Source organism: Egicoccus halophilus, from assembly GCF_004300825.1.
Lineage (GTDB): Bacteria > Actinomycetota > Nitriliruptoria > Nitriliruptorales > Nitriliruptoraceae > Egicoccus > Egicoccus halophilus.
The window spans coordinates 171,938-287,280 of the sequence record NZ_CP036250.1 but is presented as its reverse complement, the minus strand read 5'-3'; the positions used below and the strand labels follow the sequence as shown (position 1 = coordinate 287,280).

Genomic DNA, 115,343 nt, shown 5'->3' with positions numbered 1-115,343 from the left:
CTCGGCCTGCTCGGCGCCCTCGCCGGCGTCGGCGCCCTTGCCACGGCGCGCCGCCGCTGAAGCGACGTCCGGCGCGCGCACACCGTCGGGGGGGCGGGAACCGCGCCGACGTCGTCGACGACCACCTGGTCGTGACATCCTCCCGGTTCCGCCGCCCGTACGCTCCCTCGGGCGGCGGAACACGTTCCCAAGGACTGCTCATGCCAACGGCCCGACGGACCGGCGTCTGTGACCAGGTGCGCGAGCTGTTCTCGGCCAGCGCCGACGGTGAAGCCTCGACGGGCGCGCGCGAGCACGACCACCTGCGCGACTGCGGCGGCTGTCGGACGTTCGTCGCGGCGCTGCCGCGACTCGAGCGGCAGGTGCAGGGCGCCCGCGGCGTTCCGGCCCCGCAGCTGACCGCGGACGTGCTCGTGGCGATCACCGCCGAGGCCACCGCCGAACGCGAACGCCGCGTCCTGGAACTGCGCTGGCTGATCGGTCTGGCCGGGGTCGCGCAGCTGCTGCTGGCGATCCCCCTGATCGCCGGTCTCATGGGGCCGGTCGCCCACGTCGGCCGCGATCTCGGTGCCCTGGAGCTCGCGCTGGGCATCGGCCTGCTGTTCGCCGCCTGGCAGCCCGAACGCGCCGCCGGGGTGCTGCCGATCGCCGCGGTGGTCGCGACCGCCGCCGTCGTGACCGGCGCGCTCGACCTCGCCGCCGGCCGCGCCACGCTGTTGCAGGAGCTGCCGCACCTGACCGAGATCGTCGGCGTCCTGGCACTGTGGGCGTTGACGCGCCGCCTGCCCCGGCCACGGCTGGTCGGGGCCCACGGCGCGGCCGGGAGCACCGTGTGACCGGCTCGTTGCACCCCACCTCCCGCGCGGACGGGCCGGCGACGGCCCGTCTGCTGCTCGTCGTGGCCCTCGCGCTCGCCTGGCTGGTCGCGCTGGCCGTGCCCGCGAGCGCGCACGCGTCGCTGATCGAGACCTCCCCGCCCGACGGCACCCGACTCGAGGCCGCACCCGAGCAGGTGCTGTTGCGCTTCAGCGAGGCGGTGTCGTCCACACCCGACGGCATCCGTGTCTTCGACGCGGACGCCACGCGCGTCGACGCCGGCGAGCGCGAGACCGTCAGCCCGACCGAGGTCGCGGTGGCCCTGCCCGCGGATTTGCCCGATGGCGGCTACGTCGTCACCTTCCGCGTGATCTCGGCCGACAGTCACCCGGTGGCCGGCACGTTCACGTTCGTCGTCGGTGACGGCGAGCAGGTCGACGACGCCCTGGTCGCCGACCTGTTCGGTGGCGCCGGCCAGGAGTGGACCGGCGTGGTCGGACCGCTGTTGCGCGGGGCGAGCTACCTCGGCGTCCTGCTCGCCGCCGGCGCGGCCGCGTTCTCCGCCTGGGTGGCCGCCCGACGCGAGGAGCGCGACGTCGCCTGGACCTGGGCCGTGCGCGGCGCCGTGCTGGCCGCCGTGACCAGCCTGCTGGCCGTACCGGTGCAGACCGTGGCCGTCACGGGACGTTCGCTGGCCGGGGTGTTCGCGTCCGGCGGCGGCCTCGGCGACACGCTGGTGTTCAGCTCCTTCGGTCAGAGCACCCTGTTGCGGCTGGTCGCGCTCGCCGCGTTCGTGGTCGCCTGGCAGCGTCTGGATCGCGGCCGCGGCGGGGCCGGCAGTCACCTCGAAGTGCTGGTGACCGGTGCGTTGGCCGCCGGATCGTTCGTCCTCGACGGCCATCAGCGCGCCGTCGAACCGACCTGGTTGTTGATCGGGGCCGACCTGGTGCACCTGCTCGGAGCGGCCCTGTGGGTCGGGGGTCTCGTGCTGCTGCTCGGTGCCGTGCGCCGTCGCCGGATCGACGACGATCCGGTCGGCGCCGCCGGCCTGGTCTCGCGCTTCAGCCGCCTGGCGCTGTGGTCGGTGCTCGCCCTGACCGTCGCCGGCGTGGCCATGTCGGGCGTCCTGGTGCGCACGCCCCGCGCCCTGACCGCCACCGGGTACGGCTGGACCCTGGTGGCCAAGGTCGGCCTGGTCGCGCTCGTCCTGCTCGCGGCGGCCTACAACCGCTGGCGCCTCGAGCCGGCCATCGCCGCCCGGGTCGTGCCCACCGGTGGTGCCGTCGACGTCGGCGCCGAGACCACCGACCGGGTGGCGCAGCGTTCGCGCCGCGCCTGGGGGCAGTTGCGCACCACGCTCGCGATCGAGGTCATCGGCGTCGCGGCGGTCGTGGCGGTCACCGGCTTCCTGGTCTCGCAGCGTCCCGCCGCCGAGGCCGCCGGGATCACCGGCGCCTACCAGACCACGGTCGCCCTGACCGAGGACCTCGACGTCGACCTCGTCGTCGACCCCAACCGCGCCGGCCTCAACGCCCTGCACGTCTACGTGCTCGACGAGACGGGCCGTCCGGTCGGCGACGTGGAGGACCTGCGCCTCGAACTGACCTACGTGCCCGAACAGATCGGCCCGATCGAGGTCGTGCCCTACGTCGCCGGACCGGGGCACTGGTCGGCGAACATCGAGGACCTGCGCTTCGCCGGCGAGTGGGAGGTCCGGGTCGTGGCCGGCATCGACCGCTTCACCCAGGCCGACGTGCGGGTCCCCGTCGTCGTCAACGCTCCCTGACTGCCGCGGCGGCCGCGTCGGCCGCCCAGGAGGAACCCGCCGTGACCCGATCCGCCGGAACCCGCCCCCGGACCCTGGCCCGTGGTGCCCTCGGCGCGCTCGCCGCGACCCTGCTGCTGGCCGCACCCGCGGCCGCGCACCCCTACGTGCAGGGTGGCGAGCTCCCGGTCGACAGCCTCGCCACCATGACGCTCGACCTCGCCCACGGGTGCGGCGGGCACGACGCCGACGAGGAGGCGCCGACCCTCGAGGTCGCCCTCGAGGTCCCCGACTGGCTGCGGGTCGTCGAGGTCGCCGACGTCGACGACTATGCGACCGAGGTGGAGGCCGGCACGCCCGGTGGCGGCGGGACCGTGGTGTGGACGGCGACCGGCGACGGCGTCCCCGCGCCCGCCTTCGACCTCGACGTGGTCGCCTCCGGTGAGCCGGGGGAGGAGCGGTGGCTCGGCGTCTTCCAGGCCTGCGAGGAGACGAGCTACCGCTGGGTCGGCACGCCGGAGGAACCGGCCGACGACCCGGCCATCGGCGTGACGCTGACCGAGGCCGACCCCGACAGCCCACCGCCGCCGGAAGAGGACCCGGCCGCAGCGGAGGCGGAGCAGGACGCCGACGTCGCCGAGGAGGACACGGCCGGTGACGCCGCCGACGATCCCCAGGACCCGGTCGACACCGTGATCGAGGAGCCCGAGGAGACCGTGGAAGACGACACGGTCGAGCCCGAGGCCGCCGACGCGGCGGCGGAGGACGAGGGCGGGGTCGGCGTCGCGGTCCTCGCCGTCCTCGCGCTGATCGTGGTCGGCGCGGTCGTCTACCTGGTCCGCCGTCGCGGCAGCACGTCGGGCAGCGGGGGCGGCGCGTGACCGCGAGCGACGCCCGGCGCCCGTTCCGGCTCGTGGTGCTCGTCGGGCTGCTGCTGGTGACCTTCGCGGGTCCCGCCGCGGCCGATCCGGCGGGGCCGACCAACTACGACTCGGTGGTGACCGCCGTCGAGCCGGACGACGCCCCGTTCGAGGTCGAGGTCCTCGGCGGCGACGCCTTCCTGGTCCTGCACGCCGAACCCGACGTGCGCGTGGAGGTGCCGGGCTACGAGGATGAGCCCTACGTGCGCTTCGAGGCCGACGGCACGGTGCTGGTCAACGAGCGCTCGCCCGCCCGCTGGCTCAACGACGCCCGCTACGGCGAGCTCGAGGTCGACCTGCCCACGATCGCCGATGCGCAGGCGGAACCGGTGTTCGTCGTGGTCGCCGACGACGGGACCTACGCCTGGCACGACCACCGCATCCACTTCATGAGCCCGACGCTGCCGGCGCAGGTCGACCCCGGTGCGGGTACCCCGCAGCCGGTCATGGACTGGACCGTGCCGTTGGTCGTCGACGGGCAGCCGATGGCGGTCGAGGGCACCCTGCGGTGGATCCCGGGCCCCTCACCGTTGGTTCCCGGGCTGCTCGTGGTGGCGGCGCTCGCCGCAGCGGCGGCCGTGGTGGTCGGCAGCCCGCGGGTCGCGCCGGCGCTCGCCGGCGCCGGCGCCCTGCTCGCCCTCGGCGTGGCCCTGACCAAGACGATCGGGTTGCCGGCCGGCGCCGATGCCGAACCGATGTTGCTGGTGCTGCCGGGTCTGACCCTGGTGCTGCTCGGCGTCGGCCAGCTGCTGGACCGCCGCTCCGCCGGGTCCGACCCCCGTGCCGCGCTGATCGCTGCCGCGGCGGGGATCCCGCTGCTCGTGTGGGCCGTGCTGCAACTCGGCGCGCTCACGCGGCCGATCGTCCCGGGGCCGCTGCCGGTCGGCGCGGTGCGCCTGGCCGTCGCCGTCACCGCGGCGGCGGGTCTGGCGAGCCTCGGCACGCTGGCGCGGGGGGTGCTGGCGGCCACCTCGCTGGACCCGTCGGTCGACGCCGCCCGCTGACCCGGGGCGGATCACTCGTCGCCGCCACCCTCGTCGGGAGGCTCCGTCGGGTCCGGCTCGGGATCCGGGGTCGGTGTGGGGGTCGGTGTCGGCGTCGGCTCGGGGGCGGGTGCCGGCGTCGGCGTCGGCGTGGGGGTCGGCTCCGGCTCCGGTTCGGGCTCGGGTTCCGGCTCGGGCTCCGGCTCGATCTGCTCCGGACCGCGGCTGACCACGATCGTCACGATCGAGCCTCGCGGCACGCTGGAGCCGGCGGGCGGGTCCTGGCGGATGACGAACCCCTCGGCGACCGTGCCGCTGAACTCGCGCAGGATGTTGACCTCGAGACCCTGTTGCTCGAGCCGGACCTGCGCCTCGGACTCGGAGTAGTTGGTCACGGGCCGCACGACCACACGCTCCTGGCCGGCGCTGACGACGTAGTCGACGGTGCTGCCGACGGGAACCTGCGTGCCGGCGGCCGGCGTGCTCGCCAGCACGCGACCGGCCTCGACACGGTCGCTGGGCTGCGGGCTGGCGGTGCCAGGGCTGAGCTGGGCCTCACGCAGGGCACGCAGGGCCTGCTCCTCGGTGAGGCCGACCAACTCGGGGACCGCGACCTGCTCCTGGCCGGTGGACACGACGAGGTTCACCTCGGAGCCCTCCGCCGCCATCGTCTCGGCTGGCGGATCCTGCCGGAGGACGCGTCCCGCCCCGACGGTGTCCGAGGGCTCCTCGGTCACCTCGCCCCGGACGAACCCCTGCTGGCCCAGGATCTGCTCGGCCGCCTCCAGCGTCTGCTCCACCACGTCGGGCACCGCGACCCGCTCGGTGTCGTCGCCGAACATGTCGGCCAGGGCCCAGGCGCCCGCGGCCAACGCCACGAGTGCGAGCACGGCCAGCAGCCCGAACAGCGTTCCGCGCCGCCGCCGCTGCTGCTCGTGCGACGGCACGGCCCGGGTGGCGCCGGTGGGGGTGAGCAGCGCCGTCTCGTCCTCGGTCAGCACGGCCGGTGCGGCGACCGGATGTCCGGCACGCGCGGCCAGGACGTCCTGACGCATCTCGTCGGCCGACCGGTAGCGGTTGGCCGGGTTCTTGGCCAGGGCCCGCATCGCGATCGCCTCGGCGGCCGGCGACACCGACGGCTCGAGCTCGCGCGGCGGACGCGGCGGCTCCTGGACGTGCTGGTAGGCGACCGTCACGGCGGAGTCACCCACGAAGGGCTGCCGACCGGTCAGGGCCTCGTAGAGCACGACGCCCAGCGAGTACAGGTCCGATCGCTCGTCGACGTCGAGGCCCTGCGCCTGTTCGGGGGACAGGTACGCGGCCGTACCCAGGACCGCCGCCGTACGGGTGACGGTCTCGTTGCCCACCGCCCGGGCGATGCCGAAGTCGGTGACCTTCACCGTCCCGTCGTCGGCGAGCAGGATGTTGCCCGGCTTGACGTCCCGGTGGATCAGCCCGCGCGAGTGGGCGTACTGCAGCGCCGCGCAGACGTCGGCCACCACCTCCAGCGAGCGGTCCTCGGTCAGGCCGCCGGCGTCGACGGCCTGCTGCAGCGAGCGGCCCTCGACCAGTTCCATGACGATGAAGGGCTGCCGGATCCCCGCGTCGGGGTCGACCCCCACCGGGACCTCCGCGCCCGTGTCGTAGACGGCCACGAGGTTGGGGTGGTTGAGCCGGGCGACGTGGCGTGCCTCGTCGTGGAACCGGCGCGTGAAGGCCTCGTCGTCCCGGAACCGGTCGAGCAGCAGCTTGATCGCGACCTCGCGATCGAGCGTGCGGTCGTGCGCGGCCCACACCTCGGCCATGCCGCCACGACCGAGCAGACGTCGGAGTTCGTAGCGGTCGACGAGCACGCGACCTGGACTCACCGGGGCCTCCGTGCCGAGTGACGGCGGGGATACGACGAGGTGCCGGGATGGACGGCCGCCGAGCGTAGCAACGGCACGGACGACCACTGCGCGTCACCACCGGCGCAGCGGTCCTGCTCGAACCGGTGTCCGGGTTGCGATCGTGGCCTCACGACGCCGCGAGCGCCGCCTGCATCACGGCGCGGGCGATCGGTGCCGCGACCTGTCCGCCGGTGGCGTCCCCACCGGCCTGCGGCACCACCACCGCGACGGCGACCTCCTCGTCGGCGAAACCGACGAACCACACCGTCGGGTCGCCGCCGGTCTGCGCCGTGCCGGTCTTGCCGCCCACGGTGACACCGTCGATGCGGGCCTGTGTGCCGGTTCCGTCCTCCACCACCTCGATCATCATGTCGCGCAACTGGTCGGCCACCGTCTCGTCGACCACCTGGCTGTCGAAGCGGCCCTCGTTCCACGCGGTCGCCGACGACTCGCGCAGCAGGCGACCGGATGGATCGCGTACGGCGCGAACCAGGTGGGGTTCGACGAGTTGCCCGCCGTTGGCCAACGCGGCGGCGACGATGGCCATCTGCATCGGTGTGGCGCGCACGTCGCGCTGACCGATCGCGCTCTGGGCGGTCGAGGGAACGTCCATCGACTTCGGGATGGCGCTGCGGGCGACCGTCAGCTCGAACGGCGGCTGGCGGTTGAACCCGAACCGCTCCGCCATGTCGATCAGCTCGTCCTCGCCCATCTCGACCCCGAGGCGGGCGAAGACGGTGTTGCACGAGACCCGCATGGCGTCGGCGAGCGAGATGGTGCCACCGTCGGCGCACGCGCCGTTGCCGAAGTTGCCGATGTCGGCCTCGGTCTGGGGCACGTCGTAGACGACCTCGTCCGGGAACGCGGTCTCCGGCGAGCGGCCGTTCTCGAGCGCCGCGGCGGCGGTGATCAGCTTGAAGGTCGAGCCCGGGGGATAGGTCTCCGAGATGGCCCGGTTCACCAGCGGGCGGTCGGGATCGTCACGCAACGGCTCCCACGCCGCGCGGATGCCGGCGGCGTCGTGGGTCGACAGCGGCCCGGGATCGAAGCTCGGGCTGGCGTAGCTGGCGAGCACCGCTCCCGATCGCGGGTCGATCGCCACGACGGCACCGATGCGGTCCCCGAGGGCCTCCGCCGCCGCCCGCTGGGCCGCGGGGACCAGCGTGAGCTCCACGGTGTTGCCGGCCTGGTCGCGGGCGAACAGCAGGTCGCCGAGGTTCTGGGCCAGGACCTCGAGCGGTTGGCCGATCAGGTCCTCGTTGAGCGCCGCCTCGAGTCCGGAGCGGCCGAGGATGAACGAGTAGTAGCCGGTCAGGTGACCGTAGAGCGCCCCGGCCGGGTACTCGCGCAGGTACTGCAGGTCGCCCTCGGTCTCCTGCGAACGCGCGATGGCCTCCTCGCCCACGACGATGGAGCCGCGGTCGATCTGGTACTCGCGGATGAGCAGCCGACGGTTGGCCGGGTGGTTGGCGAGGTCGTCCGCCTGCACGAGCGCGATGACGTTGAGGTTGACGAACAGCACGCCGAACAGCAGCAGGGTGAAGGCCGCCACGCGCCCGATCTGCTTGCTCATCGCGCTCCCGCCGCGTCCGTCCTGCGGCGACCGATGGTACGGCGACGACCGGACGAGCGACCGCCGGGGCGCCCACGGGACTCGTCGCTGATGCGCAGCAGGAGCGCGATCAGGACGTAGTTGCCCAGCAGCGAGGAGCCGCCGTAGGACACGAAGGGCAGGGTGATGCCGGTCAACGGCACGACGCGGGTCAGCCCGCCGACGATGACGAAGGTCTGCAGCGCGATCGTGACGGTCAGCCCGAGGGCGAGCAGCGTGCCGAACTCGTCGCGGGCGGTGAGCGAGATCTTGTAGCCGCGCACGACCAGGAGCAGGAACGCGACCAGGAGTGCGGTGGCACCGAGCAGCCCCAGCTCCTCACCGACGACCACGAAGATCGCGTCGGTGGCGCTGAACGGCACGTCCTGCGGACGTCCACCGCCGAGGCCGGCACCGGTGAGTCCGCCGGTCCCGATCGCGAACAGGCTCTGGGCGAGCTGGTAGCCGGCGTCGGTCACCTGTGACCACGGGTCGAGCCAGATCGACACGCGCACACGGACGTGCGCGAACAGCTGGTAGGCGATCGAGGCCCCGATCGCGAAGGCGACCAACCCCAGCGCCGGATAGGCGGCGCGTCCGGTCGCGACGTAGAGGACCGCGAGGAAGGCGCCGAACAGCAGCAGCGCGGAGCCGAGGTCGCGGAGTCCGGCCATCACGACCAGCGCCGCGAAGGTCGCCACGAGCACCGGCGCGAGGTGTCGTGGCGGGGGGACGAGCAACGGGCCGATCCGTTGGCTGCTGACCGACAGCAGGGCCCGCTTGCGCTCGAGGTAGCCGGCCAGGAACACCACCATCGTGAGCTTGGCCAGTTCGCCGGGCTGGAAGCGCATCCCGGCCACGTCGATCCACAGCTGGGCGCCGTTGATCACCCCGGCGCTCAGACCGGGGACCAGCGGCAGCACCAGCAGCACCAGGGTGAGCAGACCGAACGTGTACTGGTAGCGCGAGAGCAGCCGCACGTTGCGCACGACGACCAGCACGACACACATCGCCGCGACCGACACCGCGGTCCACACCGTCTGCGTGGTCGCGAGGTCGCTGCCGGCGGCCAGGTCGACGCGACGGACGAACACCAGGCCCAGGCCGTTGAGCAGGAACGCCAACGGCAGCAGCGTCGGATCGGCGCCCGGCGCCGTCGCCCGCACCACGAGGTGGGCGACGATGGCGACGACGGTCAACGCGACGCCGGTGAGGACGGCGCTGGGCGGCAGTTCCGGGGACTGCGACCACCCCAGCAGCATGCTGGCGAACACGGTCACCACCACGGCGAAGGCCAGCAGGCGGGCCTCGGTCGCGCGCGGGGAGGAGCCGGTGCGCGGCTCGCCGGTCCGGCGGGAGGTCCCGGTCGCCGCGCTCACGGTTGGTCGGCCGGTTGGTCGTCCGCGGGCTGGGTGCCGACACCGTCCGGATCGGCCGCGTCGTCGCCGGTACCCGCGTCGGTGGTGTCGGTGTCGGTGGTGTCGGTGTCGGTGTCGGTGGCGCCGCCCGGCTGGTCGTCGCCGGCCTCGCCGCGGCGGGGTGCTCCGGCCACGATCCGTCGGGCGACGTTGCGGTCGGGAGCGTGGATGCCGTCCTCGAGCGCAGGCTGGTACCAGGCCGGGACGTCGGCCAGGGTCAGCTCGGTGCGCTCGACGATCCGGGCCAGGTCCCAAGTCCCGATCGAGACGTCGACCCCCTGGTAGATCACCACCTGCTCGTCGTCGAGGCCGACGAAGTACTGCTGGGACAGCAGCAGTCGACCGCCGACGAACACGATCCCGGCCAGTACGAGCACGCCGAGCAGCACCGCCAGGCCCCGACCGGCCACGCCGCGCCGCTCGGGCTCGTCCCCCTGGCCGTGGGCCACCGAGCCGTCCCGGCCGAGCGCGCCGTAGTTGCCCAGCCGGCCGGCCCAGTCACCGCCGCCGGACTCGTCACGGGTGCTGATCGTGACGGGAGCGCCGCCGCGGCGACGCTCCCCCGAGTCCGGCTCGCCGCGTGCCGCCGTCCCGGCGTCGGCCGCGGCGCCGCCACGTCTGGCTCGGCCGGGATCGTCGGGTGCGTCGGGGTCGCAGCGCAGGATGACGACGGTGATGTTGTCCGGGCCGCCCCGGGCGTTGGCCGCCTGGATGAGCCGCTCGATGACCACGTCGGCGTCCGCGTCGTCCGCGAGCTGCTGGGCGATGAACTCGTCGTCGAGCACGCCGGTGAGCCCGTCGGAGCACAGCAGCACCTGGTCGCCCGGCTCCACGTCGATCGTGATCGAGTCGACCTCGACCTCACGGGCCACCCCGATCGCGCGGGTGATGATCGAGCGCTGTGGGTGGCTGGCCGCCTCCTGCTTGGTGATCTGCCCCTCATCGATCAGGTGCTGCACCAGCGTGTGGTCGTCGGTCAGCTGTTCGAACCGACCGCCGCGCCACAGGTAGGCCCGGCTGTCGCCGACGTGGGCGAGGTGCAACCGTCGGCCCTCGATCATCGCCGCGGTCAGGGTCGTCCCCATGCCGCGGTAGGCCGGCTCGTCCTCGGCGAGCTGCGACACGACGTCGTTGGCGGCGACCACGGCCCGGCGCAACGCCGTCTCCGCGTCGCCGGCGTCGGCGAAGACCTTGCCGTCGAGCGCCTCGACGGGCTCGAGGGCCTTGGCCGAGGCGATCTCCCCGGCGAGGTGACCGCCCATGCCGTCGGCGACGGCGAAGACGCTCTCGGCCACGAGGTAGCTGTCCTCGTTGCCCTGGCGGACGCGCCCGACGTGCGTCCCTCCGGACGCGGTCATCCGTCTCATCGACGGACCTCGATACGGGTCTTGCCCAGACGCAGCTGGTCACCGTCGGCCAGGGGGGTCAGCCGGGTCACCTTGGCGCCGTTGAGGTAGGTGCCGTTGGTGGAGCCCAGGTCCCGGACGGACCACCCACCGTCGTCGGGCAGGATCTGGGCATGCTCGTCGGAGACGTAGACGTCATCGACGACCACGTCCGCTGCTGCCGACGAGCGGCCCATCGTCACGCCATGCCCTCCGAGTCCGAACGTGCGGGATCCGCCGTCGGGTCGGTGGACGACGATCTCGCGTGGGGTCTTGCGGGATTTCCGCGGCGAGGGTGCCGGCGTGGCCGCAGCCGGGCGCGCCGTGGGCGGCGACGTGCGACGGGGGCCGTACAGGTCGACCACGACCGCCCGGAGGGTGCGGGCCAGGAACAGGTAGAGCAGCAGCAGCAGACCGAACTTGAGGACCGTCAACAGCGCCTCGGTCACGCCCGGTCCTCCACCAGTTCGATCACCGCGTCGCCGAGTTCGATCCGGTCGCCGGACGCGACCGGCTGTTCCGCCGCGTGGACGCCGTTGACGCTGGTGCCGTTGGTCGAGTTCAGGTCGATGACCCACCAGCCGTCCCCGCGACGCACCAGGGCAGCGTGCTCCCGCGACACGGTGGAGTCGTCCAGGGTCACGTCACACGAGCTCATGCGGCCGACCGTGAGCCGTCGGCCGGTGAGCGGGAAGGCGCTCCCGGCACCGGGTCCGCGGGCAATGCGGACCTGCAGGGTCGTACGCGGGACGGGGGCGACGACCTGTGTCTCGCCCAGCCCGGCCGGGGTCGACGGCGCGGCCGGGGGACGCTGGGTCGGCGCGTGCGAGCCGCCGCGCAGCCGTGCGCCCGACGGGCCGGCCGGGTCGACCACCTCGACCCGCCCGGCGAGGTCGTACATGCCGTAGCGGACCCCGTCGTCGGCCTCGATACGGACCTTGACCGGGCCGCGCAGCGACCAACCGCGGTCGCCGCTGGTGCGGACGACCACCTCGGCGAGCTCGCGTGGCAAAGACGCCCCGAACGACGACAGCCGGTCGTGGTCCTTGCCGCTGACGTGGATGCGGTAGACGTTGGGCACCACGACGCCGTCGGCGGTGACGTGCTGGTTGTCCTCGGCGTAGCGTTGCAGCGCCTTGGCGAGCTCGACCGGCTGGAGACCGGACCGGAAGGCACGCGCGAAGAAGCCCTCGACGGCGCCTTCGAGGCGTCGCTCGAAGTCCTGTAGCACGCCCATCGCTGTCCGGTGTCCTCGGCGGAAGGTTCCTCGTGCCCCCGGGCGGGCGCGACGGCCACCCGGCGGTGCGGTCACCCCGGCGAGGACGACGACGAACGTCCGCACGAGAAGTCGCGGGAATCCTAGCTGAGCGCGACAGGGTTTCCCTCGTCCGATCGTCGCACGTCCCAGGCCGCCGGGCGCTCACGACGCCGACGTCCCGGGTCACGTTGCCGTTCCCGCGGCAGCGGTGATACCGTCCGCGACTCCACTCGGGCGGGTGGCGGAATTGGCAGACGCGCACGGTTCAGGTCCGTGTGTCCGAAAGGACATGGGGGTTCAAGTCCCCCCTCGCCCACCAGCGAAGGCCCCGCGGTCGCGGGGCCTTCGTCGTGTGTGCCCGCCGCTCGAGGTGGGCGTCGAGGCCTCGAGCGGGCCGGAGACTCGCGCGGGCATCGCCAGCTCGACCCGGCCCGCGCTCGCCGGGGCTGCTCAGGCGCGGACCAGGTGCAGCGGCCGGTCGAAGTGTCGATGACCGGCGATGGCCCGCGCGAACGCCTCGCAGAAGCGCGCCAGGTCGTCGCCGTTCCCGCCCACCAGCGTGACGACGCCGGCGGCGTCCGCGAAGCCGCCCTCCGCCGGTGCCAGCTCCGCACCCGGCAGCGACAGCTCCTCGAGCAGCCGCACCCCGGAGCCGATGGCGGCAACGGGCTTGGCGTGCTTGTAGGCCTCCAGCGGCCAGTTCGCGAGCTCCCCCTTGCCGCGCACCCCGTCGACGCTGTCGTCACCGCCGGCGACCAGCACGGCGTCGTAGAGCACCGAGGACATCGTCGCCATCTGCCGGTCGACCGGCAACGGCTCCGCACCGTCGGGCGGTCCTTCGCCGTCCGCTCGTCGTCGCTCATCCCGGTGCTCCCTGGTATCGGGGGCTGACACCTTGGTGCATCCACCCTCCGTCCACATCGGCCGATGTGCCAGGACGGGCGGCCAGACGGCTGCATCTTTCCGTAAGGGCCGTGCTCCGGGCGGGATCCGGCGCGGGTGACGGCGTTCCGCCAGTTGCTCCGCGCCACGCGGCGGTGTCGACCTCGACCACCGTGGCACGCGGCGACGCCCCGCGAGCAGCTCGCGGGGCGTCACCGGTGTGGAGGGCAAGGGCCGGTCAGGAGCGCAGCAAAGACTGAAATGCGAATCTGGTGTCTTCCTTCACGCCGGCTTCACGGATGCTGCCGACGTCTTCACGTGCGCCCCACGCGTCGCGTCCCTGGACCACCGCTGGGCCGCAGTCCGGTGCCGCGCGGACCCGCCGGTCAGCCGGCCTCGGCCCCGAACCCGGTGACCAGGATGACCCCTGCGAGCAGCCACACGTACAGCGAGAAGATCCGGAACCGTGCCTGCTCGAGCAGACGCAGCACCGCCCACAGTGCCCCCGCACCGACCACCGCGGCGGTCAGCATGCCGACCGCCATCGCCGACCAGCTGATGGCGACCAGGCCGCCGGCGTCCAGCACGTCGCGCAGTTGCAGGGCCGACGCCCCCAGGATCGTCGGGATGGCGACGAAGAACGAGTAGCGGGCCGCGAGCTTGCGGTGCATGCCGACGAGCAGCGCGGCGAAGATCGTCGTCCCCGAGCGGGACAGCCCGGGCATCAACGCGGCGAACTGCGCCACCCCGATCGCGATCGCCACGCCGATGCCGACGTCGGGCGCACGCAGCCGTCCGGGGCCGGCCTTGTCGGTCCACCACAGCATCGCGCCCGTGCCGATCAACGCCACCGCGATCGCGGTCGGCGACCCGAAGCCGGTCGTGAGCTGGTCGACGAACAGCAACCCCAGCACCCCGGTGACGGCGGTCGTGAGCAGCCCCAACGCGATCAGTCGGGTGGACACCGCCTCACGCAGGCCGCCGGCGCGCAGGCGACCGGAGGTGAGGTCGTCGACGACCCCGGCACCCAGTGCCCGCAACCCGGCGCCCATGACGACCGCGATCGACACGAGCGTGCCGACGTGCACGAGCAGGTCGAACAGCACCATCTCGGCGCTCTCGGGCGGCGGCAGGTCCTGTCCGAGACTGCGCAACAGGGTCTGGGTGAGGACCAGGTGGCTGGTCGAGGAGACCGGGAAGAACATGAAGACGCCCTGCACGACGCCGAGCACGAAGGCGACGAACAGGGACATGCAGACCTCGGCAGATGTCGGGGAGGCGGCGGAAGCGGCCTGTGCGGCTACAGCTGGCGACGGCCGCGTTCGATCACGGCGGCACGGCGACGCTCGACCGCCTCGGCGTCGACCGTCAGGGAACGACCTCGCCGTCGTTCCTGCGCGAGCGCGTCGGCCAGCGGCACACCGGACAGTTGCCGGTAGGTCTGCAGCAGCGTGCGCACGACGACCGGGTCGGTCTCCCCGATCGCCTCGCCGAGCGACAGCGCGGTTCGCAACAGCTCGTCGTGTTCGACGACCGCGTTCACGAGCCCGAGTGCCAGCGCCTCGTCGGCGGCGACGAAGCGTCCGGTCAGGCTCATGCCCAGCGCCGTACGCAGGCCGACGAAGCGCGGCAGCAGCACCGACAGGCCACCGGAGGGGTGGATGCCGACCCGGGCGTGGGTGTCGGCGAAGCGGGCCTGCGGCGAGGCGACCGCGAGGTCGCAGCACAGCGCCAGTTCCAGCCCGCCGGTGACCGCGGGCCCGTTCACGGCCGCGATCGTCGGGGTCGACAACTCCTGCAGGGTCTTCCACGGGTCGGCGTCGAGCGACTCGACCTCCTCGAGCACCAGCTCGCCGGCACTCACCGCGGCGAGGTCCAGCCCCGCGCAGAAGGCCGGGTCCGCGCCGGTCAGCACGATGGCGCGGACCTCGTCGTCGCCGTCGGCGGCCCGCAACCGCGCGACCAGGTCCTGCATCGTGGGCAGGTCCAGGGCGTTGCGCCGGTCGGGGGCGTCCAACGTGAGGACGACGACCCCGTGCGCGGCGGGACGGACGGTGAGTCGCGACATGGACGAGCTCCTGCGGGAACGGGACGCGAGCCTGCCAGAGCCCGCGTCCCGGACGCCACCTCGCGACGGCGACGTCAGGCCGGGCACCGCGCGTCCCCGCCGGGCTAGCGTCGGGCACGTGCGTGCGCTGCCAGGACCGACCGATGCCCGGACGCTCCGCGACGTGGCCGTCGGGGGAGCCGTCGGGTCGTTGCTGCGGGCGGGTGCCGTCCTGGCCGTCCTGTCGGCCGTGCACAGCGAATTGGTGCCGCTGTTGGTGCTCAACGTGACCGGCACCTACCTGCTCGCCCGGCTCGTGGTGGGGGCACGCCACGATCCGCGACGACGTGCACGCCTGCCATTGCTCGGCACCGGGCTGCTGGGCGCGCTGACCACCTTCTCCGGCCTGGTCGTGCCGCTCGCCCTGCTGCTGGTCGACGGCGCCGGGCCGCTCGCGCTGGTCTGGGCCGCCAGCAGCCTGGCCGGTGGGGTGGCCGCGGCGGCCGCCGGCCTGCGTCGGGGTGGCACGTGACGCCGCTCGTCCTGCTCGCCGGTCTGGCCGCGGTGGCCGGCGCGGGCGCGCTCGGTGCGCTCGTGCGCCACCTCGTGGCCGCCGCGGGGGCGGCGCGCTCACCGGCCGCCCGAGCCGTCGCCGTCGCCACCTGCAACCTCACCGGTGCGGCACTGCTCGCCGCCGTGGTCGGGCTCGAGCGCGCCGGACGCCTGCCGACGGCGGCGGTCCTGGTGATCGGGACCGGCTTCTGTGGTGCGCTGACCACGTTCTCGACCTGGGTGGTCGACGCGGTCGGCGCCTGGGACGAGGGTGTCCGGCGCCCGCTCGTCATCGCCCTGGTGGATCTGCTCGGGCAGCTGGTCGTCGGGGTGCTGGTCGCCGTCGTGGTGCTCACCCGCTGGTGAGGGGCGACCGCACGTTGTCCCCGCATGCGCTGCGGGCGGCATGGACCTGCGTGTCAGCCGGCCCGGATGCCCTCGACGAGCAGGAGCACGGCCATCACCGCGAACAGTCCGGCGGCGACGTGCCGGACGGTGCGCGGCTCGAGCCGCTTCCACAACGTGCGGCCGATCACCACGGCGAGCACGCCCGCCAGCGTCATGCCGAGCGTGGCACCGAACCACACCGCGATCGCCGACGAGGTCGCCGCCAGGGCGATCGCCGTCAGCATCGTCTTGTCCCCGAGCTCGGCGAGGGCGATCCCGGCCACGACCGCGAGGAAGCCGCGGTGTCCGCCCGGCTCGGCGCCGTCGGCGTCGGGATCGTCCGGGTCCTCGCGCCAGGTCCGGACGGCGAACGCCGCGAACAGCGCTGCCGCCGCCAGCAGCAGGGGACGGGCCGGCAGAACCGTTCCCACGGCGGTGCCGATGGCGACCGACAGTCCCATCGTCAGTGCCGACGCGGTCGCGACGGCACCGACGAGCAGCGCGGTCCGGTAGCGCGAGGCGAGCGACAGGGCCAGCAGTTGGGACTTGTCGCCCAGCTCGGCGAGGAAGACGGTCGCGAACGCCAGCACGGCAGCGTTGGACATCGGGCGGCACCTCGGAGAAGCGGTGGTGCCGGGAGGGAGCGGGAAACGCGTCTCCGACCCGACACGCACGAACGTGTCTGGGTCGGAGGTCTCGCCCGCTGGGCCGGGTCGTACCGGCGTCAGCCCGGTGGCCGGGTGCAACTGCACCAGTGTGTCGACCACGCGATCGGGGGCTACTCCCCTCCGTGTGCGCCGGAGGATACCGCCTCGCCTGCCCCTGCCGCCAGTACCGGCTCCGCCACCGGACGGGCACGGCTCACCGGCAGCCGGCGCTTCGCTCGACCGGTGACGGCGCCGCCGGCTCGTCGCTGTCGGTGCCGAGGCCCTGCGCGGCGCCCGCGGTCACGTCGTCGCCCCCGTCGTCGGATGCACCCGAGGTGTCGTCACCGATCGGCGAGCCACCGCCGCCGGCCGCGGGCGACGACGGCTCCGCGGGATCGACGCCGGTCAACAGCCACTGCACCAGCTCGTGGGCGCGTTGCTCGTCGACCACCACGTAGGCGGCTTCGCTGATGACCTCGATGTCGCCGGGGACGACCTGCCCTTCGAGCCCGCCCTGCAGCGTCGTGCGGTGCTCCCGGGCCAGCTGTTGGATGCGGTTGAGCGTCAGCGTGTCGTCCAGTTCGAGCGACCGGGCGACCGCCTCGGCGACGCGGTAGGTCCGGGCCGGGTCGTCGAACACGCCCACCGCGGCGAGCTCGTTGCGCAGCTCGGTCACGAAGCGCTGCTGGCGCCCCATGCGCCCGAAGTCGTCGTCGATGTGGCGCGCGCGGACGAAGGCCAGCGCATCGGCACCGTCGAGGCGCACGCAACCGGCCCGCAGGTCGAGGTTGGCGTTGTCGTCCTGCAGCGGCTCCTCGAGGTACATCGACACGCCGCCCAGGGCGTCGACGATGTCCACGAACCCCCGGAAGTCGACCTTCACGACGTGGTCGATGCGCACGTCCAACCACGCCGACAGGGTCTCGACCACGCAGGTCGACCCACCGCGACCGTCGAGCTCGCCGATCGTGTACGCGGCGTTGATCCGACCGCTGGTGCCGTCGCAGCGCTCGAGCAGCGTGTCGCGCGGCACGCTGAGCATGCGGATCTCCTCGTCCTCGGGTGCCAGGCGCACCAGGGAGATCACCTCGGTGCGCTCCCCCCAGGCGTTGCCGGTCCCGAGCTCGACCCGTTCCTCGGGGGTCAGCACCTCGCGCGAGTCCGATCCCAGCACGAGCACGGTCAGCGCGCTCGCATCGGTGCCCTCGCCGTCACCCACGCCGGTGGCGTCGTCCCCACCGGTCCCGACCGGTGGGGATTCGCCGAGTCCGTCGACGCCGACCCGGTCGATGGAGGCGTCCAGCGACCAGATCGCCACCGTCGCCCCGATGGCCACCAGGAGCAGGACGCCGAGCACGACCCACAGCGCACGCCGGCCCCAGCCCGGCGTGCGGTCGCCGCGGCCCGTCGTCGTCTGCGGCACGGATCCGGCCACACTCGTCCTCGTCGTCGTGCACGGGCCCGCCCGGGCCCTCGCTGACAGGGTTTCCGATCGGCCGGAGGATCTCCAACAGCAGCGCCGGACGAAGGTCCGGTCGATGCGGTGGCGTCGTCGTCAGTCTGCCAGGGTGGCCGGGCGGCCGGGGGCCGTTCGGTACGTGGGGGTGAAGCTAGCGTTCACCACTTCCGCACAGCGAGTGGTGGTGCTCGAGGACCTGTTCCCGCTGACCGACGCCGGCGCCGTCTTCGCGGTGCTGCTGCTGCTCGTGCTCCTCGGTCCCATGATCACGCGGCCGCTGCGGCTGCCCGACCTGGTGGGTCTGATCGGCCTGGGCATGGTCGTCGGGCCCAACGTCCTCGGCGTCGTCTCCGGCGAGGTCCTGATCAACGCGCTCGGCTTCGTCGGCCTGCTCTACCTGATGTTCCAGGGAGGGCTCGACCTCGACCTCGAGGGCTTCGTCGAGCGGCGGCGCGCCTCGGTGGTGTTCGGGGCGGTCACGTTCGTGCTGCCGATGCTGGTGGTCACCGCCGCGGCCCTGGCCCTCGACGTGCCGTTCCTCGCGGCGGTCATCATCGGCTCGGCGCTGACCAGCCACACGCCCCTGTCCTATCCGACGATCGCCCGCTACGACCTGTCGCGCAATCCGGCGGTGACCGCCAGCCTCGGTGCGACGTTGCTCGCGACCGTCGCGGCGCTGCTCGTGCTGGCGGTCGCCTCGGCCGGTGCGCAGGGAAACGAGGGCGTGGGCTACTGGCTGCTGTTCACCGGCGGCATGATCGGTTACCTGGCCTTCATGCTGCTGGCCGTCCCACGCCTGACGCGCTGGTTCTTCCGTGGGCTGGGGCAGGACCGTGAGGTCCGACTCACCTACCTGTTGTCGGGCATGGGCCTGGCGGCCGTGCTGGCCGGGATGATCGGCATCGAACCGATCGTGGGCGCCTTCCTCGCCGGGCTCGCGTTCAACCGGTTCGTCCCCGACGGCACGGTGATCGCCGACCGGGTCGCGTTCCTGGGGCGTTCGCTGTTCATCCCCGCGTTCCTCATCAGCACCGGGATGATGCTCGACCCGGTGGCGTTGGTGACCGACCCGACGACGATCACCCTGGGCGCCGTGCTGGTCGCCGCCGAGGTGGCCTCCAAGTGGGGCGCGTCGTCGATCTCCGGTCGCTGGCTCGGCTTCTCCGCCAGCGAACGCGGGCTGATGTTCTCGCTCAGCGTCGGGCAGGCGGCCGGGGCGCTCGCCGCCGTGGTCGTGGGCCAGGAGCTCGGCCTGCTCGGTCCGCCCGAGGTGAACGCGATCATCCTGGTCATCATGGTCACCGCCCTGCTGGCCGGCGTCAGTGCCGACCGGCACGCGCCCCGGATCACCCCGCCGGGCACCGAGGGCCGTTCGTTGGGCAAACGGGTGGTCGTGCCGGTCTCCAACCCCGACACGATCGAGTCGCTGGTGCGCGTCGCCGGACAGATCGCCGCGCCGGACTCGGGCGCCGTGGTCGCCGTCAACGTGCTGCCCTTCGACGCCGCACCCGACCAGGTGCGCAGCAACAAGGCGTTGGCGGCGCGCGCCGAGCGGGCCGCGCTGGCGACCGGGTCGGAGGTCAACACCAGCGTGCGGATCGACGCCTCGATCGACGGCGGCGTACTGCACAGCATCGTCGAGCAGGACGGCACCTGTCTCGTGATGGGTTGGGAGGGCCAGACACGTCGTAGCGGCTCGCTGTTCGGCACCGTCATCGACCGTTGTGTGGCCATCAGCCCGGTGCCGGTCCTGGTCTGCCGCCCCGGGCTGGACGAGCCGACGGGTCGCGTGGTGCTCGTGGTGACCTCCGACGAGATCGCGTTCGGGCACGACCGCGGCCTGATCCTCGCCGCCGAGGTGGTCGGTCGACTCACCCGGCAGGCGGAGGTCTCCTCGCTGGTCATCAGCGACCTTCCCGAACAGGAACTGCGCGAGCGCCTCGAGGGGCACCTGCGGCCCAGCGAGGTCGTCACCGAGCCGGCGGTGCTGCGGGCCCTGGCCAGTCGGGTCGGGGAGGGGGACATCGTCGTGGCGGTGACGCCACCGGCCGCCAGCCGGCTCGGTCGCGGCGCTCACCGGGTCGCGCAGGCCGCGCGCGGACGCACCGTCGTGGTGGTCGTACCCCGCTAGACCGGGGCATCGCGGTCGCGTACGCGTGGCGTCGGCGGCGTCGTGGGGCCCGCACGGCGAGAGATCGCTACCGTTGCCGGGCTACGCCGAACCCGGCCGCGACCGTCCGGGACGGGGGACCCAACCAGGTGGCTGCGGCCACCCCGGGGCGGATCCGCTCTCGCGAGCGGTAAGGCGACCTTCGCGCCCGAGCCCGTCAGCTAACCCCGTAGGCACACCGGAGGAGCGTCGCGCAGACGTCGTCGCCCACGACGACCCGTGCGGCCTCCACGCGAATCGTCGCGCGCGAGTCCGCCGAGGTCCGCAATGTCCTTCGAGATCCCCGCCCTGCCGTTGCACGAACCAGGGCTGATCTTCGCGGTGCTGACGGCGGCGATCCTGCTGGCGCCGATCCTGGCCCGCCGGCTGCGACTGCCGGAGGTGGTCACGGTCGTGCTCGTCGGCTTCGCGATCGGGCCCACCGGTCTCGGGCTGGTCGAACGCGCCGGTGTGGTCGAGGTGCTCGGCGGCGTCGGACTGCTGTACCTGATGTTCGTCGCGGGCCTGGAGCTCGACCTCGACGACTTCATCGCCCACCGACGTGACTCGATCGGGTTCGGGGTGCTGACGTTCGCGGTGCCGATGGTGCTCGGCACGGCGTCGGCGTTGGCGCTCGGCTACGAACTGCTGGCCGCGGTGCTGCTGGCGTCGTGCTGGGCGTCGCACACGCTGGTGACCTACCCGGCCTTCCAGCGGGTGGGCACGATGGGCAACCGGGCGGTGGCGACCTCGGTCGGGGCCACGATCATCACCGACACCGCCGCGCTGCTGGTGCTGGCCGTCGTTGCCCGGGCGTTCCAGGGCGCGCTCACGCCGGTGTTCTGGTTGACGTTGCTGCCGTCGATGGCCCTGCTCGCCGCGGGCGCGGTCCTGGGACTGCCGCGGCTGGCCCGGTGGTTCTTCTCCAACCTGGGGCAGGACCGCTCGCTGCGGTTCCTGTTCGTGCTCGTCGCACTGTTCGTCGTGGCCTCGCTGGCGGAGCTCATCGGCATCGAGGCCATCGTCGGTGCGTTCCTCGCCGGCCTGGCGCTCAACCGCAGCGTGCCCAACGGCGGTGCGCTGATGGAGCGCATCGACTTCCTCGGCGCCTCGCTGTTCATCCCGTTGTTCCTGCTCGCGACCGGCATGCTCGTCGACGTCGAGGTCCTCCTCGAGCCGCGCACGCTGCTCGTGGGCATCGTGTTCACCGCCGTCGCCCTGGTCGCCAAGTTCTCGGCCGCGTGGATCTCCGGCCGGGTGCTGCACTACAGCGGCGCCGAGATCGGCGCGATGTTCGCGCTGTCGGCCGCGCAGGCCGCCGCGACCCTGGCGGCGATCGTGGTCGGGCTCAACGTCGGGCTCATCGACGAGAGCACCGTCAACAGCGTCATGCTGGTGATCCTGGTGACCTGCCTGGTGGCGCCCGCGGTCGCCACCCGCTTCGCGCCCCGGCTGCCCCGCCCGGAGGTGGTGCGCGACCTCGGCGAGGTCGTCGTGGTGCCCATGGCCAACCCGGCCACCGCGCCGCGCCTGGTGCGGGTGGCCTCCGCGTTCGCCCGTGCCGACGGGGGCGTGGTCGTGCCGTTGATGGTGGTGCCCGCCGGAACCGACGACGACCGCCTGCGCGCCGTGCGCGAGCTCGACAGCGAGGTGGTGCAGGTCGCCCAGTCCGCCGGTGCCGAGGCCCGCAGCGTCCTGCGCATCGACGCCTCCACCGATGCCGGCATCGCGCACACCGTCGTCGAACAACAGGCGTCGCTGCTGGTGATGGGCTGGAAGGGCGGCACCGACCGCCACGGGGCGCGCTTCGGCAGCGTCATCGACCGGGTCCTCGCACGCGCGCACGTGCCGCTGCTGCTCGTCCGCGAGGGCGAGCAGCGCCTCGAGCGGGTCCTGGTCGTCCTCGACGAGACCATCCTGTCGCCGGCCGGCGGACCCGCACTGGAGCTCGGGCTGGAGACCGCGCGGGTGCTGGCACGCGAGGCCGGTGGCGTCCGCGTCGAGGTGGTCGGCCAACTCGCCGACACGGCCGTCGACCGCCGGGTGCGCGAACACCTCGAGGTCCAGGTCGCCCATGACGGCCGACGCCGCTCGATCGTGGTCCGGGACCTGGCGCGGCCCACGGACCTGGTCGTCGTGCCGACGGTCGCCGACGAGGCGAACCTCACCTCGGTGGCGGCCCGGATCTCGCGCGCGGCCCCCGTGGGCGCGTCGCTGGTCATCGCGGTGGACAACTCCCGGATCGTCGCCGGGCGGCCCGTCGCCGGCCGGGAAGAACGCGTCGGCGACGGGCCGTCCGGCTGAGCCAGGGCGCGGAGCCCGTGCCCGGTCGGCGTCCCGCCCCGGGTCACTGCCCGGGGTAGAGCCAGCGGTAGGTGGCCCGCGTGATGGTCGGCATGACGACCCAGGCCATCAGCACGACCAGGAACGGCGTCACCACCACCGTGCGGACCCACCCGGGCCAGGTCCCGATCACCGGACCCAGCGCGGCGTTCGAGGCCAACAGCAGCGGCACCAGGCCGAGCGTGGTCAGCACCGCCTGCTTCCAGCGGGGCGGCGGGCCGGTCGGCGTCGGGCGCCCGTCGAGGGTGAACCACGTCTCGAGCCCGGTCTGCTCCTCCCACGCACCGGTGTCGACCGTCAGGTCGTCGAGCCGCGCCAGCCAGCGGGCACGCAGGTCGGAGCGCTTCCAGCGGACCATCGACTCGTAGTCGCGGAAGCGCAGCACCAGCACCCACTCGGGACCGCTGTGCGCGGTCCCCGGCGGCAGGACCGTGACCCCCTCCGCGCCCTCGAACTCGATGAGGATCAACCCGATGTCGTGGACCCACTCCTCGTAGGCGGCCTCCCGGCCCGGGCGCACGAGCCGGCTGATGACCACCGTGACCGGCTCGACGGGTGCCGTCTGTCCGGCGCTCACGACGCGACGGTGTGTTGGCAGGCCGTGCACCGCCCGGTCACCACCAGCTCGACCTGCTCGACGGCGAACCCGTGTCCGCGGTCGAGGTGCTCGCGGATCTGGGCCACCAGCGTGCCCACGTGGTGGTCGACGTCCCCGCACTGTTGGCAGACGAGGTGGAAGTGCTCGTCGGGGTGGGCGAGCTCCCAGCGGCCGGCGTCGCGGTCGCCGAGCCGCGACACCCGGGCGATCCCCAAGTCCTCGAACAACGCCAGCGTGCGGTACAGCGAGGCCGTGTCGACCTCGTCGCCGGCGGCGGCCACGCTCGCGGCGATCTCCTCGACCGTGCGGTGTCCCCGACCCCGCCGCAACGCGCGCCACACGGCACGTCGCGGTCGGGTGACGCGGTGGCCGGAGGCGCGCAGGGTGCGGTCGAGCTCGTCGGAGGCGTCCATGGGCGCAGCGTACGCGGGCGGTGGGGCGGCGCGGGTGCGCTCAGCGGTGGTCGTGCTCGTCGGCGTCCGCGTCGGCCTTGGTGGCGTGGACGGTGCCGTCGGGGTGCTCCGGCGGCGTGTAGACCGTCCACACCCGCAGCGACTCCTCGGCAGCGTTGCGGATGTCGTGACGCACGCCCGCAGGGACGTAGACGAGTTGTCCGGGACCCATGGGGTGCACCTCGCCGTCGAGCACGGCCTCGCCCGAGCCCGACACCACGTACAGCAGCTGGTCGGCGTCGTCGTGGTGCTCCTCACCGATGGCCTCGCCGGGACGCAGGTGCATCGTCACCAGCTGGCTGTGCGGCCCGGTCTGCACCACCCGTCGGTAGTCGTCGGTCTGGCGGGCCAGCTGCTCGAGGTCGTGGACGCGTCCGTCGCTCACGTCGTGGTCCTTCTCGTCGGGAGGTCTCGGTGCACGAGCCTGCCACCGTCCCGGCGTCCTGGCAGGCCGGGACCCTGGTCCTCAGCGCGGGACGACGAGCAGGCCGCTGCGCAGCTTGGGGAGCACGTAGGTCGACTTGGGCGGCATCACCGCGCCCGCCTCGGCGACGCGCAGCACGTCCTCGACCGCCGGCGCGGCGAGCGCCAGGCCGACCGCGTCCGGCGACGCCAGGGCCGCGAGCCCGCGGGGAGCGGCGACCGAGGCCACCCGCGGGTCGGTCCACGGGTCGACCTCACCCGCTCGCGCACCCAGCGTCGACAGCAGCGGCACGATCACCTCCCGTTCGACCAGGCGGACGTCGAGCGCCTCGACCGGGTCGTCCAGGACCCGCCGGTCGGTCAGGTCCAGGACCCACCATGCCGCACCGACCGTGACGTGGACGACCCCCGGGGCGGACGGTGCCGACGGACCGGCCAGGGGACGGGGTCGCAGCCCGCGCGCGGTCAGGACCCTCAGGACGGCCGCCGGGTCGACCGGCGCGTCACCGAGTCCGGTCACCCGGCGGTGGAACGGCAGCACCGTCAGCTGGTCGGCCGGCAACAGGGCACACAGCACCCGTCCCGACCCCGGCTCGTGCGCGGCGATGGCCGCGGCACGGTGGTGTCCGTCGGCGACGTAGAGCCGGCCGGCGTCGGCGACCGCGGTGGTCAGTCCGTCGAGGCCGGTCGGGTCGTCGACCAGCCAGACGGTGACGTCCACCCCGTCGGGGTTGCGCACGGCGAGGGCCGGCGGCCCGGTCACGACCGCGGCCACCGCGGCGTCGACCCCCGCGCTGGGCCGGTGGGTCAGCGCGACGGGGCTCGAGGTCACGCCCACCACCTCGAGGTAGCGCACGAGGTGACGCACGCGATCCTGCCGCACCCGCTCGTGGGGCAGCACCTCGGCGTCGTCGAAGGTGGTGGGATCGAAGCTCCTGCCGAAGGCGCTGACCTCGAGGTCGCCGACCACGGCCGTGACCCGGTCCGGACCATGGCCGAAGGCGATCACCGCCAGGGTCGGCCGGTCGAGCCGACGGAAGCTGCCGTCGTGCAGATAGCGGTCCAGGTGCCGCCGGCAGGCCTGCAGGGTGTGCTCGAGGTCGCCGGCGGCCTCCGGCGCGCCCGAGGGCAGGATGTTGAGGAAGCTGCGCGGATCGGCGGCGGCCATCGCGACCCGCTGCCCGGGTGTCGGGGGCGGGTTCGGTGGCCGCCCGTCCGTGGCGGCGCCGTCGTCGGCCAGGACGTGACCGACGAAGGGCAACAGCTTCGCCACCTGCGGCTCCCGTCTCGGCACGACCCCGCGCACGCTACCTGCGGGCCGGGTCCCGGTGGCCGCGCGACCCTCAGGCGCGGTCGATCCACTTGTCGGCCGCCCGCAGCCGACGCTCGAGATCGCGCACCGTGGCTTCGTTGATGCCGCGGATGCCGGCCTCACGGTTGAGCTGTCCGTTGACCTGCTCCGGCGACAACCCCGTCAGGTGGGTCAGCATGCGCACCCGGTCGGTGTTGGCCTGGCGCAGCTCGCGCTTGCGCTGGGTGCGGCTGACGGTGAGCGTGCTCCCGCCGGCGTCCTGCTCGCTGCCGCCACCGGCCCGGGGTGGCGGCGGCGCGAGCTCGATCTCGAGCGTGAGGTCCTCGACCGCCGGTTCGTGGACGAGGTCCTCCGGGTGGTGGTCGTCGAAGATCGACGACGGGTCGTGGTCGACGACCGCCGTGGCGGAGATGGCTGCGAACAGCGACAGCTGGTCCTCGCCCTCGGGCGGCAGCTGGTCGAGCAGTTCGACCGGCTCCTGGTCGCCCTCCTCCTCGCGGCGCTTGAGGCTGTGCGTGCGCTGGTCGGCGATCTGGGTGGCGAAGGTGCGCAGCCGGTAGTCGTCGGGGATGAACATGAACGCCTTCTGGCGGCGCATCCCCCCCGACCAGCGCACGAGCCGGCCCACGGCCTGGCGGAAGAACAGCTCCGTCATGGTGTTGGTGGCGTACACGCCCACCCGCAGACGCGGGACGTCGACGCCCTCGGACACCATCCGCACCGCGACGATCCACGGATCCCGGCCGGCGGCGAACTCGGCGATCCTCTCGCTGGCGAGCGGGTCGTCGGAGGTGGCGACGACGGCCTCGACGCCCTGACGGGCCCGCAGCAGCGTCTGGATCGCCCGGGCGTGCTCGACGTCCATGGCGATGACCAGGCCACCCGCGTCGGGCTGGGTCTCCCGGAGCCTGGTGAGCTCCGTGTGGGCCTGGTCGAGGACGGTCGGCAGCCACTCGCCCTCGGGCGAGAGGGCGGTGCGCAGACGCTGGGAGGCCAGGGTGCGGTCGAGGTGGTCGTCGAAGGTGGCCGAGACGATGTCGCCCTCGGGCGTCGACCACTCCATGTGCCCGTTGATGCGCGGGAAGAACACCGGACGGACGACGCCGCCGTCCTTGAGGGCCTCGCCGTAGCCGTAGACGTAGTCGGCGACCGCCTCCTCGAAGTCGTAGTCGACGAACGGGATCGGGTTCTGGTCGCTGCGGAAGGGGGTGCCCGACAGCGACAGGCGACGCGCGGCGAGCTCGAACGCCTCGAACACGCCGTCACCCCAGGCCCGCTCCGTGCCGGCGTGGTGGATCTCGTCGAGGATCACGAACGCGTCGTCGGACGGTCCCCGCAGCGCTCGGGGCGTGCCGGCGACCTGCTGGTAGGTGACGACCACACCGTGCATGTCGTGCGGCCACGGGTCCGACGAGCCCCATTCCGGTTCGAGGTGCAGCCCGAAGGCCGCCGCGGCGTTCGACCACTGCAGCTTGAGGTGCTGGGTCGGGGCGACGACCACCAGGCGCCGGTGCGGGTGGCGGGCGAGGTCGCGCAGACCGGCCGTCAGCGCGAAGGTCGTCTTCCCGGCGCCCGGGGTGGCCACGGCGAGGAAGTCGCGCCGACCGATGCCCTCGAAGCGGTCCAGCGCCTCCTTCTGCCACTTTCGCAGGCGCAGGGAACGACGCATCGGGGCAGGACCTCTCGACGGAGTGCTCGACGGCGGGGCGGACGCAGAACGGGAAGGTGTCGCGGGCAACGGCCCGGACGCGGCCCGCGGCGGTGGGTCGGCCGGCGGGCGGAGCCGCGGATGATGCCACGGGCCGGTGGCACCGACGAACGCGCCCGCGCCCGCTGCACGCCCGTTTGACGCCCCGCCGGGGGTGGGGTCGGCGGGGCGGTCAGGCGGGCCCGGCGACCTCGGCGCCAACGGTGTGCTGGCGCACCAGCTTGGTGAAGTCGTGGTGTCGTTCGAGCGGGGCCTGGTGTCCGGCGCCGGTCAGCTCGACCAGGTCCGCGTCCGGCAGCGCGTCGGCCAGCCGTTGCGAGTGGACCGGTGGGGTGAGCCGGTCGGCGGTCCCGATCACCACGGTGGTCGGGACGGTCAGCCTCGCCACCCCGTGGGCGAGGTCGAGGCTGCTCATCGTCATGCCGATGGCGGAGCGGACGTCGGCGGGGGTCTCGAGGAACAGCTGCTCGGTGAGGGTGACCGCCGACGGCGACGCGTCGCGCCCGCAGGCGATGAACGCGGTGGCGCGGTGGCCGACCGGGGACGAGCCGGGCGGCAGCGGCAGCCGGCTGCTCATCGCCCGGACACCGATCGTGTCGGCGACGAGCTTGGCGACACCGAGCTCGGCGAAGAAGGTCGAGTACAGCTGGTCGACCCCGGTGTCGGCCAGGATGGCGCCGTGCACCCGGTCCTCGACCGGACCGTCGGCGGCGTGCGCCCAGGCCACGATGCTCATGGCCCCCATCGAGTGGCCGACGAGCAGGGCCCGGCGCCCGGCCGGCACGCACGTCGCGAGCACGGCCTCGAGGTCGGCGCCGAGGGCGTCGGCCGAGTAGTCGCCGTCGGCCGCCTTCCCGCTGGCGGCGTGGCCACGCTGGTCGTAGGCGATGACGCGGTGATCGGCGGACAGCTCACGCAGCTGGTGGATCCAGAACCGCACCGCCATGCCCCAGCCGTGGGCGAACACGACGACCGGTCCGTCCGGCGGTCCCGCCTCCCAGACCGCCAGTCGCGTGCCGTCGGCGGAGACCACCGTCCGGCCGAAGCCGGGCAGCGGCGCGGTGAGGATGTCACGCTCGGGGTCGGCGAGCAGTTCGCGGCGGTTGCGACGCCGCGTGAGCTCCCAGGTGGCCGCAGCACCGGCCACACCGGCCAGACCCGCGGCCGCGCCGAGCGCACGACGGGTCCGTCTCGTCACCACGAAGGATCCTCCTGCTCGCACACGCCGTACCTCGTCGGCGACCGAAGCAGCCTATCGACGGCTTCCGCCACCACCGGCGCCGGCCGGTCCCCGGGCCCGTGGTCGTTCAGCCGCTCGCCGACGTCACGGCGTCGAGCAGGTCGTCGCCGTAGCGTTCGAGCTTCGCCGGTCCCACGCCCGGGCACGACGCCAACTCCCGCAGCGAGGTCGGCTTGCGGCCGGCGATCACCTGCAGGTGCCGGTCATGGAACACCAGGTAGGCGGGCACGCCCTGCTCCGCGGCGACCCGCGTCCGCCAGGCCCGCAGGGCCTCGTAGAGCGCGTCGTCGACGGGCGGCTCGTCGTCGGCGAGCAGCCGGCCACCGAGCCCGTCGAGACCACCCTGCCCACGGTTCGTGCCGATGCGCGTCGTCCGTGGCGCCGGACCGAGCGCCGCCCGTCGTCCGTCGACGAGGACGACCGTGCCGAAGGGCAGCCGCACGGGCACGACGGCGCCGTCGTCGTCGATCTCACCGGCCACGCCGTCGCGGTCGACGGCCACCACCCGGGCGGCGAGCCCACCCGGCAGCGTGCACCGCAGGCCCGGTTCGGCGACCACGCCACCGTCGGGCCGCGACGTCGGGACGACCGCGTCCGGGACCTCGGCCCGCCGCCCCCGCGCCGGGGCGACGTCGGGGTCGTTCGCGCGCAGCTCGGACACGAACGGCGAGGTCCGTTCCCGGTCGGTGACGACGTCCACCCGTCGGCGACCGCGGGTGACGGCGACGTGGAAGACGCGCCGCTCCTCCTCGACGTCCTCGGACAGCCGGTGGGGGAACAGGCCGGCGGACGCCGCGAAGACGACCACGTGGTCCCACTCCATGCCCTTGACCCGGTGCACCGTGGAGAGGGTCACGCCGTCGGGGTCGCCCGGCACGCGCAGTCGGTCGACCAGCCAGTCCCGGAACGTCGCCGGGTCGGGATGCAACGTCGCGAGCTGCTCGAGGGCGTCGAGGTCGTCGCCGTGGCTGGAGCCCTCCGGCCGCGTGCGCGACGAGTCGAGCGCCTCCATCGCCTCCCCGAGGCCGATCCGGTTGCGCACGATCCACAGGCAGCGGGCGGTGTCGGCGCCGTCGGTGATCGCGGCGGCGAGGTGGTGCAGGTCGCCGAGGTAGCCGGTCCAGCGCTCGCGGTGGGAGGGGTCGAGGGCGTCGGCCAGTGACTCGAGCTGACGGATCGACCAACGGGTGGAGCGGCGCAGCAGCGGCTGCACCGCCGACTTCACCTTGCGGGCCGGGCGGTTGAGCGTGTCGAGCAGGTCGTCGCGGCTGCAGCGTTCGTCGTCGAGCCCGAGCCGCAGGTACGCCAGGGCCGTGCGGACCCCCGTGCGCCCGAGCACGCTGGCGTCCAGCGGTGCGGTGTGCCGTACGCCGGACTCGGTGAGGGCGACCTGCACCGGCAGCAGGGCACTGTTCACCCGCGCGAGCACCGCGGCGTCGGCAGGAGCGGCGCCCGCCTCGATCCGGTCCCGGACCAGGGCGACGGCCCGGTCGGCCATGGCGCCGGCGGTGACCCCGTGCACCGCGAGCGTGTCCGCCCACGACGGGTCCTGCCCCCCGTCCGCGGTGGGCGATGCGACGGTCGTGTCGGCCGCGTTCACGCACCCACCTCGAGCTCGGCGTCCACCACGGGGGGAGTGGGCACGCCGTCGGCGGTGCCGGACCGGATCCGCTTGGCCACCCGGTGGCGGTTGTGGCCCAGCAGCGCCACGGCGGCGTCCACCACCGCCGTCGGGCAGCGGTAGTTCACCTCCAGCGCGTGGTGCTGCGCGCCCGGGAACCAGCGGTCGAAGTCGACCAGGTAGTCCGGGGTCGCGCCCGCGTAGCTGTAGATGGTCTGGTCGTCGTCGCCCACGGCGAACACCTGCATGGACGGGCCGGCGACGAGGCGGACCAGCAGCAGGAACGCCGGGGTGAGGTCCTGGAACTCGTCGACCAGCAGGTGGGTGCCCACGCGCTGGGCCGTGCGCCGCACGTCGGGGCGGGTGAGCAGCAGCTCCAGGGCCCGGTACACCTGCTCGTCGAAGTCGACGACCCGCCGCTCGGCCAGCAGCTCGCGGTAGCGGGGGAACAGCTCGGCGAAGCCGTCGACGTCCCCGCGGGCCGCCTCCACCTCGTCGGGGTCGCGCAGCGCGAGCCGCACCTCGGACAGCGCCTCGAGGTAGGGCTGGTAGGGGTCCTGGTTGGGGATGCGCGCCACCGTCACCAGCCGCTCGAGCAGGGAACGCTGGTCCCGTTCGTTGATGACCTCCCGCCGCTCGTCGAGGTTGCAGATCCACAGGGCCAACGAGTGCAGGGTGCGGATCGAGGCCCCGACCCCGGTGGTGCGGGCTCGCATCTCCGCCGCCGCACGGGTGTTGTAGGCCACGGCGGTGACCAGTTCGCGCTCGACCCCGCGGTCGGCGAGCAGGTGCCGCAGGCGGGCGGTCAGCACCCGGGTCTTGCCCGAGCCGGCCGGCGCGATGATGCGCGCCGGTCCGGCGCGGTGGGTGACGGCGGCGAGCTGGTCGGGCGCCAGCGGGTCGCGGGGAGCGGCGTCGCCCTGGACCGTCAGGCGCCCGAGGCCGATCGACTCGCGGTGCACCGTCGGCGCGTCCAACGTCGCGGCGAGCGGGCCGCGCGGGCCGCCGTCGACCCAGGCGTGCCGCCCGTCGGGCAGGACGACGTCGGCGACCGACGACGGGGTGGCACCACCGCGCCGCTGCGCGAGCTCGCCGTGCCACCAGATCGGCTCGCCGCTGCGCAGGTCGTAGGTGTTGGCCCACAGCAGGAAGTGCAGCCGTTCGCGGGCGAAGGTGAAGTCCACCGGCACCTGGTGCGGGGCCAGGCGGCAGACCTCGGGCTCGCGCAGCGCCGCGTGGTCGGTCGCCAGCTCCACGACGAACCGACGCCGCGTCAGCCACCGATGGTGCAGCACGGCCGCCAGCGCGGCCGGTGCCGCCGCCACCTCGTCGTCGACGACGAAGCGCCGCACGTCGGTGAAGCCCGTCGGGGTCGGGGCGTCGACGGGGACGACGAGCCCGCGACCGAGCGCGTCGGGACCCGGGTAGCTGGCGGCGGGCGTGGCCGGCACGGTCAGGCTCCTCCGGCGGCGGGGTCGGCGTCGGCGGCATGCCCCGTCGCGCGCGCCGGCGCTCGCGTGCCGGCGCGCACACACGCGTGCGCTGGCAGCGGACGGGGCATGCGGACACCTCGGACGACGGGTCGACGGACGGTACCCGTCGCGCCGGGATCCACGGTCGCGCCCCAGCGGCGTGCTGGGGACGACGACCGCGCCACGGGTGACGGCATCGGACGGGACCTCGGGCAGGCGAGCCGACCGGCGCCCCCGGGCGCACGCTCAGCCGGTCGCCGTACCGCGTTGGCCCGCCAGCCCGTCGCGTGCCCAGTCCACGAGCGCGTCCTCGCCGACCACCTGCAGCGTGCCCAGCAACTGCTCGACGGCGGGCAGCGCGTGCAGGAGATGTTGCGCCAGTCCCGGCGCGTCGAGCCACCGTGCGAGCGTCGGGTCGACCCGTGCGGTCGCGAGTTCGAGCGTCCCGTCGATCGCGGCGCTTCGGACGTCGTCCCAGACGGCGGTCGTCGGCGGCGGCAGGTGCGGCCCCAGTGGCGCGCGTGCGGCCTCCTCGGCGACCACGGCGAGCTCGGCGGGAGAGACCTCCCGCGGCCCCTCCGGGAGGTCGAAACGGGCCAACGCCGCCTCGGTCACGCGCAGCAGCCAGACGCGCGCGAACAGCTCCCGGACCGGCGGGAGCTCGACCAGCGAGGGCAGGCCGAGGGCGCACCGCGCGGTGTTGGTCGTGACGTCGCGTGGGCGGAGCGCGGCGAGCGCGGCGTTCGGACCGGCCCCGGCGTTCGGACCGGCCCCGAGGTCCGGGTCGTCACCGGTGGACCAGGCCTGGAGCGCACCGTCGTCGCCGGAGGGGAACACCCCGACCTCCCGGCCGTCGCGCAACAGGCACACCAGGTGGGGGAGCGCTGCGTCGTCGCCCTGCTCGATCGCGGTGACCACGACCAGCCCGGCGAGCCCGTCGGGTACCTCCAGGACGCCGTCGGCGCGGCGTTCGACGTCGACGAGCGCCACGCCACCCGGCCCGGTCGCCTGGAGGCCGACCACGGCGCGGGCCGTGGCGTCGAGGGGCCCGAGCTGGACGTACAGCTCGCGCAGCACCGCCACCGTCGTGGCGGGATCGAGGTCGAGGCCGGTCACGGGCGGCTCCCGGGCGAGGCGGACAGGAACGACGGCCGCGACCCTACTGCCGCTGGCCGGGCGGCCGGCACGGACCGGTGAGGTGCCCGGACGGGCATCGCGGCGCGGTGGACAGCGCCGCGGTTCCCGACTGTCATGTTCCCGACGGTCATGTTCCCGACGGTCATGTTCCCCGACCGTCAGGTTCGCGACCGTCAGGTTCGCGACCGTGAGGGCTGGATCCCTCCGGCACGACCCCCCGAGCGGCCTTTCCACCGCCCCCATCCACGAGGAGCACCACCGTGAGCGAGGACATGCTCGTCTATCCCACCGAGAAGGTCGTCGGCGTCCTCGACGACCACGGCGCCGTCGACGAGCTGCGCAGCGCACTCGCCGAAGCGGGCGCCAGTGAGGTCGAGGTCCTCTCCGGGGACAGCGGCGAGGAGCAGCTCGACCCCAAGGGCGACGACCACGGTCCGCTCGCCAAGGCCATGCGGACGGTGCAGAAGGCGCTGGGCGACGAGGCGGAGCGGCTCGAGAACCTCAACGACGAGCTCGAACGCGGCAACCTCGTCGTCCAGGCGGGGTTGTCGGCCGGCGACGACGACGCCCGTGAGCAGGAGAAGCGGCGCATCGGCAAGGTCATGCGCCAGCACGGTGTGCGCTCGATCGCCTTCTACGGCAAGAACCAGATCGAGGAGTTGACGCTCGACGCCTGAGGTCCGCGCGCGGCCCGACGCGACGTCACGGCGGCCCGCACCGGGCCGCCGTGACGGTTCGTGCCCCTCGGGGGTCGGCGCCGCGACGCCGCCGCGACGTCGGTGTCAGAGGATCGGTCCGGGGTGGCCGCCGGTGCTGCCGGCGCCCTCGACCCGTTCGACCTCGTAGCCGGCGTCGCTGATCGCCTTGGTCACGGCCTCCTCGCTGGCCATGCCCTCGACCGTGACGGTCTTGTCGGTGAGGTCGACCTGACGTGAGCCGACGCCCTCGAGCTTGTCGAGTTCGGCCTCGATCGACGTGCGGCAGTGGTCGCACGAGATGTCGGGCACGTGGTAGGTGCGCGTGATGAGCATCGGCGGTCCTCCGTGGACGGGTCGTCCGGCAGTCTGCCGCACGTTCGACCCCGCTCGCCCCGCGCGGCCCGTACCAGCGTTCGTGCCGGTCCGTGTTCGGCCCTACGCTGCTCCGGCCGTGGACACCTCGTACATGCAGGTCGCCATCGCGGAGGCCGAGCTGGCCGCCGCGCACGACGACGTGCCGATCGGTGCCGTGGTCGTCCGCGACGGCGAGATCCTCGCCCGGGGCCACAACCGTCGCGAGGTGGACCGGGACCCGACCGCCCACGCCGAGGTCCTCGTACTGCGCGACGCCGCACGTCGACTGGATTCCTGGCGGCTCGACGGCTGCACCCTGTGGGTCACCCTCGAACCGTGCACGATGTGCGCCGGTGCGCTCGTGCTCGCCCGCCTGCCGCAGCTGGTGTTCGGCGCCGACGATCCCAAGGCCGGCGCGGTCGGTGCCCTCTGGGACGTGCCGCGGGACCCCCGGCTCAACCACCGGGTCGAGGTGGTGCGGGGGGTCGAGGCCGAGCGTTGTGGGGAGCTGCTGCGCACCTTCTTCGCGGCGCGCCGCCGTCGCCGATGAGCGGCGGGCCGGGGCGACGACCGGCCGGCGCGGTACCCGCCCGCGGTTGCCGGTCGGGCGGGTGACGGCGTACGCTCTGCCGCCGCAAGGAGGGATCGCATAGTCCGGCCTAGTGCGCTCGCCTCGAAAGCGAGTAGGCCCGCAAGGGTCTCGAGGGTTCGAATCCCTCTCCCTCCGCCACCTCGACCCGCGGGAGCGCTCCGGCGCTCCCGCGGTCGTGTGTCCGGACCCCGGTGACGGGGGCCGCGCTCGGGGCGCGTGCCGGGGCGGTGCGGGGGTCCGCTCGCGCCGACTTCAGCTGCCGACCAGTTCTTCCCGGCCGTTGTGCCGGTTCGGCGGGAACGAACGTCGGTGTCCGGGTGACCCCGACGCGTCGCTGGGCGCGTGTCACCTTCGTACTCCACTGGTTGGTCCACAGCGGAGGGACGAGACACGTGCGAACCAAGCTCCAGGATGCGGTCGTCGTGGTGACCGGGGCCTCCAGCGGCATCGGCCGGGCCACCGCCGAGGCGCTGGTGCGGGCCGGCAGCACCGTGGTGGCCGTCGCCCGACGCGAGGACGCCCTGCGCGAGCTCGCCGACGGGTTCGACGCCGAGGCCCGCCAACGGCTCGTCGTCGAGGCCGCCGACGTCAACGACGCCGAGGCGCTCGAGCGCGTCGCCCGCGACACCGTCGGTCGCTTCGGCAAGCTCGACGCGTGGGTCAACAACGCGGCCGTCAACCAGTACGGCCGCTTCGAGGAGGTGCCGCTCGACGAGTGGCGTCGCGTGATCGAGACCAACCTGCTCGGCTACGCCCACGGTGCCCGTGCGGCGCTGCCGTGGTTCCGTGAACAGGGTCACGGGACGTTGGTCAACGTCGGCTCGATCCTGTCGAAGGTGCCGGCGCCGTTGCAGAGCGCGTACATCGCCAGCAAGTTCGGCATCCGCGGGCTCACCGAGTCGCTGCGCCAGGAGCTGCAGGACGCCAAGGGCATCCGGTTGTCGCTGATCATGCCGGGTCCCATCGACACCCCGCTGTTCCAGCACGCGGCCAACCACACCGGCTGGCGGGTCAAGCCGCCCGAGCCGACCGTCGACGCGGCGCGGGTCGCTGCGGCGATCGTCAAGAACGTCGTCAAGCCGCGACGCGAGGTTCCCGTCAGCGCCGCGACCCGGCCGGCGTTGCTCGCCTACCGGCTCTTCCCGGGACTGACCGAGCGGGCCGCGGCCAAGCCCATGATGGCGTCGCACCTCACCGACGAGGCCGAGGAACCCACCTCCGGCAACCTGTTCGAGCCCGTGTCGCAGGGCACCTCGGTCAGCGGCGGCTGGAAGCCGTCGCGGGCCGGCAAGCCCGGCCGCACGCTCGCGCTCGTCGGCGGGACGGGTGCCGCCGTGGTGACGGCCCTGGTGTGGAAGCGGCGCGCCGCATGACCACCACGACGGCCGCCCCCACCGCACCGGCGCCTCGCTGGCACGAGGCGCGGGCGGGTCGTTGGCGCATCGCCAGCCGCGTCTGGCAGCGGCACGACACGACCGGCCGACGGCCGGTCGTGCTCGTCCACGGGCTGGTCATCAGCAGCGCGTACCTCGTGCCCCTGGCCCAGCACCTCGCGGTCCGACGCACCGTGCACGCCCTCGATCTTCCCGGCTTCGGCCGGAGCCGGGACCCCCGTCCCGACCGTGCACTCGACACCCGGGAGCTCGGTCAGGCGCTCATCGACTGGCTCGACGCCCGCGGCCTGCGCGACGTCGCCCTGGTGGCCAACAGCTACGGCAACCAGATCGCCGCGGAGGTGGCGCTGCGGCGCCCCGACCTCGTCGGCGCGCTGGTGCTGCTCGCCCCGACCATGGATCCGCGGGCGCGTCGCTACGACGAGCAGCTGCGGCGCTGGCGGATGGAGATGAAGACCCAGACCGGGGCGCTCCAGCGCCTGATGGTGCGTGACTACCTGCGTGCCGGACTGGGCCGCGCGATCGCCACCTTCCGTCACGCCATGGCCGACGCGATCGAGGACAAGCTGCCGTTCCTCGACGTACCGGCGTTGGTCGTCCACGGCTCCGAGGACCCGATGGTCGAGGACCGGTGGGCCCGCGAGGTCGCCGACCTGCTGCCCGACGCGCAGCGGCGCCGGCTGCCCGGTGCCACGCACGCGATCAACCACGAGCAGCCGCTGCAGACGGCCCGGGTCGTCGCCGCCTTCCTCGACGACCTCGACGACACCGACGGCGAGCGACGACCGACCGCCGGTCGCCCGAGCCCCGTCCGCGCCGCCTGACCTGACGCCGATCCCGAAAGGACGCACCACTCGATGGCCTCCCCTCCATCCTTCGTCGCCGACTTCGACTCCGCCACCGCCATGGCGCAGTCCACCGCTGCCTACCTGCGTGGCGAGGACTGGCCCGCCCTCGGCAACCCGAAGCTGCTCGAGCCACCGGTCTCGCTCGCGAACCTGATCCCGCGCAAGGCGCGCGAACAGATCTTCATCGCCAGTGGCGCGCTCGAGACCACCTCGCCCAAGAAGATGGGCGACATCGATCTCGACGAGATCGGCGAGTGGCTGCTCGAGCTCTACCCGGAGCGTCGCTACCCGGCGGTCGGTCTGGGATCGTCGAGCGGCGCGGCGGTCTACCTCAACGCCGCGCTGGGTACGCCGTGGTTGCCGCAGACGGTGTTCCTGCCGGTGCGTCAGCCGGTGCACCCGGACGATCCGACCACCGCGATGGAGAACGGCATCGAACCCGGGCGGGCCCTGATGGAGGCCAACCCGGACTGGCAGCTGCACCACATGCACGATGCCAACCAGGACCGCCTGATGGTGCGGATCCTGACCTACTTCCGCGTCAAGCGCCGCAACCTCGGTGGTGGCTACGAACGGTTCCTCAGCGACCGGTTGCCGCCCGGGGGCACGCTGCTGCTCTACGAGTGCCGCACCCGGTGGAACACCACCCGCATCGGCGAGCGTCACGTCTTCCAGCACGGTGCGGTGGGTGGGGCGACCGAGCGCGAGTTCCACGAGGGCAGTGATCGGGTCGAGGACTACCTCGAACGCTACGACTCGCCCAAGCGTCGCTGGGACGGACCCGAGCCGGACACCGTCAGCCCGGAGGCCGAGTGGGGCTTCGAGGAGTCCCTGCGCGACGACGTGCTGCGCTTCGCCCGCGAGCACCGCTACCGGGTGCGACGGATCGTCTTCGACGGTCCCGACGACCTCTCGCCGCTGGTCGCCGACCTCTACCGGTGGTGGTACCGACGGCGGCGGATCCCGTCGAACCGGCTGATGGTGACCTCGTTCGTGATCAACGACGCCTACCGGGCGCTGCGGACCGGGTCGGTGCCGTACTGGATGCGGTTCAACATGCAGCCGTCGGTCGACGGCGTGCGACGCTTCCTCGACGAACGCGAGCCGTTCGACGACATCCACCTGGCGCTGTTCCAGCACGGGGTCAATGCCGTGGGCATCCCCTCGCCCGACGACTGGCGCGAGGTGCTCTCGCGGGCCCGACGCGAGGGTTCGACGCTGGGCGCCGACCTCGACGAGTTCCCGCACGACTTCGCCCAGTACGCGAAGTACAACCGCGCGATGAAGCAGCTCTCGCCGCAGTACCCGATCCCCGGACCGCTCTCGCTCGCGGAGTTCGACGAGTTCCTGGCGCAGGCCGGGAACTACGACCGTGTGAGCATCGAGGACATCGCACCGGACGGGGAGCGCACGCCCGTCGCGGCGTGAGGGTGCGTCGGCCGGCGACCACGGGCGTGGCGGCCTACGCCGCGCTCGTGGTGGCGTGCACGCTGGCGGTCGCGACCGGGCTGGTGCCGCGCTGGTCGGGGGCGGTGCACCTGGTCGCGCTGCCGCCGCTCGACGTCGCTGCCGACGCCCGCTGGTTGCTTGCCCGGGCGACCTCCTGGCCGCTGGCGGTGGGCGGTGCCGCCGCGCTGCTGGCCGTCCGCATCACGGCGCTGGCGCTGCTGCTCGACGCCGAACGTCCGCGCTGGCGGCTCGCCGCGATCTTCTACGCCGTCGTCTGGCTGCCGGCGGTGCTGGCCGCCCAACTCGACTTCATCGCCCATGCCGCGCTGTACTCGCGGCTGTTCGGCGGTGCGCTGTTCGTCCTGGCCGCACTCTTCGTGCTGTCCGCGGCGACCCCGTGGGTGCCGCTCGGGCGGGGGACCACGCCGGGTGGGCAGGACACCGGGAGGGTCGCCACCACCGGTGACCCGGTCGCGTGGCGGCTCGGCGTCGCCTGGCGCGCCGCCGTGCGGGCTGGCCTGCGCGCCCCGGTGCTGGCCGCCTACGTGGCGGCGCTGCTGGTCCTCGGCGCGCTCGCGGAGGCCACCCGACCGGTCGGGATCGTGGTGGCCGTCCCCGTGTCCGGGGCGCTCACCCTGGCGACGGTCGCGCGGCTGCGTGCACCGGTGCCGCAGCGGCCGTTGGCGGGCCTCGCCGGGGTGACCGCGCTCGGGCTCGCGCTGTGGGGCACGACCGTCGTCACCCGCGACGCGCCGTGGACGGCGTCCACCAGCGAGCGCGACGGCTCGGCGGTGATCATGTCGGGCATCAACTCGGCGTCCGGCGAGGGCGCGATCTTCACCCTGCAGCCGGCGTTCGTGGGCTACACCTGCGAACAGTTCACCTACTACTCGTACGCGGGCCCGGGCGACAGCCAGCCGCAGGGCGTCGCGGTCTGTCCGCTCGACCACGGCGCGCCCTACGTCCCCGACCACACCCAGCGGCCGTTCGACGAGCAGGTCGCGTTGCTCGAGGCCCAGGCCGCCGACCTCGAGCCCCCGATCGTGGTGTTCGCGCATTCGCAGGCCGCGTGGGTGGCCTGGCAGGCCGCTGCCGAGGAGCGCCTCGACGGGCTCGCGGCGCTGGTCCTGCTCGGTCCGTTCCCCTCCAGCCCACTGACCTGGCCACCGCCGGGCGAGAACGGTCCCGGGCTGGTCGGCGGCGAGCTGTTCCGGCAGCTCGTGCCGTTGGCCGACCTGGTCGACTTCGACTTCCTCGTCGATGCCCCGCTGTCGCGCGAGCTGTTGGCGACGCCGGACGCCGCTTCGGCGGTGTTCGCCCAGCCGCTGCCCGACGGGGTCGAGGCGCTGGCCGTGACCGCCTCCAGCGACCTCGCCGTGATGCCCGACGGCTGGCGCATCGACGGGGCGCTCGACGTCTGCCCGCTGCGCGAGGCGCACCCCTATCTGCCGATCACGCCCCACTTCCACCGGGCCGCCGACCGATTCCTCGACGGCGAGGTGCTGCGCGACCCGCCCGCCGAGGGTGAGGGACAGCGGGGCTGTCCGCCGTGGGCGGACCTGTACCACCTCGCCTCGCAGCCCTTCGGCGCGCCACCCGTCGACCGCTGAGCGACCGGGCGGCGCCGGGCCGGGCCGGGGCCGACGGGGGCGGGCCGGGTCCGAGGCCGCGGGCGGCCGGATCAGCCGGCGAAGCGGTACCAGCCGACGTCCTCGAGGGTGTCGAGTTCGTGCACGCCGACGCCGGCCCGCGAGATCGTCAGCAGCTTCTCGCCGCGCACCATCGAGCGGTTGATCGCACCCTGCCAGGCCCAGTCGTAGGGCATCGCCGAGCTGGTCTGGTCGAACGGCGTATCGGCGGCCACCTCGGCCTCGCGGCGCAGGTGCGGCACGTGCGAGACGCGCGCCACCTCCTCGATGCCGCCCGCGCGGGTGGCGGTGAACCCGAGCGCGCCCGAGTGGCTGTCCTCGGTCTGCGTCTCCTCGTCCCAGCTCCAGCGCTGGAAGGGCACGACGGTCAGTCCGGTCGCCGGCCAGTGCAGGAACGCGTGGTGGTCGTACTCGCTGTCGCTGTGGCCGTCGGCGACGGTGAGCTGGTCGAGCCGCTGCGGGGCTGCCGGGTCGGACACGTCGAACAGCGACACCTGGAGCCCGAGCGTGCGCCCGTCGAGGTCGGCGTCCTGGCCGACCCCGAGCAGCAGGTCGTCGCCGACCGGATGCAGGTAGGCGGAGTAGCCGGTGATCTTGAGCTCACCGGTGACCTCCGGCTCGGTCGGCTCGCGCAGGTCGATCGTGTACAGCGGGTCGGTCTCGCGGAAGGTGACGACGTAGCCGACGTCGCCGAGGAACCGGACGGCGTAGATGCGTTCGGTGACCCCGAGCCCGTCGACGGAGCCGACCACCGGGAGGGTCGGCTCGGACAGGTCGAGCACGCTGACCACGCTCTCGGAGGGCTCGTCGCCGCCCCACCAGGCGGCGTCACCGACGGTGGTGGCGACCCGCAGGTGCCCCTCGTGGGCCGACATCGCGAACTGGTTGAGCAGGGTCCCCGGCACCTCACCCGAGCCGACGTAGGACGTCGCGGCCGGGTCGGTGATGTCGAAGGCGTGGATCTCGGTGCGGGTCTTCTCGGCGGCGCGGCGGCGCTCCCGGTCCGACAGCGCGTCCCAGTCGACCCAGCGGGTGGTGGCGACGAACAGCTGCTCGGCCGAGGCGTAGACCGTGTCACCGCCGGCGAGGATCCCGACCCCGCCGGCATCGGGTTCGAGGTCACCGTCGGTGAGGTCGACCGTGAGCACCGACAGCAGCCCGAGGCCGGCGAACGTCTCCGGACGGGCGACCTGGTCGCAGGCCAGCAGGGTGCGTTCGGAGGTGTCGCCGCCGGCGGTCTCGTGCACGAAGTACGGCAGCCAGTCCGCGACCGCCGACTCGCGCACGAGCTGGCGGTTGGCCTCGGTTGCGCGCCGCTCGGCCCGCAGGCCGTTGCCCTCCGGGTAGCTCCAGGGCAGGTCGACGCCGGCCTCGGTGCGCACCACGACCCGCGCCACCCCGTCGACGAGCCGCGCCGAGACGGTCATGCCGTCCAGCGTCAGCCGTTCGGTGACCTCCGGGGCGCTCGGGTCGCTGACGTCGACCAGCGTCAGGGTGGTGACGCTGCCGCCGTAGGGCATCGAGTCCGCGATTCGCTCGCCGGCGAACGGCAGCACGTGCGGTGCCGAGGAGGTGACCAGCAGCCGGTCCCCGTCGAGCAGCAGCTGCGCGTCCCAGGCGTCGCGCATGCGCAGCTCGCCGGTCTGCTCGGGCTCGTCGCCGGTGACGTCGAGGATGCGCAGCCACGCGTCGTCGGCGACGTAGAGCCGGTCGCCGTCGGTCTTGACCCGGTCGGGCTCGTCGACGCCGGCCTCCTGCACGTTGGTGGTGCTGTGCTCGACCGTGGCGTCGGCCGCGCCGGCGGCCGGTGCCGCGTCCATGGCGGTGTCCGCCGCGGTCTCGTCACCGGCGTCCTCGACGGCGAACTCCTCACCGGTCATCCGCCAGCCGCCGCCACCGCCGCCGAGCCCCCACGGGCCGACCTGCTCCAGTGCCTGCGTGCGCAGGTGGTCGAGCAGGTCGTCACAGGCGTCGAACGGCTGCAGCGCGGCGGCGAGCTGCAGGTCGCCCGGCAGCGCGAACGCGTCCGTCTCACCGGCGGGTGCCGGCGTGCGCGGCGTGGAACGGGCGGCCGGTTCCTCGGGCGGCGGCGCGGCCGTGCAGGCGGTGAGCACCACCAGCAGTGGCAGGGTGGTGGCGGTCCAGCGGCGCATCCCGGGCTCCTCCGACGGTTCGTCCTCCACCGGTCGGACGTCGGCCGGGGCCCCCGGGTTCCCGCGGCTGTCGGACCACGGTCGTCCCGGGGGCACGGCGGGGTCAGCGGTCGAGCAGGTACACCGCGAAGGTCGGCAGCCAGTGCTCGCCGACGTAGTCGCCACCGAGGACCGCGGGCAGCGCCGCGTCGCGGTGCCGGGCGGCGGCATCGGCGGCGAGGTCGACGACCGGGTCACCGGCCGGCAACGCGTCGGCGATGGCCGACCAGCACCAGGCCCTACTGAGGTTGAGCCCGTCGAGGTGGACCGTCTGCGGGTCGGTGCGGTCGCTGACCACCGCCGGCTCGGCCAGCGGGGACGGATCGGGCAGGAAGCGGTGGAACCAGCCGGCGAACTCGGCCGGGCCGAGGATCCGCCGCAGCAGGTCGGCCTCGACCAGCGCCGGGGACAGGAAGTCGTTGGCGGAGGGCTCGAACGCGGCGAGGTAGCCCGCGTCGCGGCCGTACCACCGCAGCGCCGCCTCACCGACGGCCGCCGTGACCGCCGCGTCACCGGTGGCCGCCGCCGCGTCGTGCAGCAGCCCGCATGCGAACGCGGAGTTCGCGTGGGTCCCGCTGCGCTGCGGGTAGGTCGTCGTCGCCAGCCAGTCGACGCAGCGGCCCCGGACCACCTCGACCAACGGCGTCAGGGTCGCCGCCCAGCCGGCGAGCTCGTCGGCGATCCCGCGCAGGGCGTCGTCCCGGGCGGCGACGTGCAGTTCGGCCGCGAGCGTGAGCAGCCACGCCCACCCGTAGGGCCGCTCCCAACCGCGACGGGCCGGATCACCGAGGTAGGCGGCCTCGGTCGCCACCGCCTCGGGCGTGCAGCGGGTGGTGAACCAGTCGCGCACGGCCGGCCCCTCGTCGAGCTCGGGGAAGCGCCGCAGCAGCCGCACGAGCATCCAGTGCTGGTGCACGGACGAGTGCCAGTCGTAGCTGCCGAAGAACAGCGGATGCAGCGCGGAGGGCGTCGCACCGACGTCGTCGGGACCGAGCAGCAGGTGCATCGGGTGGTTGGGGTACTCGCGGGCCACGTTGGCCAGCCCCGCGCGGGCGTAGCGGCCAGCGGTCGCGGCATCGAGGGGCGGGGTGTCGGTCACCGCGCGGATCTCCTGGGTACGGCCCGCCGTCGTGGCCGGACGACGGGCGAACCGACGGGTGGCCGGGGGGTGGAGGAGCAACTCGGGCGGGCGACCCTACCCTCGTCCGAGGAGACGACTCCGGGAGGGCGTCGTGGCGGGCGAGGTGCGGGTCGGCACCAGCGGCTGGCAGTACGACGACTGGCGCGGCGAGGTCTACCCGCCCGGCGTCGGGCCCGGGAAGTGGCTGTCGCACTACGTCGGCTGGTTCCCGACCGTCGAGGTCAACGCCACCTTCTACCGACTGGCCCGCGAGACCGCCGCCGAACGCTGGCGCGACACCGCGCCGCCCGGGTTCGAGTTCGTGCTCAAGGGCAGCCAGTTCATCACCCACCGGCTCAAGCTGCGCGGTGCCCACGAGGCCGTCGGGCGGTTCTTCGCGCCGCTGGTCCCGGTGCTCGAGCGCACGGCGGTGATCCTGTGGCAGTTGCCGCCGAACTTCCGGCGCAACCTCGACCGGCTGCGCGAGTTCCTCGAGCTGCTGCCGCCGACCCACCGCTACGCGTTCGAGTTCCGCGACGACGACTGGTTCCACCCCGACACCTACGCCCTGCTCGACGCCCACGGCGCGGCGCACGTGTGGTTGTCGTCGTCGCTGACCCGGCGTCACGAGCTCGTCGCGACCGGCGACCACGTCTACGTTCGCTTCCACGGGCTGTCGGAGGATGCCTACCGCCACGACTACCGCGACGACGAGCTGCGGCCCTGGGCCGAACGGTTGCGCGAGGTCGCCGCCGCCGGCACCGCGGCCTGGGTGTTCTTCAACAACGACGCCGCGGGACACGCGGTCCGCAACGCACGGCGCCTGGTGGCCATGCTGGGCGAGGCGGCGCGGCCGTGGCCGCCGCCGTCGCTGGACCCGCTGTCGGTGCTCGAGGCGGACGGTGGGGTGGTCGATCTCCGCCACTCGGACCGGGCCACGTTGCCGGGCAGGTGAGCGAGCGCGTACCCTCTCGTCCGCTCCGCCCGGGTCCGCCCGGACGGCGGCACGGAGGGTTCGCCTAGTCCGGCCTATGGCGCACGGCTGGAATCCGTGTTGGGAGTCACATCCCTCGGGGGTTCGAATCCCCCACCCTCCGCTATAGAATCACCGTTTGACCAGCGAGAACGCCCCGACCGAGCCGGCCGGGGCGTTCCTCGCCTAGCGGGCGTTGCCGGCTCCGTGGACACAAGGTGGACACGAATCGGCGGTCAGGGGGTTCCAGGTGCTCGGAGAACTGGCGGCGGCCGTGCTCGTGGGGATCGCGTCCCTAGGCGGCGTCTGGTTGGGCGCGCGGCTCGCCCAACGCGGTAGCGAGCGGGCCGAACAGGCCCGAGAGCTGCGGCGCTGGCTCGACGAAACGGTGTCGGCCGTCGTCGGCCTAGAGGTTCAGGCGACCGACCTGGAGATAACGACCGAGGGTCGCCTAGAGGCGGTCGGGACCGAGGTGTCTCAGACCCACCTCGACAAGCTGCGGCGGATCGCCGTCGCGCACCCCGATGCCGAGACCCGGACGCTGGCGGAGCACGCCTACCACCTGTTCTCGCTGTACGTGCGAACGTCGACGCGCTCGATGGGGTTGGTGCATCCCGAGGACGAGGACGGCTCGCCCGCCACTAGTCGGGCGCAGGTCCACGACGCACTCGACGCGCTCATGGCACGCGCGCGCGAGGTCACCTACGAGACCGACGGGTAGAGCAGCTCTCTGGCGGCTGGCCCTAAGCGAACAGGACACGCCCCGTCGCGTCGGCCGCGAGTGCGTCGTCCGCGGGTAGCGCGTGGCTGTAGACGGCCAGCGTGATGGCCGGATTCGCGTGCCCGAGCCGCTGCGCGACAGCCGGAATCGGCACCCCCGCACGGAGCAGCATCGTCGCGTGTGTGTGGCGCAGCCCGTGGACGCCGATGGCCGGGAGCCCGGCCGCTGCGGCTGCGCGTGTGAACGTCGTCGACGCCTTGTTCGGGTGGAGCGGCCGGCCGTCGACCTCGGTGAACATCGCGTCGGTGTCCTGCCACGCGGGGCCGGCCGCGAGCCGCTCCTCAACCTGCCGAGCCCGGTGCGCCCGCAGCAGCGCGACGAGGTCGTCCCCGAGCACGATGCGTCGCGTCGCCGCGTCCGTCTTGCCGCCGTCCGCCTCGACGAGCTGCCCGCGCACCGCGGTCACGGTGCGGCGGACGTGGAGCGTGCCCGCGTCGAGGTCGACGTCCTCCCACCGGAGCGCGAGCGCCTCGCCCCGGCGCAGCCCGGTCCCGAGCAGCGTCGTCCACAGCGCCCCGAGCCGGTCCTCGCTCGTCGCGTCGATGAACGCGCGCGCCTGCTCGGTCGACCAGCAGCGGTCCTCGGTGACCTTCGCGGACGTCTTGCCGCCGCGCGCCCGCGCTTGCTTCGCCCGCTTCGTGTCCGCCGGGTTGCTCGCGATGAGCCCGTCCTCGACCGCCGCCGCGAGGATGGCACGTAGCGCCGCGTGGACGTGCCCGACCGACTTCTCGGACAGCCCCTGGTGCCGCTCCGGGGTGCAGCCGTGCTCGGCGCACGTGACCCCGGCGGTACGGCACGTGCCCGCCCGCTTCCCACGCTCCGCGAGGTCGACGTAGAGCGTCGCGACGTCCTCGGGGGTGACCTCCTGTACCCGACGCGCCCCGAGCCGCGGGAGGACGTGGACGAGCGCCGTGGTCAGGTTGTCCCTCGCGGTCGGCCGCAGGTCGCGGCGCTGGTCGAGCCACCCACGCGCGTACTCGTCGAGCGTGACCGTCGACCGGACCGAGGGACGCCCTCGGTTCGCCTGTTCGTGGAGCAGCTCCGCGAGCGCGGCGGACGCCTCGCGCTTCGTCCGGAACCCGCGCCGCGTCCGCTGCCGACGCCGCCCGTCCGAGCCCGTCGGCAGGTCCCACCGGATGCGGTAGAGCCGCTCCCCGGCCTTCGTCTCGTAGCGCTCGATGGTGCCCCGCATCGGTGTCCCTCCCGCTGCCCGTGTCCGTCGCCGTGTCCACGGACCGTCTCGTTTGCTGAAACGAGCCGCCAAGCGGCATCGTGTGCCAGGACCGTACACGGTTCCGCACCGTGTGGTCAGGGTGATTGACGTCCCGCTTCGTCGGCCGTATGGTCCCCGGCATCGGGAGCGCCGGGCGCTCTCGGCACCGGGAGGGACACCGGAGCGGCTGCGCGTCGTGACGCGCGGCCCTGACGAACGGTGTTCCCGATGCGTAGCCAGCCCGAGGCGTCGAGCCTCGACTCCCTGCCCGACGTTCTCCGTGTCGACGAGGTCGCCGCGTTCCTGCGGTGCGACCGGTCCACGGTCTACGAACTCGTCCACCGAGGCGAGCTGCCGGTCATCCGGCTCGGCCGTGCGTTCCGTGTGAGCCGTGACGCGCTCGCTCGGTTCGTGAGCGCCCCCGACCACGCCTGACGGCCGAGAGGGGCTCTCCGATGCCTGCCCGCTTCCATCAGGTGTCCCCGAACGTGTGGGGACGAGAGATGCGCCGCGCGTCGCGTGACGCGCAGGTGACCGCGTTCTACGTGTGGACGTGCCGCGCCCGAATCAGCGAGGGGCTCTACGAGCTGTCCGCCGGTCAGGTCGCGCTCGACACCGGCATGAGCGAGGACGAGGTGCTCGCCGCGTTCGACGAGCTGGACCGCCTCGGCATCGCGTCCTACGACCCGGAGGCCGAGGTCGTGCTCGACCGTCGCGCGCTGCGGGACCGTCCGCTCAAGCACGGCACGGACCCTCGCACCGGCGAGGTGAAGGTCAACCGCGCGATGGGGCCGGCCGTGGCGCTGTTCCTCCAGGTCGCCGAGACACCGCTCAAGCGCGAGGCCTACCGGCTCGCGGCGACGCACGCGCCCGACTTCGCCCACGGCATCGGCAGCGCCCGTCCCGACCTCACGTTCGCGGTCGAGGATGCCCCTGCGGATGGGGCTCCTATCCCCCATCGGGAGGGGGATGCGCAGGGGGATGCCCGAGCGGCCCCCGACCCCGCGGAGTCGCATCCCCCTGGCATGGGGGATGCGCAGGGGGTTCACCGGGGGGAGTCGAGTCGAGTCGAGCCGAGACGAGTCGAGTCGAGGGAGGGGGACACTGCAGAGGACAGCCCTCGGTGCTCTACATGCGGCGACCCCGCCCCGGTCGGCTCGTACGACCTCGCGGACGAGCCCTGGTGCCGCTGGTGCGACGGCTCGCCGAGGCAGGTCGCGGGATGACCACACGTGACCCGACCGTGTGCGGAAGCGCAGATTCCGGCCGAACCGAGGCCCGTAGCAGCACATCGACCCGGCCGCGGACACCGCGGCGGACCCGGAGGTACCCGCGTGAGCGCTGAACCCACCCTCGGCACGTTCGTTCCGACCGACCGTCTCCAGGCGCTCGCGGACACGCTCGGGCTCGTCGTCTCTTGGTGCGAGCAGCACGACGACGAGTGGAGCGCGCAGGTACTCCGCGGTCAGCTCGCCACGACGGTCGAGCCGGCCCTGCTCCGCGCGGCCGTGGAGCCCGCGGAGCGCGTGAGCGTGCCCGTCCCTGCCCCGGACCCTGCGGAGGCCATCGCGGCCGTCGTGGGCGACCTCGCGGCCGCTCACGGGCTCGTCGGCGGGACCTTCCTCGCGCTCTCGTCCGTGTTCGGCACCGTCGAAGGGCACGGCGTGTCCCGGCCGGAGCTGGCCGAGGTCGCGGAGATGGTCGCGGCATCGCTGCGCGAGGACGAGGAGGTGCCCGAGGAACCGCGGTAGCGGAGGTGCCGGCGGTACGCTGGCGGTGCGCAGGTGGGCCCTAGACGTAGTCGCTGGGCCGAGCGTCGGGACGCATAGCGGACCCGGACGCCCCCGCTGGGAGCGCACGACGACCATCCGTGCTCGCGTGCCCCTCTGGAGGCCCACTCGTGAAGCTCTCGTTCGCGCAACTGCGCGCCGCCCTGTCCGCCCTCGCTGACGCGGGGACCCTCTCGCCCGACCTCGTCGACCTCGTCGACGGAGCACGCGACGGGGACCTGTCCAACCTCCCGGCCGGCGACCTCTCCCGGCTCGACGCGGAGCTGTCTGCTGCGTTCGACGAGCTGGTCCCCGAGGACGCTCCCGAGGCTGCGGACCTCGACATCGCGACCGTGTGCGCGTCAGCGGTCGAGACGGTCCGCGCCGCATCCGAGCGCCGCGCCGCTGACGCCCGGCAGCTCGTCGCCTCGGTCCGCGGCCCCGACGCCCCCTCGACCCCGCGCCGCCCGTCGCTCGCCGACGCCGCCCGGCACGCCCGCAACGGCGTCCGCGTTCCCCACGGTTCGCGTGCGCGGGCGCTCATGGCCGCCGGCGAGCCCCTCGACGCCGACGGGGTGACCACCGCGCTCGTCGCGGCAGGTCGCGACCTGCTCCGCGGCCGAGGTGACGGCGGGACCGTGGTCACCTTGGAGGCCGACTACCCCGAGGACCGTCGCCTCACCGGCGAGCCCGAGCACGACACCGCGGTCGTCGCGTCGGTCGTGGGTACGGACGCGCTGGTCGCGGCCGGTGGGCTCTGCGCGCCGCTGGAGGCGCACTACGACCTCGGTGTGTGGTCGACCGCAGCCCGGCCGCTCCGTGCGGCCCTGCCCGCGTTCGATACGTCCCGCGGCGGTATCCGCTTCACCCGTGGCGCGTCGCTCGCCGACGCGGCCGCCGGGGTGACCGTGTGGACCGAGGCGCACGACGTCGACCCCGACGCCGGTGCGGGCGCGGAGCCCCCGACCGGCCCCGCGACCAAGAACGTGTGGCGCATCGAGTGCCCCGAGGAGGTCGAGGTCCGCGTCGACGCGGTCGTCGAGCGGCTCCGGGTCGGCAACTTCGCCCGGATGCTCCAGCCCGAGCAGGTACAGCAGGCCCTCACGCTGCTGGAGGCCGCTGCCGCACGGACCGCGGAGGCGAAGCTCCTCGACACCATCGTCGACGACGCGACGGTCGTCGCGGCCGCGCAGGTGCTCGGCGCGTCGCGTGACCTGCTGTCGGCGGTCGACCTCGCCGCGGCGGGGTACCGCTCCCGGAACCGGCTCTCGGACGAGGCGGTGCTGCGCGTCGCGCTGCCGTCGTGGACCCGCCACCTCCTGCGCGTCGACCTCGCCCGGCAGCTCCCCGGAGACTCCACGACCGCCGTCTCGGACGCGCAGCTCGCGGAGCACTTCTCCGTTCGGGGCGTGTCGCCCGTGTGGGTCCTCGACGCGCAGGTGTTCGGCGCGCAGGCGGCCGGACCGCTGGTGCCGTTCCCCGAGACGGTCCGCGCGACCCTGTGGGCCGAGGGCACCTACGTGCTCCTCGACGGCGGGATGCTCCACCTCGGGTGGACTCGGGACCACGAGCTGAACGCGGTCAACGACGCGGAGCTGTTCCGCGAGGTGTTCGAGAACGTCGCACGGGTCGCACCGCTCACCCCGCTCGCCATCGACGTCCCGGTCGACCCGAACGGCACGACGTCGGGCACCGTCGACCTCGTGACCTCGGCCTAGCTCGCGACGGCACGCGGGGTCGCCGCTCCTTCCGGTCCTTGCGGGTGACCGGGGCCGCCCCGCTCGTCGCATCCTCCCCGCCCCGGACGCGCCTCCCGGCCGTCCGGGGCGGTGGGGTACCCCCAGCTACCCACCGTCGACGTGCGACGCTCCTGCGCGAGCTGGAGCCGTCGACCGAGGAGCCGGCCCGTGTGCGGATGCGCGACGACCGGAGAGCTACGAGCGCGGCTCGACGCGTTGGAGGCGAGCTACCCCGACACGCTCGCGAAGCTCCAGGCGCTCGACGACGACGGCCTACGCGCTGACCTCGCCCGCCTCGACGCGGAGACGATGGCACCCCCCGCCAGCATGGCACCCCCTCACCTCGACGACCTCGCGACGTAGGGCAGCCGCCCCGGCGACGGGTTCAGCGACGGCCGCCACGCGAGGCGCGCCGACTCCTGCCGCTGCTCCATCGACGGCCGCCCTGCTGCGCGACGGCACGCGTCCACCACGCGCGGGTGCGCGGCGTGCTGGTGCTCACGCGTCCACGCGACCTCGGCGCGACCATCCATCGCGCACATCGGGCACGGACCCGCCGTCTCGGGGGTGCGAGGCATGGCCGGACGCTACCCCTCGACCGAGGCCGTGGAACCCCGGCAGGCCATGGAACCCCGCCGCTCTATGGAACCCCGCGAGCGTGTCCGTGGACACATCGTGGACACGAACGCCGACAGACGACGCCCTACGAGCCGAGACGTCACGTGACGCGAGCCGCGCGTTTCCGCTGGTCAGAGCATGTTTCGGCAGACGAGGCCCAACGAGGCCAAACGGCGTGGACACGCCTGGAATCCGTGTTGGGAGTCACATCCCTCGGGGGTTCGAATCCCCCACCCTCCGCCACCGCAACCGTGTTCGACCTGCGAGACGCCCCGGCCCCGTCGGCCGGGGCGTCCGCGTACCGGGACGGTCCCGGCCGGCGGCCTCCGCGAGCCACGTGGTGTCAGCAGCCGCCTGAGCCGCTCCACCGCGCCGGAATTCGGCCTGCGGCGCTCGCGCCACAACGCGGTTCTCGCCCGGGTGCCGCCGGCAGGGTCTGCCCGGAGCCATCCGTGCGCCCTGGTCCGCACCGCCCGACGTGCGGACGCACGGATCGCACTCGGTACCACCGCGACCGTCGATCCGTGCGTGCTCATCTGCACACGGCCGGCTTCCGACGCACGTGCGTCACACCGAACGTGCACCTGGGTCGCATGCAGCTGATCGGGATGGGCGCATCGCGATCAGGCTTATGCCGATGGAGGCATCCGATCGCCAATCGCCTGACCTTCGTCGATGTCTCACAGGTGATACACTACGCCCCATGGGCGCACCCGAGGTCAGCATCCGAGAGCTCCGCAACCACGGCGGAGACGTGGTCGACCGCGTCGCGGCGGGCGAGAGCCTCACCGTGACCCGCTCGGGCAAGCCGGTTGCTGAGCTTCGTCCGGTCGGACGGCCCGCCGTGAAGGCGGAGGTGTTGCTCGAGCGTCGGCGCCGGCTCCCTCACGTCGACCCTGTCCGGCTGCGCGAGGACCTCGACGAACTCCTCGATCCCACGCTGTGACGCCGCCTGCGAACCGGCCGGCGCGGGGCCTCTTGGACACCAGCACGCTGCTCCTGCTCCCGCAGCTGCCGGACGCCACGGCGCTTCCCGTCGAGCCGCTCATCTCGACCATCACGCTGGCGGAGTTGTCCGTCGGGCCGCTCGTCGCTCGGACGGAGGCCGAACGCGCTGCCCGACAGGCCCATCTTCAGCAAGCCGAAGCCGACTTCGATCCGCTGCCCTTCGATGCAGCCGCGGCGAGGGCGTTCGGCCAGGTCGCGGCCGCGCTGCGCCAGGCCGGACGGAAGCCCGCAGCGCGTTCCTACGACGCGATGATCGCCGCAGTGGCGATCGCGCACGACCTTCCCCTCTTCACCAGCAACGTGCACGACTTCGCCGCCATCGTGCAGCTTCCCGTCATCGAGGTGCCACATCCCACCCGGTGATCTCCCGCCGGCATGACCCGACCGCGACCGTCCGGAAACGGTCACGGGGCGTCCCGGCCGCCGCTTTCCGGACAGCAACGCGCCGTGGGCCGGTCGTATGCTGGCTTCCGAGAGCGAGGTCGGACGTGTCGCGACGGACGCCGTTGAGCATCCCGGAGTCCGATCCGCGCGCGTGCAGTCGAGGTGCTCGGGTCAACGCACTGGCGCGGGTGCCCTTCTTCGCTGGGCTGGATCTCGATGCGCTGCACCAGGTCGACGCCCGCGCGAACATGCACGGGATGGAGGCGGACGAGGCGGTCTACCTGGCCAGGCACCGCGCCGAGCATCTCTACGTGGTGGCGACCGGGGTGGTGAAGCTGACCGGGACGAGCCCGGACGGGACCGTGGTGCTGCTCGACGTGCTCGGCCCGGGGGGATTCTTCGGGACGTTGCCGGCCCTCGGCGGGGTTACCTACGCCGAGGATGCGTGGGCGCTCACGTCGGGGTGCCTGCTGTCGTTCACGAGTGACCGGTTCGAGGCGGTGCTGTCCGGACAGCCCTCGGTGGCCAGGGCGGCGTTGGTCGCCATCGGGCAACGGCTGCGTGTCACGCAGGACCGCATCGAGCGGATGGCGTCGGCCAGTGCTCCGGCGCGGATCGCGAGCACGCTGCTGACGCTGGCGGGCCGTCTCGGGGTCGACGACGGTGAGCGTGTCCTGATCGATGTGCCGCTGACTCGCGAGGATCTCGCGAGCCTGTCCGGGTGTGCCCCGGAGACGGTGAGCCGGAGCTTGGCGGCCTGGAGCCGCGACGGGGTGGTCGAGACCGGTCGACGGTGGGTGTCACTACGTCGGCCGGAGGTACTCGCGGACCTCGCCGGGGTCCCGGGGGCAGCAGGACCCGACCGGCGTAGCTGCGCGTCGGCTGATCACGACGGACCCCGGGGATCGAGGGTCCCTGTCTGACGGCGGTCAGGTTCGTGGACGGGACCGGGCGTACCGTCGATGCTGCCACCCCACGAGGTGGCTCGCCCGATCCGAGAGGGGTTCGAGATGACCACGACGACCAGCCCGACCACCCGTACCGTCCTGCGCGCCGAGGGCTTCTCCTGCCCCTCGTGCGTCAGCAGGATCGAGAAGCAGGTCGGCCGACTGCCGGGCGTGGACGACGTGAAGGTGCGCTTCGCCTCGGCCCGCGTCGAGGTCGACCACGACCCCGCGGTCACCTCGGTCGACGACCTGGTCGCTGCGGTCGCCCAGGCTGGCTACACCGCCCGCCCCGCGTCCTTCTGAGCCGGAAGTTCCGCACGAACCCGACGTGGCACCGCCTCATCCGGCGGTGCCACGTCGCCGTCCGCCGGGAGCCGACCGGCCGATCTCCCTGCCGTTCCCTGACGCACGTCAGATTCGTCTCCGCGACCACTGCCACTGTGGTGTCCGAGGCCCTTCGACGGGGCCACGAGATCCGAGGAGGAAGACATGGAGACCCGACGCGACGGCCGGTGGACGGTCCCACTCGTCTCCGGCCTGCTCATCGGCACCTCGTTGGTCACCGACGTGCTGACGTCCGTGACCTGGCCGGGGAGGTTGATGATGGTGGCTGCGGCGATCGTTGCCGGGACCCCGATCGTGCGCAACGCGATCCGGGCGTTGACCGCCAGGGTCGTCGGCATCGACCTGCTGGTCAGCGTCGCTGCGACCGGCGCGGTCGTCATCGGTGAGTACTGGGAGGCAGCTGCGGTCACGTTCCTGTTCGCGATCGGCCATGCGCTCGAGACGGCGACGCTCGACAGGACCCGCTCGGCGCTGGCCGAACTCGTCGCGGTCGCGCCCGACGTCGCCGTGGTCGTGCGCGACGGCCAGCAGGTCGAGGTGCCTGCCGGTGAGGTGGCGGTGGGCGAGCGGGTGCTGGTCAAGAACGGCGCGAAGGTGCCCGTCGACGGTGAGGTCGTCGACGGGACCGGTGCGCTCGACGAGTCCTCCATCACCGGGGAGTCGATCCCCGTCGAGAAGGTCGCCGGCGACCGCGTCTTCGCCGGGACCATCGCGAAGGGTGGGTTCCTGCAGGTCCGTGCCACCGGCGTCGGCGCGGACACCACCCTGGCACGGATCGTCCACCGCGTGGAGGAGGCGCAGGACGCCAAGGCCCGCACCCAGCAGTTCATGGACCGGTTCTCCGCCTGGTACACCCCGGCCATCATCGTGCTGGCGCTGTTCGCTGGATTGCTCACCGGCGACGTGGTGCTCGGACTGACGCTGCTGGTCATCGGCTGCCCCGGCGCACTGGTCATCTCCATCCCCGTCTCGATCGTGGCCGGGATCGGCCGCGCCGCCAAGGACGGGATGCTGATCAAGGGCGGGGAGTTCCTCGAGACCTCGGCCCGGATCACCGCCGTCGCGCTCGACAAGACCGGCACCCTCACCGAGGGTCGTCCGCGACTGACCGACGTGGTCGTGCTCGACGCCGGCTCCGACCGAGGCGAGGTGCTGACGTGGGCAGCCCGTGCGGAAGCCGGATCGGAACACCCGTTGGCCCGGCCCATCCTCGCGGCCGCCGCCTCGGACGGCCGGTCGACTCCGGACCTGCCCGAACGCACCGAGCCCGTGCCCGGGAAGGGCATCGCCGCCACCGCGGATGGCCGGCGGGTCCTCGTCGGGAACGCCGCCCTCCTCGACGCGTACGTCGTCGACACCGTCGACACCGTCGGCGCCGGTCAGGCTGCCGCCGGGCTCGCGGCTGCCGGGCGCACCCCGATGATCGTCGCCGTCGACGACCGGGTGCTGGGCGTGATCGCCGTGGCCGACCAGGTCCGCCCGGACGCCGCCGGGATGGTCGCAGACCTGCATGCGGCCGGTGTCAGCGAGGTGGTCATGCTCACGGGCGACGTCCAGCTCGTTGCCGAGGCGATCGGCCGGACGACCGGCGTCGACGAGGTACACGCGGGCCTGCTGCCCGAGGACAAGCTCGATGCCGTCGCGGCACTCCAGCGCGCAGGGCACGTGGTGGCGATGGTCGGCGACGGCGTCAACGACGCCCCGGCTCTGGCCACGGCGGACATCGGTGTCGCGATGGGTGCCGCTGGCTCCGCGGTCGCCGTCGAGACCGCCGACATCGCGCTCATGGCCGACGACCTCCACAAGCTGCCCGAGGCGGTGTCGCTGGCTCGCCGGACCGTCGACAACATGCGTCAGAACATCACCATCGCGCTGGCCACCGTCGCGTTCCTCCTCCTTGGCGTGCTGCTCGGCGGGGTCACGATGGCGATCGGGATGCTCGTCCACGAGGCCTCCGTGTTGCTCGTCATCGCCAACGCCATGCGGCTGCTGCAGCCGGCTCCCGCCCCGTCCCGCCCGCCAGCCGACCCTGCCGGCACCATCACGACCGGCGCGGATCGGACGCGCTCGCCAGCCGCATCGGCCCGCTGAGCCGCAGGTGCGGCGGCGCGGAGGCCCCAGCCACCGCACCGCGCGGTGACGCCCCCGGCCCCTGCGCCGGGGGCGTACGCGTCTGCTGCGCATCCCCCGGCTGATGGGCCTGCGCGCGGGAAACGCCGAGGTGTCAAGCGGCGGAGGCGAAGACCACGATGTTGTCCTCGTAGCGGCGCACGTCCTCGTCGAACGTGCCGCCACAGGTGATCAGGCGCAGCTCCGCGCCGTCGGCCTGGCGGTAGACCGCGTCGGTCGGAAACTCGTCCTTGGGCCAGCGCCCGATGCGGTCCACCACGAACCGGGCCGTCGATCCGTCCTCGCGGTGCACCAGGATCTCGTCACCGGGTTCGAGCTCCGGCAGCCGCAGGAACACCCCCGGTCCGGCATGCGAGTCGACGTGGCCGGCGATCACGGCCGGGCCGGCCGCGCCGGGGCGTGGGCCGCGGACGTACCAGCCGGGAACGGCCGCGTCGGCGGGGACCTCGAGCCGACGCTGGTCGTCGAGGTCGAGCGCCACCAGCGCCGCGTCGACGCCGATGCGCGGCACCTCCAGCACGGTCGGCGCCGCCACCTCGGCCTCGACCGGGGCCTCGACCGGGGCCTCGACCGGGGCCTCGTCCGGGGCCGCGGCCGGTGGTGGCGCGGGCAGGTCGGGGACCAGCTCGGCGCGCGGGGTCGAGGGACGCAGCGGCCGGACCGCGGCGGCGCCCCTGTCGGCGGCCGCGTCGGGGTCCTCGTTCGCGGTCTCCGGCGGCGTGGCCGCGGGCTCGGATGCGGGCGGCTCGGCGGGGAGCGCCTCGAGATGGGCGCCGACGGGCGTCGCCGCCGGTCCGAACGTCAACCAGACCCCCAACGCCGTCAGCACGCCTCCGAGCACCAGCAACAGCGCCCCACGACCGGTGCGGGTGCGACCGGTGGTGGCGTCAGGTGTCGGCGAGCGGCGGGACATCGTGGATCTCGCGGTCGATGGGGGACGACGCCGGGATCCCGACCGGCGCCGCACGGGCGCCGGCCGGGTTCCTCGGACGTCAGGCGGCGTCGGTGCGCAGGGTGCGGACACCCAGGGCGAGCGCGCCGGCACCCAGCCCGAGCAGCAGCAGGGCGATCGGCGGGACGTTGTCGGACGCCGCACCACCGAAGCCGGCCTCGACGCCGTCCACGGGCACGTCGTCCATGCCGAGGTCACAGTCGGTCAGGTCGGGCAGCGCCACGACGAGCACCGACTCGCCGTCGGTGGTCACCGACAGCACGTCGGCGTCGTAGCCGGTGCGGGTCGTGCTCATCGCGTCGGCGAGTGCGGCGTAGCGCTCGTCGGTGGACAGGTCGATCAGGTCGGGTTCGAAGGCCTCCAGGACGGCCGGGCTGACGCCGAGGTCGTCACCGGGGGCCGCGTCCTCCATCGCGCCCTCGTCGGCGAGCAGTTCCTCGAACAGCTCCTCGACGGCCGCACAGAACTCGTCGGCGGACGGGGCGATCAGGTAGGCGCCGGGCTCCATCTGCTCGCCCTCCTCGACGCCCCAGTCCGCGAAGCCCTCGCACTGGGTCGGGTCGGGCAGCAGGGTCACGACCAGGGCCATGCCGTCGTGGCTGGCACTGGCGACGTCACCGTCGGACTCGGCGAGCAGTTCCTCGAGGTTGTCGGCCACGTCCCCGACGTCGGCGCGGTCGATCGGCTCGGGCGCGAACATCGCCGCCCATTGTCCGCCGTCACCCTCGACCAGTTCGGCCAGTTCCTCGGGGTCGGCGCCGGCGGCGAGCTCCTCGATCGCGGTGCAGAACTCGTCCACGCTGGGCGCGATGAGCAACGCCTCGGCATCGGCGGACTGTGCGGCGGCGGGCAGGGCGCCCAGCAGCATCCCCATCAGCGCCAGGCTCAAGCAGGTGGTCCATCGTCGTCGCATGACGTCTCGCTCTCCTCGCCCGAACCCCGTTCCGGGTCCCCGGAGCCGTGTCGGGCCGCCGACACCGAGGACGAGCCGGACGCTAGGTAGCGCTGCGGGCGGGCGGACAGGTCTTCCCGGCCCTTCGGCCAGCCGTTTCGCGCGCCAGGTCCACGCTTGCGGGCAACGGGTGGCCGACGCCGCGGCACCGTGGCGATCGTCGTCGCGGTACGCCCGGCACGCCGTTTCCCTGCCGGCTGCGTCACACGGGGAGGGCGGCGAAGTCCCGGATGGCCTGGGCGGTGACCTGCGGCGCGCTCAGGTTCGGGCAGTGCCCGCTGACGTCGAGTTCACGCAGGACGGCGCCGGGGATCGCGTCGGCGACGTAGCGGCCGACGACCGGCGGGGCGATCGCGTCCCGCGCCGACTGCAGCACCAGCGTGCGCGCCGTCACCTGCGGCAGGTCGGCCCGGTTGTCGCCGAGGAAGGTCGCACGCGCGAAGCGCCGTGCGAGGACCGGGTCGGTGCGGCAGACGCTGTCGGACCACTCCTCGGCGAGCTCCGGGCGGTCCGCGTTGCCCATGATGGTCGGCGCCATCGCCGAAGCCCAACCGGCATGGTTGCGGTCGAGCAGCCCGAGCAGTTCGGTCATGTCCGCCTCGTCGAACCCGCCGACGTAGCCGGTCGCCGGGTCGTCGAGGTAACGCGGCGAGGGGCCGACGAGCACGAGGTCGGTGATCCACTCGGGTGCCAACCGGGAGGCCAACACCCCGATCATCGCGCCCACCGAGTGCCCGACGTAGGTCACCCCGCCGACGCCGAGCTCACGCAGGATCGCCACGACGTCCTCGGCGTAGCCCGCCAGCGTGGCGTGGCGGGTGGGGTCGTAGGCACGAGGATCGCTGTCGCCGGCCCCGACGTGGTCGAACAGTACGACGCGGTGGTCGCGGGCCAGGTCGGCGGTGACGTGCCGCCACATGCCCTGGCTGCAACCGAACCCGTGGGCGAGCACCAGGGTCGGCCCCGTGACGGGCCCCACGACCTGGACGTTGTTGCGGACGACGGCGGACACGACGGGCTCCGGGCACCTCGAGGAACACGCCCCTGGTCGGCCGGGCGGACCGCGACTCAAGGCGCGCGCTTGAACGCCGGTCGGTCCGGCCGACCGGCACGGGTCGAGGAGGCCACCATGGACGTCGAGACGCGCGACGACGTGTTCGCACGTCGGGCGGCGCAGCTGTTGCTGGGCTCGCCCGACCCGGTCTGGTTCGTGGGGCCGGGCGGCGCCGTCGAGCAGGCCAACGCCGCGGCGCGTGCGCTGCTCGGCTGGGGCGGATCGCTGCCGTCGGACCATGCGACCGTGTTCACCCCCGCGAGCCGCATGCTGCTCGACATGGAGGTGCTGCCGCGCCTGGAGGCGGGGGAGAGTTGGCGGGGCGAGCTCGTCGCCGTGGATGCCGGACGTCGGGTGCCGCTGGCGGTCCTGCTCGTGCCGGGTGAGGACGGTGACGGCCACGCTTGGTTCGCCGTGCTGGCCAGCGACCTGCGCCCCCACCAGGCGCAACAGGCGGCCCTGGAGCGGCTCGGGACGCACGACGAGCTGACCGGGCTCGTCAACCGTCCCGCCTTCCTCGAGCAGGCCGAGGTCGCGGTGCGCAGCCGTGGCGGCGCGGTCGTGCTCGTCGACGTCGACGACCTCGCGTCCGTCAACGAGACGTTGGGGCACGCGGCTGGGGACGCGGTCCTGGTCGAGGTCGCGACGCGGCTGCGTTCCGGGGTCGTGTCCTCGACCGTCGTGGCCCGGCTCGGCGGGGACGAGTTCGCGCTGTTCCTGCCGGGTGCCGAGGTGACCGAGGCGCACCGGCTCGCCGGCGAACTGCACACCCGGTTGTCGCGGCCGACGGTCGTGGGCGGGCGTCTCTGCCGCGTGGGAGTCTCCGTCGGGGTCGCGGCGAGCTCGGGCGGGAGCGAGGTGCACACCCTGCTCCGCCAGGCCGACGTCGCCCTGTACCTGGCACGGACCCACGGTGGTGGGCGGGTCGAGGTGCACACGCCCGAGGACCACCAGCGCGTGTCGGACCTGTTGCGGCTGCGGACCGACGTCCGTGAGGCCCTGGACCGGGGCGAGTTCCGGCTCGAGTACCAGCCGATCGTGTGGCTGGACACCGGTCTCGTACGGGGCGTGGAGGCGCTGCTGCGCTGGGACCATCCCGACCTCGGTCCGATCGGCCCGGACGCGTTCGTGCCCCTGCTCGAGGCGTCCGGGGACATCCTCGACGTCGGCCGGTGGGTCCTGCACGAGTCGTTGCGGCAACTCGCCGCCTGGGACGAGCTCGGGCCCGCGGCGGCGACGTGGACGGTCAGCGTGAACGTCGCCGTCGCCCAGCTGCGCCCGCAGCTCGAGGAGGAGGTCCGTTCGGCGCTCGTCGGCGCCGGCGTGGCCCCCGGCCGGCTCACCCTCGAGATCACCGAGACCGGCATGGTCGACGACACGGTCTCGACCGGCGAGCTGCTGCAGCGGTTGCGGCAGGCCGGTGTGCGGGTCGCCCTCGACGACTTCGGGACCGGCTTCGCCACCCTCGACTCGCTGCGTCGACTGCCGGTGGACCAGCTCAAGATCGACCGTAGCTTCACCGCCGCACTCGACGACGTCGGTGCCGACGCGCTGGTGAGCGGGATCTGCCGCATGGCCGCGGCGCTCGGGCTGACCGTCGTGGCCGAGGGCATCGAACACGTCGGACAGGTCGAACACCTGCGACGGCTCGCCTGCGACTTCGGCCAGGGCTACCTGTGGTCGCGACCCGTGCGTCCCGAACGGCTGTCGGAGGTCGCCGCGGCGCTGCCGACCGTCTGATCCGGTCCACAGCTGCGCCGGGTCACACGAGCCCGGTTGCCGGTAGTGCAGGTCGGGGTCGATGGTCGGCGGCATCGAGGGCCCTCGACCCCGGACCGGTGACCTCGGAGTTCCTACCGTCGACGGTCATCGACGAAGGGAACGACCATGACCATGCGCAACGCCGCGTCCATCGGCTCGATCGTCCTCGGGGTGCTGCTCGTGATCGGCGGCATCGGGACCTGGGCGATGGTCAGCAGCACCCTCGCCGAACAGCGCATCACCACGCCCGACGACGCCTGCCTGCCCGAGCGCGAGGTCCGGGGCCCGTTCACGGCCTACTGCCAGGCGCAGGTGATCCAGGAGCACACGCTGGACACGACCGACGGTCTGACCTACGCCGAGCTCGACCGTGAGGACCCGCGTCGCGACCTGGCCATGAACTCGTCCTTCCTGCAGGCGTCGTTGTTCACCTCCATCCTCGCGTTCGGTACCGCGGCGATGGCGATCGGCATGGGCGTGCTGTTCGTGTTCATCGGCCTGGGCATCCGCGACGTCGCCGAGCGCACCGGTGTCGGCATCGACGCCTGACGGGCGTGTCCCCGGTGGTTCGGCGTCCGGCCGCTACCGTCGTCGGACCCGACCCGGGGGAGCGGTCATGGAGCAGCGACCGACGGACACGGGCCCGGCCGCGGAGGCCGACGGCTGGGCCCGGCTGGCCGCCGACGTCGTCGACGGGGTCGTGTCCGAGACGGTCCAGGGCGTCCACCGGGCGGTCGCCGACCGGGCCTTCGGCGCCGTCGGCCCGCTCGGTGCGCCGGTGCGTCTGGTCCACGACGTCGTCCTCGAGAGCGTCTACGCGACGGTCCGCGGCTCGCTCCGGGGACTCGGGGTCGTCGGCGGCATGGTCGCCGCCGCCCGTGCGCGTGACCAGCAGCGTCCGTGGCTCGACCGCTCGTCCGCCGGCTCCCGACTGGCGGCGATCGCCAACGGTCTGCTCGACGAGGTGCCGTCGGCGCTGCGGCTGCCCCTGGCGATCCGACAGGCAGGTGTCACCGTCGACGCGGAGGCCGCGGCGCTGGCCGCGGCGTTCCCGGACGCGACCACGCACGTCGTGGTGTTCGTCCACGGACTGACGGAGGACGACCGGATCTGGGACCCGCCGCCGGAGCGGCCCGGGCGGGTGAGCCTGCCGACGGCGCTCGGCTCGGCCGGCACGACGCCGGTGCGCGTGCGCTACGGCACCGGCGCCGCCGTCGGACGCAACGGGGCGGCCCTGACGCAGCTCTTGGAGCACCTGGTGCAGCACTGGCCGGTGCCCATCGCGCAGCTGACCCTGGTCGGACACTCGATGGGCGGGCTGGTCGTGCGCTCCGCCTGTGCGCAGGCGGCCGAGCGTGGTCACTCCTGGACGCGAGCGCTCCGGCACGTCGCCTATCTGGGCACGCCGCACCTCGGAGCTCCGCTCGAGCGCGTCGTCGAGCGTGCCGTCGGCCTGTTCGGGCGGGTGCCCGAGGTGGCCCCGTTCGTCGGCATCCTGGACCGGCGCGCACCGGGCATCCGCGACCTCCACCACGGCACGTTGGTCGATCCCGGTCAGCGCCTGCGCGAGGTGGTCGAGCCCGACGCCGACGACCCGTGGCTGGCCGACGTCGACCACCACCTCGTGGTCGGACGTCTCGCCCGCGGGGAGCGCCATCCGGTCAACCGTGTCCTCGGTGACCTGCTCGTCCCGGCGTCGTCGGCGACGGGCCGCGGTCGGACCCGCCGCATCGAGGGGGAGCGGGTCCACGTCGTACCGGTGGCCGCGAACCACTTCGGGCTGTGCTGGCACCCCGACGTCGCCGACCACCTCGTTCGCCATCTGACGGACACCGACACCGCGGTCTGACGTCGCGGTCCGACGCTGCGGCGGTCGGCGCCACGCGGGCGGGCACGGTCGCCCGGAGCTTGGTACCGTCCGCGTCGCACGCGGGGTCCGCGATCCCGGCGGTGTGCGGTGACGGGCGTCCGTCGTGACGTCCCCCGGTGAACCGGGTCAGGACCGAGAGGTAGCAGCCCTAAGCCGTTCTCGGACGGGTGCGAGCCGGACGTCCGTCACCACACCCCGTCGGGTCGCCGCCTCGCGTGTCGCCGTTCCGGCGCAGGCGGCCGAGCGAGCATCGGTCGCGCGCCGGGGCGGGAACTTCCGCGGCATCGGCGGCGCCCGGGAAGCATGCGGGCGTGTCGTCGTCGCGTCCGCGGGCGCCGCCCGCGACGCCCGGAGGTGTCCGGGTCCACCGCTACCGTGTGGGCCGCGTCGGCTCGGCGCGTCGGAGTCCGGACCGTTGTTGGGGTGATGTGCGTGGCCTACGTGTCGCTGTACCGCAAGTACCGCCCGCAGTCGTTCACGGACGTGGTCGGACAGCAGCACGTCATCCAGACCCTGGTCCACGCCATCGAGGAGGACCGGCTCCACCACGCGTACCTGTTCACGGGGCCGCGGGGGACCGGCAAGACCTCGACCGCCCGGTTGCTGGCCAAGGCCATCAACTGCGAACAGGGACCGACGCCGACGCCCTGCGGGGTGTGCGAGCACTGCACCTCCATCGCCGAGGGCAGTTCGGTCGACGTGATCGAGCTCGACATGGCCTCGCACGGCGGCGTGGACGACGCCCGTGAGTTGCGCGACCGGGCCCTGTACGCCCCGGCGCGGGCGCGGCGCAAGATCTACATCCTCGACGAGGTCCACATGGCCTCGACGGCGGCCTTCAACGCGCTGCTCAAGCTGATCGAGGAGCCGCCGGCGCACGTGCTGTTCGCGATGGCCACCACCGATCCGCAGAAGGTCCTGCCGACCATCCTCTCGCGCGTGCAGCGCCTCGACCTGCGGCGGGTCGCCGCACCCGAGGTCGCGGGCAACGTCCGCCGCCTGTGCGAGGCCGAGGGCTACACGATCGAGGAGGGGGCGGTCGAGGCGATCGTGCGCGCCGGCGACGGCTCGCTGCGCGACACCCAGTCCGTCCTCGAGCAGGTGCTCGCCTTCGCCGGTGTCGCCCCCGGCGAGGGCCGCAAGGGGGGTGAGGTGACCGCCGAGGCCGTCGCCTCGGTGCTGGGCACCACCCCCGCCGAGCGGGTGTTCGGGACCGTGGACGCGGTCGCGGGCCAGGACCTCGCCGGCCTGCTGGGCCTGGTGCAGGGACTGCTCGACGAGGGCCACGACCTGCGCCGGTTCACGCTCGACCTCGTCCAGCACCTGCGTGACCTGCTCGTGCTGCAGGTGGCGCCCGACCGTCCCGATCTCGTGGACGCCACCGACGACCGGCGGCGCCAGCTACAGGCGCAGACCGCCGCGTTGCCGCGCGAGTCGCTGCTGCGCGCGGTCGACCTGCTGGCGCAGACGGTCGTCGAACAGCGCCAGGGTTCGCCGCGGCTGCCGCTGGAGCTGACACTCGCCAAGCTCGCCGTGCCCGGGGCCGACGGGGACGTCGCGAGCCTGGCCGATCGTGTCGCCCGGCTCGAACGCGGCGGCGCGGTCGGCGCCGGCGGGGGGAGCGGCACCGACGAGAGCCGCCCGGCGCCGGCGTCGTCGTCCGCCCCTGCCGCGCCGAGCGGTGCCGCCACGCGCAACACGTCGAGCGCGGCGGCCGTGCCTGCCACGCCGGCATCGGCGCCGTCCGCGCCCAGGCCGGCGCCGGCGGCACCGAGGTCCGCGCCCGCGACACCCCGACCCGCACCCGCCGCCTCGCGTAGGGCGTCGGCAGCCACGGGTGCCACCACCACGTCGTCGGGGCAGGGCGGTTCCGCGAGCGCCGTGGCCGGGGAGGCGGCCGCACCCGCCCGGGAGACCGCCCTGCAGGCGCGGGCCCGGGCCCGCAGCGAGGCGGCCGGTCGCCGTGGTGGCGACGACGGCCCCCCACCGCCGTCGGACCCCGACGAGCCGCCGGCGCCACCGGCGTCCGGCGCGCAGGACACCGGCCGGGTCGCCGCTCCGGCTGGCGAGGCTGCCTCGAGGCCGCAGACCCCGTCGAGTGCGGATCCCGCGCCGGCACCAGCCTCGACGAGCGCGGGGACCGCCGCGCCCGCCGACGACGCCGCGCCGGCCGACGACGCGGCATCGCCCGACGACGCCGCGCCGGCCGACGCCGCCTCGTCCGACGATCCGCCGCCGGCCGGGGGCGCCGAGGTGGACGAGCTCGACCTGCTGCAGCGCAACTGGGACGGCGTGCTGGAGCTGGTGAAGAACCGCAGCCGGCGCAGTCACGCCGTGTTCCAGCCGGCCACGGTGACCGCCGTACGACGAGGCATCGTCACGTTGCGTTACGGCCCCCGTTACGCCTCCTTCCACGCCCAGAACGCCGGCAAGGGCGAGTTCGCCGACGTCCTCAAGGAGGCGATCGAACGCGCCTGCGGCCTGCGGCTGCGGGTCGAGGTGACCGTCGACGGCGACGACGACCGGCGCCGTCCGGTGCCCCCGTCGGTCACGCCCGACGACGCCCGCACGCCGGTACTCGACGAGGACGGCCCCACCGCCGCCGAACAGGCCGACGTGCGCGAGGCGGAGGCGTTCGTGGCCCGGCCGGTGGAGGCCGCCCAGACCGACGAACTGCTGGCCCGCGAGCTCGGCGCCGAACTGCTCGAGGAACGCCCCGCCCCCGACGCGGGCTGATCCGGGCGCGCGGATACGCTCGCCGCACGACCTCGACGCCACCCGAGCGGGAAGGATGCCTGCATGTACGAGGGTGCCGTCCAGGACCTCATCGACGAACTCGGCCGTCTGCCGGGCGTCGGCCCCAAGAGTGCCCAGCGGATCGCGTTCCACCTCCTGCAGGCCGAGCCGGCCGACGCGCAGCGGCTCGCCGACGCCATCACCCGGGTGAAGGCCACGGTGCGGTTCTGCGCCCGCTGCTTCAACGTCAGCGAGGCCGAGGAGTGCCGCATCTGCCGCGACCCGCGCCGGGACGGCCGCGTGCTGTGCGTGGTCGAGGAGGCCCGGGACGTCGTCGCCATCGAGCGCACCCGCGAGTACCGCGGCCGCTACCACGTGCTCGGTGGGGCGATCTCGCCGATCGACGGGATCGGGCCCGACGACCTGCACGTGCGTGACCTCGTGCGCCGGCTCGACGACGAACCCGTCGACGAGTTGATCATCGCGACCAACCCCAACGTCGAGGGCGAGGCGACCGCGTCGTACCTGTCGCGGCTGTTCGCGCCGCTGGGCGTGCGCATCACCAGGCTGGCGAGCGGGCTGCCGGTCGGCGGCGACCTCGACTACGCCGACGAGGTCACGCTCGGACGGGCCTTCGCCGGCCGCCGCGACGTCCGCGGCTGAACCCGACGACCGCGACGAACCGGGCACGCGTGCGTGTCGCGCGTGGCCGGTGGCGACGCGACGCCCGCCACCGTACGGCCCGGGGCCCGACTCGCTGACGAGCGGGAGGCCGCCTAGTCTCGACGTGCCCCGGTCGGCGAGGTCCGTCGGGGCGCCGCCACGTTCGACCTCGACGGCGCGCGGGCGGCCCGCCCGAACACCCATCGCTCACACGAAAGCGTCCACCCCGTGGCCATCGTCGTGCAGAAGTACGGCGGGACCTCCGTCGGTGACGTCGACCGCATGAAGCGGGTCGCCGACCGGGTCGCCCGCTCCCACCGTGGCGGCAACCAGACCGTCGTCGTCGTGTCCGCCATGGGCAAGACGACCGACGAGCTGGTCGACATGGCGGCCCGGATCAGCGAGCAGCCCCCCGAGCGCGAGCTCGACATCCTGCTGACCGCCGGTGAACGCATCTCGATGTCGCTGCTCGCCATCGCCCTCGCCGAGCGCGGCGTGCCGGCCAAGTCGTTCACCGGCTCGCAGGCCGGCATCATCACCGACGCGGTGCACGGCAAGGCCCGCATCGTCGACATCACGCCCGGCCGGGTGCAGGGTGCGCTCGAGGAGGGCAACGTCGTCATCGTGGCGGGGTTCCAGGGCGTCAGCCAGGACACCAAGGACATCACCACGCTGGGTCGCGGCGGCTCGGACACGACCGCGGTGGCGCTGGCCGCCGCGCTCGGCGCCGACGTGTGCGAGATCTACACCGACGTCGACGGGGTGTTCACCGCCGACCCGCGCATCGTCCACGACGCCCGCAAGCTCGACTACGTCTCCTACGAGGAGATGCTCGAGATGTCGGCACAGGGCGCCGGCGTCCTGCAGGTCCGCTCGGTGGAGTTCGGACGCAACCACGACGTGCGCATCCACGTGCGCTCGTCGTTCAGCTACACGGCCGGCACGTGGGTCGGTCCGGAGGAGGACAAGGTGGAAGACGCGATCATCTCCGGTGTCGCCCACGACACCTCCGAGGCCAAGATGACCGTCCACGGCGTGCCCGACACGCCCGGCGTGGCGTCCCGGCTGTTCAGTGCGCTGGCGCAGACCAACGTCAACATCGACATGATCGTGCAGAACGTCTCCTCGGACGGGCGCACCGACATCTCGTTCACCCTGCCGCGCGGCGACCAGCCCCAGGCGCTGTCGGTGCTCGAGCCGCTGGCCAACGAGATCCACGCCGAGGGCATCAACGTCGACGACAACATCGCCAAGGTGTCGTTGGTCGGGGCCGGCATGAAGACCCACCCGGGTGTCGCCGCCAAGATGTTCGGGGCGCTGTCCACCGCCGGCGTGAACATCGAGATGATCTCCACCTCGACCATCCGCGTGTCCGTGGTGGTGTCCAAGGACCAGGTGGAGCAGGCGGTGCTCGCCGTCCACGACGCCTTCGACCTGGCCGACGAGCAGGTCGCACAGGAGAGCAACTGATGGCCAAGGTCGCCCTGGTCGGCGCCACCGGAGCGGTCGGGCGCGAGATGCGCCGACTGCTCGACACGCGCGACTTCCCGCTCGACGGCGAGCCGGTCTTCCTCGCCTCCGAACGCTCCGCCGGCACCACGCTGCCGTGGAAGGACGGTGAGGTCGAGGTCCGCGCCATCTCGCCCGAGGCGTTCGACGGCGTCGACATCGCCCTGTTCAGCGCCGGAGGTGCCCGCTCCAGGGAGTGGGGCCCGATCGCCGCGGAGCGCGGCGCGGTCGTCGTGGACAACTCCTCCGCGTTCCGGATGGACGAGCAGGTCCCGCTGGTGGTCAGCGAGGTGAACCCCGACGCGGCGCGGCAGCGCCCCAAGGGCATCATCGCCAACCCCAACTGCACCACCATGGTGCTGATGGTGGCCGCCAAGCCGCTGCACGAGGCGTTCGCCCTGACCGACATGGTCGCGACCTCGTACCAGGCGGCCGGCGGCGCCGGACAGTCGGGCATCGCCGAACTGCTCGCACAGACCACCGAGCTGGCCGAGAACCCCGAGCTGCTGCGCACCGACGGCGCCGCCGCCGAGGCCGGCGTGGCGGCGGAGACGTTCTCCAAGGCGATCGCCTTCAACGTGCTCGCCCACTGCGGCAGCTTCACCGACGCGCGCTACACCGACGAGGAGTGGAAGCTCGTCAACGAGTCGCGCAAGATCCTCGACCTGCCGGCGTTGCGGGTCTCGCCGACCTGCGTCCGGGTCCCGGTCGTCGTCGGTCACGCCATCAACGCGCGGATGTCGTTCGCCGACCCGGTCTCGCGCGAGGCGGCGCTCGACGCGCTGCAACAGGCCCCCGGGCTGGTGATCGAGGACGGCGTCGACGCCGAGGGCGAGACGCTGGCCTATCCGACGCCGCTCGGCTCGGCCGGTCGCGACGAGGTCCTGGTGGGTCGCATCCGCGAGGACCTGTTCGACCCGCACAGCCTCAACCTGTGGGTCGTCGGCGACAACCTGCTCAAGGGTGCCGCGCTCAACGCGGTCCAGATCGCCGAGCTCGTGCTCGACGAGTGAGGGGCGGCCGTCCGACGGGGGCGCTGCGCCTGCCGGACGGCGTCGGCGGCCCTAGCGTCGAACGTTGTCGCGAGGCTGGTGGGGACGGCCGCGCGGCGAGTCCCCCGTCCGCGTGCTGCCGGAGAGTGACGCATGACGAGCGCCACCGATGAGAAGCGATCGATCCGTGAGACCATCCACCCGCCGGTGTTCGTCGCGTCGGCGGTGTTGATCCTCGCCTTCGTCGTGTTCGCGGTCGTGGCCCCGGAGACGGCCGGTGACACGCTCGGTGCGGTGCAGGGTTGGATCACCGACACCTTCGGCTGGCTCTTCATCCTGGCCGTGGTGCTCTTCCTCGGCTTCTGTGCGTGGATGGCGCTCGGGCGCTACGCCAAGGTCCGGCTCGGCCCGGACGACTCGACGCCCGACTACTCGACGCTGTCGTGGTTCGCGATGCTGTTCGCGGCCGGCATGGGCATCGGCCTGATGTACTGGGGCGTCGCCGAACCGGTGATGTTCTACGCGTCCGACCCGCCGCGGTTCGAACCCGGTACGACCGAGGCCGCCCGCGACGCCATGCTGCATGCGTTCCACCACTGGGGCTTCTCGCCGTGGGCGATCTACGCGGTGATCGGCCTCGGACTGGCCTACTTCGGCTTCCGGCACGACCAGCCGCTCGCCATCCGCTCGCTGTTCCGCCCGCTGCTCGGCGACCGCGTCGAGGGGGCGCTCGGCAACCTGATCGACGTCACCGCCGTGGTGGGCACCATGTTCGGTGTGGCGACCTCGCTGGGCCTGGGCGTGGCGCAGGTCAACGCGGGACTGAACCGGGTCTTCGACATCGAGATGTCCGTCGGCGTGCAGCTGGTGCTCATCGCGATCATCACCGCGGTCGCCACCGTGTCGGTGCTCTCGGGCCTCGACAAGGGCATCCAGCGGCTGTCGCAGTTCAACATCGTGCTGGCGGCGCTGCTGATGGGCTTCGTGCTGCTGGCCGGTCCGACCCTGTTCCTGGTCGGTGCCTTCGTGCAGAACACCGGTGCCTACCTGGGTGGCATGGCCGAGCTGCTGTCGCGCATGGGTGTCTACGCCGGTCAGGAGGGGCAGGACTGGCTCGGCGGATGGACGATCTTCTACTGGGCCTGGTGGGTGTCCTGGTCGCCGTTCGTCGGCATGTTCATCGCCCGCATCTCGCGTGGTCGCACGATCCGGGAGTTCATCCTGGGCGTCTTGCTCGTGCCGTCGGTGGTGTCCTTCGCGTGGTTCACCGTCTTCGGCAACGCCGGCATCTTCTTCGAGGAGCAGGGTGCCGGGATCGACGAGCTGGCGGCCGAGGACTCCTCGCTCGCGCTGTTCGGGCTGCTCGAGCAGCTGCCGCTGTCGGGCATCGTGTCGGTCCTCGCCGTGCTGCTCGTGGTGACCTTCTTCGTCACCAGCTCCGACTCCGGCTCGTTCGTCATCGACATCCTGACGTCCGGCGGCGACCCCGACCCGCACCCGGTCACCCGGGTGTTCTGGGCGGTCACCGAGGGGCTCGTCGCCGCCGGGCTGCTGCTGGCCGGCGGGCTGGGCGCCCTGCAGGCCGGGGCGGTGTCGACCGGCCTGCCCTTCACCATCGTCCTGGTGCTGGCGACGTGGTCGATCGCCCGCGGGCTCAAACAGGAGTTCGCCGTCGCACCGGCCGGGCAACGCACCGGGCTGCCGCCGGTCCACATGCGTGACGCGACCGACCGCGAGCGAACGTTCCGTCGGCGTGAGCAGGAACTCTCGCAGCTGCGCGACGAGGTCACCGTCCGCGAACGCGAACTCGACGTGCTGGCGCGCGAGATCGACCTGCAGCCCGAGGACGTCGACGTCCGCGACGAGCGTTCCGGCCAGCCGCGTGAATGACGCGGACGGCCGGACCGTCGCGTCAGGGTCGCGACGGATCGTCGGTCAGGGTCGCGACGGATCGTCGACCCCACACCGGCAGGGCGAGGCGTCGCACTTCGGGCAGCCGTCGGCGTAGCGCTCGGCCGCCTCGGCGAGGTCGACCCCGGTCATCTCCGCCAGGGTGACCAGCCAGGCGAGCACGTCGGAGAACTCGACGACGCGTTCGTCGTGCCCCTGCCGGCGGATCGCCCGCGACAGTTCGCCGACCTCCTCGACGAACCACGCGAACGTGCCGTCCACGCCCCGGGCGCGGTCCTGCACGCCGTAGGTGGCGGCGATGGTGCGCTGCAGCTGCCCGAGATCCATGGACGTCCCTTGCGCGACGGAGCGGAGGTCGAGGTCGGGTTCGCCGGCCGGGGACGGCAGCGTAGGGCTCTCGCCGAGCGACCCGGCACGAACGCGACGCGCGGCACCGGGAACCGGTGCCGCGCGTCGTTCGCGTGCGCTGGTCGGGATGGCCGGATTTGAACCGGCGACCCCCTCGTCCCGAACGAGGTGCGCTACCAAGCTGCGCTACATCCCGTCGTGCACGCGGAAGGCCCCGAAGCGGGGCGGCCCGGAGATTACCCCGGCGCGGCGACCGGCGCGAACCGGCGTCGGGTCACGGCGACAGCTCGAGCAGGGTCGCCTCCGGCCGGCACGCGAAGCGGACCGGCGCGTAGCGGTTGTGGCCGAGCCCGGCGGAGACGTGCAGCCACCGGCCGCGGTAGCGCGAGGCGCCCCGGGCCTGGTCCAGCGGCAGGTCGCAATTGGCGATCAGCGCGCCGACACCGGGGACCCGGACCTGCCCACCGTGGGTGTGCCCGGCGAGCAGCACCTCGTGTCCGGCGTCGACCAGGACGTCGAGTGCCGCGAGGTAGGGCGCGTGCACCAGCCCGAGCGAGGCCACCACGTCGCCGGCGTCGGGCGGGCGCAGCACCTCGGGGGTGGGGATGACGGTCTCGGGCAGATGGGGGTCGTCGAACCCACCGACGGCGACCCTGCCGGCGGCCGTCTCGATGGTGCACGCCTCGCCACGCAGGGTCCGGTAGCCGTAGGCCCCGAGCCGGTCGACGAACCGGTCGGTGTCGAGCCGCGGCCCGAAGCGGCGGCGGTCGGGTTCGATGAAGTAGGCCACCGGCGTCTTGGGCACCGGGCCGTACAGGTCGTTGCTGCCGAGCACGACCAGTCCCGGCCGGCCACCGGAGGTCAGCGGCGCGAGCGCGTCGGCCGCGAGGTCCTCGGTGTCCGGGGCGCCCAACAGGTCACCGGTGGCCACCACGAGGTCGTGGTCGAGGCGCGCCAGCGACGCCAGGAACCGGATGCGGTGGTCCTGACCGGGGACGAGGTGCACGTCGCTGACGTGCAGGATCCGCAGCCGTCCGTCGGCGGTGTCGGCGGGACGCCGCAGGGTCCCGGGCAGTTGCAGGCGCTGCAGCCGGTACCAGCGACGCTCGAGAAGGGTGCCGTAGGCGAGGCACCCGGCACCGAGCACGCCGGTGGCCAGGGCCGTACGCGAGAGCCGGTTCATGGGTCAGTCCTGACCTGGCGGGCCGTCGCCGTCGGGGCCGCGTCCCTGACCCGGACCCCGACGCGCCGGCGGATCCTCGTCGGGTTCGCCGCCGGCCGTCGCGTCGCCGTCCTCGTCCGCGCCGGCCGGAGGCGACGGACTCGGCGACGGCGAGGGGGAGCGCTCGGGCGAGGGCTCCGGAGCGGGGTCGGGGGACGGTTCGGGGGAGGGCTCGGGGGAAGGTTCCGGCTGGGCGGCCACACCGACGCTGATCACGACCACGGCGCCCTGCCGCGGCAGCAACCGCGAACCCGGCGACGGGCTGGTGCCCACGACGCGGCCGACCTGGTCCCGGTCGTTGACCGCGATCCGCTGCACGGCCACCTCGTAGCCGCGGTTGACGAGCCTGGCGATGGCGTCGTCGAGCGTGCGGCCCCGTACGTCGGGGACGGCCGGGGCCTGCCCGGTGCCGTTGGACACCTGCAGGGTGACGGCGGTCCCCAGCGGCCGGCTGGCGCCGGCGCCAGGCGTCTGGCCGACGAAGGTGCCGGCGCTGCGGTGGTCGTCGACCTCCACCAGCCGGAACCGGAACCCGGCCTCCTGGGCGACCTGGCGCGCCCGCCCGACGGAGCCGGACGAGAGCAGGTTCGGGACGCTCGCGCTGGGCAGGGCACCCGGGTCGGGGAAGTCCTCCGGTTCGTAGCGCTCGGCCGCCTGACGCATGTAGTCGGTCCAGACCGCGGCGGGCAGGCTGCCGCCGGTGACCCGGGCGTAGTACTGCCCGGCGATGGTGACGTCGGTGAGGAACTTGGTCCGTCCGTTGCACTGGGTCGTCTCGCCGGGCCGGAACCAGCCCTCGTCCCCGCAGGCCGCCGCCGCGGCGTCCGAGTCGACGAAGTAGCGGGTGTCGGCCGGGTAGCCGATCCAGGTGGCGGTGGCGAGTTGGCGGATGAAGCCGACGAACCAGGCGTCACGGTGCTTGTCGGTGGTGCCGGTCTTGCCGCGGGTCGGCCACTCGCCGAGATCGGCGCTGGGGGCCGTACCCCCGGGTCGGACCGGTCCGGCCAGGATGTCGACCGTGCGGTCGGCGACGTCCTGGTCGAGGACCTGTGTGCACTCGGGCTGGTGCTCCCAGACGACCTCGCCGTCGGCGTCCTCGATGCGGCTGATCGGGAACGGTGCGCAGTGGACCCCGCGGTTGGCGAGCGTCGCGTACGCCGCGGCCATCTCGAGCGGCGCGACGTCCACCGCGCCCAGCGCCAGCGAGCACTCCGGGGCGAGGTGGCGGCTGGTGATGCCGAGCTTGCGGGCCGTCGCGACGGCCTGGTCCGGACCGATCTCCGCGATCAGCTTGGCGTGGTAGACGTTGTTCGAGCGCCGGACGGCCTCGTACATGTCCATGAACTGCCCACCGCCGCTCTCGGCGAAGTTGCCGACCTCGTAGGGCGCTCCGCTGTTGCGGCAACCCTCGATCTCGGTCGGGCCTCGGCCGTCCATCTGCAGGGTCGGCGGCAGGCCGTCGTCCAGTGCCGCCGCGATGATGAGCGGCTTGAAGGTCGACCCCGGCTGGCGACCGGAGCCGCCGGCGCCCGGGACGACGGAGTTGACCTTGGTCTTGTGGCAGAGCAGCTCGCCGTCGTCGGTCTGGTCGGCCCAGTCGCCGTCCTCGCTGCACGCACCCCAGGGGTGCGGGCCCTGCGCGAGCGCGACGATCGCCCCGGTCTCCGGGTCGATCGAGGCGATCGCACCGCGCGGTTCGCGGGCCAACTCGGCCGCCGTCTCGCGCTCGTAGGTGAGGTTGGCCGCCAACGACTCCTGCGCCAGGGCCTGCAGCTCGGGGTCGAGCGTGGTGTGAATGCGCAGGCCCGACTGGTAGACACGGGCGCGGCGCTCCTCGGAGGTCGCCCCCATGGTCTGCATGGCGTCGAGCTGGCTTCCCAGACCGCCGGCCACCTCCTCGTTGATCAGCAGGCGCGTGACCCAGTCCACCCACAGCGGTTCGGACGTGGGATGCGGCTCGGCGACCTGCAGCTCGAGTGGTTGCTCGCGGGCCTCGGCCGCCTCGTCGGCCGACACGAACCCGTGGGTGGCCATCTGCCCGAGCACGATGTTGCGGCGCGTGAGGGCGTTCTGCGGGTTGGCGATCGGGTTGTTGCGCTCGGGACTGCGGATCACCCCGGCCAGCGTCGCCGCCTCGGGCAGACTCAGTGCGGACACGTCCTTGGAGAAGTAGCGCTCGGCCGCGGTGCCGATGCCGTAGACGCCGGTGCCGAAGTAGGTCCGGTTGAGGTACTGCTCGAGGATCTCGTCCTTGGTCAGCTGCTGCTCGAGCTGGGTGGCGTAGATGGCCTCCTGCACCTTGCGACCCAGGGTCTGCTCGGGGGTGAGGAACGCCTGCTTGACGTACTGCTGGGTGATGGTCGATGCCCCGCCCTGGATGCTGCCGGCGCGGAAGTTGGTGAGCGCGGCGCGGGCGATGGCGAGGTGGTTGACGCCCTCGTGCTCGTAGAAGTCGGCGTCCTCGGTGGCCAGCACCGCGTCGATCATGACCTGGGGGATCTCGTCGAACCGGACGGGGACCCGGTTCTCCTCGAAGGTCAGCTCGGCGAGCTCGCTGCCGTCGGCGGCCAGGACATAGGAGTTCTGCGGCGGCGCGACCGGGTCCCCCAACGGTGGCAGGTCGAACACCTCGCTGCGCACGGCGGCCAGCACGTCGTCGGTGGCGACGGCGGCCGGGAGGAACAGCGTGCCGACGAGCAGGCCGGTCGCCCCGACCACGGCGATCAGCATCAGCACCCGCGCCAGGACGCTGCTGCCGCGTTCCACGAGGTCCGTCGCCGCAACGCCGGAGTCAGCGGCCCCGCCGCGTCGGCGTGGGGGTCGCTGCAGGCTCGGACGCGCGCCCATGTCCACCCTTCGACGTCAGGCGGGGCGCGGAGGACGGCCCCTCGGAATCGGCGGCGAGGTTACCCCGTCGACCGGCCACCGCCCCGGGTCAGCGACAGGTCCCTCGGCGCGCGCGCAGGGGAGCAGGCGTGCCCGTGCGTGGGGCCGGAGTCGCCCGCATCGCTCGGCCGGCGCGCGGAACGCGGCCGTTCCGACCCGCTCGCGGCCGACGTGACTAGTTCCTGTACACGAGAACAATGCCTCCAGCGGGCTATGGAGACGGGTACGGGCGGAACGTAGCGTTCGTCGGAGCGCGGGCACGAGCGAAGCGCAGAACACCTTCACCGTAGATCGTTGCCGGAGCCACGGGCACCGGCAACGGTGGAGGAACAGGGGAGGCAAGGCTGTGGACGAGACCACCTGGTCGGACCAGGCGCGGTGTCGGGGGCTGGATCCGGAGCAGTTCTTCGTCCGGGGGGTGGCGCAGGCGCGTCCCGCCATCCGGGTGTGCGAGCGCTGCGTCGTCAAGGACGAGTGCCTGCGCTACGCCCTCGACAACGACATCGACTTCGGGGTCTGGGGCGGACTCACCGAACGTCAGCGGCGCGCGTACCTGCGCCGTCAGCTCGCCGCGGCGAGCTGACGGCCGCACCGGCTCACAGGTAGCCGGAGGCGTTGGGGGCGGTCGTACCCGGGTTGGGCTCCGGCGGCTCCACCCGACGCTGGACCTCGTCGGGCGCCTCGGCGAAGGTCCGGCCCCCGAAGCGCTGCTTGATGGCGTCGTCGACCTGCGCGGCCGTCGTCGCCACGGCGGCCACCGCCGAGTGCAGCTCCGGACCGTCCAACGTGGTGCCGAGCAGCGTGTGCCGCAGCCACACCGAGCGGTTGTCCGGGTCGTAGCTGAACGCGCCGAACCCGAGCGTGTGGTTGGTGGTCAGCAGGAACGAGGCCAGTGGCGGGGCGAGGTCGACGTCGAGGTTGGTGACCGAGAACACGCCGACCTGCGGGCCGACCGGTGAGCCCCCGACGGTGACGAACACCCGGGCACCCTCGTGCACGAAGGTGAAGTTGCCGAACGCGTCGACCTCGTAGCCGCCGAGGATCGCGCGCAGCAGTTGCCCGACGTGGTCGCGCAGGTCGTCGGGGTCGACGAACACGCCGGTGCGTCGGGGCGGGCGCGGCGGGCGCAGCCCGGGGACCACGGCCGAGAGCGCAGCCGACGGCGGGATCTCGGCCTCCTCGTCGGGTTCGCGTGCGCCACCGGGACCGCGCTCGGGGGCCTCGTCGTCGGTGTCGTGCTCCCGGTCGGGGTGGTCGGACGGGGCAGGGATGTCGCTCACGGACTTCTCCGGTTCAGGCGGTCAGCGTGTCGGCGATGGCGCGCAGACCGTCGAGGTCGTGGACGTCGCGACCGTAGAGCGGGACCTCGACCAGGGACGGGACCGGGACCCCGTACAGCGCGGCCGCGACGTCGCGCCGCTGCCGGTTGGCGAGGTTGCGGACGTCGGCCAGCAGGGCCAACGCGCCGGCCACCGCCTGGCCCTCGTCGTCGTCGCCCTGGGCCTCGACGGCCCGCTGCAGCGCCGCGTCGGACGGGTCGCGCGGGATCTCCGGTCGGATCCGGTTGACCACCACACCGGCGGCGTGCAGGCCCTCCTGCTCGAGCCGTTCGAGGAAGAACTTCGCCTCGCGCAGCGGTGGCGGGTCGGCCGAGGTGACCACGACGAAGCGGCTGCTGGGCTGCTGGAGCAGGTCGCGGACCTGCTCGGCGCGCTCCTTGAATCCCTCGTACATGCCCTCGAAGTTGCGGAAGAAGCTCGCGAGGTCGTCGAGCAGGTCCATGCCGGTGACCCGGCCGGCGACCTTCATGAACGTCGTCGCGCCGAAGCCGACCACCCTGCCGACCCGCTTGCCGGCGGCCATGCCCGGGCGCATCAGCAGGCTCAGCAGCCGGCCCTCGAGGAACGAGGTCATGCGGTTGGGGGCGTCGAGGAAGTCGAGCGCCGAGCGGGTCGGTGGCGTGTCGACCACCAACAGGTCCCACTCACCGGTGTCGTGCAGCTCGTGCAGGCGCTCCATCGCCATGTACTCCTGCGTCCCCGACAGGGTGGACGACAGGGTGCGGTAGATCCGGTTCTGCTTGATGTTGTCGGCCCGCTCGCGGCTGGTGGCGTGACGGTCGATGAGCCGGTCGAACGTGGTCTGCATGTCGAGCATCATGGCCCACAACTCGCCGCCGTCGGCCGCATCGGGCACCTCGACCCGGGCCGGCTCGTCGTCGAGCTCGTCGATGCCCATGGCCTGGGCGAGCCGGCGCGCCGGGTCGATGGTGAGCACCAGGGTGCGACGCCCCCGGCGGGCGGCCGCCAGCCCGATGGCGGCGGCGCTGGTGGTCTTGCCGACCCCGCCCGAACCGGTGGTGACGAGCACGTGCGCGTCGTCGACGGACGCGGCGAGCGAGTGGCGGCGCGCTTCGGCGAGGTGGTCGCTCATGCCGATGCCTCCGGGTCGAGGAAGCCCGGCAGCGCGTCGCCGAGCAGGTCCACCCCGCGCGGCCCGTCCTCGCCGATCTGCAGCGCGAGCACGTCGGCGAGCACCTCGAGGTCGGCGGCGTCGAACGTCGCGCCGGTCAGCAGCGGCAGCGACAGCACCGGTACCCCGCAGTTCGCGGCCAGCTCCGCGCGCAGTTCGCGTTGCAGCGCCACGCGGGCGGTGTGGGTCGCGACGAGGTCGAGCGCCAGGCCCGCGGTCCGTCCCGACATGGTCGCGCCGGCCGCCTCGGCCCGCTCGCGCAGCCCCTCGGCGCCGAGGGCCGTGAGCGTCGTGGCGGCGGACGGGTCCAGGCGCGGGGCGCGCACCTGGTTGGCGATGACCGGACCGACCGCGATGTCGGCCGAGCGCAGGGCGGCGATTCCCTCGCTCGCCTCGCGGACCGGCATCTCCTCGAGCAGCGTGGTGATGATCGCGGTCGTGCGTCGCGGGTTGGTCAGCATGTCGCGGATCTGGCCCGCCTGGCGTTTGATCGGACCGACCCGGACGATCTCGGTCACGCCCTCGGGCGCCTGCAGGAACGGCACGATGCGCCCCGTCGGTGGGGCGTCGACCACGATCAGGTCGTACTGCCGGCGACCGTCGTCGCGTTTGCGGGCCTCGATCTCGTAGATCTTGCCGATCAGCAGCAGGTCGCGCAGACCCGGCGCCGCGGTGGTGACGAAGTCGAGCGCGTTCGAACGCTCCATCACCCACTGCACGCGCTTGAGCCCGTAGAACAGCTCGAGGTACTCGTACACGGCCTCGGTCGGGTCGACCGCGACCCCCCACAGGCCGGGACGGAACTCGCGCTCGGTGTAGTCCCAGGGCTGCGTGCCGAACGTGCGCGAGAAGCCCTGCCGGCCCTCGACCTCGACCAGCAGGGTGCGCCGACCCGAGGCGCGCCCGGCCAACGCCAGCGAGGCGGCGACGGTGGTCTTGCCGACCCCGCCCTTGCCGGTGACGATCAGCAGGTTGGACGGGAACAGCTCGTCGTAGCCGCCGTCGAGCAGCGGGGCGGCGGCGGTCGGATCGGAGGCGGTCATGCCCCGATCCTAAGGGTGCGGCGATGCCACGGGATACCTCGGCGTGTCCGTGCGCCGGTACGCTCCCGCACCATGTACGCCTCGCTCGCGGCCGTCCGCCGCCTCCTGGTCCTGGCCACCCTCGCCGCGCTGCTGGTGGGGCTGACGGCGACGTTCGCGACCGCGCAGACCGACGACGGGGTGGACGCCGGCACGGCCACGTCCACCCGGGTCGAGATCCTGCCCGTGTCCGGCTTCCTCGACCCGCCGGTGGTGGCACAGATCGAGGAGGTCCTCGACGTCGCCGAGGCCGACGGCTCGCAGCTGGTCGTGCTCCAGCTCGACTCGCGCGGCGGCGTGTCGGTCGACGCCGCGGCACTGGTCGACCGCATCCGCGCCTCCAGCGTCCCGGTCGCCGTGCTGGTCGGCCCGCTCGGCGAGGCCACCGACGCCAGCGGCGCCGCGGCACTGCTGTGGCTGGCCGCCGACGTCCGGGCGGCGTCCGCCGATGCGCTGGTCGGCCCGATCGAGCCGATCACCTTCGACGACCGCGTCGACACCCCGCTCGAGCACGACGTCGTCGACCTCGTGGTCGCGGCCGGGGGTGACCAGCAGGCCGCGGCCGCGCTGTACGCGGGCGCGCTCGACCCCGGCCAGCTCGCCGACGCCGGCCTGCTCGACCTCGAGGCGCAGGGACTCGAGCCGCTGCTGCTGGAGCTCGACGGCGTCACGCCGGCCGGCAGCGACCAACAGCTGCGCATCCGCGGCGACGAGGTCGAGGTCCGGTTCCACAGTCTCGGACTCGTCCGTCGCCTGCTGCACGCCGCGACCACCGCACCGTTCATCTACCTGCTCCTCACCGTGGGGCTGGGGATGCTGCTGTTCGAGTTGTTCCAGCCGGGGTTCGGTGTGGCCGGCCTGGCGGGTGTGATCACGGTCGGGATCGCCGGCTTCGGGCTGAGCGTGCTGCCGGTCGTGTGGTGGGCGGTCGCCCTGGTGGTGCTCGGTCTGCTGCTGTACGCCGTGGACACCGCCATCGCCGGGTTCGGGCCGGTGACCGTGGCGGCCACCGCGGCGTTCGTGGTCGGCTCGCTGAACTTCTACGCCGCCGACGCGCTGGCGCTGCCGGTGTGGCTGGTGGTGGCGACGGCCGGAACGGTGCTGGTCTTCTTCGTGTTCGTCATGACCTCGCTGCTGCGGGCACAGGCCGGTCCGGAGGGCGTGTCGGTCGAGGACCTCGTCGGTCGGCCCGGCATCGTCCGTTCGGTGCTCAACCCCGAGGGCCACGTCTACATCGACGGCGCGCTGTGGCGGGCCCGCTGGACCGGCGAGACCCGTCGCGCCAAGGTCGGCACCCCCGTCCGGGTGCACGCGGTCGAAGGGGCGGTCGTGCTCGTCGAGCCGTTCGACGCGTCCACGCCCGCCGGTGCACCGACCTCCGGTGCCGGTGCCGGCTCGTCCGCCCGCGACTGACGCCGGCGCCTGCCGGCTCCGAGGGCCTGGCGGTCGGATCGATCCGCCGTACGTCGGGGCTTGCAACCGGACGGGCTGGCCGGAGCCTTCCGTGCGCCCTGGTCCGCACCGACCGACGTGCGGACGCACGGATCGCGCTCAGGGCCGCCGCGACCGTCGATCCGTGCGTGCTGATCTGCACAGGGCCGGCTCCCGACGCACGTGCGTCGTACCGGAGCGCAGGCTGGGCTGGGTCTCGGACTACCTCGCCGCCGGGACCGAGGCAAGCCCTGGTCGGATGGCTGTTCGGAACCGGCGGGTGGATGGTCCTGCTCGCCCCGTGGTCGCGCGTGCGCTCCGCGTCGAGCGGAAAACTGGGTCTAGTCAGACCGGGGGAGGCACCGTTAGGGTTCGCGCGGGGAGCGACGAACCGGAGGGAAGCCATGCGACTCGTTGGACCGACCATCCTGTTCGCCACGGAGGGGTGGGAACAGCAGGCCGGGTGCCGCACCGAGGACCCGACGCTGTTCTTCGGACCGCCCGGCTTCGAGAGCAAGCACGACCGGCTGCGCCGGGAGGCCGAGGCGAAGGCCGTGTGCGCCGCCTGCCCCGCGATCGTGGCGTGCCGTGAGCAGGCGCTGCTGACCGGGGAGTCGTACGGGGTCTGGGGCGGCCTCGGCGAGGCCGACCGACGCGCGGTGATGGCGCGCCGTGACCCGCGACTGGCCGCCCGCGCCGGCTGATCCGCCCTCCGGGCCCGCTCGCCGGTTGCCGGAGCCGCGTCCGCTGCGGTAGGAACGCAGCCGAGACGTCGACCCGCGACGACCGCGACCTGAGAGGCGCCCGTGACCCGCTGGGAATACGCCACCGCCCCCCTGATCAGCCACGCCCTGCAGCAGATCCTCAACCAGTGGGGTGACGACGGCTGGGAACTGGTGACCGTGGCCGACAACGTGGCCTACTTCAAGCGTCCGAAGGGCGAGTGATGGGTGCCGCCGACCGTCTCGCCGAGCTCGGGCTGAGCCTGCCGGACCCGCCGGCGCCCGCCGCCGCCTACGAGCCGTGGTCGCAGCTGCCCGAGACCGCCGGCGGGCTGGTGTTCACCGCCGGCCAGCTGCCGCTCGTGGACGGCTCGCTGCCGCGCACCGGCAAGCTCGGCGCGGAGCTCACCACCGAGGAGGGCGCCGACCTCGCCCGTGCCGCGGCCCTCAACGTCCTCGCCGTCGCCGAGGCCGCACTCGGGGATCTCGACCGGGTCGACGTCGTCAAGCTGACGGTGTTCGTGGCCTCGTCGCCCGACTTCACCGAGCAGCACCTGGTGGCCAACGGCGCATCGACGTTGCTGGCCGACGTGCTCGGCGACGCCGGGGTGCACGCCCGTTCGGCGGTGGGGGTGCCCGTGCTTCCGCTCGACAGCCCCGTAGAAGTGGAGGCCATCCTCCGCCCGCGGTGACCCCGAACCGGGGCGCCGTCCCGGACTCGACGACGAGGTCGCCATGCCCCGCCAGCCCGATGCCGCCCACGCCCGCCCCGACGGGGTCGACGACGCCACCGTCGAGGCCACCGGCACGTTCGGTGAGGCCTTCGAGTGGATCGTGCGGGCCCGCGGCGCGCTCTACACCTTCCACCAGGAGATGGGGCGCGCCGACCTGCTCGTCGGTGAGGGCATCGACAAGTTGCGCGAGGCCGGGCAGGACGAGCTGGCGGACGAGCTCGAGACGACGTGGCTCGGCCGCAACGCGATCCAGGACCGCTGGACGTTCGAGATCGTCGAGGACTTCGACCGCACCTACTTCGACGTCGCCACCGACTGCGAACGCCGCGTGCGCGAACAGCTCGTCGAGGGGCGCCACCACGTCCACGAGGCGGAGATGAAGGCGGCCCGCCGTCAGGACGGCCCGACCGGCGACTGACCGGCCGGCGCCCCGTCCGGCGCCGTCCCGCCCGCCGCTGCGGCGAGCGCGCGGTCGTGGCCGCGCCCGGTCACCCGTCGCCGGCCGTCGCCGTCGGCCACGGTCAGGCCGGCGGCGTCGAGGTGCTCGAGCAGCGGGATCGCGTACTTGCGGGTCGTCCCCCAGGCCTGCTTCGCCTGGGCCGCGGTGAACGCCCCGACCTCGTCCTCGAGCCGGACCAGCCGTGCCAGCGCGGCCGGGACCGCGGCGCCGGCGAACACCAGCCCGCCGGTCCGCACCAGCTTCCCGCGATGGACCAGGCTCGTCACCAGCCGGTGGTCGATCCCGTGCCGGGCCGTGAGCACGCCGAGTTCCTCGGGCGCGAACGGTCGCGCGAGCAGGTCGGCCAGCAGCGCCCGGACCCGTGCGGCCGTGCCGGCACCCGCCCTCTCGGCGTGCTCGGCGAAGGCCAGCCCGCCTCCGACCCGCACCAGCCGTCCCTGCGCGAGCAGCCCGGCCACCACGGCGTCCGCCACGGCCGCCGGGGCCCCCTGTTCGCGAAGCGTCGTGCGCAGCATCCACCGGTCCACGGTGGTGTCGCCCACCTGACGGGCCGTACCGACGATCCACCGCTCGAGGTCGTCGCGGCCGACCAGGGCCTCGCCGACGACGGCGACCGTGCGCCGGGTCGCGGCGGGCGCCGCCGTCAGGTCGGCCGCCGCCAGGACGTCCGCGGCCGGCCGCCAGCCGTGGGCGGCCAGCCGCAGCAGCGCCGCCGGCCGCTCCGCGGGGGGCGCCGTCGCCGCCGCCGCGAGCGCCGTCGCGTGGGCGCCGCGTCCGGCCGGACCGCGCGGACGACGGTCGGGGGCCGGGTCGGCGACCACCCCGCCGGCGACGGTCGCGCGCCGTCCGGCTTCGCGCAGCACGACCCGGTCACCGACGACCAGGGGGAGTCGGGCCTCCAGTACCAGGCGTACCGGCCCGTGCCCGGGGCCCTCGAGCGGGCCGTCGAGGGGCAGCACCCGGCAGCCCACCGCCGCGCTGCCGACGTGCAGGGTCCACGCGCCCGTCCGGTCGACCTGCTGGCCGGGCAGCACCCGCAGCCAGGCGTCGAGTTCGGCGGTGGCACGCCAGCCGCCGCCACCGACGAGCGCGTCGCCGCGGCCGATCGCGTCGCGGGCCAGGCCGGTCAGGTCGAGCGCGACCCGCATCCCCGGTGCCGCCTCGGCCACCGGTCGGCCCAGCGCCTGCAGCGCGCGGACCCGGCCCACGTCACCCGAGGTCGGGACGTGCACCGGGTCACCGGGACGGAGCCGGCCACCCGTCAGCGTGCCGGTGACGACGGTGCCGATGCCGGGCGGGGCGAACACACGGTCGACCCACAGGCGCGGTCGACCGCGGTCGTCGGCGGCGGGCAGCGCCGTCAGCCCTTCGGCGAGCACCGTCCGCAGTCGCGCGAGCCCACGGCCGGACACGGCGTCGACGGCGACCACCGGTGCGCTCGCGAACGGCGTGCCGGCCAGCCGCTCGGACGCCTCCGCGACCACGGCGGCCAGCCGCGCGTCGTCGACCGTGTCGGCCTTGGTGACCGCGACCGCCACCCCGGGGACCTCGAGCAGGTCGAGCACGTCGCGGTGCTCGTCGGACTGCGCCGACCAACCGTCGTCGGCGGCGACCACGAACAGCGCAGCCGGGGCGGCCCCCGCACCGGCCAGCATGGTGCGCACGAGCCGTTCGTGCCCGGGCACGTCGACGAACGCCACGGTCGTCGTCCCGAACGTCGTCCACGCGTAGCCGAGCTCAATGGTCAGTCCTCGGCGACGTTCCTCGTCCAGCCGGTCGGGCTCCATGCCGGTCAGCGCGCGCACCAGCGTCGACTTGCCGTGGTCGACGTGGCCGGCGGTCGCGACCGTGCGGTGTCCGGCCGGCGTGGCGGTGTCGTGCCGCCCGGCGACCGCGGCGGTCATGCCCGGCGCGCCGCGACCACGGCGGCGACCACCTCGGCGTCCAGGCTCGGCGGGACGGTGCGCAGGTCGAGCAGCACGCGCCCGGCCTCGACCCGGCCGACGACGGGGAGCTCGCCGACCCGCAGCCGGGCCGCGAGGTCGTCGGGTGTGTCGGTTCGCAGCGCGACCGCCCACGACGGCAGCGTCGTGCCGGGTGACGACCCGCCGCCGACCAGCCCGTCGCTGGGGAGCACCTCGGCGTCCTCGAGCCGTGCGGCCATCGCGGTGGCCCGCTCGTGCAGCGCGTCCGGGTCGGCGTGCAGCATCGCCACCGTCGGCACGTCCGCCGGCAGCGGGTCGCGCAGGTGAGCCTCCAGGGTCGCCTCGAGCGCCGCGCGCTGGAGCTTGTCGAGGCGCACCGCCCGGGCCAACGGGTGCTGCTCGCACCGCCGCAGCAGCGCCGCGGCGCCGACGACCAGTCCGGCCTGTGGCCCTCCGAGGAGCTTGTCACCGGAGAAGATGGTCAGGTCGGCGCCGGCCCGCACGGACGCCTCGACGCTCGGTTCGCTGGCCAGCGGCCCGTCGGTGGCCGTCCGGATCAGCCCGGAGCCGAGGTCGTGGACGACGGCGACGCCCGTGCGGCGGCCGAGGTCCGCCAGTGCCGCGATGCCGACCTCCTCGGTGAAGCCGACGACGTCGTAGTTCGAGCGGTGCACCTTCAGCAGCAGCGCGGTGTCGTCGGTGATCGCGTCGCGGTAGTCGGCGAGCCAGGTGCGGTTGGTCGTGCCGACCTCCACCATCCGTGCACCCGAGGCGGCCATGACGTCGGGCAGCCGGTAGGACCCCCCGATCTCGATCAGCTCGCCCCGGCTGACGATCACCTGGCGGCCGCCCGCCAGCGCGGCGAGCACGAGCAGCAGCGCGGCCGCACCGTTGTTGACCACGGTGGCGCGTTCGGTGGCGCACAGTTCGGCTGCGAGCGCGCCGACGTGCGCGGTCCGCGAGCCGCGGGTGCCGCGGTCGAGGTCGTACTCGAGGGTGGTGTAGCCGGTGGCGTCGGTGACCGCGGCCCGTGCTGCGGCGGACAGCGGCGCGCGCCCGAGGTTGGTGTGCAGCACCACCCCGGTCGCGTTGACCACGCGGGTCAGTCGTCCGGCGCGTCGCTGGTGCAGGGCCTCGTCGGCCGCGGCGAGCAGGTCGGCCTCGGCGGGGACCTCACCGCCGTGCGTGCGCAGCCGCGTGCGGACGGCGTCGAGCTCCGCGCGCACCGCCGCGGTGAACGCCGGGCGCCCGTGCGTGGCCAGCGGCTCGGCGGCCGCGTCGGCGCGCAGCAGCGCGTCGAGCTGCGGCAGGCGCGCCAGCGTCGGGTCGCCTGCGTGCGCCGCCATGCCGGTTCCCTCGGTCGTCGTCGGGGCCGACAGCCAACCACACGGCACGCCGGCATTGCCGAGCGGGGCCGCGGACGCGATGCTGTGGCGGCCGTTCGGCCCGATCGGCTGCTCCCGGTGTCCCAGCCCGACGGCATCATGGAAAACCGGACAGCACGTCGCCGTCGTGGTTCGGGCGGTGCTCGGCCCGTTCGTCGCCGCACCGAGTGGCACGGCTGGCTCGCCGTCTGCGGAAAGGTCCGTCATGGAGGCGTCGGAGTTCCACCCCCGGTCGGTCGACGACCTGCGGGTGTCCGTCGATCCCACGGCGCCCGCGTCGGCGCCGGCCCTGGCGCTGGCCCTGGCGGCGGACGTCGCGGAGGCCGTGGAAGCGCTGGTCGACGGGCTGCTGGCCGGCCAGGACGTGCTCCCACGCACCCGGGCCGACCTGACCGACGCCCGGGCCCGCCACCGGCAGCTGCAGGCGGTGACGAGGCGTGCGGTGGCGGCCGCGGCGCCCGGCGCGCCCACGCGGGTCGAGGCGCTCGCCGCCGAACGGCTCGGCGAGCTCACCGTGCGGTGCCTGCACCTGTTGCGCCGCGCCGCCCAGGCCGGCGCCGATGCCGACCTGCCCGGCCTCGCCCCGGACGTCCGCGAGGCGTTGGTCGAGCTCGGCGCCGTCGCGGCCGCTGCCCACCGCACGGCGGTGCCGGCCTCCCCCCAGCGAGGCACGCTGGCGCGGCTGGTCGAGCTCGACCGGCGGGCGTCCCGGTTGCGGGCACGCCTGGTGGCGGTCGGTGCCCCCGACGGCGACGGCCGGGCGGACGCGACCGACGACGCGCGTGCGGACACGGGGGACGACGCGGATGCGGATCCGGCCGTCACCGCCGGTGCGGATCCGGGCCGTGGTGCACGTGGTGACGACACCGCCGGTGAGGCGCTGACCGTCCTCGCGCGGTGCCTCGACCGGGTCACCGCCCACGCGGTCGGCATCGGCTGCGAGCACGCCAGCCTCGCCGGTGGCGGTGCCCCGGTGGACCGTCGGCGCACGCGACGTCGGCGCGGTGGACGGGCGCCCTGGCGCGTCGCCTGACGCTGCCGGCTCAGTCCGGCGGCTCCTGCCGCGCGCGACGCCGCGCCTGCAACAACCGTGACGCACCGCCGGCCTCCGGTGGCGACGGCGACGGGGCCGCGGACGTCGGCCGGGGTGCGGCAGTCGAGGACGTCGCCGCCGGCGCGGTCGTCTCCGCCGGTTCGGACGACGCGGACGTCGAGGCCGGCGTGGACGTCGAAGTCGGCGTGGACGTCGAAGTCGGCGTGGGGGTGGGTGTCGGGGCCGGTGCCGTTCCGTCGGCGGACCGGGACGCGCCGTCGACACCGGCCGCCCTGCCGTCGGGGTCGTCGGTCGTCCGGGCGCGGCGGCGGGCGTCGGCCAGTGACGTCGCACCGGTCGCGGGCACTGCGGACGCAGCGGCCGCCCGGCCACGGGCCGTCCACCACCGGCGCAGGTCCCCCGGTTCGAGGCGCAGCCGTCGCAGACCGACGTCGACCGGGAGGGTCACCAGCGCCGCGAGCAGCAGCCAACCGGTCAGGTCCCGCGGCGTGCGTCCCGGCGTGGTCCCGTCCCGCAGGAACGCCTGCTCGGGCGTCGGGTCGTGGCGCCCCAGCGTCCCGACCAGCGCGGCGGTCGCCGTGTCGCTGCCCGTGCTGGCCGCGTACTCGGCCGGGTACGAGCGCACCGCGGTGACGGTCTGCCGGGCGAGCTCGGCGCCGGCGCGCTCGACCCGGACGGTCACCGCGTGCACACCGCTGCCGCTGGCCGGCACCGTCGCGGCGAACGCGTCGAGGTCGGTCCGGTGCAACGGCACCTCGCGACGGGTGCCGTCGGGATCCACGACGACGGCGTCGACGGTGACGTCACCCGGGAGCGGCTCCCCGCTGCCCACCGCGACCTCGAGGCCGTCGGCGGTGACGTCCGCACGCACGTCCAGCGCGCCCCCCTCGTCGTTCGGCAGCGTCGAGCGCACCAGGGCGCCCCACAGGTCACGGGCGCCGTCCCATCCCGACCACGGCGAGGACCATCGCGGCGCCGCGTCCGAGGTCCAGGCCGCCACGGTGCCGAGTCCCGCCTGCCAGGTCGCCAGCAGCGGATCGCGCTCGTCGCCGATGCGCAGCAGCGTGCGGGCGGTCGGCTTGGCCGTCGTCGCCACGTACCCGAGCAGCGGCGGTGAGGCCTCCAGGGGGGCGGTCACCTCGTCGACCGCCGTGACGACGGGCGTGAACCGGCCTTCCTCGACGAGCGGCCGGGACACCAGCTGCACCTCGCTGGCCAGCACCGACGGGATCGAGCCGAGGTCGCGGCCCGGGTAGTAGCGCCCACCACCGGAGCTCGCCATGCGCTCGAGCAGGCCGTCCTGCCCGGCGTCCCCGGCGCCCTCGCCGGTCCCGACCACCGACAGGGTGATGCCCTCGGCGGCCGCATCGGCAGCGATGCGCTCGAGTCCCGCCTCGCTGGTGAAACCGTCGGTGAACAGCACGATGTGTCGCAGGCGGGCGTCGGCGTCCTTCAGACCCGCGATGGCCTCCTCGAGCGCCTGGCCGATCGAGGTGTCCCCGTCGGGGTACAGCCGGCCGAGGGCGTCGTCGACGATGGCGGACGAGGGCACCTGCTGCAGGGGCAGGACCCACTCGGTCTCGGTGTGGAACGCCAGCACGCCGACCGTGTCCTGGGCGTCGAGGTTCTCGATCGCCCGCGCGACCGCCTCCCGGGAGATGTCGGTCTTGTTCGGCCCCGCCTCGGTCGACACCGGACCGCCACCGAAGCCGTCGGGACGACAGTGACAGGCGCCCATCGAGCCCGAGACGTCCACGACCAGCGCCTGGGCGACCGACGGACGTCGCTGCGGGTCCTGGACCCGGGCGAACACCGGCAGCAGCTCCTCGAGCCGGGTGCCGTCGTACCCACCGACGCCGTAGGACCGTTCGCCGCCGACCACCGTCAGTCCCCGGCCGGCGTCACGGACGTAGGCGTCCAGCGCGACGGCACCGGCCTCCCCGACCTGCTCGGCGTGGACGTCGACGAGGACCGTCGCGTCGTGGCCGAGCAGGCGGTCCAGCGTCGGGAACCCGTCGGCGGCCGCGAGCCGGGTCACCGGCAGACCGCCCGCCTCGAGCAACCGGACCAGTTCGTCCGCGTCCCCGCCTCCGCCGTCGCCGGTACCGCCCTCGACCACCAGCACGCTGGCCGGCCCCTCGACCTGCACGGCTCCGACGCCGAGGTCGTTGCGGGGTTCCACGCTCGCGGCCGACTCCAGCCGGGCCTCGTAGCGCACCGCACCGGCGGCGTCGGCGGTCTCGTCGGTCGACGCGGCGACGCGGGGGAAGGCGACCTCGGTGCGTCCGGGCGGCAGCGACAGCGCCCGGCGGTCGACCTCGTTCCCGTCGGCGCTGAGCACCACGGTCGCACCGGCCGGCGCCGTGCCGGTGTTGGTGGCGACGACCACGACGTCGTAGGCGTCCCCGAGACGCACCCGCGAGGGCACGCGGACGTGCTCGACCAGGACGTCCGCGCTGCCGACGTCGCCACCGAGCGGGACGACGTCGACCGGGACACCGGCCTCCTCGAGCTCCCCGATGGCCTGGGCAGCGTCCCCGCGGGTCGCGAACCCGTCGGTGAGCAGCACGACCCGGCGCCGCTGCTGCGAACCGGCCAGGCCGTGCGCGAGCCGCAGTCCGCGGGCGAGGTCGGTCTCGGTGCCGTCGACCCGCACCGTCAGCGGACCCGGCTCGGCGTCCGCCCGCAGCCCGTGCTCGACCTGGGCGTCGCGGCCGACCGCGGCGACGGCCAGCCGGTCCCCGCGCCCCTGCGCCGCGCGGGCCCCGGCGATCCAGTCCTCGGCCTGGGTGCGGGTGGCCAGCGTCGAGTCCGAGGCGTCGACGACGACCACCACGTCGACGCCTCGTCCCGGGGCGTCCCAGCGGGGGCCCGCCAGGGCGAGCACCAACGCGGCCACGGCGAACGCCCGCAGCGCGGTGGCGCGTCGCAGCGCCGTCGGCACGGCCGTCGGCCGGGGGCGCCCGCCCGGGGCCACGGTCCGGGTGCGTCCGAGCCACACCACCAGCGGCACGGCGGCCAGCGCCAGCAGCCACCCGGGCGTCTCGAGGTGCAGCGGCCACCAGCTCACGAGGGCACCTGCCCGTGCGACGCGACGTCCTCGTCGTCCAGTGCCCGGCGGACGCGGGCCAGGCGGGCACCGCGACGGGCGTGGAGCCACTGCCGTCCACCGTGGCTCCAGCCCCACTCCACCAGCAGCAGCACGAGCGCCGCCAGGACCAGGGGCCAGGCCAGCGCCTGCAGGCCCTCACCGAGGGTCGGTTCCCCGCCCGCCGCCGGCGTGCCGGGTTCGGGTCGCGCCCGGGCCAGGTCGCCCTCCTCGAGCGCGGCGGTCACCGACAGCGTCGTCGGGGCCGCCACCGGCCCCTCCGTACCGGCGTAGGCGAGCTGCCAGGGCCCGACCAGGTCGACCTGCAGCGTGGGGGCGCCCGGGTCGACGCGGACCTCGTGCCCGTCGGGGGCGGTCGCGACGATGCCGGTGGTGCCCGCCGGGGAGGGCAGGGCGACCACCGACCCGGCCGGCACGGCAGCCGTCCCGGCGGCACCACCGGTCAGCCAGCGGGTGGTGTTGGCGACCAGCAGGGGCCACGCGGGTCGCAGCGGCAGGTCGGAGGCGAGCAGGTCGAACGGCAGGGCGACCGCCGGTGCGTCACCCACCCGTCCCGCATAGAGCAGCCCGGCGTCCGGGGCCGAGGCGAGCACCGTGAGCTGTGGTGCCTCGAGCACCCGGGTGGTGGCGACGGCCAGGCCGGTGAGGTCGACGTCGGCGAGCAGCGGGTGGTCGGTCGACTGGTAGGTCAGGGCGGGCAGCTCGGCGTCCCCGATCGCGCTCACGTCGTCGGGCCACCGCGTGGGCGCCACCAGCAGGGTCGGGACCGGCAGGCTCGCCGGTGCGTCGACCCGGTCGACCACCAGCAGGTCGACGCCGGTCAGCGTGTCGGGGACCACCGGGGCGCTCTCGACGGTGAGGCCCGGGACCGCGCGCAGCGCGGCCTGCAGGAACGTGTTGCCCGGGCCGGCCAGCAGCACCCGCAGGTCACGGTTCTCGGCGAGCACGGTGCTCGCCGTGTCGTCGAAGGGCAGTGCGTCGGGGACCTGGCCGGTCACGTCCGCGTCGAGCTCCAGCCGGGCACCGAGCGGAGCCCCGGTGTCCCCGGCGACGGCCGGGACGGTCACCACGACGTCCTCGGTGGCGCGCGGGGCCAACCGCAGTGCTTGCTGGAGCACCGTGCGGCCGTCCACATCCAGCGCCAGCCGGCCGGTCACCGCCGTCTGGGCGAACGAGCGGACCTGCACCAGCACCTGGTGTTCCCCGCTGCCGAGCGGCGCCGAGGTGATCCGGGTGATCGCGACGTTGGGTCGGTCGGTGCCGACCGCCGAGACCGTCAGGCCCGGCGGTGCGAGCGCCATCGCGTCCGCCGACACCATCGCGTCGGTCAGCAGGTGCACGACCGTGCGCTGCCCCGGCCGTTGCAGCGAGGTGGCCAGGGTGAACGCGTCGGCGAGGTCGGACGGTGCGTGGCGGGGCGCGATCGTCCCGAGCGCGCGGGCGACCTCCCGCGCGTCGGTGGACCCCGAGAGCACGATGCGCGCGCGGGGGCCGCCCTCGACGACCGAGACCTCCTGACCGGGGGCCAACGTGGAGGTCAGCTCGGTGGCCTCCCGCCGCGCCAGCTCCGCCCTGGTGACCCCGTCCTCGTCGGCCAGCATCGAGCCCGAGGCGTCGAGCACCAGGATGGTGTGGTCGCCGAGGGCGACGGGCACCGGGACCGCCGGCCGTGCCAACGCGACGGCGAGGGCCAGCAGCGCCAGCAGCACCAGCCAGAAGGTCGCGTCCCCGCGGAAGCGCTGCCACGGGGTCGCCGCCGTGGCCGGCCGCTCGACCGCCCGCCACAGGAACGTGGAGCCGACCACGACCCGGTGTCGTCGGGGTCGCAGCAGGTACCACAGCACCAGCGGGAGCGCCGCGGCGGCGGCCAGCAGACCCCACGGTGTCAGCAGCCGCACGGCGAGCACCCCCGTCGCGGCCGAACGTGCCGGTGGCCGGTCATCGCACCAGTCCCAACGCCGGCAGTTCGGCCAGCAGCAGCTGTGGCAGGTCGACGTCGGTCGGGACCAGCACGTGCGCCGCACCGATCGAGGCGCACACCGCCGCGACCGCGTCGAGATGGGCCCGCAGCGCGGCGGCGTAGGCCGCGGCGGTGTGCTCGTCCCCGCCGACCTCGACCTGCGCCCCGGTCTCCGCGTCGACCAGCCGGACGTCGTCGGTGAGCGTGGGGTGCAGCTCCTCGACGTCGAGCACCTGTAGCACCAGGACGTCGCGGTCCCGGGCACCGGCGGCACGCACCGCGGCGTCCCAGCCGTCGAACAGCAGGTCGCTCACGAGGACCAGCGGGCCGGTCGCGGCGGTGCGCACCGCCCGCCCGAGCGCCGCGGCGAGGTCGGGCCGGCCTGCCGGGTCGTGCGGGGCCGCGACCCCGTCGTCGGCGTCCGCGGCGTCCGACGCCACGCCCGTGGACACGGCCGAGGTGGCGTCGGCCGAGGCACGCCGGTCGCCGCGGCCCGTGCCGGCCCAGGTGCCGGACCCGGCGCTCAGCAGCAGCCCGGCCTGGGCGAGGGCCCCCGGCCCACGTGCCCAGCCACCGGTGACCTGGTCGGTGCCGGTCGCCGGGTCGTGTGCCACCAGCCAGAGTCGCACGCCGTCGCGGGCCCCGAGCACCGTCAGCGCTGCGGCGAGCCGATCCGCGGTCCGGCGCTTGCGCGCGGTCATCGAAGCCGAGCGGTCGAGCACCACCTGGGCGGCCGCGTCGTCCTCGGCCTCGGTGAGCGTCACCTGGAGTCGACCGTGTCGGCGGGAGGCGGACAGGTCGATCCGTCGCGGGTCGTCACCCGCCACGTACTCGCGCACGTCGGCGAACTCGATCGAGGTGCCGAGGCGGCGCGAACGGTGGCCGCCGACGTAGCGGCCCCGGATCCGACGGCGTGGCGTGAGCTGGTGCCGGGCGAGCTGGGCCACCAGGGCATGCGGCAACAACGCCCCGGCGGCCGGCGGGGCGGTCATGCCGGCACACGCGGTGCGGGCACCGCGTCGAGGACCGAGGTGACGACGTCGTCGGGGGAGACCCCGGCGATCTGCGCCTCGTAGCCGAGCACCAGCCGGTGCCGCAGACACGGCAGGGCGGCCTCGCGGACGTCCTCCACCGACGCCTGCAGCCGGCCGTCGAACAGCGCCCGCACCTTCGCGGCGAGCACCAGCGACTGCGCCCCACGGGGCGAGGCCCCGTTGGCCACGTAGCGGCGGACCGCCTCGGACGCCGACGCCCGCTCGGCGTGCGTGGCCTCGACGAGCTCGGCGACGTGACGCAGCACGTGCGACGCCATCGGCACCTGCCGCACGAGCTGGATCGCCGCGAGCAGGTCCTCGGTGGACGCGACCGCCTCGACGGTCGGCTCGCTGGTACCGGTGGTGCGCACGAGGATCTCGACCAGGTCGTCCGCCGACGGCGAGGGCACCAGCACCTTGGCCAGGAAGCGGTCGAGCTGCGCCTCGGGCAGCGGGTAGGTGCCCTCCATCTCGATCGGGTTCTGCGTCGCCATGACGAAGAACGGACGCGGCAACTCGCGGGTCACCCCCGCGACGGTGACGCGACGCTCCGCCATGGCCTCGAGCAGGGCGGACTGGGTCTTGGGTGTGGCGCGGTTGAGCTCGTCGGCGAGCAGCAGCTGGGTGAACACCGGGCCGGGCTCGAAGCTGGCCTGCCAGCCGCCGGCGCCGGTGGCGTCGCCGCCGCCGAGCACCGTGGTGCCGACCACGTCGGCGGGCAACAGGTCGGGCGTGCACTGCAGCCGGGTCGAGTCCATCGACAGCGTCTGCGCCAACGTGCGCAACAGCATCGTCTTGCCCAGCCCCGGCACGCCCTCGAGCAACACGTGGCCGCCCGCGAACAGGCAGGCGAGCACGTCGCGGACCAGGTCGTCCTGCCCGACGATCACCCGACGCAGCTGGGTCTCGACGTCGGCGGTCAGCCGGGCGAAGCGGTCGGGCGCCATCGGCGTCGGCACGGGTGGCTCCTGTCGCGCCCCGGTCACTGGGCGAGCTGGTCGAAGTAGTCGCGCACCAGATCGCGGCGGCCGGCGGGGAAGCCGGGCCGGTCGATGGTGCGCGTGGCGCGGTCCTGATAGGTCCCGAGCACGTCGCGGTAGGGGACGAGGGCGTCGTTGACCTCGCCCGGCCCGAGGCCGCGGCCGACCTGGGCGTCGGGACCCTGGCCCGAGTCGCTGCCGCCGAGGTACCAGTCGTCGCCCTCGCTGCCCACGCGGGGCGGCGCGAACACGGTGTCGAGTTCGGGGCCGGCACCGGTGGCGCCCGTCCCGGTCGGCTCGGGGACCCGGCCCGTGCCGGTGTTGCCGTCACCCGGCTGCACGCCGCGGCCACCGCCACCCTGGCCCGCCTGCCCCTGCCCCTGTCCCTGGCCCTGTCCCTGTCCCTGGCCCTGGCCCTGTCCCTGGCCCTGGCCCTGTCCCTGGCCCTGTCCCTGGCCCTGGCCCTGTCCCTGGCCCTGGCCCTGTCCAGGGGCGGTGGCCTCGCGCAGCGTGCGCTGTGCCTGGTCGAGCAGGGCGTCGGTGGCTTCGAGAGCGCCCTGCCCGGCGGCGGACGCGACCGCCCTGCCGACGGCGCCCGATGCCGCGGAGGCCGCCCCGGCGGCACCGGCCTGGTTCCCCGCTGCGGCCGCCTCGGCCGCCTGGGTGAGTGCCTCGGCGAGCTCGGGCTGACCGCCCCGGACGGCCGCGGCCAACTCCCGGAGCCGCTCGGCCAGTGCGGCGGTGTCCTCGACCCCGCCGGCGGCCAGCGCGGCGGCCAGGGCGTCGAACTGGGCCCGCACCGACTCGCCCGCCCCCAGCGGCTCGCGACCGAGCTCTCGGGCCAGTCCGTCGAGCGCGGCCCGCTGTCCGTTGCGCCCGGGGTCGAGCTCACGTGCCAGGGCACCCCGCTCGGCGGCGAGGCGCTCGAGCGCCTCGTCGAGCGAGCGTCCGTCGAGCTGCTGGGCGACCTGCTGCAAGCGTTCCGCGGCGGCGGCGCCGGGCTCGCCCGCTGCGGTGAGCTCCTGCGCGTCGCGCTCGAGGTCCTCGGCCGCCCGTTCGACCGCCGCGGCCTCGCGAGCCCGTCGGTCGCGTTCGTCGCCATGCCGGTCCGGTGCGGCCGCCAGCGCCGCGACCGCGATCACCAGCACGCCGGCGAGGAGGAGCCAGCGCCCCCCTGGTCGGGGAGCCGGCGGCAGGTTGCGCACGTCCGCGGCCGCCGCGTCCGCCTCCACGAGCTGGCGACGCGCCAGGTCGCCGAGCGGCGCGTCGGCACCGTTTTGCCGCGACTCGAGCGCGGTGCGGTAGCGGTCCCTGGCGTCCAGTAACCCGTCCACCGCGCCGGCCGCCATCTCGTCGGGGACCGGCCGCAGCGCGACCGCGACGAGGACGAGCAGGGCCGCCGCGGCTCCGGCGCCCAGCACCGGCCCGGTCACCACGGGCAGGAGCACCACCTGTGCCGCGAGCAGCCACAGCAGCACCACCCCGGCGGCCGCGGCGGTGACCGGACCGATCCGGTCCGTGAGCCGCACCCGCCGCACCCGTCGTCGGCCGCGCGCGAGCAGGGCGTCGAGACCGGGAGTCGCCGGCAGCGGCGGGGCCGGGATCGGCGCCGCCTGCGCGCGGACGGACGGGGCCACGGACATCGTCAGGTCCCCCGCAGCCCGTCGCGCGGACCGAGCGAGCGGGTCGCCGCCAGCAGCGCCAGGAAGCCGAGCGCGAGATGCACCGCGAGGGTGATCGGCCACACCAGCGGCCGGCCGGCGTCGGGCGCCTCGGGGCCGAAGCCGCCGGCCAGCGGTTGCGCCCCCACGGGGTCGAGGGTGTCGTCGCCGGGCAGCACCAGCGCGAACGGGCTCAGCACGCTCGGCATGCCACCGGAGAAGGCGGCACCGCTCGACGCGCCCGTGGCGTCCGCCAGCGCGTAGAACGGGTTCACGTAGAGGGCGAGCGGGCGCTGGCCGTCGCGCATCTCGAAGTCGCGGGCCGCGAACTCGGCGAACGCCGCCAGCGGCGTGCCGACGACCAGGAACAGGACCATGCCGTAGGTCAGGACGACGGCCCCGGTGGTCCGCTGCGCCCGCGCGGAGATGCCGATCGCCATGGCGGCGACCGCCACGGCCACGACCACCACCACCAGCAGGCCCTTGACCAGGTCACCGACCGTCGCCCCGCCGAGCACGAAGGCCGTCGCCGCGAGCGGGGCGGTGACCAGGACCAGCAGCACCGACCAGGCCGACGCCGCACCCAGCTTGCCGAGCACGATGCGCCACGGGGTGAGCAGCGTGATGCGCAGCAGCCCGAGGGTGCGGCGCTCGCGTTCACCGGCCAGTTGCGCCGCCGCATAACCCGGTGCCACGAACAGCACCATGCCGAGCACCCCGGCCAGCAGGTTTTCGAGCAGGAAGCGTCCGAGCACCGGACCGCTCGCGCTGACCGGCGCCCAGCCGTCGACCGCCTGCTGTTCGAGGTAACTGGTGGCGATCCAGCGGGCGCCGAGCAGCAGCAGGGCCAGGACGCCGAGGTAGGCGCTCAGGACGAACGCCGCCCGCGGGCCCCGCCAGCGTTCGAGCAGTTCCCGGCGCAGGACCGGGTTGAGTTCGGGAGCCTTCATCGGACCACCCCCTGGGTCACCGAGAGGAACAGTCGTTCGAGGCCGCCACGGTCCTCCCGGAAGTCGGTCACCCGGACCCCACCGACCACCAGCGTGCGCAGCAGTTCGGCCGCGGCCGCCTCACCGCCGACCACCTCGCAGCGCAGTCGGCCCTCCTCGGGGGTGACCAGGGCGCCGGTGCCGGCGGCGAGGGTGGCGGCCACGGCCAGCGCGTCCTCGCCGCCGAGCACCCGCACCGTCACGGTGGAGGACGCCTGCACCGCACCGCGGATCTCGTCGGCGGTGCCCTGCGCGAGCACCTTGCCGGCCTCGACGATCGCGACGCGGTCGCACAACTCGTCGAGCTCGGCGAGGATGTGCGAGCTGATCACGATCGTGACGCCCTGGACGGCCAGTTCCTTGACGATCTCGCGCAGCTCCACCCGGGCCCGCGGATCCAGACCCGAGGCCGGTTCGTCGGCGACCAGCACCTGGGGGTCGTGGACCAGCCCGCGGGCCAGCGACAGGCGCTGCTGCATGCCGCGCGACAGGCCGGCCACGTCGGTCGCGGCCTTGTGCGACAGCTCGACCAGCTCGAGCAGCGCGTCGACCTGGGCCGCACGTCCCTCGCGGGGCACCTCGTAGGCCGCGGCGAAGAAGTCGAGGTACTCGCGACAGCTGAGCCCGTCGTAGAGCCCGAACGTGTCGGGCACGTAGCCGACCACGCCACGGACCGCGCGCGGGTCGGTGACCGGGTCGTGGCCCAGCACGTCGATGCGGCCCTCGTCGGGGCGCAGCAGGGTGACCGTGGCCAGCATGGTGGTGGTCTTGCCGGCCCCGTTGGGGCCCACCAGGCCGAACACCCCGCCCCGGGGCACGTCGAGGTCGAGACCGTCGACGGCGGCCAGGTCCCCGTAGCGCTTGGTCAGACCCCGCACGGTGACCGCGGCCGCCGGGGGCGGTGGCGGGACCGGTACGTCGTCGGAGACGGACTCGATCGTGTCGCTCACGCGCCCACCTCCAGGCCGAGACCACGTTGGCCGAACGGCAGGAACCCGGCGTTGCGGGCCCGCACGAGCACCTCGCCGAGCGGCGAGACCACCCGGTCCACCGACGCGCGGCCCGCGTCGTCGAAGACCTGGTCGAGCGCGACCCAGCGTTGTGCCTGCCGGTCGAACACCTCGAAGCCCACGGTGGTGTCCGGCTGCTCGACCGTCGGGTCGTCACCGATGCGGACCGCGATCTGGCAGCTGCCGTCCTCGAAACAGGCCTCGATGCGCTGGTCGTCGCCGCCGCACTCCCGGCTCGCCGGCGGGCAGGCGATCTCGGGCCCGCAGCCCTCCTCGGGGTCCGAGGCGACGCCGTCGGCATCGATCTCGGTCACCTCGAAGCAGCCGTTGGACCAGGGATCGGCAATCCCGTGGTCCATCGGCTGGACCTCGCCTCCGGCCATCAGGGTCGACACCAGCGTCGTGGCGGCCGCCGGCTCGGGAAGACGGAAGCGCAGCAGCAGCTGCTCCTCGCCCTCGACCGACAGCGGGTGCTGGCGCCATGGCGACCACGGCCCGTTGCGCACGAGGTCGCGGCGGATCTCGTGGGGGAGCACGTCCCCGCCGGCGTGGTCCGGGGTCACACCGACCGCGACGAACGCGCCACGGTCGTCGAGCTCCCCGCCGACGCGGGGCCGGGTCAGCCCGAGGTCGTCCGTGCTGGCGGCGGTCACCCACACCGCGCCGGGGCTGCGGTCGAGCATGCCCCAGGCCAACAACCGTTCGGCGACGTCGGGTTCGGGACGTTTCCCCACCTCCCGTCCCGGAGGTTCGCCGACCATGCGCAGGCCCCGGTCGCCGGGCGCTCGCGCCAGGGTGTCCTCGAGGTCGTCGACGGTGACCGTACGCCGTTCCCCGGGGCCGAGCTCCCCGACCTCGGTGGTCGAGGTGGCCACCAGGACCCGGACCTGCGCGAGCCGGTGCTCGGTGCGGTTGGCGAGCTCGACGTTCAGGACGCCGTCGTCGAACGTGGCCGTGACCTCCAGCGGCGCGGGTGCCGTCGGCGCGCCGAACGCGATGGCGGTGGTCGTCTGCAGGGCCTCGAGGCGGGTGCGGAAGGTCGTCTCGTCGCCGTCGAAACTGGCGGCGGAGGCGACGTCGGACCACGAGGTGCCGATCATCGTGTCTCGGGCGCCGGGCAGCACGACCTCCTGGACGCCGCGCGCCGGGGCCTGCACGTGCATCGCGGTCACCTCCTGGCCGACGCCGTCGAACCACCAGGCCGCGCGCGTCACCGGCGTCGCGGTCGGCGCGCTGCCGGCGGCCGTGAGCGCCGCCACGACGGTGAAGACCACCGTGATCGCCGGGATCGTCACCCAGGCGAGCTCCCGACGGCCGGCACGCCGCACGACCAGGGCGTTGACCGGGCCCACCAGGAGGAGGTAGGCGAGCACGAACGCGATCGCGCCCCGAATGCCGGGCAGCGTCGTGCCGCCGCCGAACAGCCGGTTGCCGACGTCGCCGTCGTCGGTGTTGCCCAGCGGGCCGCCGAGGTCCACGCGCGGCTGCAGGAGTTGGCTCCAGATCTCCGGGTCGTCCGCGGGGCCACCCTCGCCGGGGGCCCCCGCCAGGGCCACGACCCGGCCGCGACCGGCGGGGGTCGCGGCGGCCACCGTGGTCGCGCCCTCGCCGCCGAGGTCGGCCGCCGAGGCCGCGAATGCCCCGTCGACCGCCACGAGTCGCAGCTGCCCGTCCGCGTCGGTGTCGGTCGACGCCAGCGGGTTCCACGGCAGGGGCAGCGCCTCGTCACCGGCCCGGATCGGGACCAGCAGGTCCAGCCCCGAGGCGACCGCCACCGCCAGGTCCTCGCGTCGGCCGTCGTCCATCGCCCGCAGGTCGCCCGCCGACACGACCAGGGCGTCGAGGGCCTCGAGCGCCCGTGGGCCGAGGTCGAGCACCGCCGGGTCGACCCGCACACCTCGCACGGCCCGGTCCAGGGCGGCGGTGTTGAGCGGCGTCGGCAGCTGGGGTGCGGCCCCCAGGCCACCGACCAGGACGTCCTCGACGCCCAGCTGCGGGCGGGGGAGCGTCACCCGGGTGCCGTCGTCGGCCACGAACGCGGCCTGGACCTCGTCCGCCGGAGGCAGCAGCACGAAGAAGACCTTCGTGGCGCCCGCGGAGACCTCGACCCGGCGGGTGTCGCTCGCGCGGCTCGAGCCCGTGGACGCGATCTCGAGCTGGCCGGCCATCGGCACCCGCGGGGTGAACTCGACCTCGAGGAGGGTCCAGACCGCTCCGCCGGTGCCCCGTCCGAACCCGGCCGTGACGCTCGCGCCGAGCTCCGCCCGACGCAGCGCGGGCTCGTCCTCGGCGCCGAGCGCACCCGGCGTCCCCGGACCGGCCAGCAGCGCGGCGAGCGCGACCACGGACGCGAGCAGCACGGCGGTGCCCCGACCCCCGGTCGACCGCCGTCGACCGTGCGCGCGCAGGCGTCGTCCGAAGCCACCTGTCTCCAACCCCGTCCCCTTCGTACGCGCCGCAGGCCCTGTCGGCCCTGGGACGTCGCCGATCCCCACCCCGGTTGCGATGCCGGTCGGAATCGTCGCACACCGCACGCGCCCGCGACGCCCGGTGCGGGGATCGCCTACCGGCTGCGCGGCGTGCGAGACTCGTACCACGGCGAACGAACCGAGACGGTCGAAACGGGAGCGGCAGGTGCCAGAGCAGGAGCGGACGGCGGCGGGGCGCCTGGAGGAGGGCTCGACGGCACCGGCGGTGGACGCCGCGAGCGTCCTGCTGCTGCGCGAGCACGACGCGGGACCACAGGTCCTGATGCTCGAGCGGCACCTGCGGGCGGACTTCGCCGGCGGTGCGCTCGTGTTCCCCGGCGGCAAGGTGGCCGACATGGACGGGGGACTCGACGCCGCCCGGTGGGTCGGGGACGCGCCGACCCGCTGGCAGGAACGGCTCGGGACCGCGACCACCAGCCAGGCCCAGGGACTGCTGGTCGCCGCGGTCCGCGAGACCTTCGAGGAGGTCGGCGTCCTGCTCGCCCAGCGCGAGGACGGCACCCCGTTGACCGACGAGGACCTGCGCAGCCGCTCCTTCGTCGAGGCCCGTCGACGCCTGTGCGACCGCGGCGGGAGCTGGGACTGGCGTCGGTGGCTCGAGGACGAGGAGCTGGTGCTCGACCTGCGGTTGTTGCGGTTCTGGTCGTGGTGGGTCACGCCCGAGGGGCAGCACCGACGGTTCGACACCCGGTTCTTCCTCGCGCGCCTGCCCAAGGGGCAGACCGCCTCGCCCGACGACGTCGAGAGCACCGAGGTGCGCTGGAGCCGTCCTGACGAGGTCCTGGACGCCGGCGCCCGCGGCGAGGCGGTGGTCATCTTCCCGACCCGTTGCAACCTGCGCCAGTTGGCCGACTTCCCCTCGGTCGACGCGGCCTGGCGGGCGGCCACCGAGGACGCCGTCGACCAGCGACGCATTCAACCGACGATCGTGCGCCGGGACGGCGAGGTCCTCGTGCAGCACCCCGACGGCGGCGATCCGGAACCCATCTGACCCGGTCACGGCGTGCCACTTCGGGGCGTCGGCCCGCCATGCGGAGCGGGCCACTGGGTGGAATTGGTCCGAGCACAAGTGCGCGTCCCGCGCGAAAACCGTGCGGTCAGCGTGACGGGGAATGGGTGACCCCTTCCGTCGGCCACCGACCGTCGGTAACCTTCCGGACACCTCCTTCTGAGGGAGACGGAGCGGGAGCCGTCAGGGCGGGAGAGGTGAGCGGCGGTCCGGAGACGGACCGCCGCTCCCGTTTTGCCCGGATCACCCGGCGACGCCGACACGGCTGGGCGTGCGGTGGCACGCACGAGCCGCGGCGTGGGCGGCGCCCATCGCGCGACCAGACCGCGGACTCGTGCGTGGGACATACCGGCGACGTTCCGCCACGAACGGCGTACATGGCGGTGCCACCGCCGAGTCGGACCGGTGGTGACGTGCCGCGTACGTCCGCCGACCTCGGGTCGCCCGGCGTGCGACCTCCGCCGGCACGTCGCTACCGGCCGCCGCCCCGTCCCCCGCCGGGGCGGCGGCCCCGGACGAGTTCCCGCGTCCGGGGTCCGCTCCTGCAGCGACCCGCCCGCGTCCCGGTCGCCGACCGTTCGGGGACGTGGTTCCCGAGCCTCGGCCGTGCCGGTCGCGGTGTCCCGGTCGCGGTGTCCCGGCTGCCCCGACCCTCGTCGCGGGTCGAGCACTAGGCTGCGGGCATGAGTCCGTCCGCCGCGCCGGTCGACCCCCGCTCCGCGTGGGACCTCCCGGCGTTCGGGGAACTGCCGCGCGTGAGCCGCCTCGACGAGGTGACCACACGCGTCCTGGCACCCAACCCCTCGCCCATGACCCTGGACGGCACGAACACCTACGTGGTGGGACGGGCGGGCACGGGCGGGGTCGTGGTCGTCGACCCCGGCCCCGACGATCCGGAGCACCTCGCGCGGGTCCGGCAGGTGGTCGAGCAGGCGGACGCGTCCGTGGTCGCGATCCTGGTCACCCACCATCATCTCGACCACGCCGAGGCCGCGCAGGCCTGGGCGCAGGCCTTCGGCAGCACGGTGGTGGCGGCCGCGACGCAGGTGGCCGGACCGCAGGGGCGGACCCTCGCCGACGGCGACGTGCTCGATCCCGGCGACCTGCCGTTGCGGTTGGTGGCGACCCCCGGTCACACCCGTGACCACCTCGCCGTCCGTGTGCCGACGGGCGCGATGCTGACGGGCGACCACGTCCTGGGTCGGGGCACGTCGGTGGTCGCCCATCCCGACGGGGACCTGGCCGCCTACCTCACGTCGCTGCGCCGGGTGCTGGACCTGGGGCCCGACCGGCTGTTCCCCGGGCACGGTCCCGCGCTGAGCGAGGACCCCACCGCCGTGCTGCGCTACTACGCCGAGCACCGGGCGTTCCGGCGCCAGCAGATCCTCGAGGCGCTGGCGGAGGCGCCGACGGACCCGGCCGGCCTGGTCCGCCGGATCTACGCCGACGTCGACCCCCGCCTGTGGCCGGCCGCGGAGGCCTCGACCCGGGCCGCGTTGCACCTGCTGGCCGACGAGGGTCGGATCGACCTCGACGGGGCGACCGTCCGCCTGGCCGAGTGACCGGCGTGGCCACACGGACCGCCGCGACCCGGCGCCGGCGTCGACCACCGACGGCCGGCCGCGCCGGATCCCTCTGCCGGCGGCGCGTCCCCGCTTCGCTGAGGTCGGCCCGGGCCGCGCCCGCCCCCGGCGCCTCGAGAGGTCGTGCACCGTGTCCGGACTGACCCGGGACCGCCTGCTGGCGGCGACGCTGGTCGCGCTGGTCGCCGCGGGCTGCGGTCCGACGCCGAACGCCGAGGAGCCGCCGGAGCTGACCGCCACGCCCGTGCCGGAGCCCGACGCGCCGCCCGAGGACCGGGACCCGCCCTCCGGCGGGACCGCCGCCCGGCAGGCGCCGGCCGGGGACACCGACGCCCGACCGTCGCCGGACGCTGCCGGGCAGGACGACGGGCCGCCGCCGGGATCGGGTGATCAGGACACACCGGCTGCGGACGGTCCCGGGATGGACGCGCGGCTCGCGGCGTTCCTCTACGACCACGTCGAGCAGGCCGCGGCGGCCGATCACCTCGCCCACGACCTCCTCGGCGACGAGGTCGCCGAGTTGGTGGTCGTCACCGTGACCGGTGCCGGCACGCTCGAGGTCGCGCTGGCCGCCTGGGACGGTGCCGACTACGCCCTGGCCTCGCGCCTGGTCGGTGGGCCTGCCGTGAAGGTGGGGACCCCGCTGGCTCGTGACGTGACCGGCGACGGGCACCGCGAGGTGGTCGTGCCCCACGTCCGGCACGCCGGGCCCGCGGTGCTGACGCTCACCGTCACCGACGCGGGTGAACTCGTGGTGCCGCAGCGGTGCCCGGTGGACGCACCGACCGACTACGTGGTGCGGTTGCGCGCGTCACGGTCCCCGACCACGGTCACGCTGACCTGCGCTTCTCCGGACACGGCGGCGTCGTCCGGGGAGGCGACCCAGCTCGGTTGGCACGACGGGGTCTTCGCCGCGGCACCGACGGCGCCGGTGGCCGAGCGATCGTCCGGTCACCGGACCGTGATCGTCGTCGACCCGGCGCCGTCATCGGACGCCGAAGACGCCGAGGACGCCGAACCGGTGACCGGGCGCTCCGGGGCGGCGCCGACGGGAACGCCCGAGCCGGGGGTCGCACCTCCGGGCCGAGACCGTGTCGCCGACGCGCCGGGGCGTGCCGCCGACGCGCCGGGCCGCGCGAACCCGCCCGGCCGTGGTGACGGGCCCGGGCGGCCGGATGCGTCCGGTCGCGCTGGTGGCGGGCAGGGGCGCACCGACGCCCCCGGCCGTGCCGAACCTCCGGGGCACCGTGAGGCTGCGCAGGGCCACGGCCAAGCCCCGGGCCGTAGCGAGGCGCCGGGCCGTAGCGAGGCGCCGGGCCGCGGACGCTGAGGCTTCGCGGCCCGCGCCTCGTCGGGTCAGCCGACGTTGGCCCGACGCGTGCGTCGGACCCCGGCCTGCTTGAGCACGGCCGCCGGAACACCTGCCTCGCGCCAGGCGGTGTAGGTGATGCCCTTGCGCTCGGAGTACTCGGCCGCGGCCTCGATGAAGCCCTGCTCGAGCGCCTCGAGGTCGACCTCACCGGACAGGTCGACGAGGCGCTCCTCGAGGTCCAGTCGCCGCTGGATCAGGTCGACGCGCTTGGCCGGGTCCGGCTCCGCGTCGATCTTCTGCTGCACCTCGTCGATGCGGGCCTTCACCGTCTCGCCGTCCATCTTGCGGCCCGGCTTGCGGTCCTGCTCGAGTGCTGCGAGATAGTCCCGGACGGCGCGTCCCTGCGTGCGCCCTTTGGCGAGTGCGGCCTTGTGTTCGTCGCTCATCTTGCGGACCATCTGGCGTCCTTTGCCTGGGTGGATGTCGTTGCATCCCCAATGGTCTTCGAGCGACCGATCCCCGTCTGCAAACGACTCTTACGGCGACGTTAGCATGCCGGCCTTTTCAGCCGGTCAAGTCCTGTCGGCGTACCCGAGTCACCGGAATCGCCGCCGGTAGCCGCAGCACGAAGCGACTGCCGGTGGCCGGCTTGGTGAGTTCGAGGTCGAGTTCGCCGTGCATGGCCTGGGCGAGTCGACGTCCGATGAACAGCCCCAGCCCGACACCGCCGGTGCGCATGGTCAGCGGGTCCTCGAGACGATGGAACTGTTCGAAGATGCTCTGCCGGTGTTCGCGCGGAACTCCCGGCCCCGAGTCGATGACGCGGACACGGATGTCGTCACCGGTCTGGTCGAGGGTGACCTCGACGGGCGCGTCCTGGGGCGAGTACCGACAGGCGTTGTCGAGTAGGGCGGCGACGATCTGCCGGGCACGTGCCGGATCGGCGAGCGCGGCCCCGGTCCCCGGTTCCGCGGAGAACAGGATCGTGCGGGTGGGCTCGCGTTCGGCGAAGGTCTCGATGAGTTCCTCGAGCACCGGCTCGAGATCGGTCGGGACCGGGTGGACCAGGTCGTCGATCTCCTGTTGGTCGAGGCGGGTGACCAGCAGCAGGTCCTCGACCACGGCCGCCAGGTGGTCGGAGCGCTCCACGATCCGCTCGAGGGCCTCCTGGCGACTGGAGACATCGAGTTGGTCGCCCTTGCGCAGCAGGACGGAGGCGAACCCGCGGATCGGGGTCAGCGGCGTGCGCAGCTCGTGGGACACCCGGGCCACGAAGTCGCCCCGCAGGCGTTCGAGCTCGCGCTGCTTGGTGACGTCGCGGACGACGACGACGTCACCGATGCAGCGGCCGCGGTCGTCGAAGAGCAGCGAGTGGTTCTCCCGCACCTCGTGCGCGCGCCCGTCGACATGGCGGATCCGGGCGTCGAACTCCCGGTGCTGCGCACCCTCGTGGGCCTCGTCGATGAGCCACCGGCCCGAGACCTCGCTGTCGCCCTCCCGCAGCGACGGGGTGAGCACGCGCTCGACCGGGCGGTTCACGACCCGGTCCGCGGTCAACCCGGTCAGCTCCTCCATCGCCGCGTTCCAGACCTGGATCGTGCCGTCGCGGTCGAGCAGGACGATGCCGTCGGCCGTGCCGTCGATGACGCGGGTGAGCCGGTCACGGTCGGTGCGGACGCGTTCGAGCAGGTCGGAGGTGCGCTGGACGCCGTGGGCGGCGAAGTAGATCGCGGCGAGCGGGACCAGGAACAGCGGGGCCAGGGCGGGCTGGACGATCAGCAAGGCCGCCAGCACCACCCCGATCGCCGTGTTGCCCAGAGCGATCGTGCCCAGCAGCGGGAGTTGTCGGAGCAGGCCCTCGCGGCCCAGGGGACCGTCGGTGATGGTGACCAGACCCAGCATCGCGACGGCGTTGACCCCGACGTAGGCGATCATCCCGGCGATGACCGCGAACACCGGAAGGTCGTTGACCAGCGGACCGATCGGCGGGGCCAGATGCAGGATCGTGGCGGCCGCGGCCGTACCGACCATGGCCTGTGCCGTGTTGAAACTGGTCTTGACCAGGTCGAGTCGCCGGAGGGTCTGCCCACCGAGCATGCCGAGTCCGGTGGCGACGACGGCCTCGGTGGGTGAGGTCAGCAGCAGCCCGGCCGCGATCGCGGCCTCGACCAGCGTGAGCGCGATCGTCGCGCGGTCGAAGGTGAAGCGCAGTTCGATGCGTTCACCGGCGGCGATGGCCACCACGAGGATCACGAGGTGCAGCAGCGAGGGCGGCTCGACCCCGGTGGCGAGGATGACCGCACCGAGGATGCCGACCGCGAACAGCGCCCAGCTGGCGACGTAGAGTTCGATCCTGCGGTTTCTCACACCACCCTGCGCTGTGTCGCGATGCGGAGCGGTCGGCGCGGACGGCGCCGACGCGACCGGCCGGCCGCCCCACGAGTGCGGAGCCGGCCGGCCGGGAGTTCTGTGGTGCTACCGGGTGGGTTCAGCCGACCCAGCTGATGCCGCGGGCCTGTGCGCCGACCCAGCTGATGCCCTGCGACTGCGCGCCGACCCAGCTGATGCCGCGCACCCAGGTGATCCCCTGCGCGCCGACCCAGCTGATGCCCTGCGACTGCGCGCCGACCCAGCTGATGCCGCGCACCCAGGTGATCCCCTGCGCGCCGACCCAGCTGATGCCCTGCGACTGCGCGCCGACCCAGCTGATGCCGCCGACCCAGCTGATGCCCTGTGCGCCGACCCAGCTGATGCCGCGGAGTCCGACCCAGCTGATGCCCTGCGTGGTCAGCTCCCCGGCGTCCGCGGCCACGGTCTCGGTGACGCTGCCGACCCAGCTGATCCCGCGCTGGGGGGCCGCCTCGTCGGCGGTGGCGGCGCCGATGCCCGCGAACATGCTGCCCACCAGGGCGGTCAGCACCACGAACGAGCGCATGCGCCCGATACGACGACCGGTCTTGCGTTCCATCGCCTAGCTCCTGTGTCCCAGCCCCCGGTAAGCGCGAGGACGCTCCCAACCCGGAATTTACGCAGCGTATCGAACGCCCACGCTCCGTGACCATAAAACTTCTGTGAGAACGCTTCAGTGCCGAGAGGTAGAGCTAGCCGTGGTGGGCGGGGCCCGGTAGGTCCTTCGCGCGCCCCGCGCTCAGCTCCGGCGCACCGGCTGAGCCCCTCGACGGGCACTCGCGTGCTTCGGGGGATGGGAAGAGCCCCCGACAGACGGGGGGACCGCCGGGGGCTCTGTCGCGGAGGCAGCGAGATCATTCGCACTGCAACCGCGGGGGCTATTGGAGCAGAAAAGTTCGCGCGAGGAAAGCTTCGCCGACGACCAGATTGTTGGGCTAGTCCGGCATGGACAACGACTCACCAGACCCGGGGAACGACCACGAGGATGGTGGCGAGGCTCAGCCCGGCGAGCGGTAGTCCGAGCCGCCAGTAGTCCCCGAAGCGGTACCCGCCGAGCCCGTAGACGATGGTGTTGGTCTGGTAGCCGATCGGGGTGAGGTACGACGAGGAGGCGGCCAGTGCCACGGCAACGGCGAAGCCGGTCGGTTCGGCCTGGACGCGCTGGGCGACGTCCACCGCGATGGGCAGCATCAGTGCCGCGGCGGCGACGTTGGTGAGCAGTTCGGTGAGCAGCATCGTGCCGAGGGCGACCAGGGCGAGCGCCAGCAGCGGGGTGGTCGCGGCGGCCGCGGTCTCGATCCCCCGGGCCAGCACGCCCGACAGCCCCGCCGCCGCGATGGCGTTGCCCAGCCCGATGGCGGCGGCGACGATCAACAGGACGTCGAGGTCGAGCGCGTCGAGGGCCCGGTCGAAGCGGATCGCCCGGCTCGCCACCAGCACCGCGCAGGCCAGCAGGATCGCGGTCAGGATCGGGAGCAGCCCGGTGGCGGCCAGGGTCACCATGCCGACGAAGGTGCCCAGCGTGAGCCAGCGGTAGGCGCGTGATCCGCTCGCCGTGGTCGCGACGTCGTGCGGGATGACCACCGCGAAGTCCCGGTGGCCGCTCCAGCGCTCGGCGAAGCCGGCGTCGCTCAGCAGCAGCAGCGCGTCACCGGCGCGCAACTCCACCTCGCCGAGCTTGCCGTCCACCCGCTCGCTGGCGCGGTGCAGCGCGACGACGGCCGCGCCGTAGCGACCGCGGAACGACACCTCCTTGAGCGTCGTGCCGATCAGCGACGAGGTGGACCCGACGATGCACTCGGCCAGCCCGTGTCCGTCGCCGTCGAGCACCGCGGTCTGCGCCCGTTCCGCCTCGATCAGGCCGGGCCGCGCCAGCAGGTCGCGCACGGCGTCCACGTTGCCGACGAAGACGAGCTCGTCGCCGCCGTGGAGCACCATGTCCGGCGCGGCAGGTCGCTGCCCGTCGGGATAGCGCCGCACCGCCGCCAGGAACGTGCCCGACAGCTCACGCAGTCCTGCCTGCGCCACCGTGCGGCCGTCCACGGCGCCGGCGGGCAGGACCTGCAGGCACAGGGTGTAGTCGCGGTCGGAGGCGGCGACCTGTTCGTGGGGGGTGCGCCGGTCGGGCAGCAGCCGCGGCGCGAGCAGCACCAGCGCCGTACCACCCACCAGGGCCAGTGGCAGACCGGCCGGGGTGAGCTCGAAGAAGGACAGCCCCGACTCGCCGGCGGCGACCAGCATGCCGGAGATCACGAGGTTCGGGCCGGTGCCGATCAGGGTCAGGGTGCCGCCGAGGATGGCGGCGAACGACAGCGGCATCAGCAGCTTCGTCGCCGCGACACCGTTGCGCTCCGCCCAGCCCCGGATCACCGGGGCGCCGGCGGCCACCAGCGGGGTGTTGTTGAGGAAGCCGGACAGTGCGACCACGGGGGGGACGAACCGCACCAGCGCGGCCCGCGGGCCGCCGGACCCGTCGCCGAGGAAGCGGCCGATGACGCCGTCGATGCCGGCGTGGTCGCGGACGGCCCGGGCGACGACGAACAGGCCGGCGATCGAGATCGTGGCCGGGTTCGCCAGGCCCAGGAACGCCTGCTCGGCCGGCAGGATCCCGAACAGCACGCAGGTGACCACCGCGCCGACCATCGCTGCCGCCGGCGCGACGAGCTCGCGGACGAGCACCACCACGAGCACGACCAGCACGGCCGCCGCGAGCAGCCCGTCGAGGCCGATCACCGGGCGTCGACGAAGCCGCGCTCGTCGAGCAGGTCCAGGACGGCCTCGACGCACGCCTCGAGCGTCAGCTCCCCGGTGTCGAGCGCCAGGTCGGGGGCACCTGGGCGGTCGTAGTCGCTCGAGACCCCCGGCAGCGAGGCGAGCTCGCCCCGGTCGGCGGCGGCGTACAGGCCGTTGGGATCGCGGGCACGACGCGTGGCCTCGGGCGCGTCGAGGAACACCTCGAGGTAGCGCTCGGCGCCGAGCAGGTCGCGGACCCGGTCGCGCACGGGTGCCTGCGGCGCCTGCACGGCGACCAGCGTGATCAGCCCGTGACGCGAGGCGAGCGAGGCGATCTCCGCCGCGCGACGCAGGTTCTCCGAGCGGTCCTCGTTGGAGAAGCCCAGGTCGCGGCTGATGCCCAGCCGCAGGTTCTCGCCGTCGAGCCGCAGGGCACTGCGTCCGCGGTCGAACAGCCGCCGCTCGACCGCGGCGGCCAGGGTGGACTTGCCCGTCCCGGTCATGCCGGTGAACAACACCGTGACCGGGCGCTGACCGAGCCGTGCGGCGCGTTCGTCGGAGGTGATGCTGGAGCGGTGCTGGGCCAGCCCGGGCGGCGGCGTGCGGTCCCAGCCCGAGGCCGCCCCCGTGATCATGCCGGCACCGACGGTGAGGTTGGTCAGCCGGTCGACCAGCACGAACGAGCCGGTGGTCCGGTTGTGCGCGTAGGGGTCGAACAGCAGCTCGCGGTCGGCGGCGAGCACGACCCGTGCGACGTCGTTGAGTCCGAGTCCCTCGGCCGGTTCGTGCGCCAGGGTGTTGACGTCGACCCGGTGGGTGATGGTGGCCAGCGAGGCGTTGGAGACCCCGTTGGTCGACAGCAGCAGGTACTGGCGGCCGGGCACGGCCTCGTCGTCGGCCATCCACACCAGCATGGCGTCGACCTCGTGCGCCCGCGCCGGCGGGTGTGCGGCGTCGACCAGCAGGTCACCACGCGACAGGTCGATCTCGTCGGTCAGCGTGACCGTCACCGCCTGGCCTGGTCGCGCGGCCTCGAGGTCGCCGTCGAAGGTCACGAGGCGTTCCACGCGGCTGTGCATCCCCGAGGGCAGGGCGACGACCTCCTGCCCGGGACGCAGCACGCCCGCCGCGACCGTGCCGGCGAAGCCGCGGAAGTCGAGGTCCGGGCGGGACACGAGCTGGACGGGGAAACGCACCCGGTCGAGGTCCTCGTCGGCGGTGACGTCGACCGTCTCGAGGTGCTCCATCAGCGGCGGGCCGTCGAACCAGTCCATCGCCGTCGAGGGCTGCACGACGTTGTCGCCCACGAGCGCCGACATCGGCAGCACGTAGGGCTCGGGCAGGTCGAGCCCGGCCGCGAACGCCCGGTAGTCGTCGGCGATGCGGGTGAAGACGTCGCGGTCGTAGTCGACGAGGTCCATCTTGTTGACCGCGACCACGACGTGGCTGATGCCCAGCAGGGAGGCGATGTAGCTGTGGCGGCGGGTCTGGTCGAGCACACCGTGGCGGGCGTCGACCAGGATGATGGCCAGTTGCGCCGTGGACGCCCCGGTCACCATGTTGCGGGTGTACTGCACGTGGCCGGGCGTGTCGGCGATGATGAACTTGCGTCGCGCGGTGGAGAAGTAGCGGTAGGCGACGTCGATCGTGATGCCCTGCTCACGCTCGGCCTTGAGCCCGTCCATGAGCAGTGCCAGGTCGACCTGGTCGCCGGTGGTGCCCGCGGTGACCGAGTCCGCCTCCAGGGCGGCGAGGTGGTCGGCGTAGATCATGTTCGCGTCGTGCAGCAGCCGGCCGATCAGGGTCGACTTGCCGTCGTCGACGCTGCCGCAGGTGAGCAGGCGCAGCAGGTCCTTGCGCTCGTGCTCGGCGAGGTAGGCCTCGATGTCGGTCGCGATCAGCTCGCTCTGGTGTGCCATGGGTCCTGCGCCTTTCGAGAGGAGCACGTTCGTCGAAGCGCGAAGGGTCAGAAGTAGCCTTCGCGCTTCTTCTCCTCCATGGAGCCGGCCTGGTCGTAGTCGATGACCCGGCCCTCGCGCTCCGAGCGGGTCGCGAGCAGCATCTCCTGGATGATGTCGGGCAGCGTCGTCGCGCGTGACGCCACCGCGCCCGACAGCGGATAGCACCCGAGCGTGCGGAACCGGATCCAACGCTCGACGGGCTGCTCGCCCGGCGCGAAGCGGAACCGCTCGTCGTCGACCATGATGATCGTGCCGTCGCGCTCGACCGTGGGACGGGGGGCGGAGTAGTACAGCGGCACGATCGGGATGCCCTCGAGGTGGATGTACTGCCACACGTCGAGCTCGGTCCAGTTCGACAGCGGGAACACCCGGATCGACTCGCCGGGGTTGACCCGGCCGTTGTAGAGGCTCCACAGCTCGGGACGCTGGTTCTTCGGGTCCCATCGGTGGTGCTTGTCGCGGAAGGAGAACACCCGCTCCTTCGCGCGCGAGCGTTCCTCGTCGCGCCTGGCGCCGCCGAAGATGCCGTCGAACCGGCCGGCCGTGAGTGCCTGCTTGAGCGCCTGGGTCTTCATGATGTCGGTGTAGTTGCGCGAGCCGTGGTCGAACGGGTTGATGCCCTCGGCGACGCCCTCGGCGTTGGTGTGCACGATCAGCTCGACGCCGAGCTCGGCCGCGGTCCGGTCGCGGAACGCGATCATCTCCCGGAACTTCCACGTCGTGTCGACGTGCAGCAGCGGGAACGGGAGCCGGCCCGGGTGGAACGCCTTGCGGGCCAGGTGCAGCATGACCGACGAGTCCTTGCCGATCGAGTACAGCATCACCGGACGCTCGCACTGGGCGACGACCTCGCGCAGGACGTGGATCGCTTCCGACTCGAGCTGCCGGAGGTGGGTCAGGCGCGCCGGTTCGGCGAGGGAGGAGGGTGCGCTCATGGTCGGCTCACGTGGGGACTCGGTGGGTCGGCTCGGGGGGATTCTGCTCGGGGGACGGCGCGAGGTGGCCCGGGGGCGGGCCGGACGCTCGGTGGCCGCCGGGTCGCCGGCGGCGGTCGTTCAGGCATGGACGGCCACGAACGGCGCGCGACGACGCAGGCCGAGCTGCTCACGCAGGGCGACGACGTCACCGACGACGATCGTGGCGGGGGAGCCGATGCCGGCACGTGCGGTCGCCTCGGCCGCGCCGGCCAGGTCGCTGACCAGCTCCTGCTGCCGGTCGGTGGTGCCCCAACGGACCACACCGACCGGGGTGTCCGCGGGGCGGCCGTTGGCCTGCAACTGGGCGCAGATCGCCGGCAGCGACCGCACGCCCATGAGGAACACGAGGGTGCCCGGGAACGCCGCGAGCCCGGCCCAGTCGAGTTGGCTCGACGGCTTGGCCGGGTCCTCGTGTCCGGTGACGAAGGCGACCGCCGGCGCGACACCGCGGTGGGTGACCGGGATGCCCGCCGCGCCCGGCGCGGCGACGGCGCTGGTGACGCCCGCCACGACCTCGACGGGGACGCCGGCCTCGTGGCAGCGGATCGCCTCCTCGCCGCCACGGCCGAACACGAACGGGTCGCCGCCCTTGAGTCGCACGACCGCCCGGCCGTCCTGCGCGGCGAGCACCAGCAGGGTCGAGATCTCGTCCTGCGACCAAGCGTCCCGGCAGGACGCACCGGACCGGGCTCGCCGTCCGGCCCCGCCCGGCACGCCGACGTCGGCACCGAGCTGGCCCGGGTCGGCCTTGCCCACCGCGATGCGTTCCGCGGTGGGCGGGACCAGCGTCAACGCCTCGGGCGGCGCCAACCGGTCGTAGGCGACCAGGTCGCAGGTCTGCAGCAGCCGGACGGCGCGCAGGGTCAGCAGCCCCGGGTCGCCCGGGCCGGCACCCACCAGGTGCACCGTGCCGGGGGTGGCCGACGGCAGCGCGAAGGGGGCCGAGGCGGGCACGTCGAGGAACCCGCTCACCGGCCGCCCTTCCCGACCGCCGCGACGACGCGCTCGCGCGCCTCGTCGGGGTGACCGTCGCGCACCAGCGCCGCGAGGCCGTCGAGGTCCTCCAACGCCTCGGACCACTTCGCCGCCCACGCCTCGAACGGGACCGCTCGCGGCAGCACCTGCTCGCGGGCGTGCTCGAGCACGTCGACCAGCGTCGCGTACTCCTCACCGAGTTCGGCCTCGAGCCGCTGACGCAGCCGCTTGGCCAGCGCGGGGGCGCGCCCGGCCGTGGCGATCGTGATCGCGAGGTCGCCGCGGCGGACGATCGCCGGGGTGGCGAAGTCGCAGCGCGGCTTGTCGTCGAGCGTGGACAGCAGCACGTGCTGGTCGCGCGACTCCTGCCAGACCTGCTCCACCGGCGTGTCGTCCTCGCGGGTGTTGTAGGCCACGAAGGCGCCGGCGAGGTCACCGGGTCGCCAACCGCGACGGTGCAGGCGGATCCGCCCACCGTCGGCGGCCGCCTCGATGGTCGAGGAGGGCGACGGGGTGATCACCACCACCTCGGCGTCGGCGGCCAGCAGCGAGGCGACGCGGGCGTCGGCCTCGAAGCCGCCGCCGAGGATCACGCAGCGGCGGCCGGTGACGTCCAGCGAGATCGTCAGTTCGAACATGCGGGAGGCCGATCAGCCGGGCGTGGTCGTGGTGCGGACCACGGTGCCGTCGTCGGCGAGGTGGATGCCGCACTCGGTCTTGCCGTCGAACCCGGCCCAGCGCCCGGCCCGCGGGTCCTGGCCGGGGGCGACCCGCGCGGTGCACGGGGCGCAGCCGATCGACGGGTAGCCCTGGTCGGCCAGCGGATGGTGTGGCAGGTCGTGCTCGCGCAGGTAGGCGTCGACCCGGTCGTCGTCCCAGGTGACCAGTGGCGCGACCTTCACCAGCCAGCGACCGTCGTGCTCACGGGCCTCGACGACGGGGGTGGCGGCGCGCTCGGGGGTCTGCGAGCGCCGTACGCCGGTCGCCCACCCGTCGAACGAGTGCAGGGCGGTGCGCAGTGGGGTGGTCTTGCGCATCGCGCAGCAGGCGTCGGGGTCGCGGGACCACAGCGCGTCACCGTGGCGCAGCGCCTGCTGGGCGACGGAGCGTTCGGGGCGCAGGTCGACCACCGACAGCCCCAGCCGGCGGGCGAGGTCGGCACGGAACCGGAGGGTCTCGTCGAAGTGCAGGCCGGTGTCGAGGAACAGCACCGGGACCTCGGGCGCGACCCGGGACAGCAGGTGCAGCAGCACGGCGGACTCGGCGCCGAACGACGAGGTGACAACAAACCGTGGCACGACGCCGGCGGCCCACTCGAGGATGCGGTCGGCCGGCTTGTCCTCGAGCGTTGCGGCGGCCTCGGCGGCCATCAGGCGGATGAACGCCGAGTCGTCGTCGGGCCCGAGCGCGCGGAAGCGGTCGTCGGGGCGCGGACGGGCGCCGTCCAACGCGGCAGCGACCGACGCGCCGACGGCCGCGCGGTCGTCGTCACGCAACGCGTTCACGAGCGGGCCTTCCTGGCGGCGGCGGGCTGGCGCTGGTGCTCGAAGCGGGCGGCGTCGAACCGGGCGCGCAGGGCGGTGACCCCGACCCGGTCGGTCCAGTCACCGAAGGTCTCGCCGCCGTCGCGCTCGGCGTACCAGGCGGTCAGCACCGGCTCGAGGAGCTCCCCGACCTGCGCCAGGCCCACCCGGTCGGCGAACACCTCGTTGAGGCGGGTGCCGACGTCGTCGCCGCCGAGGTGGACCGTGTAGTGGTCCTTGCCGCGTCCGACCACCCCGATCTCGGTCGAGTAGGGCCGGGCGCAGCCGTTGGGGCAGCCGGTCACCCGGATCTGTGGCGCGTCGCCGTCGATCCCGAGGGCGTCCATCCGGGCGTCGAGGTCGGCGAGGAAGTCCGGCATCGCCCGCTCGGCCTCGGCCAGGGCGAGCCCGCACGTCGGCAGCGCCGGGCAGGCCAGCGCCTTGCGCGTGACGGTGGGCAGGTCACCGGTCAGCGTCACCCCGTGAGCGCGCAGCGTGGCCTCGACGGCACCGCGGGCGTCGACGGGGACGTCGCACAGCAGCAAATTTTGTGCGGCGGTGAACCGCACGCCGAGCCCGTGGGTGGTCACGACCTCGCGGATCGCGGTGCGCAGGCGGACGCCGTCGGTGTCCTGGATCCGGCCCGAGGGCACGTGCACGCCGAGGAACAGCGCGCCGTCGGCCTGCTCGTGCCAGCCGAGGTGGTCGGAGGTCCGGTCCCACACCGGGGCGCTCGGCGGGTCGAAGCGGAACGGCAGGCGCTCCTCGACCGTGGCGCGGAACCGCTCGACCCCCCACTCCTCGACGAGGTACTTCATGCGGGCGTGCTTGCGGTCGGTGCGATCACCGTGGTCGCGCTGGACGGTGATGATCGCCTTGACCGCGTCGGTCAGCCGCTCGGGGGCGACGTCGCCGAGCGGGTCGGCCAGGCGCGGGAAGGTGGCCGGCTTGTTGTGGGTCATGCCCAGCCCGCCGCCGACGAGCAGCGTGAAGGCGACGATCCCGCCCGCGTCGTCGCGGACCGGCACGATGCCGACGTCGTTGGTGTACGCGTCGACGCAGTTGTCACCGGTGTGGGCGAACCCGATCTTGAACTTGCGGGGCAGGTAGGTCGGGCCGTACAGCGGGTCGAGGTCGTCCGGGTCGTCGCTCGCCTCCTCGACGGCGGACACGGACCGTTCCCCGTCGAGCCACAGGTCCCAGTAGGACCGCGTGCGCGGGCGTACGGCGCGGGCGAGGTCGCGGGCCCACGGCGTGAGGTCGTCGCGGTCGGGCAGCGGCGCGGTGCAGGCCATCACGTTGCGCGAGACGTCCCCGCACGCGGCGATGGTGGTCAGCTCGGACGCGTTGAGGGTCCGGATCAGCTGCTTGACGTCGAACTTGCCCACCTTGTGCCACTGCAGGCCCTGGCGGGTCGTGATCCGCAGGGTGCCGTCGGCGACCTCGTCGGCCAGCCGGTCGCAGGCGAGGTACTGCTCGGCGGTGGTGACGCCACCGGGGATCGAGGCGCGCACCATCATCGTGATGGCCTTGCCGAGGCCGGCCTGCAGCCGTTCGCGGCGCACGTCTCGGTCGTCCTGCTGGTACATGCCGTGGAACTTGATCAGCTGGGTCGCGTCCTTGGACACGCCGTCGCTGCTGCGGTCGGCGAGCTCGGCGGCGAGGTCACCGGCGAGCCAGTCGCTCTCGGCCTTGATGCGTTCGACGTCGGCCACTCGGGCTCCGGGCAGGCGGGGACGGGAAGGCGGCAAGGGTCGGCGCGCGCCGCCCTCCCCGCGAGGTGACGCCGGGTGAACCGTGCGAACGTGGCCCCGGCTCGGTGCGCGGGACCCGCGGATGCGGCCGGTTCCCTGCGGCGGCAGACGCTGTCCGTGCAGGCACCTCCGCTGCCGCGCGATGGCCCTGCCGGCCATCTCCTGCCCGCTGACGAGCTCAGCGGGCGGTGAGCCAGCCGCGGGCGACGAGGTCGTCGAGGACCCGGGTGGCGCAGGCGTCGGGGGTCGTGTCGACCGTGTCGACGCGCAGTTCGGGGTCGACGGGCACGTCGTAGGGCGCGTCGATGCCGGTGAAGTCGCGCACCTGCCCGGCGCGTGCCTTGGCGTACAGGCCCTTGCGGTCGCGCTGCTCGCAGACCTCCAGCGGCGTCGCGACGTGGACGAGCACGAACCCGGCGCCGGCGTCCTCGACCATCGTCCGGACCTCGTCGCGGACGCCCGCCTCCGGCGCGATCGGTGCGCACAGCACCAGCCCACCGTGACGGGCGATCTCGGCCGCGACGTACCCGATGCGCCGCACGTTGGTGGCGCGGTCCTGCGGCGAGAACCCCAGGCCACGCGACAGGTGCCTGCGCACCAGGTCCCCGTCGAGCAGGGTGACCCGCCGGTCGCCGCGCTCGAGCAGCCGGCCGCGCAGCGCGTTGGCGACGGTCGACTTGCCCGAACCCGACAGGCCCGTGAACAGCACCACCAGACCGCGGTCGTGGCGTGGGGGGTGGGCGGCCCGCAGCTCGGCCGCCACGGTCGCGAAGGTGGCGTCGGCCGAGACGGGGTCGCCGGCACGGATCGCGGCGTCGACGTCCACGCCGGTCCGGCCCAGCCGCAACCGTCGGGACGCGCCGAGCACGCCCGCGATGGCGTCGAGGCGTTCGTCGTGCCGGTCGTCGAACAACCGCGCCGGCGCCGGCAGCAAGGTCAGGGTCGAGGGCACCCGCAGCTCGTGCAGCATCGCCTCGAGCGCGCGGGTCACCGCCGCGGTCGTGTCCGCACCCGCCTCCCGACGTTCGAGCTGGACCAGCAGCAGGTGGGCGCGGTCGGCGGCCACCTCGGCGCGCAGGTCGTCGACGTCGGCGCGG

General features: G+C 73.9%; 99 protein-coding genes, 4 tRNA genes, 1 other RNA gene and 1 riboswitch (2 of these 105 running past the window's edge). Of the genes, 49 read left to right on the top strand and 55 right to left on the bottom strand.

Translation table 11 applies throughout. The features are described 5' to 3' along the window. The 5 genes from ELR47_RS01315 to ELR47_RS01295 form a co-directional block, all read left to right on the top strand. Positions 1 to 60: the 3' end of a YcnI family copper-binding membrane protein gene (locus tag ELR47_RS01315; RefSeq protein ID WP_165403770.1), read on the top strand. 636 nt of this gene lie to the left of the window's left edge; 60 of the gene's 696 nt are visible here — the last part of the coding sequence; its start codon lies off the left edge, out of view; its stop codon occupies positions 58 to 60. A gap of 140 nt (positions 61 to 200) precedes the next feature. Next, positions 201 to 836, top strand: coding sequence for a hypothetical protein (locus ELR47_RS01310; RefSeq protein WP_130648249.1), 636 nt, complete (start codon positions 201 to 203; stop codon positions 834 to 836). Beyond that, positions 833 to 2,602, top strand: a complete 1,770-nt coding sequence (locus tag ELR47_RS01305) for a copper resistance CopC/CopD family protein (protein ID WP_130648248.1) — start codon at positions 833 to 835, stop codon at positions 2,600 to 2,602. Before ELR47_RS01310 ends, ELR47_RS01305 begins: the two co-directional genes overlap by 4 nt. A gap of 41 nt (positions 2,603 to 2,643) precedes the next feature. Further along, the gene (locus ELR47_RS18075; protein WP_165403769.1) at positions 2,644 to 3,462 is read left to right on the top strand and encodes a hypothetical protein; all 819 of its coding nucleotides are present in this window, start codon (positions 2,644 to 2,646) and stop codon (positions 3,460 to 3,462) included. After that, the gene (locus tag ELR47_RS01295) at positions 3,459 to 4,505 is read left to right on the top strand and encodes a hypothetical protein (protein ID WP_130648247.1); all 1,047 of its coding nucleotides are present in this window, start codon (positions 3,459 to 3,461) and stop codon (positions 4,503 to 4,505) included. The genes ELR47_RS18075 and ELR47_RS01295 overlap by 4 nt, the downstream gene beginning before the upstream one ends. Positions 4,506 to 4,516: 11 nt before the next feature. Here the strand turns inward: ELR47_RS01295 and pknB are convergent, their stop codons facing one another. The 6 genes from pknB to ELR47_RS01265 form a co-directional block, all read right to left on the bottom strand. Further along, complete coding sequence (pknB, locus tag ELR47_RS01290) at positions 4,517 to 6,352, bottom strand: Stk1 family PASTA domain-containing Ser/Thr kinase (RefSeq protein WP_165403768.1); 1,836 nt, start codon at positions 6,350 to 6,352, stop codon at positions 4,517 to 4,519. A gap of 148 nt (positions 6,353 to 6,500) precedes the next feature. Continuing rightward, positions 6,501 to 7,946, bottom strand: coding sequence for a peptidoglycan D,D-transpeptidase FtsI family protein (locus ELR47_RS01285; protein ID WP_130648245.1), 1,446 nt, complete (start codon positions 7,944 to 7,946; stop codon positions 6,501 to 6,503). Next, positions 7,943 to 9,343, bottom strand: coding sequence for an FtsW/RodA/SpoVE family cell cycle protein (locus ELR47_RS01280; RefSeq protein WP_130648244.1), 1,401 nt, complete (start codon positions 9,341 to 9,343; stop codon positions 7,943 to 7,945). Before ELR47_RS01280 ends, ELR47_RS01285 begins: the two co-directional genes overlap by 4 nt. Next, complete coding sequence (locus ELR47_RS01275; RefSeq protein ID WP_130648243.1) at positions 9,340 to 10,749, bottom strand: Stp1/IreP family PP2C-type Ser/Thr phosphatase; 1,410 nt, start codon at positions 10,747 to 10,749, stop codon at positions 9,340 to 9,342. Before ELR47_RS01275 ends, ELR47_RS01280 begins: the two co-directional genes overlap by 4 nt. Continuing rightward, positions 10,746 to 11,216, bottom strand: coding sequence for an FHA domain-containing protein (locus tag ELR47_RS01270; RefSeq protein ID WP_130648242.1), 471 nt, complete (start codon positions 11,214 to 11,216; stop codon positions 10,746 to 10,748). The genes ELR47_RS01275 and ELR47_RS01270 overlap by 4 nt, the downstream gene beginning before the upstream one ends. Further along, positions 11,213 to 12,004 carry an FhaA domain-containing protein gene (locus ELR47_RS01265; RefSeq protein WP_130648241.1) on the bottom strand — a complete coding sequence of 264 codons (792 nt, stop codon included), beginning with the start codon at positions 12,002 to 12,004 and terminating at the stop codon, positions 11,213 to 11,215. The genes ELR47_RS01270 and ELR47_RS01265 overlap by 4 nt, the downstream gene beginning before the upstream one ends. Positions 12,005 to 12,257: 253 nt before the next feature. On the opposite strand from ELR47_RS01265, the gene ELR47_RS01260 reads away from it, so the two are divergent. Further along, positions 12,258 to 12,344 (top strand) — tRNA-Leu (locus tag ELR47_RS01260). Between the two features lie 131 nt (positions 12,345 to 12,475). On the opposite strand, the gene ELR47_RS01255 is transcribed toward ELR47_RS01260, so the two are convergent. From ELR47_RS01255 to ELR47_RS01245, 3 genes are all read right to left on the bottom strand, one after another. Further along, positions 12,476 to 12,820 carry a catalase gene (locus tag ELR47_RS01255; RefSeq protein WP_130648240.1) on the bottom strand — a complete coding sequence of 115 codons (345 nt, stop codon included), beginning with the start codon at positions 12,818 to 12,820 and terminating at the stop codon, positions 12,476 to 12,478. Between the two features lie 473 nt (positions 12,821 to 13,293). After that, complete coding sequence (locus ELR47_RS01250) at positions 13,294 to 14,160, bottom strand: undecaprenyl-diphosphate phosphatase (protein WP_130648239.1); 867 nt, start codon at positions 14,158 to 14,160, stop codon at positions 13,294 to 13,296. A 47-nt stretch (positions 14,161 to 14,207) separates the two neighbouring features. Continuing rightward, positions 14,208 to 14,975, bottom strand: a complete 768-nt coding sequence (locus ELR47_RS01245) for an enoyl-CoA hydratase (RefSeq protein WP_130648238.1) — start codon at positions 14,973 to 14,975, stop codon at positions 14,208 to 14,210. Positions 14,976 to 15,138: 163 nt separating this feature from the next. Between ELR47_RS01245 and ELR47_RS01240 the strand changes: the two genes are divergently transcribed. Further along, complete coding sequence (locus ELR47_RS01240; protein ID WP_165403767.1) at positions 15,139 to 15,486, top strand: CrcB family protein; 348 nt, start codon at positions 15,139 to 15,141, stop codon at positions 15,484 to 15,486. Continuing rightward, positions 15,483 to 15,872 (top strand): FluC/FEX family fluoride channel, encoded by a 390-nt coding sequence (locus ELR47_RS01235; RefSeq protein WP_165403766.1) that lies wholly within the window; start codon positions 15,483 to 15,485, stop codon positions 15,870 to 15,872. Before ELR47_RS01240 ends, ELR47_RS01235 begins: the two co-directional genes overlap by 4 nt. A 53-nt stretch (positions 15,873 to 15,925) precedes the next feature. Here ELR47_RS01235 and ELR47_RS01230 read toward each other — a convergent pair whose 3' ends face one another. Then, positions 15,926 to 16,498, bottom strand: coding sequence for a TMEM165/GDT1 family protein (locus ELR47_RS01230; RefSeq protein ID WP_130648235.1), 573 nt, complete (start codon positions 16,496 to 16,498; stop codon positions 15,926 to 15,928). 256 nt (positions 16,499 to 16,754) lie between these two features. After that, positions 16,755 to 17,963 carry an LCP family protein gene (locus tag ELR47_RS01225; RefSeq protein ID WP_130648234.1) on the bottom strand — a complete coding sequence of 403 codons (1,209 nt, stop codon included), beginning with the start codon at positions 17,961 to 17,963 and terminating at the stop codon, positions 16,755 to 16,757. Between the two features lie 220 nt (positions 17,964 to 18,183). Between ELR47_RS01225 and ELR47_RS01220 the strand changes: the two genes are divergently transcribed. Together ELR47_RS01220 and ELR47_RS01215 are read left to right on the top strand one after the other, a co-directional pair. Next, on the top strand, positions 18,184 to 20,130 hold the full coding sequence (locus ELR47_RS01220) for a cation:proton antiporter (protein WP_165403765.1): 1,947 nt from the start codon (positions 18,184 to 18,186) through the stop codon (positions 20,128 to 20,130). A gap of 74 nt (positions 20,131 to 20,204) precedes the next feature. Further along, positions 20,205 to 20,360, top strand: a riboswitch (cyclic di-AMP (ydaO/yuaA leader). Between the two features lie 76 nt (positions 20,361 to 20,436). Beyond that, positions 20,437 to 22,452 carry a cation:proton antiporter gene (locus ELR47_RS01215; RefSeq protein WP_130648232.1) on the top strand — a complete coding sequence of 672 codons (2,016 nt, stop codon included), beginning with the start codon at positions 20,437 to 20,439 and terminating at the stop codon, positions 22,450 to 22,452. Between the two features lie 43 nt (positions 22,453 to 22,495). Here ELR47_RS01215 and ELR47_RS01210 read toward each other — a convergent pair whose 3' ends face one another. The 9 genes from ELR47_RS01210 to ELR47_RS01170 all read right to left on the bottom strand — a co-directional run bounded on the left by ELR47_RS01210 (position 22,496) and on the right by ELR47_RS01170 (position 32,433). Beyond that, on the bottom strand, positions 22,496 to 23,068 hold the full coding sequence (locus ELR47_RS01210) for a putative antibiotic biosynthesis monooxygenase (protein ID WP_130648231.1): 573 nt from the start codon (positions 23,066 to 23,068) through the stop codon (positions 22,496 to 22,498). Continuing rightward, positions 23,065 to 23,502: a Fur family transcriptional regulator gene (locus tag ELR47_RS01205; protein ID WP_130648230.1), complete on the bottom strand. Its 438-nt coding sequence runs from the start codon at positions 23,500 to 23,502 to the stop codon at positions 23,065 to 23,067. Before ELR47_RS01205 ends, ELR47_RS01210 begins: the two co-directional genes overlap by 4 nt. Positions 23,503 to 23,542: 40 nt before the next feature. Next, on the bottom strand, positions 23,543 to 23,926 hold the full coding sequence (locus ELR47_RS01200; protein ID WP_205745380.1) for a cupin domain-containing protein: 384 nt from the start codon (positions 23,924 to 23,926) through the stop codon (positions 23,543 to 23,545). Between the two features lie 81 nt (positions 23,927 to 24,007). Next, on the bottom strand, positions 24,008 to 25,237 hold the full coding sequence (locus tag ELR47_RS01195) for a DUF1015 family protein (RefSeq protein WP_130648229.1): 1,230 nt from the start codon (positions 25,235 to 25,237) through the stop codon (positions 24,008 to 24,010). A gap of 70 nt (positions 25,238 to 25,307) precedes the next feature. Continuing rightward, positions 25,308 to 26,945: a DEAD/DEAH box helicase gene (locus ELR47_RS01190; RefSeq protein WP_130648228.1), complete on the bottom strand. Its 1,638-nt coding sequence runs from the start codon at positions 26,943 to 26,945 to the stop codon at positions 25,308 to 25,310. Between the two features lie 211 nt (positions 26,946 to 27,156). Next, the gene (locus tag ELR47_RS01185) at positions 27,157 to 28,185 is read right to left on the bottom strand and encodes an alpha/beta fold hydrolase (protein ID WP_130648227.1); all 1,029 of its coding nucleotides are present in this window, start codon (positions 28,183 to 28,185) and stop codon (positions 27,157 to 27,159) included. 106 nt (positions 28,186 to 28,291) lie between these two features. Then, entirely contained in the window at positions 28,292 to 29,824 is a 1,533-nt protein-coding gene (locus tag ELR47_RS01180; RefSeq protein ID WP_130648226.1) for an HRDC domain-containing protein, read from the bottom strand. Next, positions 29,821 to 31,296, bottom strand: a complete 1,476-nt coding sequence (locus ELR47_RS01175; RefSeq protein WP_130648225.1) for a UvrD-helicase domain-containing protein — start codon at positions 31,294 to 31,296, stop codon at positions 29,821 to 29,823. The genes ELR47_RS01180 and ELR47_RS01175 overlap by 4 nt, the downstream gene beginning before the upstream one ends. Before the next feature lie 267 nt (positions 31,297 to 31,563). Further along, on the bottom strand, positions 31,564 to 32,433 hold the full coding sequence (locus tag ELR47_RS01170) for a hypothetical protein (protein WP_130648224.1): 870 nt from the start codon (positions 32,431 to 32,433) through the stop codon (positions 31,564 to 31,566). A gap of 281 nt (positions 32,434 to 32,714) precedes the next feature. Here ELR47_RS01170 and ELR47_RS01165 point away from each other — a divergent pair, with 281 nt between their 5' ends. Then, positions 32,715 to 33,131: a hypothetical protein gene (locus tag ELR47_RS01165; protein ID WP_130648223.1), complete on the top strand. Its 417-nt coding sequence runs from the start codon at positions 32,715 to 32,717 to the stop codon at positions 33,129 to 33,131. A gap of 105 nt (positions 33,132 to 33,236) precedes the next feature. Here the strand turns inward: ELR47_RS01165 and ELR47_RS01160 are convergent, their stop codons facing one another. Beyond that, entirely contained in the window at positions 33,237 to 33,485 is a 249-nt protein-coding gene (locus ELR47_RS01160) for a heavy-metal-associated domain-containing protein (protein WP_130648222.1), read from the bottom strand. A 133-nt stretch (positions 33,486 to 33,618) separates the two neighbouring features. On the opposite strand from ELR47_RS01160, the gene tadA reads away from it, so the two are divergent. The 6 genes from tadA (at position 33,619) to ELR47_RS01130 (ending at position 39,399) form a co-directional block, all read left to right on the top strand. Continuing rightward, positions 33,619 to 34,056 carry a tRNA adenosine(34) deaminase TadA gene (gene tadA / locus ELR47_RS01155; RefSeq protein WP_130648221.1) on the top strand — a complete coding sequence of 146 codons (438 nt, stop codon included), beginning with the start codon at positions 33,619 to 33,621 and terminating at the stop codon, positions 34,054 to 34,056. Positions 34,057 to 34,144: 88 nt separating this feature from the next. Continuing rightward, positions 34,145 to 34,236 (top strand) — tRNA-Ser (locus ELR47_RS01150). Positions 34,237 to 34,490: 254 nt separating this feature from the next. Beyond that, positions 34,491 to 35,471: an SDR family oxidoreductase gene (locus ELR47_RS01145; protein WP_165403764.1), complete on the top strand. Its 981-nt coding sequence runs from the start codon at positions 34,491 to 34,493 to the stop codon at positions 35,469 to 35,471. Next, entirely contained in the window at positions 35,468 to 36,316 is an 849-nt protein-coding gene (locus ELR47_RS01140) for an alpha/beta fold hydrolase (RefSeq protein ID WP_130648219.1), read from the top strand. The genes ELR47_RS01145 and ELR47_RS01140 overlap by 4 nt, the downstream gene beginning before the upstream one ends. Before the next feature lie 33 nt (positions 36,317 to 36,349). Then, entirely contained in the window at positions 36,350 to 37,768 is a 1,419-nt protein-coding gene (locus tag ELR47_RS01135; RefSeq protein ID WP_130648218.1) for a hypothetical protein, read from the top strand. Positions 37,769 to 37,794: 26 nt separating this feature from the next. After that, entirely contained in the window at positions 37,795 to 39,399 is a 1,605-nt protein-coding gene (locus ELR47_RS01130) for a hypothetical protein (RefSeq protein ID WP_130648217.1), read from the top strand. A gap of 71 nt (positions 39,400 to 39,470) precedes the next feature. On the opposite strand, the gene ELR47_RS01125 is transcribed toward ELR47_RS01130, so the two are convergent. Beyond that, the gene (locus ELR47_RS01125) at positions 39,471 to 41,591 is read right to left on the bottom strand and encodes a beta-propeller domain-containing protein (RefSeq protein ID WP_165403763.1); all 2,121 of its coding nucleotides are present in this window, start codon (positions 41,589 to 41,591) and stop codon (positions 39,471 to 39,473) included. A gap of 103 nt (positions 41,592 to 41,694) precedes the next feature. Then, positions 41,695 to 42,729 (bottom strand): DUF2891 domain-containing protein, encoded by a 1,035-nt coding sequence (locus ELR47_RS01120; RefSeq protein WP_130648215.1) that lies wholly within the window; start codon positions 42,727 to 42,729, stop codon positions 41,695 to 41,697. A 133-nt stretch (positions 42,730 to 42,862) separates the two neighbouring features. Between ELR47_RS01120 and ELR47_RS01115 the strand changes: the two genes are divergently transcribed. The 3 genes from ELR47_RS01115 (at position 42,863) to ELR47_RS01105 (ending at position 44,444) form a co-directional block, all read left to right on the top strand. Then, positions 42,863 to 43,705 carry a DUF72 domain-containing protein gene (locus ELR47_RS01115; protein ID WP_165403762.1) on the top strand — a complete coding sequence of 281 codons (843 nt, stop codon included), beginning with the start codon at positions 42,863 to 42,865 and terminating at the stop codon, positions 43,703 to 43,705. Between the two features lie 53 nt (positions 43,706 to 43,758). Continuing rightward, positions 43,759 to 43,847: transfer RNA gene (locus tag ELR47_RS01110), tRNA-Ser, on the top strand. A 126-nt stretch (positions 43,848 to 43,973) separates the two neighbouring features. Beyond that, on the top strand, positions 43,974 to 44,444 hold the full coding sequence (locus tag ELR47_RS01105) for a hypothetical protein (protein WP_130648213.1): 471 nt from the start codon (positions 43,974 to 43,976) through the stop codon (positions 44,442 to 44,444). Positions 44,445 to 44,466: 22 nt separating this feature from the next. Here ELR47_RS01105 and ELR47_RS01100 read toward each other — a convergent pair whose 3' ends face one another. After that, entirely contained in the window at positions 44,467 to 45,696 is a 1,230-nt protein-coding gene (locus ELR47_RS01100; RefSeq protein ID WP_130648212.1) for a site-specific integrase, read from the bottom strand. A 249-nt stretch (positions 45,697 to 45,945) separates the two neighbouring features. Between ELR47_RS01100 and ELR47_RS01095 the strand changes: the two genes are divergently transcribed. From ELR47_RS01095 to ELR47_RS01050, 10 genes are all read left to right on the top strand, one after another. Further along, positions 45,946 to 46,152: a helix-turn-helix domain-containing protein gene (locus ELR47_RS01095; protein ID WP_130648211.1), complete on the top strand. Its 207-nt coding sequence runs from the start codon at positions 45,946 to 45,948 to the stop codon at positions 46,150 to 46,152. A 68-nt stretch (positions 46,153 to 46,220) separates the two neighbouring features. Continuing rightward, on the top strand, positions 46,221 to 46,943 hold the full coding sequence (locus tag ELR47_RS01090) for a hypothetical protein (RefSeq protein WP_130648210.1): 723 nt from the start codon (positions 46,221 to 46,223) through the stop codon (positions 46,941 to 46,943). A gap of 108 nt (positions 46,944 to 47,051) precedes the next feature. Beyond that, a complete protein-coding gene (locus tag ELR47_RS01085) occupies positions 47,052 to 47,468 on the top strand; it encodes a hypothetical protein (RefSeq protein ID WP_130648209.1) in 417 nt (138 codons plus the stop codon). A gap of 149 nt (positions 47,469 to 47,617) precedes the next feature. Continuing rightward, complete coding sequence (locus tag ELR47_RS01080; protein ID WP_130648208.1) at positions 47,618 to 49,204, top strand: major capsid protein; 1,587 nt, start codon at positions 47,618 to 47,620, stop codon at positions 49,202 to 49,204. Positions 49,205 to 49,393: 189 nt separating this feature from the next. After that, positions 49,394 to 49,588 carry a hypothetical protein gene (locus ELR47_RS01075; protein ID WP_130648207.1) on the top strand — a complete coding sequence of 65 codons (195 nt, stop codon included), beginning with the start codon at positions 49,394 to 49,396 and terminating at the stop codon, positions 49,586 to 49,588. Positions 49,589 to 50,546: 958 nt separating this feature from the next. After that, positions 50,547 to 50,789 carry a type II toxin-antitoxin system Phd/YefM family antitoxin gene (locus ELR47_RS01070; protein WP_188584338.1) on the top strand — a complete coding sequence of 81 codons (243 nt, stop codon included), beginning with the start codon at positions 50,547 to 50,549 and terminating at the stop codon, positions 50,787 to 50,789. Between the two features lie 32 nt (positions 50,790 to 50,821). Next, positions 50,822 to 51,214: a type II toxin-antitoxin system VapC family toxin gene (locus ELR47_RS01065; protein WP_205745379.1), complete on the top strand. Its 393-nt coding sequence runs from the start codon at positions 50,822 to 50,824 to the stop codon at positions 51,212 to 51,214. A gap of 209 nt (positions 51,215 to 51,423) precedes the next feature. After that, positions 51,424 to 52,158 (top strand): Crp/Fnr family transcriptional regulator, encoded by a 735-nt coding sequence (locus ELR47_RS01060; RefSeq protein ID WP_130648205.1) that lies wholly within the window; start codon positions 51,424 to 51,426, stop codon positions 52,156 to 52,158. An 87-nt stretch (positions 52,159 to 52,245) separates the two neighbouring features. Then, positions 52,246 to 52,485, top strand: coding sequence for a heavy-metal-associated domain-containing protein (locus tag ELR47_RS01055; protein WP_130648204.1), 240 nt, complete (start codon positions 52,246 to 52,248; stop codon positions 52,483 to 52,485). A gap of 186 nt (positions 52,486 to 52,671) precedes the next feature. Beyond that, positions 52,672 to 54,618: a heavy metal translocating P-type ATPase gene (locus ELR47_RS01050; RefSeq protein WP_130648203.1), complete on the top strand. Its 1,947-nt coding sequence runs from the start codon at positions 52,672 to 52,674 to the stop codon at positions 54,616 to 54,618. Between the two features lie 133 nt (positions 54,619 to 54,751). On the opposite strand, the gene ELR47_RS01045 is transcribed toward ELR47_RS01050, so the two are convergent. The 3 genes from ELR47_RS01045 to ELR47_RS01035 all read right to left on the bottom strand — a co-directional run bounded on the left by ELR47_RS01045 (position 54,752) and on the right by ELR47_RS01035 (position 57,573). Then, entirely contained in the window at positions 54,752 to 55,570 is an 819-nt protein-coding gene (locus ELR47_RS01045) for a class F sortase (protein ID WP_130648202.1), read from the bottom strand. A gap of 79 nt (positions 55,571 to 55,649) precedes the next feature. Beyond that, positions 55,650 to 56,522: a hypothetical protein gene (locus ELR47_RS01040; protein ID WP_130648201.1), complete on the bottom strand. Its 873-nt coding sequence runs from the start codon at positions 56,520 to 56,522 to the stop codon at positions 55,650 to 55,652. A 241-nt stretch (positions 56,523 to 56,763) separates the two neighbouring features. Continuing rightward, positions 56,764 to 57,573 (bottom strand): alpha/beta fold hydrolase, encoded by an 810-nt coding sequence (locus tag ELR47_RS01035; RefSeq protein WP_205745378.1) that lies wholly within the window; start codon positions 57,571 to 57,573, stop codon positions 56,764 to 56,766. Positions 57,574 to 57,690: 117 nt separating this feature from the next. Here ELR47_RS01035 and ELR47_RS01030 point away from each other — a divergent pair, with 117 nt between their 5' ends. The 9 genes from ELR47_RS01030 (at position 57,691) to ELR47_RS00990 (ending at position 69,036) form a co-directional block, all read left to right on the top strand. Further along, positions 57,691 to 59,355: a putative bifunctional diguanylate cyclase/phosphodiesterase gene (locus tag ELR47_RS01030; RefSeq protein WP_130648199.1), complete on the top strand. Its 1,665-nt coding sequence runs from the start codon at positions 57,691 to 57,693 to the stop codon at positions 59,353 to 59,355. Positions 59,356 to 59,502: 147 nt separating this feature from the next. After that, the gene (locus ELR47_RS01025; RefSeq protein ID WP_130648198.1) at positions 59,503 to 59,925 is read left to right on the top strand and encodes an aromatic ring-opening dioxygenase LigA; all 423 of its coding nucleotides are present in this window, start codon (positions 59,503 to 59,505) and stop codon (positions 59,923 to 59,925) included. Between the two features lie 67 nt (positions 59,926 to 59,992). Next, entirely contained in the window at positions 59,993 to 61,225 is a 1,233-nt protein-coding gene (locus ELR47_RS01020) for an alpha/beta hydrolase (RefSeq protein ID WP_130648197.1), read from the top strand. Between the two features lie 114 nt (positions 61,226 to 61,339). Continuing rightward, positions 61,340 to 61,432: signal recognition particle sRNA small type (gene ffs, locus ELR47_RS01015), an RNA gene on the top strand. 246 nt (positions 61,433 to 61,678) lie between these two features. Then, entirely contained in the window at positions 61,679 to 63,982 is a 2,304-nt protein-coding gene (gene dnaX / locus ELR47_RS01010) for a DNA polymerase III subunit gamma/tau (RefSeq protein ID WP_165403760.1), read from the top strand. 63 nt (positions 63,983 to 64,045) lie between these two features. Continuing rightward, positions 64,046 to 64,645 carry a recombination mediator RecR gene (recR, locus tag ELR47_RS01005; RefSeq protein ID WP_130648195.1) on the top strand — a complete coding sequence of 200 codons (600 nt, stop codon included), beginning with the start codon at positions 64,046 to 64,048 and terminating at the stop codon, positions 64,643 to 64,645. A 228-nt stretch (positions 64,646 to 64,873) separates the two neighbouring features. Further along, positions 64,874 to 66,115: an aspartate kinase gene (locus ELR47_RS01000; protein ID WP_130648194.1), complete on the top strand. Its 1,242-nt coding sequence runs from the start codon at positions 64,874 to 64,876 to the stop codon at positions 66,113 to 66,115. Then, on the top strand, positions 66,115 to 67,167 hold the full coding sequence (locus tag ELR47_RS00995; RefSeq protein ID WP_130648193.1) for an aspartate-semialdehyde dehydrogenase: 1,053 nt from the start codon (positions 66,115 to 66,117) through the stop codon (positions 67,165 to 67,167). Before ELR47_RS01000 ends, ELR47_RS00995 begins: the two co-directional genes overlap by 1 nt. Before the next feature lie 132 nt (positions 67,168 to 67,299). Next, a complete protein-coding gene (locus ELR47_RS00990; protein WP_130648192.1) occupies positions 67,300 to 69,036 on the top strand; it encodes a BCCT family transporter in 1,737 nt (578 codons plus the stop codon). A 45-nt stretch (positions 69,037 to 69,081) separates the two neighbouring features. On the opposite strand, the gene ELR47_RS00985 is transcribed toward ELR47_RS00990, so the two are convergent. The 4 genes from ELR47_RS00985 to ELR47_RS00970 form a co-directional block, all read right to left on the bottom strand. Next, positions 69,082 to 69,384, bottom strand: coding sequence for a MazG nucleotide pyrophosphohydrolase domain-containing protein (locus ELR47_RS00985; RefSeq protein ID WP_130648191.1), 303 nt, complete (start codon positions 69,382 to 69,384; stop codon positions 69,082 to 69,084). Between the two features lie 140 nt (positions 69,385 to 69,524). Continuing rightward, positions 69,525 to 69,601, bottom strand: a tRNA-Pro gene (locus tag ELR47_RS00980). A gap of 78 nt (positions 69,602 to 69,679) precedes the next feature. Then, positions 69,680 to 70,588, bottom strand: coding sequence for a metallophosphoesterase (locus ELR47_RS00975; RefSeq protein WP_130648190.1), 909 nt, complete (start codon positions 70,586 to 70,588; stop codon positions 69,680 to 69,682). A 3-nt stretch (positions 70,589 to 70,591) separates the two neighbouring features. Then, on the bottom strand, positions 70,592 to 73,393 hold the full coding sequence (locus ELR47_RS00970) for a transglycosylase domain-containing protein (protein WP_165403759.1): 2,802 nt from the start codon (positions 73,391 to 73,393) through the stop codon (positions 70,592 to 70,594). Between the two features lie 466 nt (positions 73,394 to 73,859). On the opposite strand from ELR47_RS00970, the gene ELR47_RS00965 reads away from it, so the two are divergent. Then, a complete protein-coding gene (locus tag ELR47_RS00965; protein WP_130648188.1) occupies positions 73,860 to 74,096 on the top strand; it encodes a WhiB family transcriptional regulator in 237 nt (78 codons plus the stop codon). A gap of 13 nt (positions 74,097 to 74,109) precedes the next feature. Here the strand turns inward: ELR47_RS00965 and ELR47_RS00960 are convergent, their stop codons facing one another. Genes ELR47_RS00960 through ELR47_RS00950 form a run of 3 tightly spaced genes read right to left on the bottom strand, consistent with a single transcriptional unit; the run spans position 74,110 to position 77,028 of the window. After that, positions 74,110 to 74,793 (bottom strand): T3SS (YopN, CesT) and YbjN peptide-binding chaperone 1, encoded by a 684-nt coding sequence (locus ELR47_RS00960; RefSeq protein WP_130648187.1) that lies wholly within the window; start codon positions 74,791 to 74,793, stop codon positions 74,110 to 74,112. A gap of 13 nt (positions 74,794 to 74,806) precedes the next feature. Then, the gene (locus tag ELR47_RS00955) at positions 74,807 to 75,946 is read right to left on the bottom strand and encodes an ArsA family ATPase (protein WP_130648186.1); all 1,140 of its coding nucleotides are present in this window, start codon (positions 75,944 to 75,946) and stop codon (positions 74,807 to 74,809) included. Next, positions 75,943 to 77,028, bottom strand: coding sequence for an ArsA family ATPase (locus tag ELR47_RS00950; RefSeq protein WP_130648185.1), 1,086 nt, complete (start codon positions 77,026 to 77,028; stop codon positions 75,943 to 75,945). Before ELR47_RS00950 ends, ELR47_RS00955 begins: the two co-directional genes overlap by 4 nt. Before the next feature lie 72 nt (positions 77,029 to 77,100). On the opposite strand from ELR47_RS00950, the gene ELR47_RS00945 reads away from it, so the two are divergent. From ELR47_RS00945 to ELR47_RS00930, 5 genes are all read left to right on the top strand, one after another. Beyond that, the gene (locus ELR47_RS00945; RefSeq protein ID WP_130648184.1) at positions 77,101 to 78,480 is read left to right on the top strand and encodes an NfeD family protein; all 1,380 of its coding nucleotides are present in this window, start codon (positions 77,101 to 77,103) and stop codon (positions 78,478 to 78,480) included. Positions 78,481 to 78,902: 422 nt separating this feature from the next. Then, complete coding sequence (locus tag ELR47_RS00940) at positions 78,903 to 79,202, top strand: WhiB family transcriptional regulator (protein ID WP_130648183.1); 300 nt, start codon at positions 78,903 to 78,905, stop codon at positions 79,200 to 79,202. Between the two features lie 102 nt (positions 79,203 to 79,304). Further along, a complete protein-coding gene (locus ELR47_RS18070) occupies positions 79,305 to 79,445 on the top strand; it encodes a hypothetical protein (protein ID WP_165403758.1) in 141 nt (46 codons plus the stop codon). Further along, positions 79,445 to 79,912, top strand: a complete 468-nt coding sequence (locus ELR47_RS00935) for a RidA family protein (RefSeq protein ID WP_130648182.1) — start codon at positions 79,445 to 79,447, stop codon at positions 79,910 to 79,912. The genes ELR47_RS18070 and ELR47_RS00935 overlap by 1 nt, the downstream gene beginning before the upstream one ends. 43 nt (positions 79,913 to 79,955) lie before the next feature. Then, positions 79,956 to 80,372 (top strand): hypothetical protein, encoded by a 417-nt coding sequence (locus ELR47_RS00930; RefSeq protein ID WP_130648181.1) that lies wholly within the window; start codon positions 79,956 to 79,958, stop codon positions 80,370 to 80,372. On the opposite strand, the gene ELR47_RS00925 is transcribed toward ELR47_RS00930, so the two are convergent. Next, positions 80,348 to 82,318: a selenocysteine-specific translation elongation factor gene (locus tag ELR47_RS00925; RefSeq protein WP_130648180.1), complete on the bottom strand. Its 1,971-nt coding sequence runs from the start codon at positions 82,316 to 82,318 to the stop codon at positions 80,348 to 80,350. The two genes, ELR47_RS00930 and ELR47_RS00925, sit on opposite strands and share 25 nt — an antisense overlap. Beyond that, positions 82,315 to 83,685: an L-seryl-tRNA(Sec) selenium transferase gene (gene selA, locus ELR47_RS00920; RefSeq protein WP_130648179.1), complete on the bottom strand. Its 1,371-nt coding sequence runs from the start codon at positions 83,683 to 83,685 to the stop codon at positions 82,315 to 82,317. Before selA ends, ELR47_RS00925 begins: the two co-directional genes overlap by 4 nt. 244 nt (positions 83,686 to 83,929) lie before the next feature. Here selA and ELR47_RS00915 point away from each other — a divergent pair, with 244 nt between their 5' ends. After that, complete coding sequence (locus tag ELR47_RS00915) at positions 83,930 to 84,757, top strand: hypothetical protein (protein ID WP_130648178.1); 828 nt, start codon at positions 83,930 to 83,932, stop codon at positions 84,755 to 84,757. 10 nt (positions 84,758 to 84,767) lie between these two features. Here ELR47_RS00915 and ELR47_RS00910 read toward each other — a convergent pair whose 3' ends face one another. Genes ELR47_RS00910 through ELR47_RS00875 form a run of 8 tightly spaced genes read right to left on the bottom strand, consistent with a single transcriptional unit; the run spans position 84,768 to position 97,881 of the window. Continuing rightward, positions 84,768 to 87,848, bottom strand: a complete 3,081-nt coding sequence (locus ELR47_RS00910; protein ID WP_130648177.1) for a VWA domain-containing protein — start codon at positions 87,846 to 87,848, stop codon at positions 84,768 to 84,770. Continuing rightward, entirely contained in the window at positions 87,845 to 89,785 is a 1,941-nt protein-coding gene (locus ELR47_RS00905; RefSeq protein ID WP_165403757.1) for a vWA domain-containing protein, read from the bottom strand. The genes ELR47_RS00910 and ELR47_RS00905 overlap by 4 nt, the downstream gene beginning before the upstream one ends. A gap of 40 nt (positions 89,786 to 89,825) precedes the next feature. Then, the gene (locus tag ELR47_RS00900; protein WP_130648175.1) at positions 89,826 to 90,839 is read right to left on the bottom strand and encodes a DUF58 domain-containing protein; all 1,014 of its coding nucleotides are present in this window, start codon (positions 90,837 to 90,839) and stop codon (positions 89,826 to 89,828) included. Then, positions 90,836 to 91,840, bottom strand: coding sequence for an AAA family ATPase (locus ELR47_RS00895; protein WP_205745376.1), 1,005 nt, complete (start codon positions 91,838 to 91,840; stop codon positions 90,836 to 90,838). Before ELR47_RS00895 ends, ELR47_RS00900 begins: the two co-directional genes overlap by 4 nt. A 23-nt stretch (positions 91,841 to 91,863) precedes the next feature. Then, positions 91,864 to 93,504, bottom strand: coding sequence for a hypothetical protein (locus tag ELR47_RS00890; RefSeq protein ID WP_130648174.1), 1,641 nt, complete (start codon positions 93,502 to 93,504; stop codon positions 91,864 to 91,866). Positions 93,505 to 93,506: 2 nt separating this feature from the next. Next, positions 93,507 to 94,472: an ABC transporter permease gene (locus tag ELR47_RS00885; protein ID WP_130648173.1), complete on the bottom strand. Its 966-nt coding sequence runs from the start codon at positions 94,470 to 94,472 to the stop codon at positions 93,507 to 93,509. Beyond that, on the bottom strand, positions 94,469 to 95,461 hold the full coding sequence (locus tag ELR47_RS00880) for an ABC transporter ATP-binding protein (protein ID WP_205745375.1): 993 nt from the start codon (positions 95,459 to 95,461) through the stop codon (positions 94,469 to 94,471). The genes ELR47_RS00885 and ELR47_RS00880 overlap by 4 nt, the downstream gene beginning before the upstream one ends. Beyond that, positions 95,458 to 97,881, bottom strand: a complete 2,424-nt coding sequence (locus ELR47_RS00875; protein WP_130648172.1) for a hypothetical protein — start codon at positions 97,879 to 97,881, stop codon at positions 95,458 to 95,460. The genes ELR47_RS00880 and ELR47_RS00875 overlap by 4 nt, the downstream gene beginning before the upstream one ends. Before the next feature lie 274 nt (positions 97,882 to 98,155). Between ELR47_RS00875 and ELR47_RS00870 the strand changes: the two genes are divergently transcribed. The 3 genes from ELR47_RS00870 to ELR47_RS00860 all read left to right on the top strand — a co-directional run bounded on the left by ELR47_RS00870 (position 98,156) and on the right by ELR47_RS00860 (position 101,932). Next, complete coding sequence (locus ELR47_RS00870) at positions 98,156 to 99,001, top strand: NUDIX hydrolase (protein ID WP_130648171.1); 846 nt, start codon at positions 98,156 to 98,158, stop codon at positions 98,999 to 99,001. A gap of 701 nt (positions 99,002 to 99,702) precedes the next feature. After that, the gene (locus ELR47_RS00865; protein ID WP_130648170.1) at positions 99,703 to 100,581 is read left to right on the top strand and encodes an MBL fold metallo-hydrolase; all 879 of its coding nucleotides are present in this window, start codon (positions 99,703 to 99,705) and stop codon (positions 100,579 to 100,581) included. Positions 100,582 to 100,732: 151 nt separating this feature from the next. After that, positions 100,733 to 101,932, top strand: a complete 1,200-nt coding sequence (locus tag ELR47_RS00860; protein ID WP_130648169.1) for a hypothetical protein — start codon at positions 100,733 to 100,735, stop codon at positions 101,930 to 101,932. Between the two features lie 26 nt (positions 101,933 to 101,958). On the opposite strand, the gene ELR47_RS00855 is transcribed toward ELR47_RS00860, so the two are convergent. The 11 genes from ELR47_RS00855 to cysC form a co-directional block, all read right to left on the bottom strand. Further along, the gene (locus ELR47_RS00855) at positions 101,959 to 102,372 is read right to left on the bottom strand and encodes a hypothetical protein (protein WP_130648168.1); all 414 of its coding nucleotides are present in this window, start codon (positions 102,370 to 102,372) and stop codon (positions 101,959 to 101,961) included. 106 nt (positions 102,373 to 102,478) lie between these two features. Then, positions 102,479 to 104,281: a sensor histidine kinase gene (locus tag ELR47_RS00850; RefSeq protein ID WP_130648167.1), complete on the bottom strand. Its 1,803-nt coding sequence runs from the start codon at positions 104,279 to 104,281 to the stop codon at positions 102,479 to 102,481. 121 nt (positions 104,282 to 104,402) lie between these two features. Further along, positions 104,403 to 104,882: a hypothetical protein gene (locus tag ELR47_RS18065; protein WP_165403756.1), complete on the bottom strand. Its 480-nt coding sequence runs from the start codon at positions 104,880 to 104,882 to the stop codon at positions 104,403 to 104,405. Positions 104,883 to 105,280: 398 nt separating this feature from the next. Next, on the bottom strand, positions 105,281 to 107,056 hold the full coding sequence (locus tag ELR47_RS00840) for an SLC13 family permease (RefSeq protein ID WP_130648166.1): 1,776 nt from the start codon (positions 107,054 to 107,056) through the stop codon (positions 105,281 to 105,283). Then, positions 107,053 to 108,975 (bottom strand): sulfate adenylyltransferase subunit CysN, encoded by a 1,923-nt coding sequence (gene cysN / locus ELR47_RS00835; protein WP_130648165.1) that lies wholly within the window; start codon positions 108,973 to 108,975, stop codon positions 107,053 to 107,055. The genes ELR47_RS00840 and cysN overlap by 4 nt, the downstream gene beginning before the upstream one ends. Positions 108,976 to 109,022: 47 nt before the next feature. Continuing rightward, positions 109,023 to 109,952, bottom strand: coding sequence for a sulfate adenylyltransferase subunit CysD (gene cysD, locus ELR47_RS00830; protein WP_130648164.1), 930 nt, complete (start codon positions 109,950 to 109,952; stop codon positions 109,023 to 109,025). A gap of 120 nt (positions 109,953 to 110,072) precedes the next feature. Further along, entirely contained in the window at positions 110,073 to 110,966 is an 894-nt protein-coding gene (gene cobA, locus ELR47_RS00825) for a uroporphyrinogen-III C-methyltransferase (protein ID WP_165403755.1), read from the bottom strand. After that, positions 110,963 to 111,607, bottom strand: a complete 645-nt coding sequence (locus tag ELR47_RS00820) for a precorrin-2 dehydrogenase/sirohydrochlorin ferrochelatase family protein (protein ID WP_130648162.1) — start codon at positions 111,605 to 111,607, stop codon at positions 110,963 to 110,965. The genes cobA and ELR47_RS00820 overlap by 4 nt, the downstream gene beginning before the upstream one ends. 12 nt (positions 111,608 to 111,619) lie before the next feature. After that, complete coding sequence (locus tag ELR47_RS00815; RefSeq protein ID WP_229730426.1) at positions 111,620 to 112,474, bottom strand: phosphoadenylyl-sulfate reductase; 855 nt, start codon at positions 112,472 to 112,474, stop codon at positions 111,620 to 111,622. Next, the gene (locus ELR47_RS00810; RefSeq protein WP_205745374.1) at positions 112,471 to 114,207 is read right to left on the bottom strand and encodes an NADPH-dependent assimilatory sulfite reductase hemoprotein subunit; all 1,737 of its coding nucleotides are present in this window, start codon (positions 114,205 to 114,207) and stop codon (positions 112,471 to 112,473) included. The genes ELR47_RS00815 and ELR47_RS00810 overlap by 4 nt, the downstream gene beginning before the upstream one ends. A 217-nt stretch (positions 114,208 to 114,424) precedes the next feature. After that, positions 114,425 to 115,343, bottom strand: partial view of an adenylyl-sulfate kinase gene (cysC, locus tag ELR47_RS00805; protein WP_205745373.1) — the 3' portion only. Its footprint extends 536 nt past the window's final position; the window shows 919 of its 1,455 coding nt (coding positions 537-1,455); the start codon falls outside the window, past its right edge; the stop codon is at positions 114,425 to 114,427.

Coding starts and splice junctions, on each gene's coding strand:
- ELR47_RS01030 (WP_130648199.1), top strand. CDS start 57,691: ATGGACGTCGAGACGCGCGACGACGTGTTCGCACGTCGGGCGGCGCAG.
- recR (WP_130648195.1), top strand. CDS start 64,046: ATGTACGAGGGTGCCGTCCAGGACCTCATCGACGAACTCGGCCGTCTG.
- cysN (WP_130648165.1), bottom strand. CDS start 108,975: ATGGCACACCAGAGCGAGCTGATCGCGACCGACATCGAGGCCTACCTC.
- ELR47_RS00940 (WP_130648183.1), top strand. CDS start 78,903: ATGCGACTCGTTGGACCGACCATCCTGTTCGCCACGGAGGGGTGGGAA.
- ELR47_RS00935 (WP_130648182.1), top strand. CDS start 79,445: ATGGGTGCCGCCGACCGTCTCGCCGAGCTCGGGCTGAGCCTGCCGGAC.
- ELR47_RS00985 (WP_130648191.1), bottom strand. CDS start 69,384: ATGGATCTCGGGCAGCTGCAGCGCACCATCGCCGCCACCTACGGCGTG.
- ELR47_RS01070 (WP_188584338.1), top strand. CDS start 50,547: ATGGGCGCACCCGAGGTCAGCATCCGAGAGCTCCGCAACCACGGCGGA.
- ELR47_RS01125 (WP_165403763.1), bottom strand. CDS start 41,591: ATGCGCCGCTGGACCGCCACCACCCTGCCACTGCTGGTGGTGCTCACC.
- ELR47_RS00820 (WP_130648162.1), bottom strand. CDS start 111,607: ATGTTCGAACTGACGATCTCGCTGGACGTCACCGGCCGCCGCTGCGTG.
- ELR47_RS01230 (WP_130648235.1), bottom strand. CDS start 16,498: ATGTCCAACGCTGCCGTGCTGGCGTTCGCGACCGTCTTCCTCGCCGAG.
- ELR47_RS01140 (WP_130648219.1), top strand. CDS start 35,468: ATGACCACCACGACGGCCGCCCCCACCGCACCGGCGCCTCGCTGGCAC.
- ELR47_RS00955 (WP_130648186.1), bottom strand. CDS start 75,946: ATGAGCGACCACCTCGCCGAAGCGCGCCGCCACTCGCTCGCCGCGTCC.
- ELR47_RS00945 (WP_130648184.1), top strand. CDS start 77,101: ATGTACGCCTCGCTCGCGGCCGTCCGCCGCCTCCTGGTCCTGGCCACC.
- ELR47_RS01205 (WP_130648230.1), bottom strand. CDS start 23,502: ATGGACGCCTCCGACGAGCTCGACCGCACCCTGCGCGCCTCCGGCCAC.
- ELR47_RS01265 (WP_130648241.1), bottom strand. CDS start 12,004: ATGGGCGTGCTACAGGACTTCGAGCGACGCCTCGAAGGCGCCGTCGAG.
- ELR47_RS00865 (WP_130648170.1), top strand. CDS start 99,703: ATGAGTCCGTCCGCCGCGCCGGTCGACCCCCGCTCCGCGTGGGACCTC.
- ELR47_RS00995 (WP_130648193.1), top strand. CDS start 66,115: ATGGCCAAGGTCGCCCTGGTCGGCGCCACCGGAGCGGTCGGGCGCGAG.
- ELR47_RS01095 (WP_130648211.1), top strand. CDS start 45,946: ATGCGTAGCCAGCCCGAGGCGTCGAGCCTCGACTCCCTGCCCGACGTT.
- ELR47_RS00900 (WP_130648175.1), bottom strand. CDS start 90,839: ATGACCGCCCCGCCGGCCGCCGGGGCGTTGTTGCCGCATGCCCTGGTG.
- ELR47_RS01050 (WP_130648203.1), top strand. CDS start 52,672: ATGGAGACCCGACGCGACGGCCGGTGGACGGTCCCACTCGTCTCCGGC.
- ELR47_RS00915 (WP_130648178.1), top strand. CDS start 83,930: ATGGAGGCGTCGGAGTTCCACCCCCGGTCGGTCGACGACCTGCGGGTG.
- cysD (WP_130648164.1), bottom strand. CDS start 109,952: ATGAGCGCACCCTCCTCCCTCGCCGAACCGGCGCGCCTGACCCACCTC.
- ELR47_RS01090 (WP_130648210.1), top strand. CDS start 46,221: ATGCGCCGCGCGTCGCGTGACGCGCAGGTGACCGCGTTCTACGTGTGG.
- ELR47_RS01275 (WP_130648243.1), bottom strand. CDS start 10,749: ATGAGACGGATGACCGCGTCCGGAGGGACGCACGTCGGGCGCGTCCGC.
- ELR47_RS00890 (WP_130648174.1), bottom strand. CDS start 93,504: ATGTCCGTGGCCCCGTCCGTCCGCGCGCAGGCGGCGCCGATCCCGGCC.
- ELR47_RS00885 (WP_130648173.1), bottom strand. CDS start 94,472: ATGAAGGCTCCCGAACTCAACCCGGTCCTGCGCCGGGAACTGCTCGAA.
- ELR47_RS01250 (WP_130648239.1), bottom strand. CDS start 14,160: ATGTCCCTGTTCGTCGCCTTCGTGCTCGGCGTCGTGCAGGGCGTCTTC.
- ELR47_RS01045 (WP_130648202.1), bottom strand. CDS start 55,570: ATGTCCCGCCGCTCGCCGACACCTGACGCCACCACCGGTCGCACCCGC.
- ELR47_RS01025 (WP_130648198.1), top strand. CDS start 59,503: ATGACCATGCGCAACGCCGCGTCCATCGGCTCGATCGTCCTCGGGGTG.
- ELR47_RS01100 (WP_130648212.1), bottom strand. CDS start 45,696: ATGCGGGGCACCATCGAGCGCTACGAGACGAAGGCCGGGGAGCGGCTC.
- ELR47_RS01020 (WP_130648197.1), top strand. CDS start 59,993: ATGGAGCAGCGACCGACGGACACGGGCCCGGCCGCGGAGGCCGACGGC.
- ELR47_RS00930 (WP_130648181.1), top strand. CDS start 79,956: ATGCCCCGCCAGCCCGATGCCGCCCACGCCCGCCCCGACGGGGTCGAC.
- ELR47_RS00855 (WP_130648168.1), bottom strand. CDS start 102,372: ATGGTCCGCAAGATGAGCGACGAACACAAGGCCGCACTCGCCAAAGGG.
- ELR47_RS01285 (WP_130648245.1), bottom strand. CDS start 7,946: ATGAGCAAGCAGATCGGGCGCGTGGCGGCCTTCACCCTGCTGCTGTTC.
- selA (WP_130648179.1), bottom strand. CDS start 83,685: ATGGCGGCGCACGCAGGCGACCCGACGCTGGCGCGCCTGCCGCAGCTC.
- ELR47_RS01160 (WP_130648222.1), bottom strand. CDS start 33,485: ATGCTCATCACGCGCACCTACCACGTGCCCGACATCTCGTGCGACCAC.
- ELR47_RS00975 (WP_130648190.1), bottom strand. CDS start 70,588: ATGAACCGGCTCTCGCGTACGGCCCTGGCCACCGGCGTGCTCGGTGCC.
- ELR47_RS01310 (WP_130648249.1), top strand. CDS start 201: ATGCCAACGGCCCGACGGACCGGCGTCTGTGACCAGGTGCGCGAGCTG.
- ELR47_RS01135 (WP_130648218.1), top strand. CDS start 36,350: ATGGCCTCCCCTCCATCCTTCGTCGCCGACTTCGACTCCGCCACCGCC.
- ELR47_RS18065 (WP_165403756.1), bottom strand. CDS start 104,882: ATGGAACGCAAGACCGGTCGTCGTATCGGGCGCATGCGCTCGTTCGTG.
- ELR47_RS01190 (WP_130648228.1), bottom strand. CDS start 26,945: ATGCGTCGTTCCCTGCGCCTGCGAAAGTGGCAGAAGGAGGCGCTGGAC.
- ELR47_RS00925 (WP_130648180.1), bottom strand. CDS start 82,318: ATGACCGCCGCGGTCGCCGGGCGGCACGACACCGCCACGCCGGCCGGA.
- ELR47_RS00990 (WP_130648192.1), top strand. CDS start 67,300: ATGACGAGCGCCACCGATGAGAAGCGATCGATCCGTGAGACCATCCAC.
- ELR47_RS01055 (WP_130648204.1), top strand. CDS start 52,246: ATGACCACGACGACCAGCCCGACCACCCGTACCGTCCTGCGCGCCGAG.
- ELR47_RS01245 (WP_130648238.1), bottom strand. CDS start 14,975: ATGTCGCGACTCACCGTCCGTCCCGCCGCGCACGGGGTCGTCGTCCTC.
- ELR47_RS01255 (WP_130648240.1), bottom strand. CDS start 12,820: ATGGCGACGATGTCCTCGGTGCTCTACGACGCCGTGCTGGTCGCCGGC.
- ELR47_RS00950 (WP_130648185.1), bottom strand. CDS start 77,028: ATGACCGCCTCCGATCCGACCGCCGCCGCCCCGCTGCTCGACGGCGGC.
- ELR47_RS01040 (WP_130648201.1), bottom strand. CDS start 56,522: ATGCGACGACGATGGACCACCTGCTTGAGCCTGGCGCTGATGGGGATG.
- tadA (WP_130648221.1), top strand. CDS start 33,619: ATGCAGGTCGCCATCGCGGAGGCCGAGCTGGCCGCCGCGCACGACGAC.
- ELR47_RS01215 (WP_130648232.1), top strand. CDS start 20,437: ATGTCCTTCGAGATCCCCGCCCTGCCGTTGCACGAACCAGGGCTGATC.